The sequence below is a fragment of the Candidatus Binatia bacterium genome (genome assembly GCA_036504975.1).
Classification (GTDB): Bacteria; Desulfobacterota; Binatia; order UBA9968; family UBA9968; genus JAJPJQ01.
This window is the reverse complement of the sequence record DASXUF010000080.1, coordinates 1-94,561: the sequence shown is the minus strand read 5'-3', so window position 1 is coordinate 94,561 and position 94,561 is coordinate 1. Positions and strand designations below refer to the sequence as shown.

The window sequence follows — 94,561 nt, the reverse complement described above, 5'->3', positions numbered from 1 at the left end:
CGGAAAAAATCCGTCAAATCGCGCGCGCGGTTCCGCTGTGGCAAATTCTTACCGAGACCGACAACCCTGGCGGGCTTCAATGGCTGAATGGCACGATGGGCATGCCGGCGATCGTCCTCGACGTGGTCGAGGAAATCGCCGCATTGAAACAAACGACGCCCGAAGCGGTCGCGCAAGCCGTCGAAGAGAATTTTCACCGTTTGATCGACGGCGACGCGGAGATAACGAAATTTTTCTGATTCCACCGCGGTCACGGACCGAAGCGGCTAAAATCCTTCCCGCTTGAGCCTCTTCTTCAGCTCCTTCGCCGTCACGCGATGCTTGAACGCCTTGCGGCCGTTGATGAAGAGGACCGGCACTTCGCTCCCGAATTTCTCCTTCAGCTCAGGCGCGGAATCGACGTCGATCTCCTCCACTCCGAGGGATCGGCCTTCCGCGGCTTCGCGGATGGCTGTCTTCATCTCGTCGCACAAGCAGCAATCCTTTCTGGTATAAAGCCGGATGTGAGCGCTCACGGCTGCTCGTCGGTCGGTTTCTCGTCCGGGGTCGGCTTCTGGTCGGTGTTTGGCTTCGGCTCGCCGGTCGTTGGCAGTCCGATGAGCCCTTTGGGAATGGCCAGCACGCCGAAAAAATATTCCGATAGGGTGCTGAGAGGCGCGGGCGTGATGCTCGGATCGTTGATCGGTCCTTTGACGTTGAAGCTTGCGACCAGGAAAACATTCTTAATGGCCGCGAGGCCCGTCCCGAGAATGGGGATGTAATTCGCCGCCGTGTCGATTCCTGGAAAGGGCCGCACGGTGATGACGAAGTTGACCTCGCCCTTGGGCCCGTCCAATTCTCCCGCGCCGGTGATTCTCAGGTCGTCGCCGTCGACGAAAAGATTCCGCGTCGAGTATACGCCTTGCGCGACTTTGACGTCGGCCGAGACGCTGCGGAAATAGATGCCCTCCTGATTGACGTTGGGCAGCCTGAGGGTGAACCAGCGGGAGAGATCGAGGAAACTCAAGATCCGCACCATCAGTTGAAAGCGGCGCGCGACCCCGTCTTCGATGCGCAGGCGGAAGGCGCCGTTCAAATTGCGCTTCCTCTCCGCGGCGGTCTTGCCGCTGAATTCGAGCTTGCCCGCGAGCTGCACCTTGCCGGTGATCTCGGTGGTTCCGATGTCGAACCAGCCGAGCAGGTCCCGCACCGGAACTCCCTTGACGTCCGGCTCGACGCGGAAGAGCTGCTTGTCCGGATGATCGTCGAAAGACCCGAGGCCTTCCACCGTGCCGCCTTGCGAGCGGGCGAAAAAATTCTCCAGGCGCCAAATCCGCCTTTCCAGGACCAGATCGCTCTTGAAATCGGTGAAGGAAAATTTTTCGTACCTGCCCTTGTCGAGGATGAGCTTCCCCCTGACCTGGAGACGGTCGTACCATTCTTGGTCCGGCGTAACGTGCCGCGGCAATAGGTAGGCGATATCCATCTCCAGCGCGCTCAAGCTGAAAAGCAGCATCGGCTTTTCGCCGTTGACCCAGCGCCCATTGAACGAAAAGGGGTAGCCGCCCGCCTGAGCTCTGATACCTTCCAGGTCGATCGTTTTCCCATCCAGATGCATTCTGCCATGGACCTCGGTGAACGGTTGGCTGAAAACCTTCAGCGGAATCTGAACTCCGACCAGCTCCAACGAGCCGGTGAGCTTTCTACTTTCCGGCGCGTTTAGAGATCCCTGATAGCGCACGGCGCCGCGGACGACGCCGGGGCTTTGCGGGGCGTCCAGCGAGAGCAGCAGGCGGAGCGCCTCGCTCGCTTTGAGGCCCGCAGAGTCCACCGCCAGATCGAAGGTTCCCTGATCCGCGGCGAAATTTTTGACCTCCAACCGGAGCTGGACCGGCGAACCGCTCAAGAGCGCCGTGGCTTGCTCGGCGCGGATTTCCGTCGGGGAAAACAACAGGTCTCCCTTGAGCTGCGAGAGCGCCGTTTCCCCTATGCGTGCATGGACGGCATCGAGCGAGGCGATCCCTTCGTATTCGTAAGACGAAGCGAAATCGGTCCTGACGGTGAGATCGAGCTTCGCGCCGCCGCCCAATTCTTGGACCGCGCCCATCATTTTGTCCGCGGCCGGCGGCAGGATGCCGAATCGTGTCATCTCCGAAAACTGCGCCAGCTCCGTGTCGCCCTTAATTCGAAGCTCCAGCTTCCCCGGGCCGGACAAAGCCCCGCGGTGGGTTCCGTTGATTTCCGTCAACCGGGATTGCCCGACGACTCCTTTGAAATTTTTGTACCTGAGTACGCCTTTCTCCAGGGCGATCTGTCCGCTGAAGCCGCTGAGCGGGAGCGGAGGGTCCGCGCCGAAGGCGCCGCCCGCCTCTCTGACCTGGGCCTCCAGCGAAAGGCGCTCCTCTTGTCCCGGCTCGAACAATCGCCTGAGCTCGGATATCTTTCCCGAAACGTCGGCCCGGGCAAATTTGATTTCGCCGTAACGGATCGAGGCCAAAAGATTTTCCAGCCGCGGCGAATTAAAAAGTTTTACCGGGACGAAATGGCGCGCGGCCGCAAGCGAAAGAAAAGGCGTCGTGAGATGAAGATCGACTTCCGGATCCCGCCCATCCGGGAAGTGAAGCGAACCCTGAAGAGCGAACGTGAGGTCGGCCGAGCGCACATCCGCGCGCTGGATGCGAAGCTCCCGCGGCTTCCAATCCAACGCCAGATCGATCCGCCCGTCGCCGAGCTTCAGCGCCGACGGAAAAATATTCCGCGCGTCGGCCTCCAGCCCCGCGAAGCGAACCTCTCCTTTGAGATGAGATCCTTCGGATAAATTTCCTTCCCAGCGAACGCGATAGGCGAGATCGCCGCGCGGGACCGCGTCCGCGAGCGGCCGGTCGTAATACTCCCACAAGAACGCGGCGGGCAAGTTTTCCGACTCGAGGTCGGCCTCGAGCCACGCCTTGCGGATGTCCAGCGGCGCTTCGGAAAAGAGCGCGCGGCCGGTCGCGGCCAAGTCGGCCTGCCGCTCGCTTCTGTCGACGATCGTTCTCAGCTTGAATCGAATCCCCTCCTGCGGCTGGCCTCCCGGACTTTTCAGCCGCAGCGCAAGTCCCAGCAAACCTTTCGTGCGCATGCGCTGAAGACTGAGATCGACTTCGTGAAAGCGCGTCGTGACCGCGTCTTTGCCCGCGAAATGATCGACGAAGGCGATGTCTCCCTTCTCGATTCTGATCTCTCTCAAGTCGATGGAAAACTCCGCCGCCTGTTGCCGGTGGAGGGACAAGTTGACGAGCGGGTCCAGCCAGGGCATCTTGCCCTGCTCGTCGCGGGCGACTTGAAGCCTGGGCTCATGGAGCCGCACGCCGTAGAAGACGAGCTTGCGTTCCAGCAGCGGCAGCAGAGCGACCCGGATCACGATCCTCGGCGCCGTGATCACCGGCCTGTCCTGTTCCGGTTCGCGCAGCGTAAAATCGTGGAAGGAGACTCCCACCACCCTGCCCATTTCCACCTCCGCCTCTCCCACTTCCACTTTGAGGCCGGTGTGTTGCTCGAACTCGCTGACGAGGAAGCGGCGCAGCTCGCCGACTTGAATCAAGTGGTAGAACGCGATCAGAGCGACCGCAAACGCCAGCAGCAGGCCCGCGCCGAGGAATGCGACGATCTTTAAAATTGTTTTCATCGAGCAAAAATCATGCTAAATGAAGTTCATCCCAGGCGCAAGCAGAGACACCGGACACCGCAGCGCGAAAGGAAGACGCGTCGCGGTCACCGGAGTTGACTTATTGTAAGGGGTCGTTAAACTTTCATCAGCGCGTTTATACAATCGGACAATTTTTGGCCCATCGATTGTCGGTACGGTTCGATGATGGCGTTCAATTTGGCAAGTCGGGGGATGATCAAGCCGCTGGGGTTCAGTCCCGATCAAAAAGATTCCGCGAGCATCGTTCACACGGTTTTCAACCTCTGATTTTCAGAGGATTCAGACGCACTCGCGGGGCGAGAGCGTAGGTTTTCTGTTGCTCCGCAAGGGAGCGAATCCGACGAAGTGATCTGAGATCGCGCGACGAGACGGCGTTTGACCGTGTCCGCGTCGAGAGACGGGAGGAGGAGCAGTAAGGATGCGTTTCTTGATCACCGGAGGGGCTGGTTTTGTCGGTTCTCATCTGACCGATGCGCTTTTGAAACGCGGCGACGAGGTAACGATCTTGGACGTGGCCTCGGATCTCAAAGTGCGGCATCAATTAGCCAATCCACGATTTCGCTACGTGCGCGATTCGGTTCTCAACAGCCAGATTTTGGAAGGGCTGATTTCCCGGTGCGACGTCGTCTATCACCTCGCCGCGGTGGTGGGCGTGGATCATTACGTGGGGGACCCCTATCAAGTCCTCAACGTCAACGTGAACGGGACCCAAAACGTGCTGACGGCGGCGTTCAAGGCGCGCAAGAAAGTCGTGTTCAGCTCCACGTCGGAGGTTTACGGAAAAAGTCCGGCGGTTCCGTTTACCGAGGACGGCGAGAGGGTGCTGGGGTCCACGAAGATCGACCGCTGGTGTTACTCGACCTCGAAGGCGGTGGGAGAGCACTTTTGCTTCGCCTTCGAAAAACTCGGGCTGCCGATCGTCGTGATCAGGTATTTCAACGTCTATGGGCCGAGACTGGACCGGGCGGACGCCGGAAGGGTGATGGCGATTTTTTTGGGACAACTCATGCGCGGCGCGCCGCTCACCGTGATCGGCGACGGCAAGCAGACGCGCTGCTTTACTTACGTGGACGACGCGATCCGGGCGACGGTGGCGGCGGGACTGAAAGAAGAGGCCGTGGGGCAGATCATCAATATCGGCTCCGACGAGGAAGTCAGCATCAACGAGCTAGCCGAGAAAATGATCCGCCTGTCGGGCTTGCCTTCCTCGGTGGTCTATATTCCCGAAGCCGAGGCGTACGGCGCGGGCTATGAAGATATCCGCCGGCGCGCGCCGGACATCGCCAGGATGCGCGAAATTCTCGGAGTCAGCCCGCGCTTCACGTTGGAGGAAGGACTTAAACGCACCATCGACTGGTTCTCGATGGAAGGAGCGAAGCCGGAATGGCTGGGGCAACGCGCCCGCGGCGGCGAACCGATGGCCTGAACTCATCGTGTTCGTTGCCGGCCGCGCGCGGCGCCGCCGTGAGGAGAAAATCGCCTTGACAGATTCAGGCTAACTTGTTAGGAGACAGCGAAGATCATTTCGCCGGGGGGAGGGAGCATGCTGGAGAGAGAAGAAGAGCTGTTGAACAGCAAAGAAGTCGCGGTCATCCTGGATCTCAGCCCCGACACGGTCAACGAGTTCGCGCGCAAAAACATTCTGCCCGGCTTCAAAAAGGGCAAACAGTGGCGCTTCAAGAAAAAAGACGTCTCCTCCTTTACCAAAAAACAAACAGCGATTCGGTTCGCCTGATCTCTTACGCCGGAAAATTCGCCGAGGTTCACGATGCCTGAGGTAGAAGCTCACGAAAGCAAACTCTACGCCGAGTTTGCGCCGCTATACGACAAAGTCTTTGGCAAGATGTTTTATTCCCGTCTAAGGCACGTCATCGAGGCCTTGGAGATTCCCCGCGGGGCGAAAGTCCTGGAAGTCGGCGCCGGCACCGGCACCTCGTTTCCGGCGTATCCGCGGCATTGCCAAGTGACCGGAATCGATCTCGCGCCGGATATGCTGGCCCGCGCCCAGGACAAGATCCTGGAAAACGGCTGGACTCACCTCAACGTGATGGAGATGAACGCGCTCGATTTGAAATTCCCCGACAACACCTTCGATTACGTGACGGCCTTCCACGTGGTGACCGTGGTGCCGGACCCGATCCGGATGATTCAGGAGGCCAAGCGGGTGTGCAAGCCCGGGGGAAAAATCGTGATCGTCAATCACTTCACCAGCACCTTTCCGCTCTTGGGGTTCCTCACGGAAACGCTCGATCCGGTGACCCGCCGGCTGGGCTGGAGCACCAAGCTGCGCTTGAGCCCGTTTATCGAACAGACCCAGCTCAAGGTCGAGATGATTTATAAACTCTCCAAGCTCTCCCTCTACACCGTTCTTCTCGGCACCAAGGAAACCGGCCGCCGTCCTTCTTAAGAATTTCTCTTTTGCATTTTAGCGCCCGCCGTTGAGCCGGCTGTGGCGCAATCGTCCGCCTGCGGGTTTCTTGACGGGCCGATGCGTGGGACAGGGACAATCAAGCGTAGCGAGGAGAAGCTTTAAGCATTGGTCGTTGAGCGTAATCAGATGTATCGCATCGGCCCGGAAAGAGACTCGCGGGCGGACGGATGGTCAATGGGATTTTTTCGGCAGGCGCTCAAGCGTTTTTTAATACGATTCCTTCCAGGACGTTGGCCACGTCTTCGCAGCGGTCGATCGCGTTCTCCAACGTGTCGTAGATCTCGTTCCATTTGATGACGTTGAGCGGATCGTTGGCGCCTTCGAAGAGCTTGGCCACGGCCGTGCGGCCGACATAGTCGCCTTCGTTCTCCAGGCGGTTGATCTCGGCGCAATGCTTCATCAGCGAATCCCCGCCTTTCAGCCGCCTGAGCTTGAAAACCGCCTGCTCGACTTCCTTGACCGCCTTGACGAGGATGCCGACGAGGAGCCTGGCTTCGTCGGTGGTCTGGCCGACTTTGAAGAGATGCAAGCGCGCCGCGCATGCCTCGATGTAGTCGAGCACGTCGTCGAGCGAGGTGATGAGCTTGTGGATGTCCTCGCGGTCGAGCGGGGTGATGAATGTGCGGTTCAGCATCTCGATCGTGTTGTGCGTGACCACGTCGCCTTCGTGCTCGGTGTCCTTGATCTGCTGCGCTCTGAGCGGCACGTCTCTGAAGTCTTCGATCAGCCCGGCCAGTTGGTCCGCCCCTTCGACGACTTTTTTCACCGCCGATTCGAAGCAGTCGTAGAATTTCTCATCGCTGGGCAAAAACCGCATCGACGCACTCTTCCCTTTCTTCAGCCCCGCCGTCGCAAAGAACGTCCCTCGGTCCGGCGCCAACGCGCGGGTTTCAACGCGGAAGTTCCTTGCCGTCGTCTTTCTTCGGCGCGCTTTCTTTGGCGGCGTCGTCCCCGTCGTCCCCGCTGACGCCTTTCTTGAAGTCGCGGATCGCCTTGCCCAAGCCGCTGCCGATCTGCGGCAGCTTCGACGGCCCGAACAAAACCAGCGCGATCACCAGGATGATCAAAAGCTCCTGAACGCCGAGTCCAAACATAAAACCTCCTTGACTGATTCGCCTCAAGCCCCGCCCCCGCCCTCTCCACTATAGCGCTCTCAGTTTTCGTGGCCACCATAGCAGATTTCGAGCGCACCTGTAAGCTCTATTGGAAAGAGTAAGAATACATTTGCAAATATCCAGGCCAGCGGCTAAGAAGGAACAACGCAGAACATCGCCAGGGATTTTCGACATGGCTTCTTTGAATCACGAGCTGGTACGGGAAATGATCCGCACGGGCACGCCCGATCGCGTCCTGCGGCTCATCGGCAAGAGCCATCCCGCCGACGTCGCGCCGCTGTTCAAGGGCCTGGAGCCGTCCGAGGCACGGCTGCTCTTCGACGTTCTTTTCTCCACGCGCAAAGCGGCCAAGACGCTTAAAGAGCTGTCCCCCGACCTGCTGACGGAAGTTCTCGGGCTGATCGACGACGAGAAACTCGGCCGGGTCATCTCGCGGGCGGACCCCGACGACGCGGTCACTTTCATCGCGAGCCTGCCCGAGGAGCGAAGAGAGAGAGTCCTCACCCACGTGGACCCGGAGCGGCGCGCCGGGTTCAATAAGATGATCAGCTATCCGGAGGGCACGGTCGGGAGAATCATGACGACCGACCTGCTCTCTCTCTCCCCCGACATCACCGCGCAGGGCGCGATCGACAAGATCCGCGAGCGCGGCGAGCTGGAAACTTTTTTTTATCTTTACGTGGTGGACGAGGCGGGAAAGCTCATCGGCGTCGTCCCGATCCGCAATCTCGTCGTCGCGCCGCCCGGCCGTCCGCTCAGAGACATGATGATCGCCGACCCGATCCGCGCCGAGGTCTCGGTCGATCAGGAAGAAGCGGCGCGCATCGTCTCCAAATACGATCTGCTCGCGCTGCCGATCGTGGATCGCGATGGACGGCTGCTCGGACTGATCACCGTGGACGACGTCATCGACGTCATCGCCGACGAAACGACGGAAGACATGTACAAAATGGCCGGGGTCGGCATCAAAGAGCGGGCGTTCAGCCCGCTCAGAGAATCCGCCGCGCGGAGAGTTCCCTGGCTCGGCTTCAACATGGTGTGGGCGTTTGCCGCCGCCTCGGTGATCAGCTTTTTCGAAAAAACCATCGGCCAGGTGCCGTCGCTCGCGATCTTTATGCCGATCATCGCCGGTCAGGCCGGCAGCGCCGGCATCCAAACGGCGACCGTGGTCGTCCGCTCGATGGCTCTGGGAGAGATCGAATCGACTAACCTCTCTCAGCTCCTGCGCAAGGAATGGGGCTTGGGGCTGATCAAAGGCACGCTTTTCGGCGGCGTGCTCGGGGTCGTCGCCTGGCTTTGGAAGGGCAACGCGACGCTGGGCCTGATAGCGGGCGTGGCGATGTTTCTCAACATGCTCGTGGCGGCGACCGCCGGGGTTCTCGTACCGACCGCGCTCAGAAAATTGGGATTCGATCCGGCGACCGTCGCCGGCGTGTTCGACACGATGCTCACCGATTTCATGGGATTTCTGATTTTTCTCGGACTCGCCACTCTCCTCATTCACTTCCTTACGTAATTCTTCGCCTCGGATGCGACCGCCGGAGGCGCCGGGCTCTTTCTCAAGATGAAGATCAGGCCGCCGATCAGGCTGTCCAACGCGACGATGATAAACCAGAGCAGGCCGAAAGCGATCGCCTTCTCCGAGCTGACGCCGACGCGTGTCAACAGAAAAAGATAGCCGCCCTCGCGGAGCCCGATTCCGTTGAGGCTCACCGGCAGAGCGCTGAACGTCCCCACCAACGGATAGATGATGAAGGCATAGGACCACGGGATCTCGGCGTCCAGGCTACTGCCGAGCAAAACGTGGATCCAGGACTGCAACACATGGACGATCAGAGAGAGCGCCATCGCCTGGACCAGGGCGCGCCAGTGGTGCCGGTAATTTTCCATGGCGAGGCGCAAAGCTCTTAGGATCCGGTTGTTCCGCCCTGCGAGCAGGCGGCTCAAGACGGGAAACGAGAAAAAGCCCAGGAGAAAGCCCAGCGCAATCGCGAACGTCACGTAGCGGATGGCCGAGGGAAGCGCGTAGCCCGGAAACGCGGCCACCGCTACGGCGCCGATCCAAATCAGCACCGCCATTCCCACGGCGCGATCCGCCAGCACGGAAACCGTGGCCGAGGCCAGCGGTCCCGCGGTTGTCCTCTCTTTAGCATCCGCGCCGTCGCGCGCGAGGTAAAAAACCCGTCCCACGTCGCCGCCGACGGTGCTCGGCGTAAACAGGCTGAAGAACATGCCGATGAAATAAATCGTGGCGAAATCTTTGTATGGATTGCGGAATCCCAGCGTCCGCGCCAGCAGCGCCCAGCGAAGCGAGCTCACGAACTGGCCGAAAAGGTAAATCACCAAGCCCGCGCCGATGTAGTAGAATTGCGCCGCGGAAAGCACGCGGAAAAAATGCATCAGGTCGATGCGCGAGAGAAAGAACGCGAGCAGCGCGAGGCTGACGCCGGCCTTCAGGAGAGTCGTGAGGGTGCGCTTCATAGGGAACCGATGCTCGGAAGCTTTTTCATTCCTTGATCGGAGGATGGACCAGCGCCTCGTCTTCGTCCTTTTTGAGCCCGTCGACGAAGACCTTGCGCCCGACCACGCGAAGCCTTCCTTCCGAGTAAAGCTGGATCGCGCGCGGATAGATCAGGTGCTCCTGCTTCAGGATGCGGGCGGAAAGCGACTCCTCGGTATCGTCGGGATAGACCGGCACGGCGGCCTGGATGATGATCGGCCCCTGATCGCACTCTTCGTCGACGAAGTGGACCGTGCAGCCTGCGAGCCGCACGCCGTACTCCGCCGCCTGCTTCTGGCCGTGCAGTCCGGGAAAAGCCGGGAGCAGAGCCGGATGAATGTTCATGATCCGGTTGGAATAAGCCTTGATCAAAACCGGCGAGAGCAGGCGCATGAATCCGGCCAGGACGACCAGCTCGACGCCGCGCTCGCGGAGAACGGCGACGAGCGCTTCGTCATACGCTTCGCGGCTGGAAAATTTCTTGTGGTCCAAGACCTCTGTCGGGATATCGTGATTTTTCGCCCGGACGAGGCCTTGGGCGTTCTTCCGGTTGCTGATGACCACGCGGATCGCGGCGTCCAGACGCTTCGCCTCGATGGCGTCGATGATCGCCTGAAGGTTCGTGCCGCCGCCGGAGATCAGCACGCCCAATGGAACTTGCCGCGCCATAGTTTTCAAGTGAGAAGCGAGTCGTGAGCAGTGAGCAGACCCGATCTACCCCGGCCCTCAGTGTCTCACTCGTCGCTAAACAACGCGAACTCCCCGCTCTCCTTTTCTGATCTCGCCGATGACGGCGTACGGCTCGGCCATTTTTTTCAGAGCGCGCTCGACGCCGCCGACTTCGTTCTTCCCCACCACGAGGATCATGCCGATGCCATTGTTGAACGTCCGGTCCATCTCAGCCTGAGAGACCGAGCCGAATCTCCGAATCAGCTCGAAGATCGGCGGAACGGTCCAACTGCGCCGCCGGATCCAGGCGCGCTTCCCTTCGGGCAAAACTCTCGGCAGGTTGCCGGGAATTCCCCCGCCGGTGATGTGCGCCAATCCCTTGATGGAATAGTCCCGCAGCAGTGAACGCACGCAGTTGACATAGATCCGCGTCGGCTCCAGCATTTCCTCTCCGAGCGTCCGGCCGAGCTCCGAGATGCGATCGCCGAGCCGGAGCCCTTTCGCCTCCAACAAAACCTTGCGCGCGAGAGAGTAACCGTTGCTGTGAAGCCCGCTCGACAACAGACCGATCAACGCATCGCCGGGAACGATCGATCGCGGCTTGGGAATCCTGTCTTTTTCCACGAGACCGACGGCGAAGCCGGCAAGATCGTACTCCCCTTGCGGAAAATCTCCGGGATGCTCGGCCGTTTCGCCGCCGATCAAAGTGCACCCGGCTTGCCGGCAGCCCTCGGCCATGCCGCGGATCGCCGCCGCGGCGATATTCACGTCGAGCTTACCGCAAACGAAATAATCGAGGAAAAAAAGCGGCTCGGCCGTTTGGGTCAGGATGTCGTTGACGCTCATCGCCACGAGGTCTATTCCGATTGTATCATGAATGCCGGTCATGAAAGCGATCTTGAGCTTCGTGCCGACGCCGTCGGTGGAGGATACGAGAACCGGATGGCGGTATTTCAAGCTCTTCAAATCAAACAGACCGCCGAAACCGCCGATGCCGGCGAGCAGCCCGGGCCGCGCGGTTTTCATCGCCGCGCCCTGAATGCGCCGGACGAGACGGTCGCCGGCGGCGATGTCCACGCCCGCCGACTTGTAAGTGAATCTTCTCTTTTTCGCCATGAATCGCTCGGAGCCGAATTTTACGCCGTCGAGCCGGCCGCGTCGGCAGACTTGCCGCCGGCCGACGCCAGCATTCCGCGGATCCGCAGAGTATAGCGCCCGAACTCAGCGCTGCTCATCATTTCGAGCGTGCGCGGCCTCGGCAGCTCGACCGCAACCTTCTCGATCACCTTGCCGGGGCGCGGCGACATCACGACGACGTCATCCGACAGGAAGACCGCCTCCTGAATGTTGTGCGTCACGAACAGCACGGTCATTTTATTTTCGTCGCATATGCGCAATAGCTCGAGATCCAGCTCGTCGCGCGTCATCGCGTCGAGCGCGCCGAACGGCTCGTCCATGAGCAGCATGCGCGGATCGGTCACCAGCGCGCGACAGAGGGATACCCGCTGCTGCATGCCGCCGGATAATTCGTAGGGAGGGGTCTCCTCGAAACCCTCCAGACCGACCAGCCGGATGAGCGAGTGCGCTTTCTCCAGATGGCCGGCGCGGTCGAGCTTGGCGAACTCGACCGGGAGCATGATGTTGGCCGCAACTGAGCGCCACTTGAGCAGCACGGGCGACTGGAAAACCATTCCGACGTTCTCCAGCGGCCCTGCGACCGTCTTGCCGCCGACCGCGATGCTTCCGGAGTTGGCCGGAACGAGACCGGAAATGATCTTCAGCAACGTGCTCTTACCGCAGCCGCTCGGTCCCACGATGGAGACAAAGCTGCCTTCGGAGACTTCGAACGAGACGCCGGCGAGAGCGCGAACGGTCTTGCCGCCGCGCTTAAAAATCTTTTGCACGTCTTCGACGACGATCAGCGGCGCCACGCAAACCCTGCGTAAAGGTTATGTCATTCTGAGCCGCAGGCGAAGAATCCTTCGACTTCGCTCAGGACAAGTCTTGAGATCCTTCACTTCGTTCAGGATGACGCGCGAGATCCGAGCCGCTCTCGTATCGCGGTTGCGATACCCGAGTGTCGATGACCACCCGTTTACGAGACTTCATCGCGCGTCACTTTTTGATGAACTGGTTAGTATAGACCTCCTCGACGGACACTTTTCTCCCGACGTCGAAAAACTCGTTGGTAGTCGCGACCGTCTTTTCCATGATGTCCGGCTTCATGTATCCGTAACCGGATTGGAGTGACTCCGGCGGTATGAAGACCTCCTCGACGGCGTTCTTCAGTTGTATTCGCGTCAGCTCGCGGTCGAGCTCGGGTTTCTGCTTGAGCAAAATCGCGAGCGCTTCGTCGGGACGTTCGCGCGAATATTTCAATCCTTCCATGGTTCCTTCGACGTAGGCGCGGATCACCTCGGGACGGCGCTTGACGTCCTCTTCCTTGACGATCAGCGAGCTGCCGTAAATATTGAGGCCGTTGTCTTTCATATAGACGCGCTTGAGCTTGATGCCCTGCTTGGCCGCGGCAAGCTCCGCGACCTCGTCGTTGGAGGCGCGGAACATCAGGATGAAATCCACTTTTCTGGCCGCCAGCGCCGCCGGCTGCAGCGCCGGCGCGGTCTCCTGAATCTTGATCGACTTGAAATCGATATTGTTCATGCGGCTGAAAGCGGGCATGAGGAACCACTGCGCCTGGCCCGGACTGATCGCCAACGATTTTCCTTCGAGATCTTTGAGACTCTTGATCGGCGTCTCCTCGCGCCACATGACCGTGGTCGCGACGTAGCCCAACTGCGCGACGGATTGGATCTGGCTCCCGCGCGAGCGCGCGACGATCGCCGTCGTCAGATCGGCGAAGCCGACGTCGGCGAGTCCGGCGGCGATGGCGCGGACGGTGTCCGCCGAGCCGGTGCCCGGCTGGATGGTCACCGCGAGTCCGCGCTTGGAGTAAAATCCCTTCTCCGCGGCGACGAACCACGGCGCGTGCTTGCCGCCGAGAATGAAGTCGAGACGAACGATGGCCGGCTTTTCGGCGCCGGCCGCCGAGCGACCGGAGACCGCAATGAATATGAACGCCAAGAGCAGCGCGGCGAATATCGAGATGCGGTTCTTCGTCAGCGTCATGGTTCCACCTCTTCGGCTAAAAAGAGCCCTCGATCTGCCGCACCTCGGCGCTCCACGGAACAATTTTCCGCTGCAGCACTTCGAGCGCCGTGATGAGAGCGAGAGAGAGCAGCGCGAGGATCAACAGAATCACCAGAGCGAAAGCGGTATCCAGGCTGTAGTTGGCCTGCAGGACCAAATATCCGAGGCCTTCGTTGGCGGCGACGAACTCGGCGACGATCGCCCCGGTCACCGAAAGAACCAGCGCGACCTTGACGCCGGCGAACATGTACGGCAAAGAATTCGGCAGGCGAATTTTTTTGAACACGTCCCAGGCCGAGCCGCGGTTGACGCGCGCCAGCTCCAACAATTCCGGCTCGACTTCCTTGAGTCCCATCACAGTGTTGATGACGATTGGGAAAAAGGCGACGAGAAACGCAATCGCCATCTTGGACAGTAGCCCGTAGCCGATCCAGATAACCATCAAAGGCGCAAAGGCGCTCTTCGGCATCGCGTAAAGAATGACGATGAGAGGATAGACGGTATTCTGGAGGTGGCGCGAATAAACCACGCCGACGGCGAAGCCGACGCCGAGGACCAAGGAGAGCGCGAAACCGCCCACCGCCTCGAGAAACGTGATCAGCGAGTGGCTGGCGAGGATGAAGAATTTAGCGGTGAAGGCGGCGTAGAGATCTCTCGGCGGCGGCAGGATGAAGGCCGGGACATGGACGACCTTCACCAAGATTTCCCAAAGCGCCAGCAGCGCGAGAAAAAACAACACCGGCTCGGCGACGTTCTTGAGAGAAAATTTCAAGTTTTTATCCCAGGCGGCGAATGTCCATGGAACTTAAAGGAAAGCCGCGTTAGAGTCAAGGAAACGGGAAAGTCTAAGGGTTGCAGGGTTTAAGGGTTAAACAAAATTAAAACCCTTTCAACCTTTCTTGAGCTGACTCTTTTCCAGCAGGGCCGAGCGCTTGAGCGAAATCATTTCCCTCTCCTGCGCCAGATGGCGCTCCACCGCGCCTCTGAATTTTGGATCGACGAGGTAGTGCATGCTCGTAGTCGGCTGCGGCTCCAGGCCGCGCAGTTGCTTGAAGCTGCCGCCGGCGCCGGCCTCGAAGCGGTTGAGCCCGTTCTTGATGCAATGGTCGATCGCGGCGTAGTAGCAAACGTTGAAATGAAGAAAAGGCTCTTCCTCGAAGGCGCCCCAGTAGCGGCCGTATAAGGCCGAATCTCCTCTTACGTTGAACGTTCCCGCGATCACGCGCGAGTCGCGCTCGGCGAAAATGAGGCAGAGGTGGGAGGCGAAGCGCCGTCCGATCTCATCGAAAAATTCCGGCGTCAAATACTGGCGGCCGTAATAAAGGGCGTCGACGTGCGTCTTGTAGAGCGCGAACATGGTGCGGAGATGATTTTGGCTCAATTCTTCTCCTTCCACGGCGCGGATCGCAATCCCGCGCTCGGCGATCGCGCGCCGCTCGCGTTTGATCTTGTTGCGCCGGTCGCTGCGAAAGGAGCCGAGGTAATCTTCGAAGGAGCCGTAGCCGCGGTTTTCCCAGTGAAACTGGAGTCCGACCCGCTGGACGAATCCGACCGCGGCCAACGCCCGCCGTTCGTGTTCCAGGCAGAAGTTGACGTGGACGGATGAAATCTTGTTGTCCTGCGCGATCCGCGCGAGCGATTGTCCCATGAGCCGGATCAGACTTAGCCTGTCCGCCCCGGCGGCCGTGAGAAAACGCGCGCCGGCGACCGGCGTGAAAGGGACACCGACCAGGAGCTTGGGATAGTAGGAAATGCCGAGGCGGTGCGCGAGCTCCGCCCACTCGTAGTCGAAGACGAACTCGCCCATGCTGTGGAGCTTGAGATACATGGGGCAGGCGCCGACGACCTCGCCGCCTTGCTCGACGATAAGATGATGGGGCAGCCAACCCGTCTCCTCCTCGATGCATCCCGTCTGCTCCAAAGCGTCAAGCCAGTCCCACTTCATGAAAGGCGAGTCGTGATTCAGCAATCGGTCCCAGTCTTCGCGCCTTACCTCGCTGATCTTACGGATAATTTTGATGGTAAGATTATTCGCCACGTCGCGTGAATTGTAGCATTAGTTCTCTTGCCGTAAAACTCAGGACGGGTTGACAAACGGGCCGAACGCACTTAAACCATAGGCCATGGTGATTTACGACTTGATCTGCGACCAAAATCACCGATTCGAAGGTTGGTTTTCTAACTTCGAAGGATACCAGCAGCAGGCCGCGAAAGGCCTCATCTCATGCCCTTCTTGCGGCACGACAGCGGTTGAAAAGCTGCCGCACGCGTGCGCCGTGCATGTGAAAAAAGAGAGCGACAGCACGGCGGCTGAAAAGACCGAAGCGCGACCTCCGGATCTTTCCGAAACCGATATGAGAGAGTTACTTATCCGGCTTCATCAATACGTCGAGAAGAATTTCGAAGACGTGGGCCCCCGCTTTGCCGAAGAAGCGCTCGCGATTTTTCACGGCGAGACCGAAGAGAGGCCGATTCACGGCTCGACCACTCCGGAAGAGCGCGAAGGCCTCGACGAAGAAGGCATCCCCTACGGCATTCTGCCCAAGCCTAAATTGGATAGTTGAATCACGCGCCGGCGCCGACTTTCCAGCACTGCCAAAAATACCGTATGTCATCCTGAGCCCTTCGGCTAAGCTCAGGATAAACTCCGCGAAGGATCTTGAGAGACTTGTCCTGAGCGAAGTCGAAGGATTCTTCGGCTTCGCCTCAGAATGACATTTCGGACTACTACGTTTTTTGAGCGAACAGCGAAGCACGAAAGCTCTTTTTCGCTTCCTGAAGGACTTGACCTTCTCGATAGTACAGCACGCGAAAGTCGCGGAAGAGCTCCAGCAGCTCGTTGTGGCCCAGCAAATAGGACGGATTGCGCGGATGGCCCAGGACCCGTTGATCGATCAGGAACGTCTCGAAGACGACGCGGCCGCCGGGCTTCAACGCAGTTTTCATTCTGGGAATCAGATCGCGCTGGAGAAAGTTGAAATTGACGACCAGATCGTAAGCCGCCGGCGCGATGTCCGCGCCGTCGAGGTCGGTCTCGATGAAGTTGATGTCCAGCGCCCTGGCTCGCGCAATCTTTCGCGCCTCCTCCAGGGCTACGGGCGAGATATCCATCGCATCGACCTGAAATCCGCGCTCGGCGAGCAGCAGCGCGTTCCTTCCCTTGCCGGTCGCGATTTCGAGCGCTCTGCCCGGTTGGATCGTCCACGACCGGCTGTCGAGGACCTCATGGAGAAAGGACGAAGGAGCGTCATGGCTATGGCGGCCGGCATGTTTCTCGTCCCACTTCTTTTGATCTTCCGTTCCCACGTGAACCCTTAAAAGCTTTGAACCGTGAAATCCGCTAGACCGTACGTGCCAGCGTCAGGACGGAAACTTCTTTCGCCCCGCCGCGCATCAGAGCGCGGCTGCATTCGTTCACGGTAGCGCCGGAGGTATACACGTCGTCGATCAGTAGGATCGCTTTTCCTTCAATGGATTTCTCAGAGTTGACGGAAAACGCGCGACGCATATTTTTCTTTCGCTCCTCCTCGTTAAGCTGGGTCTGCGGCGGCGTCTCGCGCGATCTAGCGAGCACGAACGGATCGACCGGGAGCTCCCACGCTTTACCGATCTCGCGGGCGAGGGCGACCGACTGATTGAAGCCGCGCCAGCGGAGCCTTTTCGGATGCAGCGGCACGGGCAAGATGACGTCGAGCGGGCGATCGTCGAACAGTCCGCGACAGTCGATCGCCATCACGCGGCCCAGCGGTTTTCCCAGCGACACCTTGCGGCCGTATTTGAAACGCTGCACGACTTCGCGCAGCGGATGTTCCTCGCCGTCTTCGGTGGGATAACAGGCCCAGGCGCGGGCGCGCGCGAAATGTGGGCGGCGCAGGAGACAGTTTCCGCACAGGTGGTCGTCTCCGCTCGTGTCGAGAAAGGGACGGCCGCAGGCGCTGCAGAAAGGATGGGTGACCAAACGGATTCGCCGGCGGCAGGAGCGACAAAAACAATCGCTCGCTTCAAAGACGGACTCGCGGCAAAAGCGGCAGCGCGGCGGGTAAAGCCAGTCGAGCCAACGTCCGAAACGCAAGGCTGAAGGATGAGGAATGAAGGATGAATTTTCCGCCTTCATCCTTTTGCCTTCATCCTTCCACGAAGAGCGGGCGGCCGGTCATCTCAGCCGGCTGAGGAATGCCAAACAACTTTAATATAGTGGGCGCGACGTCGATCGCTTTGCCGCGCCGGAGACGGCCGGACTCCAGCAAGTCGCCCACCAATATGACGGGAACGAGATTGGTGGTGTGCGCCGTATGAATCTGCCCGGTGTCGTAGTCGATCATCTGCTCCGCGTTGCCGTGGTCCGCGGTGACGATAACCCGGCCTTTGCGACGTAGCGCCGCCTGAACGACTTTGCCGATGCACTCGTCGACGACTTCGCAGGCACGCACCGCGGCCGCGAAATTTCCCGTGTGGCCGACCATGTCGGCGTTGGCGTAATTGAGGATCACCAGGCCGTAGCGGTCGGCCTCGATCTGCTCGATGAGCGACGCGGTAATCTCGTAGGCGCTCATGGCCGGCTTGAGATCGTAGGTTGGCACGTCTTTCACCGACGGAATCAGAAGCCGGTCTTCGAGGGGAAATTTCTTCTCCTCGCCGCCGTTGAAGAAATACGTGACGTGCGCGTATTTCTCGGTCTCGGCGATGCGCAGTTGCGGGATATGGTTCCGGCTCGCGACCTCTCCCAGGATATTCTTCAAGTCGCGCGGCGGAAACGCCGCCGGCAGGCCGAAGCTCCGGTCGTATTCCGTCATGGTGACGAAAGCGGAAAGCCGGATCCGCCGGTCGCGGCGAAATTCCGTGAAATCTTTTTGCGTCAAGGCGCGCGTCAACTGGCGGGCGCGGTCGGCCCTGAAGTTGAAGAAGATGACAGCGTCTTCGTCGCGGATCGCGCCTTCCGGCATGACGGACTCGATCACGGTGGGCAGGACAAACTCGTCCGTGACTCCGTCCTGATAACTTTTTTGAATCGAATCTTCGGCAGTGCGCGAGCGCACTCCGGCCCCCCCCACCATCGCGCGGTAAGCTTTCTCCGTGCGATCCCAGCGCTTGTCGCGGTCCATGGCGTAGTAGCGGCCGCTCACGGTGGCGATCTTGGCCGATGGATAGGATTTTGATTTTTCCGAAAGCTCGCGGAGAAATCCCTCGGCGCTCTTCGGCGGCGTGTCCCGGCCGTCCAAAAACAAATGGAGGTACGTTGCCGGGACCTTTTCCCTCGCCGCCAGCTCGATCAACGCCTCGAGATGACGCTGGTGGCTGTGGACGCCGCCGTCGCCCAGAAGCCCCATGAGGTGAAGCCTGCCGCCGGATTTTTTGACCGCATCCGCAGCGCCGCGAAGCACGGGGTTGGTGAAAAAGCTGCCGTCGTCGATCGCGCCGTGGATCAAGGTGAGATCCTGGTAGACGACGCGGCCCGCGCCGAGGTGCATGTGGCCGACCTCGGAGTTGCCCATCTGGCCATCGGGTAGACCCACGTCCAATCCGGAGATGGAAATCTCGGTCGACGGATAGGAAGCGGCGAGCGCGTCCATATTGGGTGTGGACGCCTGGGCGATGGCATTGCCTTCGCGGCGGGGATTGACGCCCCACCCGTCCAAGACGATCAGAATCAGAGGACGTTGATCGCGCACGATGTCTCTTCCCCTCCAAGAATAAATTCAGCCGGAGACGCAATCGATGGCTTCAAGCGGCGCTTTCAGACTACGACGGATGTTGCTCGCCCCGGATGCGAAATTGATTCACGAGAGTCGCGTAAGGCTCGGGCAGGTCCACGCGGGGAGCGTCGGCCCAAAGCGCTTCCAGATCGTAAAACTCGCGCACCGGCTCATAGAAGATATGCACGATGACATCGGAAAAATCCATCAAAACCCACTGTCCCCGTCCCGCACCCTCGACCGAGTGAGGACGCACGCCCATGCCGCGCAGACTGTCCTCGATCCCCTGCGCGATGCTCTGCACCTGCCGGTCCGAGCGGCCGGAGCAAACGATGAAATAATCGGCGATGGAGGTGAGGTCGCGGACCTCCATCAACACCAGATCGTAGGCCTTCTTCTCCAGCGCGAAGCGGCTGGCGAGCAGCGCCTTATCCCACGAGCCGATTTCCGCCAAATCCGTTCTTGCGCCTCCTCGCGCGCCGATAGAGCCCTCTTCGCTTAATATAGCTCTCAACCTCCGGCGGGACCAGATAGCGGATGGATTTTCCCGCCTTCACTTGGGCCCGAATCTCGGAAGCTGAAATAGCGATGTCGGTCAATTTAAAAAAATGAAGCCGTGTGCCGCTCTTGTGCCGATAGGAGTTTGTTTTCGAATCATAACAAAACGATTTTCGCGCGGCAACGGGAATATCGCCGAGCGCGCGCAAGTCCTTGCATTTCGGCCGCGACGTGGTGATGAAATGGCTGAGAGAAAAAAGCTCCTGAAAATCCTTCCACGAGCCGATCTCACGAAAAGCGTCCATACCGAGGATAAAATAAAGCGCGTCGTTCCGCCCGAGCTTGCCGGCAAAATGACGCAGCGTATCGATGGAGTAGGATTTTCCCGGACGCGCGATCTCCACGTCGGAGACGGCAAAGTCGGGATGACTCGCGGTCGCAAGCCGCGTCATCGCAAGTCGATCGCCCGCATCGCTGGCGTCTTTCCTTTCCTTGTGCGGCGGAATCGACGAGGGAATGAAGAGAATCCGGTCGAGGCGAAAGGCTTCGCGGACTTCCTCCGCGCTGCGCAGATGGCCCCAGTGGATCGGGTCAAACGTGCCGCCGAAGAGACCGATCTTCATAGTCTCCGAGTCTCGGTCTTGAAGCCGTTCAGAAACGTCCCAGCTACGAGACGCGCGAAGGTCCGCGAGCGGAGGCGTACCCTTTTAGTACGTTGACGCGAAGCGGATCGAGCGCAACGAAGTAGATGGGCGTTTATGGACGGCTTTCTCATTCGCGGATCTGCCCGTCGCCATGGACTATGAATTTGGTGGTGGTCAGCTCTTCCAGCCCCATCGGGCCGAAGGCGTGAATCTTGCTCGTGCTGATGCCCATCTCCGCGCCGAGGCCCAGCTCGCCGCCGTCGTTGAAGCGCGTCGAAGCGTTGACGAGAACGACCGAGGAATCGACCCGGTCGAGAAATTCCTTGGCCTTGTTCTCGTTCGCGGTCACGATCGTTTCCGTGTGCTGCGAGCCGTAGCGTTCGATGTGGTCGATCGCGGCGTCCATGTCTTTCACCACTCGGACCGAGAGAATCAGGTCGAGATACTCCGTCGTCCAGTCTTTTTTGCTCGCCGCTTTTACGCCGGACACGACGGCGCGCGTCTTCTCGCAGCCGCGCACTTCGACGCCCGCAGCCTGGAGCTTGGCGATCACCGGAGGCAGAAAGGCCGCGGCTACTTTTTCGTGCACGAGCATCGTTTCCATCGCGTTGCATACCGCGGGCCGCTGCACCTTGGCGTTGAGGCAGATGCGCTCGGCCATCTCCAGCGACGCTTCATCGTCCACGTATACGTGGCACACGCCCTTGTAATGCTTGATGACGGGGATGCGCGAATTCGCGACCACGGCGCGGATAAGCTCTTCGCCGCCGCGCGGAATGATGAGATCGATGTGCTCTTCGAGCTGGAGCAGCTCTTGAACCAGGTTCCGGTCCTTCGACTCCGCGACCTGGATCGCCGCTTGCGGCACGGCCGTCCCGGCCAAGGCCTCGCGCAAAACGCCGCCGATGGCCCGGTTGGAAAAATGCGCCTCGCTGCCGCCGCGTAAGATGACCGCGTTGCCGGACTTGACGCAGAGCGCCGCCGCGTCGGCCGTGACGTTGGGCCTGGCTTCGTAGATGATCGCGATCACGCCCAGCGGGATGCGCACGCGCTTCACTTGAAGACCATTCGGGCGCCGCCACGACTTGACGATCTCGCCCACGGGATCGGGCAGCACCGCGATATCGCGGAGACCTTTGGCCATCGCCTGGACACGGGCGGGGTTGAGCGCGATGCGGTCAAGCAGCGCGCTCGAAACTCCGCCCTTCCGCGCAAGATCCAAATCTTTCTGGTTTTCTTGTAGAAGAAACTCACTCTGCCGCTCGATCTCTTCCGCCATATTTAGCAGCGCCCGGTTTTTTTCCGCTGTCGATACCCGAGCAAGCTGCCGCGCCGCTTCCTTGGCGTTCTTTCCCAGCAGCATCGCCCCGTCTCGGAGTGACATTTTTCCTTTCAGTTGCGCGCTTTTATCTTTTGGTTTCTTACTCGCGCCTGTCGCCTCTCGCCTCAGGCCTTTCATAGCAGCACCAAATCATCCCGGTGGATGATCTCGTCGTAAACCTTATATCCCAAAACTTTTTCGATCTTGCTCGTGTGCAAACCTTTGATCTGCTCCAATTCCTGCGCGCTGTAATTGACCAGGCCGCGCGCGACTTCCCGCCCCTGCAAATCGAGACAGCGCACGCATTCGCCGACGCCGAACGACCCGTGAATATTTTTAAGCCCCGACGGGAGCAGGCTCCGGCCCTTGTGCACCAGCGCCTCGACCGCTCCTTCGTCGAGCACGATCTCGCCCGCCGGCTTGAGATTGTAGGCGATCCAGTGTTTGCGGTTCGCCAGACGGTTCCCGTCGGGAACGACACACGTGCCGCTTTCCTCCTCGGGGTCGAAAATCTTGCCGAGAACCTCCGGCGCCATCCCGCTCGCGATCAAGGTCGGAATCCCGGCGGCGGCGGCCTTCTCCGCCGCATCGATCTTAGTGGCGATGCCGCCGGTGCCGTACTGGCTTTGGCTTTTGCCCGCGAGCTTCGTTTTGGCGGTTTTAATATTATCGATGACGGAGATCAACTCCGCGTTGGAGTCGAGCCGGGGATCGCGATCGTAGACTCCGGCGACGTCGCTGAGAATGATCAGTAAATCGGCTTCGAGCAAAGTCGCCACCAGCGCCGAGAGATGATCGTTGTCGCCGAACTTCATCTCCTCGACCGCAACCGTGTCGTTTTCGTTGACGACCGGAATGATCGACAGATCGAGAAGAGTCAGCAGCGTGTGCTTGGCGTTGATATAGCGCCGGCGGTTGGCGAGGTCTTCGTGCGTGAGCAGCACCTGCGCCACGCTCTTGTCGAAGCGCGAGAAATGTTTTTCGTAGAGCGCCATCAGCTTGATCTGCCCCACGGCCGCGAGCGCCTGCTTCTGCGGAATCGTCTTCGGCTTCTCTTTGAGCCCGAGGCGCGTCATGCCGGAAGCCACCGCGCCGGAGCTTACGATGATCAGCTCCTTGCCCCGTCCATGCAGCTCGGCCAATTCCCGCACCAGCCCCTTGATTCTCCCCTCCTCGATGCCTTCCGGCGACGAGAGAACCTGGCTGCCGATCTTGACGACGACGCGGCGGCAGCGGCGCAAGATTTGTTTTTTAAATTCCCGCTGCAGCACGATCGCCGCTCTCCTTCCTTTCTTCCAATGTTCTGGAAATCGACATGACCAGCTCGCGCAAACCTTCGCGCGTCGCCGCGGAGATCGCGAGAAAAGGAACCGAAATGGCCGCGAACTTCTCTTTCAACAATGCAGCCGCCTCTCTCGCCTCCGGCAGATCGACCTTGTTCGCCGCAACGATTTGCGGTTTCGCCGCCAGCGCCGGATCGAAAAGCTCGAGCTCGCGATTGATCGCGCGCCAATCGTTCAGCGGGTCGTCTGCCGTAATGCGCGAAGCGTCGAGAAGATGGATCAATACGCTCGTCCTGCTCACGTGCTTGAGAAACTTGTGTCCGAGTCCTTCCCCTCGGTGGGCGCCTTCGATCAGTCCCGGAATGTCGGCAATGACAAAACTCTTTCCTTCGCCGTAGCTCACCACGCCCAGGTTGGGAACCAGAGTCGTGAACGGATAGTCGGCGATCTTCGGCCGCGCCGCCGAGATGGCGGCGATCAGCGTGGACTTTCCCGCGTTCGGGAGTCCGATGATTCCCACGTCGGCCAAAAGTCTCAACTCCACGTCGAGCACGCGCTCTTCGCCGGGCAGTCCGGGCTGGACCTTGCGCGGGCTGCGATTGGTCGAAGAGACGAAGCGTGCGTTTCCTCTTCCGCCCTTGCCGCCGCGCGCAATCACGGCGCGCTGCCCCGGCGCGCTCAGATCCACCAGCAGCTCGCCGCTCTCCGCGTCGCGAATCGTCGTCCCGACGGGGACCGGAATGATTTTTTCCTCACCGCGCTTTCCGTGCTGGTCCTTTCCCTTGCCGTGGACACCTCGGCCGGCGCGATAAAGCCTCTGATAGCGGAGATCCAAGAGCGTGGTGAGCTGCGGGTCCGCGACCGCCACGACATCGCCGCCGTTGCCGCCGTCGCCGCCGTCCGGCCCGCCGCGCGGGACGAATTTTTCCCGGCGAAAGCTCATACACCCCCGCCCGCCGTGCCCGGCCTCTACCTCAATTCTTACCTCATCAATAAACTTCATGGCTCATCTAACCCTTACTTGTTATGCATAGATTAACACAAACCGATCGATCAATGTCACCTACCGCCCGCACGGGTAATGATTCAATGAATTCAACAACATTTCTATGTAGGGGCAGGCCCCTGTGCCTGCCCTTCTTTTCGGGCGACCACGGGGGGGGTCGCCCCTACAAATTTTATTCAAACTGAACCACTATCTGCGCCGGGCAAAAAAAAAGCCCCGAAAGGGGCTTTTTCATCTGATTACAGGAGGCCGGTTACGCCGGCTGCACGCTCACCCGCTTTCGTTCCTTGTCCATGCGCTCGTAGGACACCACCCCGTCGATCTTGGCGTAGATGGTGAAGTCCCGGCCCATGCCGACGTTTCTACCCGGGTGAATGCGGGTGCCGACCTGGCGGATTAAAATATTTCCCGCCCGCACCTTCTCTCCGCCGAACACTTTGACTCCGCGCCTCTGCCCCTGGCTGTCTCTGCCGTTGCGCGAGCTTCCTCCCGCTTTCTTATGTGCCATGGATGATTCCTTCCTAACCGATTTCGAGAATCTTGAGCGTCGTCTGCCGCTGGCGATGACCCCGCTGCCTGCTGTAGCTCTTGCGCCGCTTCTTTTTGAAGACCATGATTTTTTTCGCCAGGCCTTGATCGACGATCTCCGCGGTGACTTTGACGTCCGACACCGTCGGCGTGCCGATCTTAACCTCGCCGTTGCCGCCGACGAACAACACATCGCCGAGCGTAATTTTATCTCCCACCGCGCCGTCCAGCCGCTCCACCCGGACGGTATCTCCCGGCGCCACGCGGTACTGCTTGCCGCCGGTTCTGATGACTACATACGCCATAATTTTGAATTTCCTTGAACAAAGTTTTTAGACGAATTCCCCCGCAAAGTCAACGCGCGATGGGTCAGTGAGCAGCCTGAAGATGCTCCAGCCTGAGGATGCTCCTTGACCCACCTCTTCGTCCTGAAGTATAGGTTGCCAAAGTTTCTTATTACGCCACTAGGAAAGCGCCTATCGCTGGTTCCAAAATATTCAAAAGGTTAAGTGTGGCTGGGGGATTAGCAATTGATTCAGATTTGATCGGTGGAGTCGTCACAGGGATAACGGCGTTTGTCGTGGCCTAAAGCGGCTCATTATATAGATCGGAGGTACCGTGTCTGATTCACTTAATCGACCATCGCAGCGTCTGCTCCCGGCGATCATCAGCGCCGTTCAGGCCGATCATTTGACCTACTTGGAGGAGGACGCATTAAGGGATTTACACGACGGAGTGGAAGAGATCGAGCGACGCGGGCTCGATGGGGCCTTGGTCGAGGCGGGTTGTGCCCTCGGGGGCTCCGCGATCGTCATCGCAACCGCCAAGTCCCCCCGTCGGCCTTTCTATGTTTACGATGTCTTCGGCATGATTCCGCCGCCCTCGGATCAGGATGGACCCGAAGTTCACGAACGATACCAGGTAATTCGGACTGGGAAGTCCGAAGGGTTAGGTGGGCACAGATATTACGGGTACGAGAGCGACCTCCTGGAGCAAGTGATTGGCAATTTCCGCCGCCACGGGGTCCCCCCCGAATCGACGAGCACGTATTTTGTCAAAGGCTTGTTTCAAGAGGCCATGCAGATCGACTGGCCGGTGGCTTTTGCGCACATTGATGGAGACTGGTACGAATCGGTGATGACCTGCTTGACCCGGCTCGCACCCCGGCTTGTGCCTGGGGGGGTATTGGTCATTGATGATTACGACGCTTGGTCGGGCTGCCGCAGTGCGGTCGATGCGTACTTCACAGACAAGCGAGCCGAGTTCACTTTCATCCGAAAGACGCGCTTAACGATTGTCCGCGCAGAATGAGTGAAGGGCGTAATGCTCATATGCCTCCCTCGCAACCTCTCGCAACCTACCCGCCGCTGGAGCCGATAGAGAGATTTAGTGATGAACGATTCGATTTATGACGGCGCCTTAGCGGCAAACCGTTGAGGCCGAATAACGAACCTTGTCCATCCTCAGTTTCCCCGGGTCAGGACAATTGCCTGTCAGGTGTTGTAGGAAGCTCGGTCGCAGAAACTTGACAAGACTTCCTCCCTCTGTAATAGAGGGGGGCCAGGAGATTCATTCAACATGAAACATACCCTGTTCGCCGCGATGGGATTGGTCGCAATGCTCACTGTCTCAGGCTGCGGCTACAACAAGCTCCAAGGCTTGGATGAAGAAGTGAAAGGCGCGTGGGCCGAGGTGCAGAACCAGTACCAGCGGCGCGCCGATTTGATTCCCAATTTGGTCGAGACCGTCAAAGGCGCGGCGAAATTCGAACAGGATACCCTGACGCAAGTCATCCAAGCGCGGAGCCAGGCTACGAGCATCAAGCTCGATGCCAAGGATCTCAGCGATCCTCAAGCGCTGCAGCGCTTCGAGCAGGCCCAGCGAGGACTTTCGAGCGCGCTTTCCAGATTATTGGTGACGGTTGAACGATATCCCGAACTCAAAGCCAACCAAAACTACCGCGACCTGCAGGCGCAGCTCGAAGGCACCGAGAACCGCATCGCCGTCGCGCGCAAGCGGTACATCGAATCCGTCGCCGAATACAATAAGGCGGTCCGCTTCTTCCCCACGAACTTGACGGCGCGTTATCTCCTGGGCCTCGAACCGCGGGCGACATTCACCGCGGATGAAAAAGCCGCCACGCCACCCGCAGTAAAATTTTAGGCAATCCTTCTCGTGAATGTGATTCGTGCCGGTCTCCCTCACCCCTTCCCTCTCCCGCTGGGAGAGGGCGAAGGTGAGAGCCGCGCTGCGATTCTCAACCGTCGGTCGATATACTTCTGGTTCATCCTCTTTCTCGCGCTCGCGCAATCTTTTGTCTGTCACGCCCTCGATGTGCCGGCGCTGCGCGGCCGCGTTAACGACTACGCCGGTCTGCTGCCGGCCGCTCGCGCCCAGGCGCTGGAGCAGCGCTTGGCGCAGTTTGAGAATCAGACCGGCCATCAAATCGCAGTCCTCACGATTCCAAGCCTGCAAGGCGAAGACATCGAGGGCTTCGGCATCCGCGTCGCGGAAAATTGGAAGATCGGCAAGAAAGGTTTCGACAACGGCGCCATTCTCGTCATCGCGCACAAGGACAAGAGACTCCGAATCGAGATCGGCTACGGACTCGAAGGCGTGCTGCCCGACGCTGTCGCAAGCAGAATCATCAACGAGGTCATTGTGCCGCGCTTTCGCAACGGCGATTTTCCCGGCGGCATCGAGGCCGGCGTCGAGGCGATCATGAAAGTGACGCGCGGGGAGCCGCTCCCCGAAACGTCGCGAAAACCAAAAATCGGTTCGTCGCCTTTTGCCCATTTCGTCCCATTTTTACTTCTGCTCGCCTTGTTCATCTTTTCAATAGTCAGCCGGTGGGGATATGTTAACGGCTGGAGCCCACGCGGCCGGCGGCGCTATTATGGCTCAGGCGGATTTTTTCCCGGCGGCGGTTTCGGCGGCGGCGGGGGCTTTGGCGGCGGTGGAGGTTTTAGCGGCGGCGGAGGCGGCTTCGGCGGCGGTGGAGCTTCAGGGAGTTGGTGACGGCAATGCGCGCAGATAAATTTTTTACCGCGGAAGAACAGGAAAAAATCGAGCAGGCAGTCGCCGCTGCGGAACAGCGAACGTCGGGTGAAATCGTCCCGATGATCGTCGCCGCAAGCAGCCGCTATGCGGAGATCGATCTCACGTGTCTCTTGGCGGGCTTGCTCCTCGGCACCTTGGCGGCGTTGATGTGGGGCAACCCTTGGGGGCTCACGCACGCGGAGCTCGCCTGGCCGATCGGCGGCGCCGCGTTGGGCCTGCTTCTCTGTCAATTGACTCCCCTAAAGCGTCGTCTCATCCCAACCGCGCGAATCATGGAAGCCGTCCACCTGCGCAGCCTGGCCGCCTTCACCGCGCACGGACTCCACTACACCACGGCGCACACCGGCATCCTCATCTTTGCCTCGCTGTTCGAGCGCCGGGTGGAAGTGCTGGCCGATCGCGGCATCAACGAGAAAGTCAAACCCGGCACCTGGGACGGGATCGTCGGCATTCTCACGAGCGGCCTCAAGTCGAACGACGGCTGCGCGGCATTTTGCGCCGCAATCGACGAGTGCGGCAAGATTCTGGCCGAGCATTTCCCAAGATCGCCGGACGATCGGGACGAACTCAAGAACAAGCTCGTGACGGAAGAATAACCGGACGAATCAACGATGCGTTCTCTCGCTTATACGCTTGCCGTCTTGTTTTTGCTCTGCGTCGGTTCTCAATCGGCTCCGGCGCAGGAACGCCTTAACCTCGCGTATATTTCGCCCAACGCCACCTCTTCTTCCGTCCTTTGGGTCGCCAAGGAGGCGGGCATTTTCAAGAAACACGGTCTTGACGTCAACGTCATCTATATCGAAGGCACGCCCAAAGCGCTGATGTCTCTCTTCGCCGGCGAGCTTCACGTCGTCGCGGGAACGGGCCCGGCCGTGGTTAACGCCAAGCTCCGCGGCGCGGACGCGATCATGGTCATGGGCTTCGAAGTCTTCCTGCCTTACTATTTGGTCGCCGTGCCGGGAATTAAAAGCATCGAAGATCTCAAAGGGAAGACCGGCGCGAACCATTCGGCGGCCACGTCCGCCGACTTCGCCATGCGGCTGGGTTTACGCAGCGTCGGATTGGATCCCGACAAAGATGTCAACCTGCGGGTCGTAGGCGCGACCAATCTCCGCGTGCTCACTATGAAGCAGGGCCAGACGCAATTCACCGTCCTCAGCGCCACCGAGCGGGAAGAAGCGGAAAAACTCGGATTCAAGATCCTGGCGGACCTTGCCGGCAAACGAATTCCCTATCCCCACGCCGGCCTGATCAGCAGCGAAAAAATCCTCCGCGAAAAGCGCGATGCCATGCTGCGCTTCGGCCGTAGCACGGTCGAGGCGATCCATTACTTCAAAACGCAGAAGCCACAAACAATCGCGGTCTTGAAGAAATACGCGCGGACCGATCCCACGACGCTGGAAACGGCCTACGCTTATCTTAAAACCTCGATTCCCGATCTGCCCTATCCGACCCTGGAGGGGATGAAAACTTTCATCGCAGAAGCGGGCCGCACGCAGCCGGCGATCGCCAAGGCCGACCCGGCATCGTTCGTGGATCCGAGCATCGTGAAGGCGGTTGAGGATGAGGAATTCCTAAAACGTTTAAAGAACTAGAATCAAATAAAATTAATTTTTGACTACGCGCACGTCCACCGCGACGGCGCCCTCGCCTTCGCCCCCCACCATCAGCGGATTGATTTCAAAGTCGGATAGAAACAAACGGTGCGAAGCAAACAAATCGGACAGTCCGGTCATGGCGCGCGCCAGCGCTTTGATGTCGCGCGGCGGCTGGCCGCGCACGCCTTGGAGCACGCGGTAGCCGCGCAGCTCCCGCATCATTTCCAGCGCATCGGTCTCGCTCACGGGCAAGAGCCGGATCGCCACGTCTTTCAGCACCTCGACGAAAATGCCGCCGAGGCCGACCATGAGGAAGGGCCCGTACTGTGGATCGGTGCGGGCGCCGAGAAGAACTTCGGCTCCCTGAATCATCTGCTGGATCAATAACTTGCCGGGCGATTTAGCAAGCAATTGTTTTCCTTGAATCTCGACTTCGCCGGCGCTTTTGAGTCCGAGAACGACAGCGCCGGACTCGGTCTTGTGCACGATCTCGGGCGCGACCAACTTCAACGCAACCGGAAAACCGATCGCCTCGGCTTTTTGTGCCGCCTCGGCCGCAGTGACCGCGACCACCTGGCGCGGCAGCGCGATGTCGTGGCGTTGGAGCAAAGCGTTGAGCTTTTCTCCTTCCAGATCGTCCGCCCTTCCCGACGCAGCAGGCAAACTCGGAATCGCGGCTCGCTTCCGTTTGCCGTAAAATCCCAGCCCCTTGAGAGCGCGGAGGGTCGGCTTGATCCCCTGCAAAAACGGTATGGCCGCTTCGTCCTGAAACGTCCGGCTTTCCTCTGTCAGGCTATACGTCGAGCGGGCGAAGGCGACAATCGGCTTCGGCGTCGCCGCGTTGAGATTCTTAAACAGCGTCGCCTCTCTCTTCTCCGGAAAGCGCGGCAGCTCGCCGTGAATCCCGAGCAGATCGACGCCGTCGTCGTCGGCATGGAGCTTGACGATTTTGACGAAGCCTTCCTCGTCGCCGAAGCCGGCCACGCCGCATTCGAGCGGATTTTCCACCACGAGCTCCGCCGGGATCAGCGGCCGCACGGCCTGTCGCGTCGCCTCGCTCAACTGCGCGAGGTCCGTGCCAAGCTCTTCGATGTGATCGCAGAGGAGACCTTTCATCCCGCCCGAATTGACGACGATCGCGGCGCGGCTGCCGCGCGGCACCCTGCCGGGGAGAAACGCGAGCATCGTCTCGGTCAGATCTTCGAGCGTGGGACAGCGGATCAAACCGAGACGGTTGCACACGGCGTCGAACACCTCGTCCGATCCGGCCAGCGCGCCGGTGTGGGAGATCGCCTGGCGCTTGCCCATCTCCGAGCGGCCGAGCTTGATGACGAGGATCGGCTTGTTTTTCGCGAGCGCTTGGGATGCCACCGACATAAATTCTTGCGGCCGGCGGATTCCCTCGACCATGAGCGCGATCAGCTTCGTTTCGGGATCGTCGAGGAGAAAAGATAGGTAATCGACGAGATCCAAGCTCGTCTCATTGCCGCTGGAAACCGCGTAGCTGAAGCCGATACCACGCTCGGATGCCCCCTTGATCCAGTTGCCGAGCGAGCCGCCGCTCTGGAAGATGAGACCGACCGGTCCTTTCTTCAGCAGCGGCACCGCCGTCGGAAAACTCCACAGTCCTTCGGGCAAGGAGAAAGAGCCCATGCAGTTCGGTCCGCAGGCGACCAAGCCGGTCCGCTCGCAAAGCTCTTTCAGCGCCTGGCCGCGCTTTTTTCCCTCGGGATCGTCGCCTTCGCCAAAGCCCGCGCTGTAAATGGTCGCCGCCTTGGTTCCGAGCTTGGTCGCTTCTTCGAGCGTTGAAAGAACGGCCTTGGTCGGAATCAACATGAGCAGATGCTCCGGCACCTCCGGCAGCGCGGCGATGTTTGGATAACAGGGATCTTCCGCGATCTCTTTGTAGTTGGGATTGACGAGAAAAATTTTTCCGCTGTACTTGGCTTTCTTAAGATTCCGGTAAATCCCCATCGGCCAACGGCCCTTCGGCGACGCGCCGACGATCGCAACCGAGCGCGCGCTCAGCAGATTCTCCACCGGCCTACGTGGAAAACTTTCAGTCGTATTCATAATGGCTTCCTATGTCACAGCCGCATTTGTAGTTCAAGTTTGATGCCGTTCATCCTTCGACGGGGCTCAGGACGAACGGCTAATGATCGCTGCGATCCCGACCCGCTCCGTTCGTGGTGAGCTTAGTCGAACCATGAACGGAGTTTAAAAGCTATGTAAGTGACGGGAGGAGGCCTTATGGCCGGCCTGAGGTTATTCCGGAAACACACGCCAGCGCTCGGGCGGCAAAAGGACTCCGGCTTTCTGTCCCACGAAAAATTCCGTATCGCCGGCTAGCTTGACGAGGAGGTTGACGCCGTTGACGTCCACTTCGAGGAGAGCCGAGTCTCCCAGGTAGTTCTTGCTCGTGATGGTTCCCGTCAGGAAGCCGTCCGCCGGGCCGAGACTGATGTGTTCCGGTCGAATCGCCAACGTAACCGGGCTTGCCGACTGAAGGCCTTTTGGCACGCGGACAGCGAGAGTTCCCAGCGGGCATTCGACTTGTCCGGCGCCCGCCACCTTGCCCTTGACGAAATTCATCTCGCCGACGAATTGCGCGACAAACAGGCTGGACGGCCTGGCGTATATTTCGTTCGGCTGAGCCACCTGAAGAATTTCACCGCGATCCATCACGCAAACTTTATCTCCCAAACTCAAAGCTTCCGCCTGATCGTGCGTCACGTAAAGCGTCGTGACGCCGATGGCCTTGGTGATCTTTTTTAGTTCCACGCGCATCTGCTCGCGCAAGCGGGCGTCGAGGTTACTGAGCGGCTCGTCCATGAGCAATATCTTGGGCTCCGTCACCATGGCGCGAGCCATGGCCACGCGCTGCTGCTGGCCGCCGCTCAAGTCCGTCGCCGGCCGGTCTTCGAGCCCGTCGAGCTGGACGCGCCTGAGGGCGGCGCGAACTTTTTCTCCGACGGCCGAGCGCGCGCATCTCCTCTGTCCTTGAGTCAGAGGGAAAGCGACGTTTTGAAAAACGTTCATGTGCGGCCAAATCGCGTAAGACTGAAAAACCATGCCCAGGTCGCGCCGCTCGGTGGAAACATAAACTTTTCGGCGGGCAGAGTTGACGAGCTTGCCGGCGATTTCGATTTCCCCGTCGTCCGGCCGCTCCAGGCCCGCCACGCAGCGCAGCGTCGTCGTCTTGCCGCAGCCGCTCGGGCCCAGGAGGACACAGAACTCCCCCTCGCCGACCTCCAGGTCGATATTCTTCAACGCATCGACTCGGCCTTGATGAGCGATGAAGGATTTCTGTAGTCCTTTGATGCTGATCATCTTTCCTCGCTCACGCTCGGAATCTCAAATCTCATATCTCATATTTCAGATAAGCATCCGACTTTGAAATCTGAGATTTGTAATTTGCCATGCGCGAAGCGCTAAGACGCCGCGCCGATTTCGCCGATGCGAGAAAGCGCGAAACGCACCGTGCCGACGACGATCACCGCGAAAAGAATCAAGATGACTCCCAAGGCCGAGACCTGAGGCACCCAGCCACTGCCCCAAAATTGCCAGACCACGGTGGAGACGACGACATTGTTGCGGGTCAGCAGCGTTAAGGACATGGTAACTTCTCGGTACGAAAGCATGCCGATCCAAATCCAGCTATTCATGACGCCCGCAGCGATGAGCGGCAAAACGATTTTCCCCAAAACGCGCGGCGCGGAGGCCCCTGAAACCCGGCCCGCCTCTTCCAACTCGCGGTGCACCTGGATCATGACGCTGTTCGTGGTCCGCGTGCCGTAAGCGATCCAGTTGATCGTATGGGCGACGACGATGATGAAAATCGTGCCGTACAAGGGAAAGTAATTTCGATAGGCGAGCCCCAGATACGCCAGGCCCACGGCCATGAGAATTCCCGGAACCGCGTGCGGAATAAAAGCCAGCGTGTCGAGAAATCCGCGGAACGAGACCTGCGTTCGGATCACGATCCATGAAACCAGCACGCTCAAAACCATCGTCACCGTAGGCACGGTGAACATGAGAATCAAGGTGTTGACGAACGGCCGGGCGCCGACGTGAGACGGGATGTCGATGTAATGCTTGAGCGTGAGGGACGACAGCGCTTCGGCTGACGGAAGCTGCAAATACGGCAGGAGAGACGCCCACAACAAAACGACGAATGGAATGAAAACCTCGATCGAGAGATAAAAGAAAACGAAAGCCAGCGCCGCCCATTTCCACCGCCCCAGCGCGATCTCGCGCGGACGATAGCCCCGCCCCGTGATCACGGTGTACTTTTTTCCCTGCTTGACGAGCCGGACGTAAAGGAAAGCGAGCACGAGGCCGAGGACGAGCATGATAGCGCCGTACGCGCCGGCGACGCCGTAATCCGGCAACCCGGTCGAAGGCGTCGTAGCGGTATAGATGAGCGAGCTCAGAACGAGAATGCGCGCCGGCAATCCGATAATCGCCGGCACTTCGAACACCGCGATTCCTGTCATGAAGAGGTAAACCATGACGGCGGCAATGGCCGGAAGCGTGATCGGTATATTGATCTTCAAAAAAGTTCTGAGCTTGCCGACGCCCGAGGTATAGGCCGCCTCTTCCAGCGATGGGTCCATGGAGCGGTAAGCCGCCGCCAACATGAAAAAGGCGCCGGGCACGAAAGAAACTCCCTGCACGAAGGCCATCCCCGGCAGGCTATACAAATTGAGCGGCGGACCGGCCAGATCGAACCATTGCTGCAGCCACCTGTTCACCAATCCGATGCGCGGGCTGAGCAACAAAATCCATGCGATGGTCCTGAGGAACACCGGAATCAAGATGCCGACCGTGAGCAGAACGTAGATCGTTTTCTTGAACGGCACATCCGTGCGCATCAGAATCCACACCAGCGGGACCGCGATCAAAAGCGTCACGGCGACGCTGGATACGGTAAAAATCAAAGTGTTGAGCAGAATTTCATAGGTCCTCGGAGTCAAATAAACCTCGGCAAAATTCTGCAGGGTGAAAGGAACGCTTTCACCCGGGAAGCCGGTGCGCAGGCTCATGAGGATGACCATCGCCACCGGCAATCCGATCAACAGCAGCAGGAACAGCGAAAGTCCGGTCGCGAAAAGCGTGACTCCCTGGGGCTTCAAGCGGCCCAAAAAGTCCCAGCCGCCCAGGGTCGCTTCGTAGCCCGTTTCCGCTTTCATATCCGTTATCCTTCAGCGCCCGGCTCGCGCCATCAATCGAAGCCGAGGATCTTGCCGATTTGCCGCGATACCTTGTCGACCTTATCGGCCTGGTCTTGTTTCATGTAGACGACTTGCTTCCCTTGAGCGAATTTATATGCCGCGGTTCCGGGCACGTGCGCCGAAGTATGGCCGGTATATTTTTCCCAGATCGGCTGGACCTCCGCTGAAGTCATGAACGCCACGAAGAGATGCCCCACGTTCGGATGGGGCGCGTTTTTCAACACGCCGACGTGATACTCGGGCGAGATCACCGGCTGAACCTGTTCGGCGAAAACGAGCGGCGCGCCCGACTCCTTCGCCTCGTGGAGCTGGCTGTCTTGCAAAGTCGCCGAGACGAGCACTTCGCCCAAAATCAACCGTTGCGCCATTTCCCCCGCTCGGGTCAGAATGGGCTTCTGGGCGGAAAGTTTTTTTACGAAATCGATCGTTTTCTCTTCGCCCCATGGTCCGGCGGCCAAGCGCCCCCAGTGGTGCGTCGAATTGATGACGCCGAGCTTGCCTTTCCATTTCGGATCGAGCAGATCTTCCCATTTTTTCGGCGCGTCTTTGGCCGGCAGAATCTTGCTGTTGTAGGCCGGGAGCGCGAACTGATTGGCGACCGAAACCGTGCCGTTATCGTACTCGATGCGGCTTTTCGCGACGCCGAGGGTGGTGTAGTCAAAAGGTTTTTGCAACTTTCTCAGCCAGAGCGAGCCGTGATGAGCGTCCGTGACGACCATGATGTCCCACTCCGGCGGCTGTCCCGAGGCGGAAAGCCCGACGACTTTGGCGGTGTCGCGCGTCATGTTGCCGGAGGCGCTGTAGTTCAATTTGACCTTCAGATCATATTTTTTGTTGAAGGCCGCGGCTAAAGCCTGCGCGCCGTCCGGGCCCAACGTCGAAGGGCCGTAGAATTCGATGACGCCTTCCTTCTTGGCGCCGGCGATGAGATCGTCGACCGGCGCGGCGGCAACCGATCCGGACCAGCTTGAGACCATCAATACCGTCGCATAAAAAATCCGAATCCGCCTGACGCTCTTCATGCTTTTCCTCCTTGAACCCGATTTGATTGAGACATCATCCTAAATTTCCCGGTAATAGCTCGCGTCGTAGTAGCGCTCTATATCTTTTCCCATCGTCGGCGTGAGACCGACGCCGGCGCGGAGGTCGAGAACGATGCGCAGGCCTTCCATATTCAACTGCCCGTCCGGGTGCAACTGGGCGAGGCGCGCGCCGGCAAGCTTCTCGTCCACCGCCTGATCGGCGCCGACGACTCTGATCGCTTCCGCCCGGTTTCTCTGATCGTGAGTCCAGCGGAGAGCGTCGTTCCAGACGCGCAGAAATCTCACCAGCAGCTCACGGTTTTCACCGGCCCATTTCCGCGCGACCGCGAAGACGCCGCCGGGATAGTCGGGAAGGACTTCGCGATGGTCGGCCAGCCGCCGGTGGCCGGCCGCCGACGCCTTGCCCTCCCACGGCGCGTTCAAGATCGCGGCGAAAGTCTCGCCGCGGTCCATCGAATCGAGGCGATGGCCAGTGGCGCCGACGGCCACGAGCTCGTAATCTCCCCGCTCGAGATCGAGACCGTGCGCGAGGAGAATCCGGCGCAACACCAGAGCATAGGCCGTATCGACGGCGTCGACGGCGAGCCGTTTCCCTCGGAGATCTTTCCAGTCGTGAATTTCCGGGCGAACGAAAATCGGCAGGACGATTCCTTGCGCCACTTGCGCGACGGCGACGATCTCGGCGCCTTCCCGCCCCGACCAGCCGAGGACGTTGTCGAAAGCGGTGGAGACGATCTCCCACGAGCCGCGGCCGAGGCCGCGCATCTGGTCCGTCGAGTTCGGCGTGATCGTGATCTCGACGTCGAGACCGCCCGCGGCGAAGAGCCCGCCCCCGCGGCCGACGCTCAGCGCCGCGTCCACGTTGAAAACGTTGACGCGCAATTTAACCAAGCCGGCCAAATCTTTCTTCTCTCACTGGAAGCCCAGAATTTTTCCGTATTCGGTGGACAGCCGGTCGATCATCTCGGCCTGGTCGGGGCTCATGTAAAGCACCTTTTTCCCCTGCGCGTACTTGTACGCGGTCGTCCCGGGGATAAAGGCGGAGGTCTGCCCGCCGTATTCTTCCCAGAGCTTCTGCCCTTCGGCCGTCGTCAAGAAAATCGCGAACAGCGCGCCCGCGTTGGGATGCGCCGCGCCTTTCGGCACGCCGGCGTTGTACGCGGGCGATATCACCGGCTCGATCTTATCGGCGTGAACGATCGGCGCGCCGCTCTGCTTCGCCGTATTGATGTAGCTGTCCGTCAGCGTCGCGATGCCGAGGATTTCTCCGGTGAGGAGCCTCCCGTAGAGCGATCCCATCGTGCCTAGAATCAGCCCCTGCTTGGCCAGAGCCCTGACGTACTCGGTGGTTTGCTTTTCGCCCCAGGCGCCGGCCGCGAGCCGCGCCAGATGATGCGTGGTCGTGGACATGCCGAGCTTGCCTTTCCACTTGGGATCGAGGAGGTCTTCCCACTTGGCCGGCACGTCCTTCGCCGGCAGACTGGTTTTATTGTACGCGGGATAGACGAACTGGTTGGCGAGAATGATGGTCCCGTTGTCGTACTGCGTCCATTTGGGATTGATGCCGAGCTTCGCGTAGTCGAACGGCTGATGCAGTTTTCTGAGCCACAGCGTCGCGTGGTGCGCGTCGGTAACGACCATAAGGTCCCACTCCGGCGGCGCGCCGGCGGCGCCCTGCGTTACTATCTTGGCGACGTCGCCGACCATGTTGTTCGACGGGCTATAATTCACCTTGATGCCGGGACCGTATTTTTGATTGAAGCCCGCGCCGAGAGCCTGGGCGCCTTTCGGGCCGAGCGTCGAAGGGGCGAGCAGCTCCAACGTCCCCTCTTTTTTCGCCGCGGCGATCAACTGCTCCATGTTCGACACGGACGCGGCGGGGAGCTGCTTGGCGAAGAGCAGCGGAGCGGCGATGCTCATGAGCAGGAATGTGAAGCGTTTCATATCCCGTCTCCTAATTGCGGCGTTACTGAATCTTCGGTCCGGTGTATTCCAGGATGTACAGACCGCCCTTGATCCGGTCGGTGACATAGATCAGCCCGTCCGCATCGACGTAGAGGTCGTTGAACATCGGCGCCTTCTGCCCTTCGGGCGGCGGCGGAATAAAGAAACCTACTTCCTCCGGGCGGTACTGATTTCTGATGTCGAAGACGCGGAGGCCGGCGTTGTAGTAAGTGACGAAGATAATGTTCTCGCTCTGGAACGATCCGGGCCCGTTCTCGTGCACGTTGTGCGGCCCGAAGCGGAGCCCGCGCTTGCAGAAATCGCCTTCGGGCACCGGACACGTGCCGACGATCACCGGATTTCTTTCCTCGCGGACATCGATCAGCCAGACGCGCTTCTCCCCTTCCTGGCAATCGTACTTGACCGACTCGTCGACGGCGACGACGAGCTTTCTTCCTGGCAGCGGCAAGGTCGTGTGCGCGTAGCCGCCGAAGGGCGGGCTCCAGTCGATGCGGCTGATCGTCTTCGGCTTGCTCACATCGGAGATGTCGAGAATCGCCATGCCGGCGTCCACCATGGCGACGTAAGCCCGATGACCGTCGGGAATGATTCCGTGCACGTGGAAATGCTCGCCGGGAAACGGCGTCCATTCCGGCGGCGTCTCCTCGCCCTCTTTCGTTCCGGGAATCCACCACACGCCGGCCTGCCTGGGATTGGAAGGATTTGAAATATCCGCGATGAGATACGCGCGCTCTTTGATGCCAAGGATCATCGCGCCGACGTGCGCGTATTGGCCGTCGCTGAACCACATGCGGTGCACGCCCTTGCCGGGAATTTTCATGTAGCCGATCTCGCGCGGCTCGGCCGGCTTCTCGATGCTGTAGATGCGGATGCCGGCCTCATTGGGCACGCTGGCGCCGAGCGTTTTATCGAAGTAGGGGCGCTCTTGATTTTGGATCAGGATATCCCCGGCAATTTGCACCTTGTGCGCATGTGTATTGGACGGGTGCGGCATCTGGTTAACGACGCGCGGGTCCGCGGGGTCGGCGGCGTCCACGATCGTGAGCGCCATCGGCGAAGTTCCGAGGTGGGCGATGTAAACGTAACGGCCGTTCTTCAGCAACTGCATGCCGTCGCCGTGGCCGTTGAGATCGTGGTGGGCGACCAGCCGCACGTTCCAGCTTTCGCTTTTCGCCTGGATCTCTTCGACTTTCATCCGGCCTGCTCCCCTCGTTTTCGGAACAGCGAACAGTCGTCTCTTATGCCGCCGTAGCGGCGTTGTCAACACACTTTGAGACCGTCGGCCTGCCATTGGCGAATCCGGCTTTCTATGTTATGAGAAACGCACCTTCACTGTCGCAAAAAGAAAGGAGTCTGTCATGAAAAAATTGGCAACTCTTTCGGCGCTGTTGGTCCTCTCTTTCATTCAGCCGCTTTATGCGCAAACGAAGCGGATCGCCGTCGCTTACAGCGCCATCAGCGCGACGCAAACGGGCTTTTACCTCGCCAAGGATGCCGGGATTTTTGAAAAGCACGGCCTTTACGTCGATCCGGTTTATGTGGCCGGCGGCAGCAGAGTGGCCCAAGCGATTATTGCGGGCGAGTTCACGTTAGCTCTGGCCGGCGGCAATATCGTTAACGTGAATCTTGCGGGCGGCGACATTGTGATCATTGGAGGCGTGGTCAACGTTCCGTCCTTCTACCTTTTCGTCCAGCCGGCAATCAAAAGGCAAGAAGACCTGAAAGGCAAAGCCTTGGGAATTACCCGCTACGGCGCATCGACGGACGGCTCTTTGCGCTTATTGCTAAAGAAGTGGGGCATGGAACCCGATCGCGATGTAAAAATTCTCCAAATGGGAGGGCAGCCGGAGATTCTTGCCGGGATGCAGGCCGGGATCGTCCAGGGAGGAATACTGTCTTCGCCCGGCGATTATAAGGCCAAGAAAGCCGGTTACGCCATGCTCGCCAACTTCGCCAAAGAAGGGATCGCTTACCCGACCACGAGTCTCGTTTCGACCCGTTCGACCGTCAAGAAAGATCGCGAGACCGTGAAGCGGTATCTGATGGCCTATAGCGAGGCCGTAGATCGCCTGTTTCGCGACAAAGAACTGGGTATCAAAGCGATCGGGAAGTGGACGCGCACTCAAGACCGCGAAACGTTGGAATCGTCCTACGAATACGCCACGAACTTTATCGAAAGACCGCCGAGGCTACCCTACAAGGCGATCGAAACCATTATCGCACAAACCGCGGAGACGGATCCCAGGGCGAAGGGGCGCAAGGCCGAGGAATTTATCGACGCCACTTTCTATAACGAGCTTGAAAAGAGCGGCTTCTTCAAAAATTTGTCGCGCTGAACCGTTGAAAACAGATTTTAACTGTGCTTCGACAAGCTCAGCACGAACGGTGACAGGTCGGTAAGTTTTTCGTTCACCCTGAGCCTGTCGAAGGGTGCCAAACGTCTTTTTCAACGGTCCCACATGGAACTTCATCTTCATGGCTCGGCGAGAACGATAACGCAGGCGCTGGAGCGCGCGCGTGCGTCCGAAGCCGCAGGCTTCGACGGCATCTTCTTCGCGGACAGCCAGCTCAACTCTCTCGATCCCTTTCAAGTCCTGGCGCTCTGCGCCGTTGAGACCAAGCGCCTTCGCCTCGGCACCGCCGTCAGCAACATGGTCTACCGCGACCCGAGCGTCCTCGCGAACTCCGCCGCCACGGTGAATGAAATATCTCAGGGGCGCGCGGTCTTGGGACTCGGCACGGGAGACGGGCCGGTCTATAGCCTCGGGCGCAGCGCGACTAAGCTGGCGGAGTTCGAGCGCGGCTTGCAGACGATTCGCGATCTCGTGCGCGGCCAATCCATTGCCGTCGCGGGAGGCAAAGAACGCGCGAGAGGAAAAGTGAATCTCCGCGTCGGCAAGCTGCCGGTGCCGGTCTACATCTCCGCCGAAGGGCCGCGGAGTCTTAAAGTCGCGGGAAGAGTCGCCGACGGCGTGATCCTCGGCACCGGCTTCGATCTCAAAGTTCTCGACTGGGCGCGCGAGCGGATCGCCGAAGGCGCGCGCGAGGTTGGACGCGACCCGAAGGAGATCGACGTCATGCCGGCGGGGATGATCTCGGTGGACGACGACGGCGCCAAGGCAAGAAACCTCGTGCGCTCCCGTCTCGCCAATCGCGCGCACCACAATTTCCGCTTCACGCTGGAGACCGTTCCTCCGGAAGAGCTCGGCGGCGTGAAGCGCTTCATGGCCGGCTTCGACATCTCGAAGCCGCTGGAAGAAAGAATCGATCCGAATCTCGTCACGGAATATTTGGTCCGGCGCTTCACGATCGCCGGGACGCCGGAGGAATGTGTAGTGCGCGTCCGCGAACTGGCTGCGGCAGGAGTCAAGCGTCTGCTGCTGACGCCGCCCGAAGCGATCTATAATCAAGTCCTGCAAGAGTGGGGTCGGGGCGTGATCCCTGGCATCAAAGATCGTTAAGAGAGGTAAGTTGATGACTCGAGTCGTAGGCAGGCCGACGCCTAGAGTTGAAGGCGAAGAAAAAGTTACCGGCGCGGCGGTGTATACCGTGGACGTGAGCCTTCCCGGAATGCTTTGGGGCAAGGTTCTGAGAAGTCCGATCGCCCACGGGCACATCAAGCGGATCGACATCGGCAAGGCGCTCCAGGTTCCCGGCGTCAAGACCGTGATCACCGGACCGGACGTAACGGGATTGAGAATCGGCCGGAAGATTTATGACATGCCGATCCTTGCCGATGGCTTGGTCAGATTTATCGGCGAAAAAGTGGCGGCGGTCGCTGCGGAAAGCGAAGAGGCCGCCGAGCGAGCCGTCGATCTTATCGAGGTCGAGTACGAGGAGCTGGACCCACTGCTCGACCCCCTGGCCGCCATGCAATCCAACGCGCCTCTGCTTCATCCTCAGGTTCTGTCCTATAAAGGACTGCCCGTCGAACTGAAGGCGCCGAGCAATGTCTTTGTCTACCTCTCCTGGGGCAAAGGAGATCCCGCGGAGGGCTTTCGACAGTCCGATATCATCGTCGAGAATACTTTCGAAACTCAGGTCGTCCACCAATCCTATCTGGAGCCTCACGCCTGCGTCGCCAAGGCGGACCCATCCGGCGGGGCGGAGATCTGGGCTTGCAGCAAGACGCCGTTCGCCGTGCGCGAGCAGCTTTCCAGCGCCATCAACGTCCCGAAGGAAAAACTGATCTTCCACCCGATTCATATCGGCGGCGATTTCGGCGGCAAGGGCGGGCCCATGGACGTCCCGGTCTGTTACTTCCTTTCGCTGAAGAGCGGCCGACCGGTGAAGATCATCATGGATTACGGTGAAGAGCTGGTCGCGGGAAACCCCAGGCACCCCTCGATGATCAGAGTCAAAACGGGCGTCAAGAAAAACGGGGCCATTCTCGCGCACCACATGGAATTTATCTTCGACAGCGGCGCTTATGGGGCGATGAAACCCGTCGGATATCTCATGGGCGCGCAGGGTTGCGCCGGCCCCTACAGAATTGCCAACTGCCTGATCGAAGAAAAAGTGGTTTACACCAACAAGGTGCCGTGCGGTCACATGCGCGCGCCCGGCGATCCGCAGGGATTTTTTGCCACGGAAAGCCAGTTGGACATCGTGGCGAGAAAGCTCGGGATGGACCCCGCGGAGTTCAAGAGGAAGAATTTGCTGCGCGACGGCGACGTGGCGCCGGTTGGTCACACGGTTGAGCACATCAAGGCCGTAGAGGCGCTGGACAAGGCGATCGCCTTGTCCGGATTTCGAAAGTCAAAGCCAAAGAACGTCGGCCGCGGCCTGGCTTTTTCCGAGTGGAGCCCGAGCGGCGGCGAGGGAACCGTTTTCGTGAAGATCGATGAGAAAGGAAAGGTGACGGTTTCTTCGCCCGTCGTCGATCAAGGGGCGGGCGTGCTTACCGTGATATGTGAAGTGGTGGGAGAGGAGCTCAAACTACCGGCGAAGTCGCTGCAACTGAAGCAGCTCGATAGCAGTGCCGTGCCGAGCGACGGAGGCGTCGGCGGGAGCCGGGCCACGCGAGTGTACGGCAATGCCGCTTACGAGGCGGGCGCAAAAGCCCGGGAAGAGATCGTTAGGGTCGCCGCGGAGCGCATGGGAGTCGCTGCCGAGGAGCTTGCCTTGGCAAACGGTTTTGTCACTCAGCGGCGCGCCAAACGACGCCTGAGCTTTGCGGAGATCGTGAAAGCTAAAGGATCACCGATCCACGCCAAGGGCCATTACAAGCAGGCGGGAAAGTCGCATGAAGCCTCCGTCGCCGCCCAGATCGCCGAGGTTCACGTGGACCCGGAGACGGGTCAGGTCGAGCTCAGGCAGTTCGTTTCCGCGCACACGACGGGAAAAGTCATCAACCCTCTCATGCATCAGGGGCAGATCGACGGCGGAATCGTTTTCGGATTGGGCTATGCCTTGACCGAGCATCTGATGATCGACGACGGCAAAGTCACCACGGCGAATTTCGGCGAGTACAAGATCCCGACGATTCAGGATATCCCGCCGCTGAAGACCGCCGTGCTCGAGACGGTCCCGAACGGTCCCGGTCCTTATAACAGCTTGAGCATCGGCGAAGTGGCCAACGTGCCCGTCGCCGCGGCGGTCGCGAACGCGGTCGCGGACGCCGTCGGCGCGAGAATCACGTCACTGCCCATAACGGCCGAGAAGATCTTCGCCGCTCTGAGCGCAAGAAAGTGATTCATAAAAACTGAAGCGAGGGCTTTATGCCAGAGCCGCTACTTTACTACCTGGCGTTCAATGGCGGCCTGAGGATGGTCGAATCGCGCTCCGGCTCGATGACGACGCGCGGGGAATTCTTCGCCGGGCGGACACTGGAAGATTTGACCGGCTGCCGCCGCAGGCCGGAAATCGTTTTCGCCGCCGTAGCCTTTGATGGCGGCTACCGCACCGAAGACGGGGGCCGGACTTGGAAGAAGATACTCGATGGCGACGTACGGACGTTCACCGTCGATGTTCGCGACGAGCGCGTCGTCTACGCCGGCATCGGCCCTATCCGGCTGTTCCGCAGCGAAGATTGCGGGAACACGTGGGAGCCGTTGGACGGCCTTCTTCAGCTCCCCGAGGAGGCAAAGGCAAAGTGGGCCGTGCCGGAGCGGCTCAAGGGCATCGAGTTCCCTCACGTGCGCTACATCTTCATCCACCCCGACGACGCCGACCTGCTTTTCGTCACCCTGGAACACGGCGGAGTGGTCGTCAGCAAAGACCGCGGCCGGACATGGGAAGATATCAGCTCCGGCATCTCGTATCCGGACATGCATTACCTGCGCAACTATCCGGGCAGCCGAGAGTGCTACTACGTCTCTTCGGCGCGGGGATTTTTCCGCAGCGACAATGCCGGTCGCCAATGGCGCCGCGCCGAGACCGGAATGCCGTGGGCGGACACGGATCGCTACAGCTACTCTCATGAATGGATGTTCCTGCCGGGGAATCGAATGCTGCTCGGCGGCGCGAAAGGATCTCCGGGCGTGTGGTGGGACGAGCAAAGGGCGCCTGAAGGCGTCATTCTTTTAAGCGACGACGGCGGCGAGAACTGGCGGACTTCAATCGAGGGCCTGCCCGACGAGATGCCGTGGGTGCCCTGGGTGTTGGTGCCTCACCCTGCGGATGCGAAAACCGTTTTCGCCGGTATGGGCGATGGCGCGCGCGGTTATGGCTTCGACCCCAAGCAGAGAGGCAAGGGCGCATTCTACGCAACCCGAGACCGCGGCAATTCCTGGGAGCCGATTCTACCCGAGACGCCGTCCATCCTTACCGCCTGGGTCGCGGCCGGCTAAGTAAGTAGGGTGTAACATTAAGTCGCCAGCGCCGTTGTGGTTCGACAGGCTCACCACGAACGGCAATTTTCTTGTTCCGTTCGCACTGAGCCCTTCGACAAACCAGCCGTTCGTCCTGAGCTTGTCGAAGGATACGGCTGGTTTGCTCAGGACAGGCGCGTCGAAGTGCGAACTGAGCCATAGTGCTTATTCATACGAATAGCCGAATAACATGTAGATGAAGGCTGTTGTCCTTCGAGAGTTCGGTCCTCCGGAGGTTCTCCGCCTGGAGGATGTTCCTGCGCCTTCCGCCGCTGCGGGCGAAGTGTTGGTGCAGGTTCATTCGGTGTCCGTCAACCGCACGCTCGACCTCGTCGTCCGCTCGGGCAAATACCCCTCCGACATACGCTTGCCGCTGGTCCTCGGCGTCGATCCGGCAGGCGTGATCGTCGCTGCCGGCGAAGGGATAGCGCCGTCGAGGATCGGCGAGCGCGTCGCCGTCGTTTCGATGATTTCCTGCGGCGAATGCCGTTACTGCCGCGAGAACGAGGAGGCCAATTGCGCCAAGAGCCGCCACATCGGCGTCCATCGCTGGGGCGGCTACGCGGAGTACGTCGCGGTGCCGGCAAAAAACGCCTTCACAATCCCCGATCGTCTCTCATTCCCCGAAGCTACGGTGATCACGCGCCATTTCCCGATGGCCTTTAACCTCCTCGTCAACAAGGCGGACGTTAAAGCAGGCGAGTGGGTCCTGGTTATGGGAGCGGTTGGCGCTTTGGGCAGTTCCGGCGTGCAAGTCGCGAAGATGCTCGGCGCGAAAGTCATCGCCGGCGCGGGTTCGGACGAGCGCGTCGCGCTGGCGCTCGGTTACGGCGCCGACTTCGGCGTTAATTATCGAGCGCAGGATCTGGCGAAAGAAGTCATGAGAATAACCGACGCTCACGGCGTAGACGTGGTCTTCGAAAATATCGCCGACCCCACGCTCTGGCCGGGAGCTTTTAACAGCCTCGCCTGGGCGGGACGGCTCGTCACCGCCGGCGGCCACGGCGGCGGACAAGTCGCGCTCGACGTGAAGCGGCTGTATTTACGCCGCATGCGTATCATCGGCGCGGCCGGCACGAACCGCCGCGACGTCGAGCGCGCTCTGGACGCCGCGGCCGCCGGAAAAGTGCGCGCGATCATCGACCGTACGATGCCGCTCGGCGAAGCCGCCGCCGCGCACCGGATCATGGAAGAAAAACAGATCGTGGGAAAAATTATTCTCGAGCCTTAGAACTATCGCCCTCCCCTTCCGTCATTCCCGCGCACGCGGGAATCCAGTCCTTTGGATATTCGATTGCCTCCTCTGCTCGCCTGGATGCCCACTTTCGCGGGCATGACGAACTGGTTTACACGCCTAAATCTTGCGTGTTAAGAAAGACTACGCAAAGGAGAAAATCCATGGCACAGATCGTTTCGATAATAGGCATCACGCACAATCCCTTCATGCCCCGCCTCTTCAAACAGGCGAACCGGCCGCCCGGATGCGCGAAGGTCATTGAGCGCATCGACATGATGCGCGAGAAGCTCGCGCAGGCGAAGCCCGACGTTCTCGTCGCTATCGGCAACGATCATCTGCACCAGTTCTTCATGGACAACATGCCGGCCTTCATGATCGGCAAGATGGATGCCTACAACGGCACATTCTACGACGAGATCCGCGAGTTCGGCCTGCCGACTCACCGCGTGCCAGGCGATTTAGAACTCTCCGACGCGATCATGGAAGGCGCCTTCGACAAGGGCGTCGACTTCGCTTACTCCAACGAGCTTACGATCGACCATTCCATCATCGTACCGCTCACGTTCGTCAGGCCTGAGATGGACCTGCCGATCGTGCCGATTCTCACCAACTGCATCGCGCCGCCGCTGCCGCGGCCGAAAAGGTTTTACGAAGTCGGCCAGGCGATCCGCTCCGTGATCGAGAATCTCCAGACCAATAAACGGATTGCAGTTCTGGTCAGCGGCCATCTCTCGCTCGAAGTCGGCGGGCCAAAACAGTTCGAGCGCAAGCTCATGGACCCGAACTTCGACGCCTCCGCCGTCGGCTGGATCTCCCAGGGCGACGTCAACGGCGCGGTGAATCACTGCTCGTTCGATCAGTTGAAGCAGTCCGGCAACATGACGCACGGGTTTTTGAACTTCATCATGATGATGGGCGTGGCGAAAGCGGGCAAACCTGCTTACGCCGAAGGCCTCGACGCCGGCTTCCCGGCGATCCCGTTTTTCAGGTGGGATGTGCTGTAAGTAAGAACGATTCCCAGCTCCCGCGAGCCGATCTGGATTTGACAGTGTGACGACCGGTGGCTACACTTCGGATAGCCAAGGGAGGTACAACATGGTTACCAAGGTGCAGAAGTGGGGTAACAGTCAGGGCCTTCGCTTAAGTAAACGAGTCTTGGAGGATGTGAAGATCTCCGTCGGAGAGGAGGTGGACGTGGTGGTCCGGGACGGCACCATTGTATTGGCTCCTGTCAAAAGGATGCGAGGCCGATACAGCCTGCGACGACTTGTCGCGCGCATCCCCAAGGAATATCGGGTGAAGGAACTGGATTGGGGGAAACCGGTCGGCAAAGAGGTCTGGTAGATGCCAGAGTACGTTCCGAGAAAAGGGGATTTGATTGCAATCAGTTTCGATCCTCAATCTGGGCACGAACAGAAGGGGCGTCGTCCGGCGCTTGTTGTCAGCAATGATCTCTTCAATAGGCATACAGGGATGGCAATTGTATGCCCAGTCACCACGACGCACCGGAACTTCCCCTTCCACGTTGCCCTTTCGAGAGAGAAAAACGTTACCGGCTTCGTAATGGTCGAGCAGGTAAAGTCTGTTGACTTCCGCACACGTGATGCCAGGCGCATCGGGAAAGCATCTGACCAGTTGTTATTCGAAGTGCTTTCCATATTGGATGCGTGCATCTACTGACCCGGCGATCCCGTTTTTCAGATGGGATGCAAGCTGAGCCGAGGCACTCACATGCTTATCTTTAACTGTTGGCCAGCAGTAGTCTTTCCCGCTATAATGCTTTCGTTTTCGACGGAGGTGAAGCTATGAAGGAACTGGAACACACAGGTAAGCCCCAACCGGCAGCGACGGTAGCTGAAGCTTCGCCGACCATCCCTGCGTTGAGCAAAGACGCCTGGGAGCTCGTTCAGTATCGTTTGTGGGATCAGTTGCGGTCGAAGATGTGGGCCACCCTGACCGTCTTCCTGACTCTTGTTACAGTCGGGGGACTCCTCGGTATTCCGGCCTACATCAGCTCACGTGTTGACCAGAAGATCGCGGATGAACGCGGAAAGTTCGAAAAACTGCGGGCGGAACTTGAAGCCGACCGCCTTAGGGTCCTCACTCTTTCATCTACAACTTCCCATGTCGCTTTTCTCTGGGGCCCAAAGTTTGGCTGAGTTTCAGAACACTCGCCTCGAGCTGCTGTCGCAGCTTGATGGTCCTCGCTTCCAGAAGGATGCGAAGGCGAAACAAACGTGGCATGTGTTTCGCCTTCTCGTATCAAGGTTCGACCTGCAAGAAACCGCGAACCAGTTCCGGTCCCAGGTACGGTCACTGACCGCCATTCTCGACTGTGGTTGCTTGCCAGACCGCACTGACTACTCTAACGCCCCACTCAAAGAAGCCGATTGGGTCGCGTTCGAGCTTTCTTCGAACAAGGCTGGTCTCGGACCGAGACTGCCGCAACTGTATGCCATGTATTCACACGTTCTTGCTTTGAAAGCCGCCGTCCTGAGCAGCCATCACCTTGCGCTCGACTTGACTTTGAAGGATCCCTCGCGGAGGGCCGCGCTCTACGAACAGTACGACGCCTCGATCTACCCCAGTTACCGCGAGGCTTTGAATAGGCTCTACGGCTGCTTCCCGCCGCCAGTCGCGGTGAGGGAAAGCAATCCGTGGCAGTGGCTACCGGCCACTGCTATCTCTGAGTTTCATAAATACGAATCTCGCCTTGATCGAGGTGTCGCCAGCGGCCAAATCAAATAGTCGCCCAATAAAGAGTTTCATTTACTGATGCAAGCCCGGATTTGAACCCCCTGACGTATTCACGAACCATCGTTACAATTCCGCTCAGGGCACAGAGTATTACCGAGTATGCCGCGAGCACATATCCCACAGAATTTGCTCCCTTGGTTCGAAGCGCGAAAGAAGTTCCACCTCACGCATGCTCACATACAGATGGCGAGAGAGTTGGGACTCAACCCGAAGAAGTTTGGAGGGCTGGCCAACCATCGCCAAGAACCGTGGAAGCTGCCGCTCCCTCAGTTCATCGAAGAGATCTACCTCAAGCGCTTCGGAGTGCCACGCCCCGCAAAAGTGCTTTCCCTTGAGGAACTCATCTCGCAGCAGAATGCGAAGAAAGAACAGAAGCGTATCGCCAAGCAGGTGAAACGCGAGAGTACGGAGGCTGTGAAGGAACCGGAGGACACGTAATGGTCTGGGCAGTAATCGCGGCGCACTGATCCTGCTACTGGGATCGGTAAAAAGCGTCAGGAACCTTTTTCTTGGCAACTTTTTTTTCTCACCGTTAAAGCAACAGCCACTGGCCGGCCACGGCGCCGGGTGGAGACTCCCGGGCTTCCGTTCGGCTTCTCGATTCGGCCGTGCTATCTTGACACCGTGATCTATGAGTGGGATCCGGCAAAGGCAAAAGCGAATCGACGCAAGCACGGCGTCTCTTTTGAAGAAGGGGCAACCGTGTTCTTAGATCCTTTGGCCATAACCTTTCCCGATCCTGACCACTCCGACGAAGAGGATCGGGAAATCACCATCGGATTGACCACGAAAAATCGCGTTGTGTTTGTGTCACACTGTAAGCGAGGAATTCGTACCCGAATCATCAATGCACGAAAGGCGACTCGAAAGGAGCGCAAGCAGTATGAAGAAGGCCTTTACCAATAAGCAAGTTGATGAGTTGCGGCCGGAATATGACCTCTCAAAACTCAAGGGTGGAGTCCGCGGCAAGTATTACGAACAGGCACTTGCCGGGACCAATCTTGTCCTGATCGAACCAGACCTGACAAACATATTCCCAGATACAAACTCAGTAAACCGAGCGCTGCGTTTGTTGGCAGACGCAGCCGAAGCTGCTGCCGGCCACACGCGGCGCGTGCGGAAGGCACCGAACAATCGACACAAGCGAACTGCTGGAAAGCCAGCGGCCTAGCCATTCGTTGAGACTTGTAAAAAGTGAAACAGCGCGGCTATGGGCCGAAGCCGGCGCAGCAGGATGGGCATCAAGGCGGGAAACATTAGGTCGTAGAAAACGAGTCGGGAGTCTTTCCTTCCCACGCATCGATTTACGACTACTGAGAACTCCTGCTGACGGCAAAGTTCAGCTTGTGAATCATTGCCGAACCGCAGCGCATTGTTGGTGATGCAGCGAAAGCGAATTGCCTACGAGGAAACGATAGAGGTCTCTTTTAGCGCCAGAGACGCCGAGCTCGTGCGGGATCACACGTTTGCGGACCCCGAATATGTCGAGCGCCTGAAGCCGAAGCCCGGGTCGGGCGGCGGCCTCGTAGGTAAGTTCACGCTGGATGATCTCGACGATCTGCTGGGCTACATTGCAGCCGAAGCGAATCACTCGAAGAGCAAGAAGCTCCAGAAGGAACTCGACGGCCTGCACGATCGTCTGCAGCGTGTGATGAACTCTTACGACGACGGCGGCTGACAATCTACTGCTCGCCAATTGAAGGCCCTTGACTCCGCAGCGGTCGGTGAAGGAAGATAGGAGTCGAGCGGTGACCACGGGTCCAAAAACTGGGTTAGAGATCCTTGTCCCAGGGCGTCAGGACAAGTCCGAGAGGACCATATATCCTGGAATCAGGAGCGCCGATCTCATTGTGGCGCCGCTCTTTTACTCGAATCAAGCGCCTGACACAAGACGGACAACAATTAGGTGCTAGAGGGTCCCCATGAGCAAATATCTGATGAACAAATTCATCCATCACGTCAACATGAGCGAAGCGGCGGAGAAAGAGTACAAGAGCAATCCGGGCGCCTACGTGGAAAAGTGGCAGAACGGCGAGAAGCTAAAACTTACCGACGAAGAGCGCGAGGCGCTTCGCAACCGCGATTACGGGAAACTTTACGCGCTCGGCGCGCATCCGTTTACGCTCTGGAGCTTCACCGAAGCGGCATGGGTGCCTGAAGTACCTAGAGAAGATCTGGTGAAGGATTACAAAGAAAAAGCCGCCAAGGTCGGTTACCCGGATTTCAAAACCTGAAGCCAGGCGTGAGGCGCGAAGCGACAGGCATGAGTTAAGAACGTTTTTCTCTCATTTCTTACTCGCGCCTCTCGCCTCATGCCTCTCGCCTTCTTCATGTTCGGCTGAGACGCGCCATCGCCGCCTTTAAGCTCGCGCGCATCCGCTCGAGAGCATGCGCCAGGTCTCCGATCTCGTCGTTCGACTCGATGCCCACGGGGGTTTCGAGATCGCCCAGGCTGACCTTATCCGCGAGCTCTTTAAGCCGCAGAACGCGGCCAGTAATCCCCTGCGTGACTAGAACAGCGAATAATAGGCTCGCCGCCAGGGCGATTAAAATGACGCCGACGAGGGGAAGAATGGTGCGCCGGATCTCGTCTTCGACGGTGTGGGTCCAAATGCCCACGGACACGTTCCCTATTCGTCCTTCGAGGATGGGAGCGGTAGTTTCGTAGACTCTCCGTCCCCGGAAGGGGAGCTCGCGTTGGCTCGCCTGTCGCTGGCTAAGCGGCGTGGAAGATTCGCGCAGCTCCTGCGGCAGAGTTCCCAGGCTGTGGGCGATCACTTTCCCTTTTCCATCCCTGACCAGAGTGTACGCGACGCCCGGAAGCAGCGAATATTTCGAAACCAACGCAGACAACTCCAAGGCATTGCCTTTGAGCACGTGCGCGGCGGCGCTATCGCTCAAGTTGGTCGCGATGTCCAGAGCCCGCAGATCCAACTGATTTCTCAACACCCGGCTCATCTGATGATTCACGACCAGAAGAACGAGAATGCCGAACAACAGAACTCCGCCGAGCAGGCCGCTGATGATCTTCCACTTGAGCCCCAGCCGCCGCGGCGCCGCTCTTGGCGCTCCCGCGGGCTTTTGGCCTTGAGAAGAGGGCCATTCCTGGTTCATCGCTCCTCCTTGCCTGGATGCATCGTGCGGATCTCTTCCGACATGAGACTCACAAAATCGTCCCTCAACGTTTCGCTGAGAATCTCGCGGCTCGTGACCTCGACGAGCCGTCGGAGCTTTTGCTTCGGAAACGCCTGCAGCGATTCGCCCATAGCATCGATCTGCTCGCGCACGACCAACGGCGCCATGGGCCCCATCGCTTCCGTGAGCGCGGAAATCATGAAGGAAAGAGATCTGGGCGGCACCGTCTCCATTTTGGATTCGCCTGCCCGCGCGGCGGAATTCGGCGGCGGAACAGGATGCCCGCTAACCGCTCTTTTCAGCTCTTCGGCGATGGGCTGTTTAGGAGCGGGGGCTGGCCTCACCAAGGTTGGCTGTGCGTGTGCTTCCGCCGGTTTGAAAACCGGCTCAGGCTTCATAGAGGGCTCTACATCATAGGCGGCCGGTGGTGCCTCCGGTTTGGGAGCCGGGACCGGCTCTATCTCCGGTTTGAAAACGGGCTCGAGCACTATAAAGGATGGCTCTACATCGGCGGCGGGCGGTTCGGGAGCCGAGGCGGCCGGTGGTACCTCCGGTTTAGGAGCAGGGATCGGCTCTATCTCCGGTTTGAAAACGGGCTCGGACTTCGTAGAGGGCGGCTCCCTAGCCGCGTCAGCCTGCACTTTCACTTCGACGACGTCGGTAACATTGGAACTTCTCTCGGCCGGCGTGGGAGGCGATGCCTCCCAGAGCTTGATTGGAATTATCTCGGCATCGGCAGCCGCGCTCCTGCCAGGCAAAATGGCGAGGTTCAGGTCTCGCGCGGTCTCTTCGATCATACCGACCTCGACGCTCCGCTTGCCCAACGCGTAAGCGGTCAGCATGCCGTTGTCGCAAAGAATATTGATGAGACGAGGGACGCCGCCCGAATAAGCATTCACGGCCTCCACCGTCTTAGCCGGGAATATCGAGGCGCGCCCGCCCGCGATCTCAAGCCGTTTGGCGATATACTCCTTGACTTCGCCCAAGTTCAGCGGGTTTAAATGATACCGCAAGGCGATGCGCTGCTTGAGCTGGCGCAACTCGGGCCGGTTGAGACGCGCCGACAGCTCGGGCTGTCCCACCAGAAGGATCTGCAACACCTTGTCTTCGGAAGTCTCGAAGTTGGAAAGAAGCCGCACGCCTTCGAGCACCTCGGGGGAAAGATTCTGCGCCTCGTCGATCACCAGCGCGACGTTGTCGCCCTTGCGATACGATTCCAGAAGAAACTGATTCAGCTGGGCAAGATAGTCGTGCAGATCCTTTTGCCCGTCGCTGAGAGGTACGAGGCCAAAATCTTCGCACACGGAGCGCAGCAAGTCCTTTAAACTGGTGACGAGCGTAAAGACAAACGCGAAGTGCGTGTGGCCGTCGTGGAGCTGTTGGAGAAGAGAATGGATCAACGTGGTCTTGCCGGTGCCCACTTCTCCCGTCAATACGACAAACCCCCTGCGCGCCGTGATGCCGTAGGTGAGTTGCGCCAGCCCCTCTCTGTGGCTTGGACTGGGATAGAGAAATTTGGGATCGGGGCTAACGGAGAAGGGCTGGCTCGTCAAGCCGAAATATTCGCCATAAAGCGGAATCATATGGAACGTTAAATCGGCGGCAAAGAGACGGCGGTATGGGAGGATCTCCCCGTCGCTGACAGAACTTCGACACTACCCGACCGGGCAAATCGTGTCAACACACTCCTAGCGGCCTGTAGGGCATCCCATAAGCTTCGATGCGACGCAATACCCGGCGCTTTTCTGCCTTTTAACTTCTTACTTTCTTTGTTTCTCCGCCGGATGGAAGTACTCGTAGGTGCCGTCCTCGATCTTCTTGAAGACCCCCGCCACGGTTTTCCATGGATCCTTTGCATAGTCTTCATAGCGACCGGGCGCGTTGACCCCTGGAATCTGCGGCACCCAGTCCTCACCGAGCAGCTCTTTCGGATCGCCGTAACGAGACGTGAGCGCCCTGACCTCCGGGCTGTCGAGCGAGGTCACGCGGCCGTTGCCAACAACCGTCACCCAGGTGTTTTTCGTCCCGCGAACGCGCAGGCGGTAGATGGAAAAATAGTTGTGAACGTGGAACCAGTGATCGTTCGGCAGATTGTTCTTGGTGGTGAACTCGACCCACTCCTTGGCCCATTCGGGAGAGTCGGGGCTGTGATGGACCCGGATGCCGTGGCCATAGTGCAGCACGCCGCTGCGGTTTCGCTCCGTGACGTTGTCGCCTCGCAGGTTCTCGTCCGGCCGCTTGAAATACTTGGGATTGGTTCCCAGCGCGGCTTCGTAGAGAAGCCAGTAGCCGGGCCGGTCGTGATACGGATACGTGACCTCGTTGATCTTGGGATATTTGAGGAACTCTCTCCAGAGATCGCCGTACACGCCGCCGCCTTTCACTTCGTGGATGTAACCGTCCTTTAGATGGACTTCGGCGCGCGGGTAGTGGCCCGCGTGATTGGCCGTGCCGGCGATCACGCCGTTCGGCCGCGGCGTGGGAGAGCGGGCGTTCCACTTTTTCTGAAACGCGGGATATTCCACGACCGAGTACGGGAAGCGACCCGTCGCCTGATTGGGAAACATATAGAGATGGCCCTGCTGGTAGACGCCGCGCGCCCAGCGGGTCGCCATCTCTTCGGTGAGGTCCGTTGTGAGGTTGGTCCCTTCGGGATCGGTGATCTCAAGGCGGTCGGTCCAGCCGATCGGCTCGATGGCCCTCTCTTCGACGAGCCTCCAGACGTCTCCCGGAAAGGCGGATATCTTGCTCATCATCGTCCAGCGATTGTCGAAAACGTTGACGCCGAGAAATTTGTCTTCGTGCGGCCGCATGAACCGCCTGAGCGTCGTCGTTCCGCCCGTGCCCCAGAAGACTCCTTTCACCGCCGGATTTTTCTCCAGATATTCTTTGATCCCCTTGGCGACGTTTTCCCGTTCGAGTTTTTTCTGAACCTCTCTGAGCTTCTCCGACAGTTGAGCGCGGGCCGGAGGATAGAGCGCGTCGTAGAGGTCTGGACGGCGCTCCTTCAGCCACTTCTTCGGCACCTCCGGGTCGGGAAACATCTCCTCGATCCAGCGCCGCGCTTCCATGTAACCTTGCTCCGCTGTGAACTGCTGGCGCGCCTTGCGCAGCTCGAGCGCGTCCGCGCGGCTCACGCCGGCAAGCTCGTAGCTCGGCAGCGCTTGAACTTTGACGCCGCGCTCTTCGGCGGCGCGCTTGATCGCCTCGACAACCATATCCTCGGATGAAGCCTCGGTGATGAGCGCGACGATCTCGCCACTCTTGAGGCTTCCAAGGCCCGCGCCTTGGAGCCCGCTCGTCTGGCGCGCCACCGCCCGCGCGAACGGCATCACGTCTTCGACGGACTTGGGCGCCTTGAGATAGGAGGGAAAACGCGGCGACGGGTACTTCCCCTGCTCCGCTCCGAAGACTGCCGCTGACAATGCGAGCGAGACCGGCAGAATTATTACCGTGAGCCAGCGATTCATGGCAGCCCTCCCCACCATTTTCGATTTTAGATTTTGGATTTTAGATTCAATCGAAAATCGGCAATCGAAAATCTAAAATTGTGTTGCCTACCTTCTATCGCCTACTGCCTTCTTGATTGGCGGATAAAAGTACTCATAATTCCCCGCTTCGATCTTCTTCATCACCATGAGATGCGTCTTCCACGGATCTTTGGCGTAATCCTCGTACCGGCCCGGCGCGTTGATGCCGGGTATATAAGGAGACCAGTCGTCGCCCAGGACTTCGTTCGGGTTGCCGTAGCGCGACGCGAGGGCGCGAATCTCCGGGCTCTTGAGCGCCGTCAGCTCGCCTTTTTCGATGAGATTGAGCCACGTGTTTTTCGTTCCCCGGACGCGCACGCGATACGTGGGGAGTAGATTATGGATGTGCCACCAGTGATCGTTCGGCAGATTGTTCTCCTTGGCGAAATCCATCCACTCTTTCGATTCCAGGGGCTTGTCCGGGCCGTGGTGGAGGCGCAGGCCGAATCCCCAGTGGATGACGCCGGCGTTGTTGCGCTCGGAGGTATTCTCGCCCTCCATGTTTTCGTCGGGGCGTTTGAAAAATTTGGGATTCGTTCCGAGTCCGGCCTCATAGATCCACCAGTAGCCGGGCTGATCGTGAAAAGGATAAGTCAACTCGTTGATCTTCGGATACTTCAAAAACTCGCGCCACACCTCGCCGTAAATACCGCCGCCTTTGACATCGACCACATAGCCGTCTTTGAGACGAACTTCAATGCGAGGATACGACCCGGTATGGTTGCTGGTGCCGGCGAATACGCCGCTGACTTTGAGCAGAAAGCGCGGGTTGTAGGTCTTGGTGAAGGCCGGATAGTCGATCGTCGAGTAAGGAAACCGGCCCGTGGCCTGATGGGGAAACATGTAGAGATGGCCCTGCTGGTAAGCTCCCTTGGCCCAGGCTTCCGCCTGCTTGTCGTTCACTTCGAAGGTGAAATCCGTTCCCTCGGGGTCGGTCACGTGGATCTGATCGACCCAGGCGAGCGGCTCGATGAGCCGCTCCTCGACGAGCCGCCACACGTCGCCGGGATAGGTCGCGGCTTTGTTCATCAGCTCCCAACGGTTATCGAAAATAAAGTTGCCGAAAAATTTCGGGCTGTGGTGCTGCATGACGCGGCTGGTCGACGTGCGCCCGCCGCGCTGGAAGAAGACGGCGTTGACCTCGGGATGCTGGTCGAGATACTTGATCAAACCTTGGGACAAGCCGTTGCGCGTGAGCTTCGCGGCGGTCGCCTTCAACTGCGCGGCAGCCTGGCCCTCGGCCTCGAACATGGCCTTGTAAAGATCGGGCCGCCGCTCGCGCAGCCACTTCTTCGGCACTTCGGGATCGGCGAAGCGGCTTTGAATCCAGCGCGCGGCTTCCATGTAGCCCTTCTCCGAAGTGTAGTCGCGGAGCGTCTCCTTGGCTTTCTGCGCGTCTTCCTTTTTGACCCCGACCAGCTCGTACTCCGGCACGATCTGAACTTTCACGCCGCGCTCCTCGTAGGCGCGCCGGATCGCCCGCAGCGCCATCTCCTCCGCCGTCGAATCGGCGACGATCAGCACCGTGCCCTTCTCGACCAGGCCGAGCGGCGTCCGGCCGCCGACCTGGCGCACCGCCGCGCGCGCGAACGGCATGACGTCTTCGATATTTTTCGGCGGCTTGAGATAAGAGGGAAAACGCGGCGGCGGATACTTCCCCGCCTCGGCCGCGAAACCTGCCGCGCCGAAGCCTACCGAGACCAGCAAGACCATCCCTACCATCCAGCACTGCATAGAACCTCCCCCGCCATTTTAGATTTTGGATCCTTCGACTCCGCTCAGGACAGGTTTTCGATTTTCGATTTAATCGACTTCGAAATCGTTTAACCCTTCAACCCTGAAACCCTTAAACCCTGCAACCTTTTTTAGACAAATTTTCCGTCGCGCATGTTGTAGATTTTTTTGAACTGCTCCACCGCTTTCGGATCGTGGCTCGCCATGATGACCGTCTTGCCGTGGTTCTCGGCCAGAGAGGCGAACAGGGCGGCGATCGCCGCGGTGTTTTCGGTATCGAGATTGCCCGTCGGCTCGTCGGCCAGGATCAGCGACGGATCGTTGGCGAGAGCGAGCGCGACCGCGACGCGCTGCTGCTCGCCGCCGGAGAGCTCCTCCGGCCGCTTGTGCATCTTCCCCACGAGGCCGACCATTTGCAGCAGCCCTTCGCACCGCTTCGTTCTCTCCGCCGCCACCGCGCCGGAGATCAGCATGGGAAGCTCCAGATTCTCGAACGCGGTGAGGGTCGGGATCAAATTGAAGAACTGAAAAACGAATCCGACCTTGAGCAGACGATAACGCTCCAACTCGCGCTCCGTCAATGAGCCGAGCGCCTGATCGCCGACGACGATTTTGCCGCCCGAGGGATGATCGACGCCGCCGAGGATATTGAGCAGCGTGGTCTTGCCGCACCCCGACGGCCCCATCAGAGCGACGGCCTGCCCCGGCTCAATCACCCAATCGACTCCCTTGAGCGCCTTAACTTCCTCGGCCGAAGTCTGATAGCTCTTGGTTAGCCCGGAAATATTGACGCTCACGCCGAAATTAACAAAATACCCGTCGCCTCCCATTAGATACCTCCGTAAATTGGAGTGCTGGAGTATTGGAGTGTTGGAGTTCCGGGAAGGAAAATCTTCCTGACCTCTTTTGCATTACTCCATTACTCTAACACTCCATTACTCCATTAACCTTTCGCGCGCCGACCGGCGGAAAACCCAGAGACTGAACAGCAGCGCGATGCCGCCGATGACGGCAAAGAGCGCCAGACCGGTCCAGATCGTGAGCCCGGAAACCACCAGCCGCGTCGGCAGCAAGTGGACGACGGATTTAAGCTCGCGCAGGTTCCATATCAGGTTCGTCAGACCGAAGCCCGCGGCGGCTGCGACCGCGACGCCGATCGCGAGACCGCCCACGGCCGGAGCGAGCACCATCGCTGCGAAAAATTTGAACAGCAGCGCCGGCGACACGCCGCGCACGCGCAGGAGGCCGAGAGTCCGCCGGTCTTCGAGATAATTGGTCAGGGCGATCGCCGCGATCGCGATCAGCGCGAGCAGCATGCCGCCGATGAGATAGATGCGCATGTTCTCCAGCGCGAGAAAGATGAACATGTCGCCGCCGACTTTTTTGAGCTCGCGAGCGAGCTCGCGCACTTCCAGCGGCCGCGTCTTGAGCGCCTCGGCGACGCTCTTCACCGCGCCTTGGACGTCGCTTGCCGGCTTGAGCCGCACGAGCAGCAGGACCCGCGGGATCAAGACTTTGAGATTGGCGATTTTAGGATTGTCCGTCGCCGCGATGAGGTAGGCGTCCGTGCTGGAGAGATAATTGAGATAGTCGATGCGCGCCGAGACGAAGCTCTGCCGGTCGGCGATGCTTCTCGGGGGCATGCCGGGAAGGAAGCCGATCACGCCGCCGCCGGGAGCCAAGACCGGCTTTTTATCCAGGTCCGCGCCGAGCAGGACCGGCTCTCCGGACGCGAGATTCCAAAACTCCGCCACCGGCGGCGACGCCGCCACTTTTTCCGCCTTGAGCTCGCGGACGATCGCGCTGAAATTTCCGCCGACGCCCAACTTCTCCTCGAAAAAAACGCTCTTGAGATAGCGCTCGGGGTCGCCGATGAGATAAAGCGGCACGCCGCTCAAGCCGTAGCCGGGAAAGAAAAACCCCGGCAGCAGGGCTTCGAAGATGATATCGACCGAAAGAACGTTCGGGTCGCGCAGGTTCTGAAGCCTTTGTTGCAATTCGCCTTTCAACGCCTGCACCTGGCCGCCGAGCCCCTGCTCGAGCTCTGCCGCCGAAACGAGATCCCCGGGGCTGACCGTGAGGTTGAGCTCGCTTCCCATCTGCACCGTGGCGCCGCGTAGCGCCTTGTCCTCGAACGATTTCGCGCCGATGCTGGGATAAAGGCTGACGCTCGCCATCAGGGCGACGATCAGGAGGAAGCTCGCGATGCGGTGCGGTTTGAAGGACATGTGCCGGAGAGACAGCCGGCTGAGCGGCCCGCCGAGCAGAAGGGTTACGGCATGAAGCAACACGCCGATGACTTTTTGCCGCCACAGCAACAGAGCCACGATGCCGTAAACCAGCAGCGGCAGCGCGACAAAATCGAGCGCGCGATCCAGCAGCACGGCGAATTTGACGAAGAAGGTCCACGGCGCGCTCGAATCTTCAGCGAGCGGAAGATGCTCCGCCAGGTTGAAAGCGGCGATCCAGCTTCCGACCTTGTATAGCCCGATGACGAGCGCGAGAAGCTGAAGAACGCCGAAGCGAGCTCCGGCCTGGGCGACTTCGGATGTCGCGACGCGCCGCGACGCCTCCAGCGGCGATATCGTCGTCGCGTAGCGCACCAATCGGCGGCTGATCCAGAGGGCGAGCAAAAGACCGACGACGAGAAAGAAAAGCATTTGCAATGGACTTTGAACGCGGGACAAAACGTTCCACGAAAGCCATCCGCCTTCATAAAGGAAAAGGGGGAGCAAGGTGCCGAGAGCGATCCCGATAACCCCGCCGATCAGGCCGCCCGCGCCGATGGATAACAAAAGACTCTGCCCGAGCAGCGCGCCCGGCACGCCGCGGAGCCGCATCAGTCCGAGCGTCCTCCGCTCGTTCAAAATCAGAAGCGCAGAAAGATTCGACGCCAGCATCCAGGCGATGGCGAGCAGCGGAATGGCGATGAGCAAGGTCGCGAAAGTCAGCAGGCGCGAAATCTCCGCCATGCGGCCGAGCAAAACCAGGATCGCGTTGTCGACGAAGATCGTGGGGCTCAAAGATTTGACCTGATCTTCGATCTCCGCCTGGAGTTTTTCCAGATTGCCGAGCGATCCCGGAATGTCCCATCCCGAGATCAGACGCTTCCTGTCGATGCGCGCCAGGTGGATCACCTCGGGCAGATACTCGCCGGCGGTCACGTGAATGTCACCGTCATCGTTCAGCGCGCCGCGCGAGAGCGCGTCGAAGCGCCGAAGGATCTCGAAGTCGTGCGGTATGACGAGGATAACGCCGATATACGGCACGAAAGAGATCGTGCCGATCTCGTCCATGAAGTAGCGGTTGACCTCCGAGCGCTCGAGGCGAACCACGCCCTTAAGCGGGGTGTCGAAAAGCGCGCGCTCGATTTTCTGCCCGCGCGGAGTGACGCGCACACTGAAGGCCTTGGCGCCCTGGAGCGCGAGGAAGGCTCGGCCCATCTGTTGTTCCGGCCCGACCAGAGCGAGAAACGCCCCGCCGGCGTTTGATTTATCGGGCCGCGCGCCCGGCGGCAGCAAAGAAACGTCGGTCGCCGAAAGAACGGAGATCCACGGCGCCGCCAGCGGCTTGCGGTCCACTTGCAGCAGGGCTTCCGGCGGCGGCTTGGTGCGGAGAAAGCTCAGACTCTCCACCCGCTCGACGCCGGCGACGGCGCGAAGCTTGGGCGAGACCTCGCGCGCCAGAGAAAATTCCGTCGTCTGATAGAGCGCTACGTCCCAGGATAGGCGCGAGAGCTGATCTTCGATGTAGAGCTTCAAGGCATGGCGCGAGGCGAGGTTGATCGACGCGAGCAGCCCGGCGCTGAGCAGCGTGACGACGCCGAAGGCGACGGCGGCGCGCCGGCCGAGGATCTTGGCGAGTCGTACTCGGGTGCTCATATATTTTGGATTCAGGTTTTGGATTTTCGATTGGATCGGAGTTGAAATCCAGTATAAAAACCTTTTTACTTTACTTTTTTTGCTTCACCGCGGGGTAAAAGTATTCGTACGTCCCCGCGTCGATCTTGTTCATGACATCGCTGAACGTCTTCCATGGGTCCCGCGCGTAGTCGTCGTAGCGTCCGGGCGCATTGATGCCCGGAAGGTGCGGCGCCCAGTCGTCGCTTAAAACCTCCCTCGGATCGCCGTAACGCGACGCAAGCGCGCGAATTTCCGGACTCCTGTAGGCCGTGAGCTCTCCCTTGTCGATTACCGTGAGCCAGGTGTTTTTCGTTCCGCGCACGCGCACACGGTAGGTAACGAGCAGGTTGTGAATGTGCCACCAATGATCGTCCGGCAGCGCGTTCTTTCTGGTAAACTCGGCCCATTCTTTGGAATCCGTCGGCCCCTCGGGCCCGTGATAAAGACGCAGGCCGAAGCCCCAGTGAATGACGCCGCCGTTGTTGCGCTCCGACTGATTATTGCCTACCCGGTTTTCGTCGGGCCGTTTGAAGAACTTTGGATTGGTGCCCAGACCCGCCTCATGGAGCCACCAGTAGCCCGGCTCGGGAAAGTAAGGGTACTGAGCCTCGTTGATCTTCGGGTACTTGAGGAACTCGCGCCAAACATCGCCGTAGGTACCCCCGCCCTTGACCTCGCGGACGCGGCCGTCCTTCAGGTAGACTTCGATCCGCGGGAACGAGCCCGTGTGATTGTTGGTACCCGCAAAGACGCCGTTTACTTTGATGAGAATCGGTTTGAGCCATTTTTTTTGCAGCGCCGGGTAATCCACCTTCGAGTACATGAAGCCGCCGGTCGCCTGGGAGGGGAACATGAAGAGGTGCCCCTGCAAATAGGCGCCTTCGCCCCACATGCCCGCGTGCTCTTCGCTCACGTCGAAGGAAAAATTGGTCCCTTCGGGGTCGGTCACTTCGGCGCGGTCCACCCAGGCGAGCGGCTCGACGGTCCTCTCCTCCGCCAGCTTCCACACGTCGCCCGGAAACGTGGCGGCCTTGTTCATCAGCTCCCAGTGGTTGTCGAAGATGAAGTTGCCGAAAAACTTGTCGCCGTGCTGCTTGAGCGCCTTCTGCGTTCCGGGGCGGCCGCCGCGGCGCCAGAAGATCGCGTTTACAGGGTGGCTGTCGAAATACTTGGCAAGACCGTCGCCGATGCTTTGCTGGCTCAACTTCCGGTTGATCTCTTTCAGCGACTCCGGCACCGCGTCGCCTTTTTCGAACATCGCCTTGTAAAGGTCCGGCCTTCTTTCGCGCAGCCATTTTTTCGCCGGCTCGGGATCGGGAAAGCGGTCGACGATCCACCGATGCGCTTCCATGAAGCCTTGCTCCGACGTGAACCAGCGCGTCGCTTGAGCCGCCTTGATGGCGTCTTCGCGGCTTACTCCCGCGATTTCATGCTCCGGCACGACCAATAGCTTGACGCCGCGTTCCTCATAGGCGCGCTTGAGTGCCTGTAAAATCATGTCGTCCGCCGTGGGCTCGGTTACGAGCGCCGCCGTCATCCCTTTTTCCACCAACCCCAGCGGCGTTCTCCCACCGGTCTGCCGCACCGCCGCGCGCGCGAACGGCATGACGTCCTCGATTGACTTGGGCGGCTTTACATAAGAAGGGAAACGAGGCGGTGGATATTTCCCCTGTTCCGTCTCGAAGACTGTCGCCGAGAACCCGAGCGAGATCAGTAAGATTATTGCCGCGATCCAGCGAGGCATTGCACCCCCCAGCCATTTTCGATTTTAGATTTTGGATTTTAGATTGAATCGAAAATCGGCTCAGCCAAAGGCTGATCAGTCCTTTGGCTGAAATCGAAAATCTAAAATTTTCTCACTTTAAGCCCTTACGGCTTTTTCTTCACCGCCGGATAAAAGTACTCGTAGGTACCCGCTTCGATTTTTTTCATCACCGTCGTCAGCGTTTTCCAGGGATCTTTGGCGTAGTCGTCGTAGCGTCCGGGGGCGTTGATGCCGGGAAGGTGCGGCGCCCAGTCGTCGCTCAGGACTTCATTCGGGTCGCCGTAGCGCGACGCCAGCGCGCGGATCTCGGGTCCCTTTAACGAGGTCAGCTCGCCCTTGTCGATCAGCGTGAGCCAGGTATTTTTCGTTCCCCGCACTCGCACCCGATACGTGGGGAGCAGATTGTGGATGTGCCACCAGTGATCGTTGGGAAGGCCGTGCTGTTTGGCGAAGTCCATCCATTCCTTGGACTCGACGGCTTTGTCCGGGCCGTGGTCCAACCGCAAGCCGAAACCCCAGTGAATAACCCCGGCGTTGTTGCGCTCGGAGCTATTTTCGCCTTCCATGTTCTCGTCGGGGCGCTTGAAGAATTTCGGGTTGGTTCCCATGCCGGCCTCGTAGATCCACCAGTAGCCCGGTTGATCGTGATAGGGATAGGTCAGCTCGTTGATCTTCGGATACTTTAAAAATTCGCGCCACGCTTCGCCATAGATCCCGCCGCCTTTGATCTCTTTCACATAGCCGTCTTTGACGTGAACTTCGATGCGAGGATAGGAGCCGGCGTGGTTGTTGGTTCCGGCGAACACGCCGTTGACCTTGACGAGATAGCGGTGAAGGTAATCTTTCGTGAAAGCCGGATAGTCGACCGACGAGTAGGGAAAACGGCCGGTGGCCTGATGGGGAAACATAAAAAGATGTCCTTGCTGGTAAGCGCCTTTGCCCCACGCCTGGGCCTGCTTCTCGTCCAGTTCGAAGGAAAAGTTCGTTCCTTCGGGATCGGACACCTGCGCGCGGTCAACCCACGCAAGCGGCTCGATGACCCTCTCCTCGACGAGCCGCCAGACGTCGCCGGGAAAAGTGGAGGCTTTGTTCATCAGCTCGTAGCGGTTGTCGAAAATGAAATTCCCGTAGAGCTTGTTCTCATGGGGCTCGAGCGCCCTTTTCGTATTGGTCCGCCCGCCGCGGCGCCAGAACACCATGTTCACTTCCGGATGCTGGTCGAGGTATTTGATGATCGCCTGCGCGACGTTTCTGCCGCCGAATTTTCTCGCCAGCTCGACTTGCTCCGGAGACGTTGCTTCTTCTTTTTCAAACAGCGCTTTGTAGAGATCGGGCCTGCGCTCCTTGAGCCACTTCTTGGGGCCTTCCGGGTCGGCGAAGCTGCGCATGATCCAGCGATTCGCTTCCATGTAACCCTGCTCCGACGTGAACCACTGAAGCGCCTTGACAGCTTTCAACGCCTCTTGCTTGCTCACGCCGAGGAGTTGGTGCTCGGGAACGATCTGAACTTTCACGCCGCGCTCTTCGTAGGCCTTTTTGATCGCCTGCATGACCATCTCGTCGGCCTTCGGCTCGCTGAAGATTGCCACCGTCTGGCCTTTCTCCGCCAAACCCAGCGGCGTCCGTCCGCCGGTTTGCCTCACGGCGGCGCGCGCAAACGGCATGACGTCTTCGATCGACTTGGGAGGTTTGATGTAAGAAGGAAAACGCGGCGACGGATACTTGGCCTGCTCCGCGCTCCATGCGACGACGGTCAAAGCCAGACATGTAGTTCCGAGGATGAAAAGTACCGAGCGGATCATGTTGCCCTCTTTTGCCTTCTGCTTACTGCCTACTTCCGCCGGAGGCGGATCCGCCAATCTTTGTGGCGGAGCCTACCGCCTTCTTCATACGCGGATAAAAATATTCGTAGCTGCCATCATTGATCTTTTTTATCACTTGGGAGATCGTCTTCCATGGATCCTTGGCATAATCCTCGTAGCGGCCGGGCGCCGTGATGCCGGGGATATGCGGCGCCCAGTCCTCCGCCAATATCTCGTTCGGGTCGCCGTAGCGCGACGCGAGCGCACGGACCTCCGGACTTCTGAAAGCTGTCAGCTCGCCTCTGTCGATGACGGTGAGCCAGGTATTCTTCGTTCCGCGCACGCGCACGCGATAGGTCGGCAGCATGTTATGGATATGCCACCAGTGATCTTTCGGCAAGGCGTGCTGCTTGGGAAAATCGATCCAGGCCTTCGACTCCTCCGGTTTGTCGGGGTCGTGCACGACGCTGCCGCCGAAGCCCCAATGAATGACGCCCGCGTTGTTGCGCTCCGATTCGTTGTTGCCTTCCATGTTTTCATCGGGCCGTTTGAAGAACTTGGGATTCGTGCCTAAGCCTGCTTCGTAAAACCACCAGTATCCGGGCTTGTCTTGATAGGGGTAAGTCAGCTCGTTGATCTTGGGATATTTGAGAAACTCCCGCCACAGCTCGCCGTAGGTGCCGCCGCCTTTGACTTCCGTCACGTAGCCGTCCTTCACGTGAACTTCGATGCGAGGGAAGGAGCCGGCATGATTGTTGGTCCCGGCGAAGACGCCGTTGGCTTTTATGATCAGCGGAGGATTCCACTTCTTTTGCAAGGCCGGATAATCGACGGAGGAGTACGGGAAACGGCCCGTCGCCTGATAGGGGGAAAGAAAGAGATGGCCTTGAAGATAGGCCGCGGAGCCCCAGATTTTCGCCTGCTCGTCCGTCACATCGAAGGACATTCGCGTTCCTTCGGGGTCGCTGGCCTCGACGCGATCCGTCCATGCCAGAGGCTCCACGACCCGTTCCTCGGCAAGCTTCCATACGTCGCCGGGAAAACTTGACGCTTTGTTCATCAGCTCATAGCGGTTGTCGAAAATGAAATTGCCAAAAAATTTGGCGCTGTGCTGTTTAAGGAGCCTCGCGGTCCGCGGTCGGCCGCCCCTGCGCCAGAACACCGCTTTGACATCGGGATGTTGGTCTAAAAATTTGATGATCCCTTCGGCCACGCTAGGCCCGCCGAACTGGCGCGCAATATCTTTCAGCTTTACTGGAACCTCTTCTTCAGGACCGAACATTGCTTTGTACAGATCCGGCCGCCGCTCGCTCAACCATTTCTTAGGCGCGTCCGGTTCGACAAAGCGCTCGTTGATCCAGCGCGACACCTCCATGTAGCCCTGTTCCGACGTGTACCAGCGTATCGCCTTGATGGCCTTTCGGGCCTCGTCCTTGCTGACGCCGAGCAGCTCGTACTCCGGCACGACATAGACCTTGACGCCGCGCTCCTCGTAAGCCTTCTTGATCGCCTGCAAGACCATTTCCTCGGCGGCAGGCTCGGTGAAAATCGCCGCTGCCGTCCCCTTTTCCACTAAGCCGAGCGGCGTTCTCCCGCCGGTCTGGCGCACCGCGGCGCGCGCGAACGGCATGATCTCTTCGACGGATTTGGGAGGTTTTAAGTAGGAAGGAAAACGCGGCTGAGGATATTTAGGACTCTCGGCCGCCATCGCCAACACCGCCGACATTCCCAAGACGGACAACCCGATCCAGCGTTTCACGTTCTTGACTCCTCTGCCCCGGTCCGTGGCCCTTTAGAAGCCGACAGTTCTCCATAGAAACTTTCCAGGCGGTTTGTCAAGGAAGGCCTAGGCTATATCGGAACTGGGTGTTGACGGGCAGGGTCGGAGGCCGGGTTGGTCCTACAGTGAAGTAAATGGAGTTTTATTTTAGATTTTCGATTTCAGCCCGAGGCTGATCAGCCTCTCTTTTTGGCTGAGCCGATTTTCGATTGATCAAAAACCCAAAACCTGTCCTGAGCGAAGTCGAAGGATCTAAAATCGAAAATGGCTAGGCCTTGGGCTGTTGGGAATTGTGGCGGGTGGTGACCTTGGCGGCCTCCCGCGCGATGGCGATCCGCCCGGTGCGGACGAGTTCCTTGATTCCGAGCGGCCGTAAAAGATTGATCAACGCCTCGACCTTGTCCGTGTCGCCGGTGATCTCGAGCGTATAGGTCGTGGGCGACGAATCGACGATCTTGGCGCGGAAGATATCGCAGATCCTGACCGCTTCGTCGCGATGCTCCGGCTTGGTGTTGGTGTTGATCTTGATGAGGGCGGTCTCGCGGTCGAGGTGGCTCGCCTCCGTCAAATCGATCACCTTCAGCACCTCGACGACTTTGTTGAGCTGCTTGATGATCTGTTCGACGATGCGGTCGTCGCCGACGGTGACGATCGTGATGAGCGAGGTCTCCGGGTCCAAGGTGGGCGCGACCGACAGGCTCTCGATGTTGTAGCCGCGGGCGCTGAACAAGCCCGCGACTCTGGCGAGGACGCCGAACTTGTTCTCGACTAGAACGGAGATGATGTGTTCCATGGTGTCGTTACTCGTCTACTCGTATATTCGTCGACTCAATGAACGAGTAACGATACACGAAAAACGAAACTCAGGCGGGAAGCTCTCCCTCTTTCTCCTCGATCGGCTTTTTCTTGGCTCCACTCCTAAGGTCCGGCGGGTCTTCCAGGACCATCTCATGATGGGGGCCGCCTGCGGGAATCATCGGGTAGCAGTTCTCAAAAGGATAGATCTGGAAATCCAATATCGCCGGGCCTTTGTATTTGAGTCCCTCGCGAATGACGGACTCCACCTCGGCCGGCTTCTCGGCCCGCCAGCCCGGAATGCCGTAAGCCTCGCCGAGCTTGATGAAGTCCGGAATCTTGCCCAGGTCGCTGGAGGCGTAGCGGCCTTCGTAAAAAAGATCCTGCCACTGGCGCACCATGCCGTGGAAGCCGTTGTTCAGCATGACGATCTTCACCGGCAGCTTGTAGACTGCGGCCGTCGCCAGCTCCTGAAGATTCATCTGAAAGCTGCCCTCGCTCGTGATGCACATCACGAGCTTGTCGGGATAGGCGCGCTGCGCGCCGAGCGCGGCGGGAAAGCCGAAGCCCATCGTCCCCAGGCCGCCGGATGTGATGAACGTGCGCGGTTTCTTGCCTTTGAAATACTGCGCCGCCCACATTTGATGCTGGCCGACGTCGGTGGCAACGATCCCCTCGTTCTTGGTGATCTCGAAAAGCTTTTCGAGCACGTACTGCGGCTTGATGACTTTGTCGTCTTGCTCGTATTTGAACGGATGGCCCCGCTTCCACTCTTCGATCTGGCCGAGCCACGGCTTCAACTGCTGCTTTCGCTCGTTAGCGTTGCCGTCGAGCGAGCGCAAAAGAACGTTCAACTGCTTGAGCACGGAGCGCACGTCGCCCACGATCGGAATATGCGCGTGGACGTTTTTCTTGATCGATGTCGGATCGATATCGATATGAACGACCCGGGCGACGGGACTGAACTCCGAAAGTTTTCCGGTCACGCGGTCGTCGAAGCGCGCGCCGACGGCGATCAAGAGGTCGGCGTGATGCATCGCCATGTTGCTCCAGTAGCTGCCGTGCATCCCGAGCATACCCATGGAAAGCGGATGCGTGCCGGGAAAACTGCCGAGCCCCATGAGCGTCATCGTGACCGGGATCTGCGTCAGCTCGGCCATCTCCAGAAGCTCGTCCGCGGCGTCGGAAAACAGCGCGCCGCCGCCGACGTAGATCACCGGCTTTTTCGCCTTCATGATCTCTTCGGCGGCCTGCTTGATCTGGTGCTTGTTGCCTTCGATGGTCGGATTGTAGCCCCGGAGGCTCACTTTGTCGGGATATTTGAACTCGGCCTTGTCGGTGCTCACGTCTTTGGGAATATCGACGAGCACCGGTCCGGGCCGTCCGGTCGTGGCGATGTAAAACGCCTCTTTGATCGTGCGGGCGAGATCGTTCACGTCTTTCACCAACACGTTGTGCTTGGTGCAGGGGCGGCTGATGCCAACGTTGTCCGCTTCCTGGAACGCGTCGTTGCCGATGAGGTTGGTCGAGACCTGGCCGGTGAAGGCGACGAGCGGAACCGAGTCCATGAACGCGTCGGCCAGGCCGGTGACGATGTTGGTCATGCCGGGGCCGGAGGTCACAAGACACACGCCCGCCTTTCCCGTGGCCTTGGCGTAGCCTTCGGCCATGTGCGCCGCGCCCTGCTCGTGCCGGGTGAGAATCACCTCCACGTCTTTCTGCTGGTGCAGGACGTCGAAGATTTTGAGTACGACTCCGCCGGGAATCCCAAAGAGAACGTCAACGCCTTCCTGCTTCAGCGATTCGACGAATATCTCGGCTCCGGTCTTCTTCATTACGCCCTCACGAGTCCCTTCGCATATCGCCGTGGCGGTATCGCTGGACGATTTCCATGATCTTGTCTTTTCCTGCGAGTTTCAGTTTCTGCAATCTTTTCTTTTCTACCTCTTCAAGGGGCGTCAGATGGGACTTGTGCTGGAATCCGTCCAGTTGCTTTTCGAGTTCCTGATGTTCTTCGTAGTATTTCTTAAGTTCGGGGTCCTTCTCTAAAAGGGAGACGATAAACTCTTCCTCTCTTTGCTCCATAGAGAGCCTCCTTATTTTACATTCATTCTTTTAGAATCCGTAACTTAGCCTACGTCACCCACTTTGTCAACGCAAGTGAGTTTATCCTGAGCGTAGACGAAAGGTTCAGGATGACATCTATTCCAAGTGTCATTCTGAGCGCAGCGAAGAATCTCGGTTTGTATCTCTCGTTGCTCGCAAACTGAAAATGGCCCACTACCGTTTCGCGCGCCAGACGAGAATTTTCCGCCTGTCTTGCATGCCAAATTGAAGCGGGCTATATCTCTGTTTTCAGCCGGTCTTTTTCAAAGGTCTGCAAGGAGGAATACGGAATGGCTTACGAAAAATACGGTTCCGACGTCATCATCGACATGATGCGCGCTTACAAAATTCCCTACGTCGGCCTGAATCCGGGCGCGACGTATCGCGGACTCCACGACTCGCTCGTGAATTACGGCAAAAACGAGATGCCGATCATCACCTGCACGCACGAGGAGACCGCCGTCCAGATCGCGCACGGCTACGCCAAGGCTTCCGGCAAACCGATGGTCGCGATCGTTCACGACGTCGTCGGCCTGCTCCATTCCTGTATGGCGATTTTTTACGCTTATATCGATCGAGTCCCGGTCATCGTGATGGGCGCGACCGGTCCGATGGACTACACCCGCAGGCGTCCGTACATCGATTGGACACACACCGCGAACATCCAGGGTAACGCGATCCGAGACTACGTTAAATTCGACGACCAACCGTACAATGCCGCCAGTATTCCGGAGGCATTCGCCCGCGCCTATCGCGTCATGATGACGGAACCCAAGGGCCCGGTCTATCTATGCTGGGACGCCGGCATACAAGAGGACCGGCTCACCGCGAACGTTCCAATCCCCAACGTGGCGCGTCTCATGCCGCCGTCGCCGATCCAGGGCGACCTCAAAGCACTGGGGAAAGCGGCCGAGATGCTCGTCGCCGCAAAAAATCCGGTTATCCTGACCGATTACTCCGGAAGAAATTCCGAGTCTTTCGACAATCTGGTAAAGCTCGCGGAGTTGCTGGCGATCCCGGTCTTGGATTTCGGTCACAGGCTCAATTTCCCGACGAACCACCCCTTGAACCTCTCCGATTCGGACATGATCCAAAAAGCGGATCTGATTCTCTCGCTGGACGTGCGCGACCTTTACGGCCCGCTCGTCAAACTGGATCGGACGACGAGAAAGACCGTCTATCTCACACGGAAAGACTGCAAGATCATCGACATCGGCTTTGCCGACATCAACATCAGCAAGTGGTCGCAGGATTTCATGCAGCTCCAAGAGATCGATCTCCACATCGCCGCCGACACCTTGGTCGCGATCCCGCAGCTCACTCTCATGTGCGAAGAGGTCCTCGGAAAGAACGGTAAAAAGCGCGAGGAGATCCGTAGCCGCTTCGAAGAGCACAAGCGGACGCATGACGCGCTCCGCGCCGGCTGGCAGGAGGAGGTCAAGAAACAGTGGAAGGGAGAGCCCATGTCTCTGCCGCGACTGGCGCATGAGATCTGGCAGGTCATAAGGAACGAGGATTGGGTTCTGAGCTGTAACACGTTGGAAGATTGGACGCTCGGTCTTTGGGATTTCGATAAGGCGTATCGTCATCCGGGAAAATCCCTCGGCACTTCGACTCAGATCGGCATCTCGACAGGCGTGGCTCTGGCGCATAGGGGAACCGGAAAATTAATCGTGGACATCCAGCCCGACGGCGACTTGATGTTCGATCCGGGAACATTGTGGATCGGCGCGCACGACCAGATCCCGATGCTGGTCGTCATGTACAACAATCGCGCCTATTACAACGACTGGGAGCACCAGATCCGCATGGCGGAGCAGCGCGGCACGGACGAGAAGCTGGCGTACCTCGGCATGGAGATCAACAACCCGCCGCCCGACTTCGCGACGATCGCGAAAGGCATGGGCTGCTACGGCGAAGGACCGATCACCGACGGCGACAAGGTCGGCCCGGCGCTCAAGCGGGCGATCGAGTTCATCAAGAAAGAAGGCAAGCCGGCGCTCGTCGATACCGTGACGCAGTTTAGATAAAGTTTGTATTCTCTATTCACACGCGCGTGAATCATTGCGGATGTCTGTGATTGAACCCCGATGCGGCGCCCACATAAGGTGACTGACCGCGAGCGGAGCGACCAGATGCGCGCGATCATTAGCGGGTGACTCAGTGCGGTGATCACGCGCCCGATCCCCCGGGAGGGGTGGTGGAAAGGCCAAGTTGGCGTAGCACCGTCCCGCGGTCGTAATAGGTCCGTTCGCCGGCCAATTGGTCATGGGCATCAAGATGACCGGACTACTCTCTCGTACCACTTGTGTACCATGTAAACTCGGAACCACATACCGCCCCTGTTTCTCGCGGCCGAATCGGTTGTGTACAGCTCCCGACACCGGCGGGACCAGAGGCCACTGTCATAGAAAGACTCGGAACTGAGCAGCTCCAAGAACTCCGGCCGAAGGACCTCGAAGGCCACGTAGGCATCATTACCCGGCGTCGCCAGCTTTCTTCGGTACTTGCTCACCTCGGGCGCCAGGAGTTTCTCCGCTGCATCTCGCAGAATGGCCTTGTTCCAGCCACCTTCCATGTACCGATGAAAAGGGAATGCCAGCGCGGCGTGAATGAGCTCCGTATCCATGAACGGCGCACAGAGATCGAGCCCGTGGGCCATCGCGTTTCGATCCTCCAGCCGAACCAATAGGGCGATGTTTGTCCGAAAGCATTCCAGCAGCGCCTTAAAAAAAATTCGACCCCGGTCGAGGTCGCGAAGCTCGAACTCCGCCAAGGCTGGTGTCGGGTCGGATTCCTCCCCCCGATCGTACAGCGGCGCCATAACTTCCGAACGCGGCCTCGAATCGTCCCTCCTTCGCCTGTATGCCTCGTAGCCTATGGTGCGCTTGATGCGCTGAATAAGCGACGCTCTCGCGCGCTCCCGCGCGTAGCGAAGCGTCTGCCGGACAAGATCGAGTGGCGGCGATTCGAAAAACTCGCGCGCGCCGAGAACGAATCGAGCAGCGTCGCGCAGGCGTCCGCATGCTGCGAGGGCGGTCAGGAACGCTGGAGCCAGATATCGATAGCCGCCAAAGATTTCGTCTGCTCCATATCCCACGAGAACAGCTTTGCATCCTGCCGCGGCCATTTGCCGGCGGAGAGCAAACTGGTAGAAAACGCCCGAGTACTGGATCGGCTCGTCGTGGAAGTCTATTAGCCGGGCGAGGGATCGAGGGTAATCGAGGGCATCGAGCGACACGTAGGTGTGGGGGATGCCCGTGCGTCGAACCGTGGCATCGATGAGGAAGGACTCGTCGGCAGTCTTCGGAGGGTTGATGCTGAATGCATGGACGCTGCGAGTTCCCCGTAGCGAGGGGTGAGTGAGGACGCCTGCAATGCTCGAGCTGTCAATACCCCCACTCAAGGCGAGGCCGACTTTGACATCCGACGGTGTATGGCGCTCCACTGCGTTTATGAGCCTCTCGAGAATGTCGCCGGGGCTCAGGTTCCTGTCGGTGGAGGGCCGAAGATTCCAGTACCGGTTGGTTGTGATCTGTTCTCCGGCGAGTCTTAGGACGGTGCCGGGCGGAACTGGCTTGATGTGAGAAAAGCAAGTGGCAGTCCAGTCGTCGATGCGGCCTTCATGGACGAGGTTTTGTATGCGTCGGCGGTCCATCGCACCAGCATCACGATCGAGAGCTATGATGCTCTTGATTTCGGAGGCGACGAGCAGATGTCGAGCAGAGACATAGTAGTAAAGCGGTTTTACTCCCACGGGGTCCCGGCTGAGCAACAATCGGTGCTCGCGCTCGTCCCACAGGACAAGCGCCCAAACGCCCCGAAGTCTCTCGAAGCACCGCTCCCCGTATTCTGTGTACGCACCCAGAATAAGCGCCGGGTCTGACGACAGGTCGGCGTAGTATCCCTTCGCTTTGAGGCTGTGTGCAAGTTCCTCTCGGTTGTGAACATGGCCGTCGAGCGCGACAATGATGTTCCCGTCACCGCCTACCAATGGTTGCTCTCCGGTCGACCCTCGCCCGATCGAGAAGCGCCGGACTCCGAGGAAGAGGTTTCGACGAAGATCACTACCTTCTCCGTCCGGGCCGCGATGGGTCAAACGACGGAGCGCGGCTAGATAGCGTTGCAGGTCCTGGTCGACGCCGGACGCGTTATAGACGCAGAGGATGCCGCTCATGACCAATGATTCCGAAAAAGTTGAGGGAAAAGTTGACGGTCAGACTTATGCGACTCAAACATAGTGACATGCTGTAACTCCTTGTGTAAGCGCTTGAGCCTGCCGCGATTCTGCGCCCTCGAAACCCATTTGGCAAGAAATAAGAAGGATGCTCGCTTTTCTCTTCACATCGGGATGGAGGCTAACAACCGCCTACTCGCGACGATCGCGAAAGGCATGGGATGTTACGGCGAAGGGTCGATCACCGACGGCGACAAAGTCGGTCCGGCGCTCAAGCGCGCGATCGAGTACATCAAGAAGGAAGGCAAGCCGGCCGTCGTCGATACCATGACGCAGTTCAGATAAAGATCGAGTGCGATTTACCAAGCGCCTAGTTAGAACCCGCACGATAGGCGATTAGATTCTGTCCGCTAGGTTTTCGTGAGAACCTCTTTCACGACCTGTGCGACGTCGGTAAGTGCCCGCTCGCCGTCTCCAACGAACGTTGAGCCGTGCATCGTCGCCAAGGTCTTGGGCTTGAGCGCCGCCAGTCGTTTCAACGTCCGGTCCGTGTAGGGCGTATACGCCAAATAATTTGCAAAAGGCCCCTGCTGATACTCGACTAAAGTCTGCTTGAACCGGCCGACCACATCCCCAGTCGTGCTGGGCTCCACATCGCCACCCTGATGAAAGAGGTCGGAACACAAAAGCGTGCCGTGGGTTTCCTCAAACAAGAGGCTCGCCTCCCAGCAATGCGGCACGTGAGGCGTCTGGAGAAAGAGAAAACGATACTTCCCGGTGGTGAGCTGTGCGCCGTCTGCGAGGGCCTGCGCCGGCCGCTGGGCCACTACGTCGTCAACACTGACCAGTTTTGCGACCAGGCTGCAAACAGCCGTCGCCGAGGGCGCGAGCGTCTGCCATTCCGAGAGAGCGCCGCACTCATCGGCCTCAAAATGGCTGAAGCCGATCCACCGGATCGTTTCGGGCGGCAGCAACGTTGCCACGGCGTCGCGAACGACCGGGAACATTTTCTTCATTCCGGTGTGAAACAGAAGCGGCTCTTCGTCGCGCACGAGAAATTGATTGAACTGGAGATTGATCTCGGGAACAAACGTGCAGATTCGATAAATATCCGGGGCGATTTCGTCGATCCGTGTCATGTTATTCCGTCGGTGTGCGATTGACCCGGTTAGGCTGGGTTCGCTGAATGACGGCGGGCAGCTTGTTTAGAGTGAGCTTTTTGAGGTCAACCTTTCGGCTAGCATTGTCGATGTCGATGCCCACTAAATTACCCTCGGCGTCATAATCAAGAACGACACCCTCCGTAATCTCTCGACTTTCGGCGCTGGGCCGTTCGGAGAGATCGATATAAAGCGAGTCTGTTTCGGCATAATAATTTAGTTTCATGGCTTGATAATCCAAAGAGGCTTAAGTCAACGCCAACGTGAAGAATTGAATGGGAAGGTCCTCTATTTAGCGCCAGGGCTAGCTTTAAGTCCCCTTGGAGTGCTTGACGGCCCTTTTCTTATAGAGGACGCTTTCCCTTCCACTACTTTCAGATGTTTTGCCAGCGAATGACGGCTGCTCCTTCGCTGCTTTTGACTCTCTCGTCGCACTTCATGCAACCAGTCCATCCAATGTTTCCCTTTAATCTTCATATGTAATGACCTCCTCCGGTTGCCGAATGGAGAGAGTTGTATTGTACCTCTGCAAAATGTTTACGGCAAGGAAACGTCTGGAAACCAGCTCATTGGCAAGATGTTTTAGGTTGCAGGATACCACGACATCAGCCCCACCTACGGTGGCTATCGCAACGTGAGCCGGGCGGCTCACCGGGTCAGGCGGCTCACCGGGTCAGGCTTGGGCGGCTCACCGGGTCAGGCTTGTATAAGTGAATGAAAGTTTTCATCCAACCCGTTATTCATCTATGCAAGCCTGATTCCCCTTACTGATTCCCCTTACTGATCGGGGGCAATGTTGCGCTCTCGTGCCCAATTAAGACATTTCGTTCGCGACAGTACTTTCATCGTTGTCGAACTTTACTATCGAACTGCCAAGGTCCTAACGCCTTTGCAAGCCGAGTGGTCAACTGAGCAATTTTCTTGCAACCCACCCTACTGCAAACACCCACGAAAAGAATCCGATCCACCAACTGATTTCAGTGTAGACAACCCATCTAACCCGACGCTCCTTGGCATAAAAATCCCAGCGCGGTTTCTTCATCCCTAAAGTAAGAAGATATAAAACGATCTCCCCCGTATAAAAAAAGATAACTTCAAAAATTATACGAAGGACAACTTTAAAGCCTTCTTCAACTATACCATCGACGATTGCCATGCCAGCTACTCACGATTCTGGACCGAAATGGTGTCGCAAAAAATTGACTACGCCTGGTGCAAGCTGTTGAATAATCCAACCAGCAATCGCAAGTAAGGTCAGTAGAACTAAACTTTTTGCCAGCAGGTACAGCACGCGGGTTATCGAGAAGCGTCGTTTGATTGTTCGAGCATCAATCCAACGGCCGAATGGCTCTCTATGAATGAGTTCACCGAGCATCTCACCTCCTACTACCAGACCCGGACCAAAGAACAGAAACAGAGCCCATCCTAAACGCGTGCGTGGCCAAAAAGACATTGCATACAGTAACGCCGGCGTTAGGGCGAGCAAATAGAAAAGTAGAATCAAGCCTAATCGCGATCCCATTCGCGACAATCGGCTGGTTCGGCTCTTATGGGGTTCGACGTCTAACATGATCTGTTAAAGTGGCGTTCGATTTTTCAGTCCCGAGTCTCAGAACCAAGAAAAGACTCCCGGTACCTTTTCTCCACTCGCTCCCTTCCTGTCAGACAGTGTCATTGATCCATCGGATTTTTTACGTAACCGAGAAACAACTTTCCGATCTCGGTCGTCCGTTTCGAAATGATTCCGGAACCTGTCATCATTGTATGCAGACCATCGGTCGTCACGAGTGCTCTAGAAAACAAATCTTCCCAGATCAAATCGTACAATTCTCTCCTCCCTTTCAGTTCCGGGAATGCAATCTCGATCAGGTGGCTCATTGCCCCCGCTGAAGCATTCCCGAACCGCAAATTATGTCTTTTGATGTAGGCTGGCGGATCATTAAATAGATCAAGAAGTTTCAGGTGCCAGACAGTTAATGTGTCTATCAAAGCTAAGAACATCCGTTGAAGCGATTCTTCCGGGGGATTTGGTAAAGCTGAGTTCAAAATAGCATTTTTTAATGCCTCTCTCTTTTCTCTATTGCCTGTTCTTAAGGCAACCTGAGTCGCAGCTATAGCAACATCGACGAATTCATCCTTTGTTTCTAGCGACTCCAATACCACCCCCATTCGCTCTTCGAGAGTTCGTAATGCACTTCCAACTTCTGCCATCCACTCATTCCGCCTTTTTTCTAGCGGTGGAGTTACTATGGCTAATAGTAGTTCGGAGGCGGCAGCACCCGCCATCGGTATGGCTCCGAGGCCAGCTCTCGCTACGGCATGAACAGCATCGCCCGTGCTTTTCTCGGGAGGTGTGTGTTTCTTTTTTTCTTTCATTTGCTAAAGCGACGGCCTGAGATGAGCCACCAAAAAACCCGCGCCAGTAAGATCAAGAAAAGACTCCCGGTACCTTTTCCTCTTCTTAACCACCAGGTACTTTTACTTTCTGATACGTACGCATCTATGCACCCGCTTTTCCTCTAGTTATCTCAAGGCCCTTCCGCCAAATGAGCGGCACCTTCCAAAGCGCTTTCTTCTTATCAAACCCAAGGAAACCGATTGCCCGCAAACGATCCACCTTCTTCCTGTACTCGGAACCAAGTAGAGTTTCGAGTGCCACCGAGTCGTAATTAGAGTAGCCGCCCTGAAATAGCCTGATATCATCCTGCAGGTGAGGGAACTCCGCAAATAGAAACTTGTCCCGCTTATCGTGACTAATCTCATCTAACGCGGCCCGCAAGGCTTCTTCCTCGATGAAGTGCTTCGGGACCTCCTTCTTTGTCTCGAAGAGTCTGAGTTGCTTAGTCCGGGAGACATTCAGAGTGTCAATTACATCGCGCGGCGTCACTTGACCATTCCCATCTCGCAATTGAGTTATCAGCCACTCAAGGGTCGCTTGGCGACCAATCCTCTTTGGGAAGATCGTGTAGAAGATATTGACTTGGTATTCTCGGTTGCCATCAACGTCCTTTGGGCGAAATTGAAAGTAACTTGCAACTCTCGGGATGTTCGAAAGTCGCTTTGCCACTAGAAGAAGCAGTTTCTCGTCCGACCACGACATGATGCTAGAACTTCTATCGGCGATATGCGTCAGGGCAGTAAAACCACCACTTGCCAAGGTGTCAAAGATATCATCACGGACAAACACTTTCACTCGCAGAGAGGGATCCGAGAATCGATAAGCGGCACGGAGCAGGCCGCGCAACCCCTTCATTTCCGTGTCGGACCGGCGAAGGAAGACCTCGTCGAGCCGATCCAATAAGATCCAGCAGCGAATATTCCCCGATTTGGCTAACTCGATCATTTTATCGCGCGCGCGAAATGCGAGCGGTTCAATTGAGTGTACATTGTCTTCGTTGTCTACGAGATCGAAATGTAGGGTCGGATAAAAAATGAAGCCTTCTCCGATTTTTTCTGGCTTTAGACTGGCGTCGATCCCCTTCACGTTCACCTTGTTTTGAATGTGTTTTAACCATCGTAGCAATCGCTCGTGAATTGATAGCCCACTACCAAGTAAGGCGCGCTCATCCGAGGAAAGCTGATCCAAAAGCTCTCTGACCGCCACATCAACTTCGGGCAATTGATCTCGCCTTTCATTTAGGGCTTGAAAGGCAAGGTAAAAAAAATACGCAAGCCAGAATCCTTCGAAATCATGTTCGGAGAATTGATCGAAAGTCTGGCCGTAGTTCTTGAATAGCGGAACCCCTTCGGTCTCGATGCCGAAGCTCATTACAATCCGCTTCTTCTCGAATGCCATCTGGCGGAGTAGGTATAGGACTCGGTATAAGGCTGTCTTGCCCGAACCTTTTATTCCACGCACGACATCAATTCGATCCGACCAGTAGAGATCATGGAATTCGGTAGTCTCAATCTGAGCCGACTCAAGAAGCGGATCATTTTCTGCCGTAGATGCCCCAATGTTAAACTCTCTCAGGAGGTACTCGTAGAGGTCCGGTGTCATGCCTTCCATGTGGTTTCCCCGTCGAACTAAGTCGGTTATGTTAACACAGGTCGTTAAGTTTCTTTGTGATGGCGCTAATTGTCTGATCGTCTTCTATATTGGATCATTATAGTATCATGACGCCTTGTAACGTTTTCCCCGCTCGCGACTCTATAGGGGCAGGAGGTGAAATCAATGAAGACCAAACTTTCGGAGATCTATTGGCCCCTGCGCGTGGCCTACGGGCTTGTGCCGCTGCTGGCGGGGTTAGATAAAAAACGGCAAGCTCTCTTCACTTGCGAGTCACGGACACAACATCGGATTGCGCCGCTGAGGCCGGCCACGTGGTCAGAACGTCGTCGTCTGTTAACGTCTTCTTAGGATTCGCAACCGCCATAAGGACGAATTGCTTTCCTACATCCTCCTTCCCGGGATCGCCGACATAAACCTCCGCCGTCCACGTTCCATCCCCTTTCACCTCTGCCTCAGGCTGCACCCAGTATTCAGTGTTCACTTCCGTCTCTAATGGATGCACGACGACCCACACGGTCGCCCGGGCGTCGGAAACCGTCCCCTGAACGACCGGTTGCTCAGGGACCGCCGCATTATCCTTGGGCGAGGAGATCCGCACATCGAGTTCTTTCCGGCACGACGATCCTATCGCCAAGAAAAGGAGCAACGGAACGATGGTTTTCGCGCGGCCCATGATTCACCCGCAATTGTCGTACCGTTCCGCCGAGTTGTCAATAATTTTTAGCGGCGAAACTTTCCGACTTGCGGGCGCACCATTCCTGTATGTATAAATGAGTCGCGGAGGTTTTTATGCGTCTCAAAGAGCAGGTCGCCATCGTCACCGGCGCGGCGCAGGGGATCGGCGCGCACTACGCGCGCGGGCTGGCCAAGGAGGGAGCATCCGTCGCTGTCGTCGATATTCTCGATCCGAATCCGGTCGCGAAGGAGATCGTGGGCAATGACGGCAAAGCGCTGCCGCTGAGGATCGACGTCTCCGATGAGGGACAAACAAAGGACATGGCGCGGAAGGTGTTAGAGACTTTCGGACGGATCGATATCCTCGTCAACAACGCCGCCGTCTACGGCACGATAGTGCGGAAACCGTTCGAGCAGATCACCGTCGAGGAGTGGGACAAGCTCTACGCCGTGAACGTGCGCGGCATCTTTCTTTGCGTGAAGGCCGTGGCGCCAACTATGAAGGCGCAGCGAAGCGGCAAGATCATCAACGCCACGTCGAGCACTTTTTTCAAAGGCAACGAGGACTTCCTCCATTACGTCAGCTCGAAGGGCGCGGTCGTCGCGATGACCCGATCGCTCGCGCGCGAGCTCGGAGAATACAACATCAACGTCAACGCCATCGCCCCGGGTCAGACTTTGAGCGAGGCGAACCTCAAGCGGGGGGACAAGGTCGATGCAAATTCGCTTCGGATCCGGCTGCTGAAAAAGCGGCTCTATCCCGAGGATCTGGTTGGCACGATTATCTATCTCAGCTCTTCCGATAGCGATATGATGACGGGGCAGGTCTTACTCGTCGACGGAGGGACCGCGTTCCATTAACCCTCACCCTCAGGGAGAGGGTTGGGAGAGAGAATAAAATCTTAGCTGAAAGCTGATGGCTGACAGCTATTTAGCTTTCTTTTCATCAAGCTGCCTCTTCCACCCCAGCGTTCTCGCCTTCGCCGCGATCTCTTCGGCTTCCGGTATCATCCCCTTCCGCTGGTAGAAAATCGACAGGCTCGTGTAGGCCAGCTCGTCGTCCGGACTCGCTTCGATCAATTTCTTGCCGACCTCGATCGCCTCGTCGAGCTTCTCCTGGTGCGCCAGTGCCATCGCCAGCGCGTGGAGGCAATCGGGATAGCCTGAATCTTCCTGCAAAGCTTTTTTATAAGCTTCGATCGCCGCGTCGAGGTTGCCTTCGGCAAACAGCTCCATCCCTCGGTTGAAATGTTCCTCTTTTGTCACGTTGCGCTCCGGACCGGTGGGGCTAGTCGCGTTCGAGAACCGCTTCGTCTTTTCGGCACTGCTCCAGGATGATTTTCTTCAGACGATCGGGATCGATCGGTTTCTTGAAGATGACGCACTTGAGTCCGTCCAGGCAGCTTCGCTTGATGACGTGGTCCTTGTCGTAATAAAAAGCCGTCATGAGAACGACCGGCAAGCCGGGACGTTCTTTCTTCACTTCGCGATAAACCGCGTATCCGTCCATGTCCGGCATCACGACGTCGCTCAGCACCAGGTCGAATTCCCTGCCCTCCAACAACTCCATCGCTTTTTGGCCCGAAGGAGCGGTTTCCACGACGCATCTTTCTCTCTGAAGCAGATCTTTCAACGAACAGCAGACTCCGAGGTCGTCATCGACCACCAGCAGCCGCAAACCCTCCAGCGAAGCGCCCGTTCCCGGTTGAGTGTCTTCCTCCGCCTTCGGCGCCGGCGTCAGCTTCAAGTCCGCCATCATCCTGCCGTCGTGGTACTCCTTGGTGCCGTACTCGCCGCCCTCAGCCATCTCGCCGATGCGTCGCGTGATCGCCTGGATCTTTTTGAGCTGTTGTTCCACCGACTCGAGCCGTTCCGACTCGACCACGTACTCTTCGTCCGTCGCCACCCGGCCGACGTACTCCTGGAGCAGGTCGAGCTGGTTCACCAAGACCTCCAGCGAGTTGTTGATCTCGTGCGAAAGTCCGGTGGCGATCTCGCCGAGCGTGGCGAGCTGGTCGCGGCGCCTGATGCCGCGGATGTCCTTGGCGAAACCGATGGAGCCCAGCTCGCCGCCCGCGGCGTCGTGGATGATCGAAGCGGAAATGGCCACCGGGATGCGCTCGCCCTTTTTGGTCTTAAAGACCGTCTCGAAGTTGCAGACCTTCCCCGGCTCGCCGCCCTCGCCGCGCCGCATCGCCGCCATGACCTTGCGCGCTTCTTCCCTCGTCGCGTAGATCTCCAGGACGTCTTTGCCCAACATCTCTTCCTGCGTAAAACCGAGATTTTGCCGGGCGCCGTCATTGTAGAAGATGATCGTGCCCGCCCGGTTGACTGCGATGATGATGTCGGGGCTGCTCTCGACGAGTTTTTGGAAGTAATCTGGGGATAGCGACATACGGGTCAGGGCTTCACCTAATAATATTAAGTCCTTTACGCCCCGGATTGCAAGCTCCAAGCCTAGCAGGGTGCTGAAGCACTCCGTTCATCCTTCGACCCTTCGAGGGGCTCAGGGCAGGCCCCCTCGACAGCCTTTAGCCCCGAGCCTGTCGAGGGGTCAGGACGAACGGAGGATGGATTGAAATCATTGGAGAATTTCCGTTCGTGCTGAGGCTCTCGAAGCACGAGGGGCTTTTTTCAGCATCCTGTTAGATATCCGGATGAAGCGGGATTCTAGTTTCCGCGGCGGATCGCCTGCGCGTAGATTTTTTCGTAGCCCTCCACCATCCGTTCCACGGAAAAGTTTTTTTCCACCCATGCGCGGCAGCGCTGGCGGTCGAGCTTGTCGACGGCGGCGACGGCTTGAACCATCTCGTCTTCGTCGCGCGCGAGAAAGCCGGTTTCGCCGTGTCGAACCAGCTCGGGCATGGCTCCGCGCGCATAGGCCAGCACCGGCGTTCCCGCAGCCATCGATTCGGCGACGACCATTCCGAACGGCTCGTCCCACTGGAGCGGGAACAGGAAACCGCGCGCCCGGCCCATCCACTGCACGAGCTCGGCGTAGGGCATCGCCTCGACGTGCCGGATCTGTTTCCCATCGACGTGCGGCCTCACCTCGCTGAGAAAATATTCCTCGCTCCAGGGCAAGTGCTTGGTGACCTGGCCGACGATAAGCAGCCGGACGTTCGCTTTCCGGGCGATTCGAATGGCTTCCGCGATTCCTTTCCCCGGCGTCATGCGGCCGACGGCGATGAAAAAATCCTCCGGCCTATCGTTGAACGGAATTTCCTCCGGCTCGACGCCGTTGTAGACCACGGGCAAAGACTCGTCGCCGAGCATCTTTGCCTGCGCGCGGCTCACACAGACGGGAAAACAATTCGGAAACTCTTTCCGATAATATTCATGGAGCGCTTTTTCGATGTAGGCGTAGGTGACGAGCGTAGGCGTCCGGGTCAAAGCTGAAAAATAAGGCGCCAGCGTCGGCCAATGGGCATGGATCAAATCGAAACGAGCCGCCTGCCGGTAAAGATGGTAGGTATTGCGCGCCTCGAATTCTTTTTCGAGATAGACGGTCGATTGAGGATCGTCGAGGCTGGCGACGGGCACAACGGACCGTACCGGACAATCGACCTTCGAGTCGCCCGAAGCGAAGAGCTCCACCTGATGGCCGCGCCGGGTAAGCTCGCGGCACAGATGATAAACGATGCGCTCGGTCCCGCCGTGCGTCTTCGGCGGCACGGAGAGATAGACGCTGGTGATCTCGGCGATCTTCATGACTCACGATTTTAATAGAGACCTATACTTCAATGCCCGGAGGAGGTCCACACCGCTCGACGACCGCCGCTCGAAGAATCTTCTTGATTTCTCTCTCCCAATCACGCAGAATCCCGCCTCTATAGGATAATCGGATAAGAGGAGATTGCTCATGACGCTTTGGCAGCTACAGGCGTTCTCGACCGTCGCCAAGGAAGGAAGCTTCACCAAGGCCGGAAAGGCCTTGAGCATCAGCCAGCCGTCGGTGTCGGCCTTGGTGATCGGTCTACAAAAAGAGCTTGGGGTAAAGCTCTTTGAGAAATTAGGCGTGAAACCCCACCTCACGGAAGCCGGCAGACGGCTCCTGAAACTCGTGGAGAGCGCGCTGGCCACCATCGAGAAGATTCCCGACGAGATGGACGAGATCAAGGGGATGAAGAAAGGCCGGCTTTCGGTCGGGGGATCGGGCTTTGCCGGCGCCACGCTGCTGCCCGTCGCCGTCCAGGCGTTTAAAAAATCCTTCCCTTCGATCGAAGTCAAGTTGATGATTCAACGAAGCGGGATCATCGAGGAAAAGCTGCTCAATGGAGAAGTGGACGTGGCCCTCATGGGCAACGCTCCTAAATCTTCCTTGATCGCCGCGACCCTTTATCAGGAAGAGAGAGTCGTCGTGATCGCGCCGCCCCGTCACCCGCTCGCCAAAAGACGCTCGGTGCGCTTGGAACAGGTCGCCCAAGAGCCCATTGTCGCCGATGAGAAAGGCACTCTCTCCAGAGAGATGGTGGAAAATGTTTTCAACCAGAGGAGACTCCCCTTCGTGCCGGTGCTGGAGATCAACGTCCTTTCCGCCGGGAGGGACGCCATCAAATCCGCCGTCGCCAACGACCTTGGAATAAGTTTTCTTCCCGAGCACTGCGTCGCTCTGGACGTCAAGGCAGGGCTGTTGAAGATTTTAAATGTCACCGACCTGAACGTAAAACGAGCGATGTATCTCGCCTATCATAAGAAGCGACGCAACAATCAACTGCTCCAGGCGTTTATCGAATTTTTGAAAAGTTATAAAGAACGCTGGGGAAAAATCGCGACGGCCGCCGGCAAACGAGGCAACGAAAGAACATCCCGGAGTTCTAGAGTCACTGCCCCGTGAGCTGTCGGAATTCCTCTACGTAAGTTTTATATCGCGTCCCCATATCTTGCGGCACCGCCTTCAACTGGAGCTTGCTTTGCTGCATTTTCGGCGACGGCGGATCGATGTCCCCGCGGGCCGGAATTCTATTCAACGATCGCACCAGCCCCTGCCCCTCCTTGGACAAAGTAAAATCGATAAAGAGCCTCGCCAGATTGGGATTATTCGGCTTGGCGCTGAGAGCGATGCCGTTCACCAATACGACAATAGGGTCGAGGGTGTTGTTCCATTCTATGGGCGCTCCGGCCTTCTTCATGGCTTCGACCGTGTGAGCGTAGACGATTCCCAAGGAAAATTCTCCGGCGGCGATGAGTTGCGCGATGAGGGTATGGCCCTTGCGCCATTGAATGTTTTGTTGGGCCAGGGATCTTATGAAGCTATGAGTATGATTCTTTCCCCAAGCGGCCAGCAGCGCGGCGTACAACGGGTATTCTTCCTGATCCATAGAGATATTATTTTTCCATTTGCCGGCGAGCAGATCCTTCCATATTCGCGGCGACTCCGCGTCGGAAACTAATTTTGTATTGTATCCAACCACGAAATAGTTGTTAAAAAGTCCGGTCCAGTGGCCGGCCGGGTCTCTGAATTCCGGCAAGTAAGCTTTGGCTTCGGGCGAAAGATACGGCGCGATTAAATGGTGCTGGATCAGAATACTGGTCCCTCCTATCGCTACGACGTCAAAATCCCATTTCCCCGCCCGCACCTCGCTCAATAGGCGATTCAAAGTCGCTTCGCCGCCGGAGCGCACCAGTTCGACCCTGGCAAAGGGATATTTTTTCATGAAACTGTCGACCAACAGCTTGGCGTCCGAGACGCTCATCGAGGTGTGCCAGACGAGCTTCCCTTCCTTCTTGGCGCCTTCGATCAGTTTGGCGGCGTGGTCCGCCTGTCCCCAGGCGCGGGCAGTGACAAGGGATGCGCAAACCAGGGCGATCAGAGAGAAAACCCGTATCATGTCAATCCAGCCCCACGCTTTGCCCTCTCGCTTGTGAGCGCTCTATACAGAATATTTCGTCGCGTTGTCAAGTCCTTCTTGGATTCTCCTTTGTCCACGGTGCGCCTTCGTTCCTAGACGTTGATCTTCTCTGCGTCATCTATATCTTCTAACATTCAACTAACAAGCACAGACAACATTTTTGTCCTAATCTATAGACTAATCGCATGATTTGTATACGCAGAAAGATTCTTGATTTCCATAACCTGCCGAGAGAAAATTCCTAATCGCTCACTTAGGAGATTCCCCGATGACATTGTGGCAGTTGAAGGCATTCGCCACCGTCGCGAAGGAAGGAAGCTTCACCAAGGCCGGGAAGGCCTTGAATATCAGCCAGCCGTCGGCCTCCGCTCTAGTGATCGGTCTAGAGAAAGAACTTAAGGTGAAGCTCTTCGAGAAGTTGGGCGTGAGGCCTCACCTCACCGAAGCCGGCAGGCGGCTGTTGAAACTTGCGGAGACCGTGCTGAGTACCGTCGATAAAATTCCCGACGAGATGGATCAAGTGAAGGGGCTGAAGAAAGGGAGGCTCATGGTTGGTGGTGCAGGCATCGCGACGGCTACCTTTCTGCCGGTGGCCATACAAAAGTTCAAGAAGGAGTATCCCGGGGTCGATGTCGACCTAACGATCCAGACGAGCGAGGCCTTGGAGCAGAAACTGCTGGAAGGGAACATCGACCTTGCAATCCTGAGCTGGCTTCCACGCTCGCGTCTCCTTCTGAGCGAGCTCTATCTAGAGGAGGACGTTGTGGCTATTGCGCCACCGAGGCATCCTCTCACCAAAAGACGTTCCGTACCCTTAACGCTTCTGGCTAAGCAACCGTTGGTTACGTATGAGAAAGGCACTCCAATCCGAAATATGCTTGAGAAAAAGTTCGCGGAGAAAGGCATCCCCGCTATATCCGCGGTGGAGGTCAATCTCCAAATGGGTAGCAGAGATGCCATCAGAGGCGTGGTGGCCAATGGGCTGGGCATTGGCTTCTTGAGCAAGGTCCATGTCATGTCAGATGTTAAGGCCGGCAGGCTAAAAATTTTGAAGGTGCCGGAGCTCAACATCAAAAGAACCATGTACATCGTGGTTCACAAGAACCAACAGAGATCTCCTCTAGTCCGGGCGTTTATCGACTTTCTTAGAGGTTCCAAGGGGCGCCCGTAAAGTGGGAGATTAGAATAGAGGTTCCGCTACGCAGTCCTGGCTGGGCTATAGACCAAAGATGCGCCTGAACTCGTGAACGTATTCGCTATAGCGCGTTCCAATGTCCACGGGAACCGCCTTAAGCTTGAGCTTGGTCTGGTCTAATTTCGGTGCGAGGGGCTCCACGTCCGAACGTGCCGCGACGCGATTAAAGGAGCGGATCATTGCCTGACCCTCTCGAGAAAGAACAAAGTCTATAAAAAGCCTTGCGGCATTCGGATGATTCGGTTTGGAGCTGAGGCCGATGCCGCTGATCGAAGCGACGATGGGATTGAGCGTATTTACCCAGTCTACCGGGGCGCCTTTCTTCTTCATTTCCTCTATCCGGTGTGCATAGACAATGGCCATAGGAAACTCTCCCGCGCCCATCAATTGAGCAATCAGGGTATGGCCCTTCTTCCAGTGGATGCTCTGCCGCGCCAAGGCCTGCATATACTTCTCGGTTTTCTCCCTGCCCCAGGCCGCAAGCAGCGTAGCATACCCGGGGTATTCTTCTTGATCGATGGAGATGTTCCCTTTCCACTTGGGATCGAGGAGATCTTCCCACCCTTTGGGGGCGTCTTTCTCAGATACCAGCCTGCTGTTGTACCCGAGGACATAGTAGTTGGCAAAAATCCCGGTCCAGTGGCCACCGGGATCTTTCATCTCTTTCAGATAAGCCTTGGCTTCTGGAGAGACGTAGGGAGAGATGAGCCTGTGGTGAACGAGGATATTGATCTCGGTCATGGCCGCTAGATCAAACCCCCATTTGCCGGCGCGGGTCTCGGTCAGAATCCGATTGAGGGTATTTTCCGCGGTGCCCCGGAAAACTTCAACGTCGGCAACGAAAGGATATCTCTTCTTGAAGGCCTCCGCCATGAGATTGGCATCCGATGCTCCCATGGCCGTATACCACACCAGTCGCCGTTCTTTTTTTGCGCCTTCGATCAGACTGACGGTGTGATCGGATTGACCCCAAGCCGGGCGGGTGGAAACAGAAAGGCAAAAAAGCATTATCAGAGAAACAACTGTGTTAATCAGCATCACAGCTCTCCTCTCGTTGTCGGAGCTTCTGTACTTCACTTGCACGTTGTCAACGAAACGGTAAAGAGAAGTGGCCCTCCCGCTCGGTGTTATACGCCGCGGCCTTCCTGCGCTGATAGCACTTCGAACAAAGCGCGATAGCTTCTCTTTGACGGGAAACGATGACGCGCCGGCTGCCGCACTCGCTGCAGCGATGGCGGGGATGCAGGCGCCGTCGATAGCACGGCCCGCAAACGGGTCCCATCGAGGGCGGTCGCGTGTGGACCGGCTTCACCTGCGCGCAGAGAGCGCACCGTTCGGGAGCGCGGCGTTTCGCATGACATGGGCCGCAGAGCGGTTTCCCCGTTCGGCTGCGCGCTTCCACGGCGCGAAGTGCGCCGCATGTTGAACACCACGCCACGTTGATGTTTTTGCTGTAGCACCGCCGGCACACCGCGTTTCCGTCAAGACGGAACTGCACGACGCCCGGCTTGTGGCACAGGACGCACGATTCACGAGGTCTGAATCGTCGCTCATAGCACTTTTGACAGATAGGAGCGCCGCTTTTTGTGAACAGGGAGACGATATCTAGACGGCCGCATCGGGAGCACTCCTGTTTTGGCTGCAGCAAGCGCTTGTAGCACGAGTCGCAGACGCTTTGGCCCTGAGGACCCCGACTCGCCACCGGCCTACGCCGACCGCAGTGGCGACAGGTCGCTATATTCACCTCCCGCTGATAGCAAGTCCGGCAATACGGCCGGTCCTCAGCCATCCACCTGTGAACAGCGCGGCTCATGCCGCAGGAGGCGCACTTGTGCTTGGGCGCAAGCTCCTTCTGGTAACACGTATAGCATACTATGCCGTCAACCGCGTTGCTCCACCAGGTTTTCGCCCTGGGCTTTTTACAAAGACTGCATTGGGTGCTCACGCTAGCGCCTCGATGCTGAATTCGTCCGCGCTGATTTTCGCAGCTGTTCCCTTCCCCTTACTTCACCAACCCCACGCTCTTGAAGAACCCCGATTTTTCGAGCGCCTCGACGAACGAGTTGTCGAAGAACTCTTTCGGGTCCGAATTCCTGGCCTGGGGAAACTCCTTCTCATCCATGTAGCCGAACTGCGCCTTGATGGCGTCGGCGCGCACCAAAAGATTCATCTCCCAGTACGGCGCGAAGGCGTCGTAAGTTCCGTCGATCGTCGGCGCGTCCTCGATCTTGCCGTATTTGCCGATCGCCTTTTTGGCGATCTCCGGCTGCTTTCTCGACATGATGACCGCCTCGGCCATCGCTTTGAGAAAAGCGTAGACGGTGTTCGGGTTCGACTTGAGATATTTCTCCGTCGTTCCGTAAGTGACTTGAAGGCCGGGGATGTTCAATTTGCCGATGTCCGCGAGAAGGTTAAGGCCCGCGTCCTTGGCTTTGAGCGTATTCGGCGCGGAGAGCGTCCCGGCGGCGGTCTTGCCGCTGATGATCGAGCTCAAAATCGCCGGAACGGATTGAACGTAGAGGATTTGCACGTCCTTGTCCGGCGCCAGGCCGTTTTTCTTGAGCGCTTCGCGCGTCGCCGTGTCGAGCGCGGCGCGCGGCGTGCTCGCCGCCACCGCCTTGCCTTTCAATTGCTGCACCGAGCCGATCTCCTTGGCGCCCCACATCTGAAAAACGAACTGCTGCATCGTGCCGCCGAAATACTTGACTCGCGCTCCGTGCATCCGCGCGTTGATGAGGTCCGGACCGTCGGTATAGAAATCCGCGTCCTCGGAGACAACTGCCTGGGCGGAGACTTGAGGAGTCATAAGCTGAACTTTGGCGTTCACCCCATACTTCTTGAAAAGTCCGGCTTCGTACGCGACCCATATCGGCGTAAAGGCGCCGCTGGGTTGCGCGTAGGTGACAATGACGTCGCTCTTCTCCGGTTTGCCGCCGACTTCGGCCGCGAAGCAAGAAACAGCCACGACAAGCACCGCCAATGAAAACACGACTGCTTGAACATTACGGCCGATCAGGCGCACATGAGCCCCCTTCACGCCTCCGTGGCGCGGCCGTCGAGCAAACGCAGCTCCACGGCATAGGTCCCGTTCCATTCGTTCTCATTCAAACGATAAACAACATCGATTCTGGACTGGGGAGCTTCCGGCCAGCGTTCCTCCAGGCCGAACGCGACCGCGCCGAAGGTCCTCCCCGCGTGACGCAGCTTGAAGCGCGACCCGCCGTTGATGCCCTTGCGCTCGCAGATCTCGACGCCGCGAGTCATGAAGACCGGCTCGGGATTGCCGATGCCGAAAGGCTCGAGCTCGCCGATCTGCCGCAGCAACTCGACCCCGATCCGGGAAAAATCGAGCTCCGCGTCCACGTCGATCACCGGCGTCAAATGCTCCGGCGTGAGCGACTTCCGCGCCACATCTTCGAACCGCTCCGCAAACGAAGAGAACTTTTCCTGCCGGATCGTGAGACCGGCGGCATACTCGTGCCCGCCGAACTTTTCCAGCCATTCGCCGCAGCCGCGAAACGCCTCCACCATGTGGAAGCCGCGGATGCCGCGCGCCGATCCCTTGCCCACTCCTTCATGAAACCCGACGACCACGGTGGGCCGATAAAATCTTTCGACGATGCGCGAGGCGACGATGCCCAAAACCCCCGGGTGCCACCCCTCCCACCCCAGAACGAGGGAGCAGCGGCCGCCGATCTCCGCGCCCGCCTGTTCCATCGCCTCGCGTAAAACTTTTGCTTCGGTCGCCTGCCGCTCGCGGTTGTGCGCGTCGAGTTCCCGCGCGATTCTCAGCGCCTCCTCGGCGGAATCGGTCGTCAGCATCTCGACCACCTTGAGCGCCGCGTCCATCCGCCCGGCGGCGTTGATCCTGGGTCCGAGCCTGAAGCCCACCTGCCCGGCGGTGATTTCTCCGGCGGCCACGCCGGCGACCTGCTTCAGCGCCAGAATGCCGGGGCGGGTCGAGCCGCCCAAGACTTCGAGGCCGCGCCGCGACAGAACGCGATTCACCCCCTTCAAGGGAACCATGTCGGCGATCGTGCCGAGCGTGACGACGTCGAGACAACGTCGGATATCGGGGACTTCCGCGCCGCCGAACCAGCCCGCGTCGCGGAGCTTCGCCCGGAGACCGATGATCAAATAAAACGCGAGACCGGCGCCGCAGAGCCCCTTGTCGGGAAAGGCGCAACTCGCCTGATGCGGATTCAAGATCGCGAGCGCGGGAGGGAGAAGCTCAGGCGGCTGGTGATGATCGACGACCACCACGTCGATGCCCAACGATTGCGCGAGCTCGATCTCTGCATAATTCGAAACGCCGCAGTCCACGCTGACGAGGACGCGGACTCCCTGCGCGTGCAACTGCCGGATGCCTTCGGCGTTGAGACCGTACCCCTCGTCGATTCTATGCGGGATGTAGTAGATCGCGTTGCAGCCGATCTCTCTCAGAAAACAGATCAAAGCGGCGGTCCCGGTGGTTCCATCGACGTCGTAATCGCCCCAGACGCAGATCAGCTCGCCGCGCGCGACGGCGGACGCCAGCCGCTCGGCGGCGCACTCCATGCCGTTCATGAGAAACGGCGAGGGCAAGTCGGAGCGTAGACTGGAGGAGAGAAAGCGCCTGGCGGCTTCCGGCTCGGCCAAGCCGCGATGCGCCAGGAGCCGCGCAATCAGGGGTTCGACCGGAAGCGCCTGGGAGAGACGGGCAACGCAATCCTCATCCGCCTCTCTTAGAATCCAGCGCTTCAACATAGTCCTAATTTTGAATTTTAAGTTTTGAGTTTTTAGTTTCGGCTCAAAACTAACAACTGAGAGAACTAAAAATTAAAAACTCAGGTTTTTTTCTTGCCTCTCTCCCACATGAGAATGATCGGGCTGGCGATGAAGATCGTCGAGTAGACGCCGGAGAAAAAGCCCACCATGAGGGAAAAAGCGAAAGGCCGAATCACGGCCCCGCCGAGAATAAACAGCGCGAGGAGGACCATGAGCGCCGTGCCGGTCGTAATAATGGTGCGGCTAAGGCATTCGTTGATGCTGGTGTTGACGACCTTTTCCAGTCCCTCTCTTTTGCTTCGGCGCATGTTCTCGCGTATGCGATCGCAAATCACGACCGTGTCATTCACCGAAAAGCCGACGATCGTCAAGAGCGCGGCCACGATGGTGAGATCGAATTCGTAGCCGATAAGAATGATCCCGCCGACCGTGACCAGCACATCGTGAATCAACGCGATCACGGCGCCGATGCCGAAGCGCAGCTCGAAGCGAAACCAGATATAAACTCCCATCATGACCGTGGCCGCGATCACCGACCAGGTCGCCCGATCGCGCAGCTCCTTGCCCACCTTGGGCCCGACCGACTCGACTCTGCGGATCTCCACCTGGTTTTGACCGAACTGGCCGGCGAGAGCGCCGCGGAGCTTCTCGCCGAGAGCGCCCAGCTCGCCCGGCGGCCTTTCCAGACGCACGAGAAACTCGTTCTCGCCTTCCTTGCCGAAGTCCTGGATCACGCTGTCGCCCAGGCCGATCGGCGTCAGCGCGCGCCGGATGTCCGGGATCGAGACCTTCTGCTGAAACTTGAGCTGCACCACGGTGCCGCCGGCGAAGTCCACGCCCAGGTTGGGGCCTCTCGTGAACAGCAAAAGCAGCACGACGAGGTTCACCGCCGTGGACACGATCACCGCGACGGTGCGGTACTTGGTAAACGGTATGTTCGTTCCGGGCCTGATGATCTCCATCGCCTTCCTCTCAGATGCTGACGCGCGCGAGCGTGCGGCCGGCTATGCGATAGTCGTAGTGGATTCGCGTCAGATAAACCGCGCTGAGAACCGTCGTGAGAATACCGACGCACAGGGTGACCGCGAATCCCTTGATCGGACCCGTGCCGAACTGAAAAAGGATCAAGCCGGAGAGAATCGTCGTGATGTTGGAGTCGAGAATTGCCGGCAAAGCGCGCTCGTAGCCCGCCTCGATCGACGCGCGCGGCGACTTTCCCGCCCGCAGCTCTTCGCGAATGCGCTCATTGATGAGCACGTTGGCGTCGACCGCCATGCCCACCGTCAGGACGATGCCGGCAATGCCGGGCAGTGTCAGCACCGCCTTGAAGCCGGCCAGAATCGCCAGCAGGTAGAGGATATTGAAAATTACCGCTACGTCGGCGAGGAGGCCGGCGCCCTTGTAGTAGGCGATCATGAATAAAATGACCAGGCCGCCGCCCGTGATGAATGAAATAATGCCCTGGCGGATCGAATCGCTTCCGAGCGACGGCCCGACGGTGCGCTCTTCGACGATCTCCACCGGCGCCGGGAGGGCGCCCGCCCTGAGAACGATGGCGAGGTCGCGCGCCTCTTTCATATCGAAGCTTCCCGTGATCGAGGCGCGCCCGCCGCCGATGCGCTCCTGGATGACCGGCGCCGAGTAGACTTTGTTGTCGAGAACGATCGCCAGCCGGCGCTTCACGTTCTCGGCCGTGATGCGCTCGAAAAGCCGCGCGCCGGTGCTGTTGAGAATCAGCTCCACGTAAGGCCCTTCCAGGCGCTCGCTGGGACGGACGCGCGCGTCGGCTATGTACTCGCCGGTCATCAACGCCTGCGAATGCACCAGATACGGCACCTTCTCGCCTCCGGATCTTCCATCCCCTCGGGGTCCGTAGCCGTAAAGAATCTCGGTTCCGGACGGCGGATTGCGCAGCGCATCTTCGCTGACCGGCTCGACCAAGAGCTTGAATTCAAGCAGCGCGGTCTTGCCGATAATCTCCTTGGCGCGCTCCGGGTCTTGAATCCCCGGCAGTTGCACCAGAATGTCCTGCTGTCCGTGGCGCTGGATGATCGGCTCGCTCACCCCGAATTGATCGATGCGGTTGCGGATCGTCTCCAGGGATTGGTCCACGGTGCCGTCGCGCAACGCGCGGAGCTCCTTTTCGCTCAAGCCGACCGTCAGCTCCACGCCGCCGCCTCCGGTTTGAGAATTGATCACCGTAAGATTGCCGAAATCGCTCTTGAGCAGGTCCCTGAGCTTGTCGGCGACGGCCGGCGGCCCCTTGATGTGGATCTGATTGCCGCGCCGCGAAACCTCGGTCGCCGCGATCCCCTTTTCGCGCAGCAGCTTGAGCAGATCTTCTTTGGTCCGTTCGACCGTGTTCTCGATCGCCTTGTCCACCTTCACTTCCAGCACGAGATGAGTGCCGCCCTGGAGATCCAATCCCAGATGGATGCGATCGGCCGGCAGGTATTGACTCCACCACGGCGGCAGCTCTGGGACAAAGGACGGAACCAAATAAACGACCGCCACCGCGGTCAGAGCTAAAAATATGGCCACGCGAACCAGGACACCCCGCTGCATGCTATTGCTCCTTGGCTTCTTTCGTTCCGGCTTTTTCTTTCACGATGTCAGAGATCTGCGGCCGATGAACGCGGATGCGCACATTGGGCGCCACTTCCAAAGTCACCACCGTATCCGCCAGGGCCACCACCTTACCGTAAATCCCGCCCGACGTCATCACCTCGTCGTTTTTTTTGAGCTGACGAAGCATCTGCTGATGTTCTTTGGACTTCTTCTGCTGCGGCCGGATGAGCAGAACATAAAATATGATGAACACCAGGATCAGCGGCGCGAAGCTGACCAGCGAGCCGATCCCGCCGGAGCCCGGGCCCGTTTGGGCGTATGCCACATCGAACATGATTCCTCCTATTCCGAGTCCGATTTTTGCAATACGAAGCGCGCGTCCCGTTGCCAGAATTCCGCGCGGTCTTCTCGAATTGCGTTCCGCAAACTTTCCATCAGCCGATGATAAAAAGCAAGGTTGTGCAGCGTCATCAGATGAGCCGCAAGAATCTCGCCGGCCTGATGCAGGTGGCGAAGGTAGGCGCGGGAAAAATTGCGGCAGCAGTAACACGCGCAGGACTCGTCCGCCGGCCGGGCGTCGCTCGCGTACTCCGCCCGGCGGATGTTCATTTTTCCGGCGGCGGTGAACAGCGTTCCGTTGCGCGCGTTGCGCGTCGGCAGCACGCAATCGAAAAGATCGTACCCGGCGCGCACGGCGAAAATCAGATCCTCCGGACGCCCGACGCCCATGAGGTAGCGCGGGCGATCTTCCGGCAACAGCCCCGCGGTGAACTCGCTCATGGCGCGAAGCGCCGCCTCTCCTTCGCCCACTCCCAGGCCGCCGGCGGCGAAACCGTCAAATGGCAAACCGGTCAGTTCGCGCGCGCCTTCGCGCCGCAGGTCTTCATACATGCCCCCCTGAACGATTGCAAAGAGCGCCATGTCGTTTTTTTTTCGGGCGTTGAGCGAACGCTCCGCCCATCGGATCGTGCGCAGCGTCGACGCGCGCGCATAATCCCGCCCCGACGGATGGGGTATGCACTCGTCCAAAACCATCGCGATGTCGCTGCCGAGGTCTTCCTGGACTTCGACGACCTTTTCAGGCGTAAGCAGATGGCTCGAGCCGTCCAGGTGCGACTGGAATTGAACGCCCTCTTCGGTGATTTTTCTGAGCGCGTCGAGGCTGAAGACCTGATAACCGCCGCTATCCGTGAGAATCGGCCGCTTCCAGCCCATGAAGCGGTGCAGACCGCCCAGCTCCCGGATGACTTCGACGCCGGGCCGGAGGTAAGCATGATAGGTATTCCCCAGAAGGATCTGGCAGCCGATCTCTTCCAGGTCCCTCGGCGCCATCGCCTTCACGCTCGCTTGCGTTCCCACCGGCATGAACGCCGGAGTCTCAACGTCGCCGTGCGGCGT

90 protein-coding genes are annotated in these 94,561 nt (G+C 58.6%); 31 read left to right on the top strand and 59 right to left on the bottom strand.

Features of this window, described 5'->3' with window-relative positions; genetic code table 11:
• Nucleotides 1-239: TatD family hydrolase (locus VGL70_10810; protein ID HEY3304011.1), on the top strand; the 239-nt coding region annotated here is incomplete at its 5' end.
• Between the two features lie 27 nt (nt 240-266).
• On the opposite strand, the gene VGL70_10805 is transcribed toward VGL70_10810, so the two are convergent.
• Together VGL70_10805 and VGL70_10800 are read right to left on the bottom strand one after the other, a co-directional pair.
• The gene (locus VGL70_10805; GenBank protein HEY3304010.1) at nt 267-515 is read right to left on the bottom strand and encodes a glutaredoxin family protein; all 249 of its coding nucleotides are present in this window, start codon (nt 513-515) and stop codon (nt 267-269) included.
• Nucleotides 512-3,646, bottom strand: a complete 3,135-nt coding sequence (locus VGL70_10800; GenBank protein ID HEY3304009.1) for an AsmA-like C-terminal domain-containing protein — start codon at nt 3,644-3,646, stop codon at nt 512-514. The genes VGL70_10805 and VGL70_10800 overlap by 4 nt, the downstream gene beginning before the upstream one ends.
• A 439-nt stretch (nt 3,647-4,085) precedes the next feature.
• On the opposite strand from VGL70_10800, the gene VGL70_10795 reads away from it, so the two are divergent.
• The 3 genes from VGL70_10795 (at nt 4,086) to VGL70_10785 (ending at nt 6,074) form a co-directional block, all read left to right on the top strand.
• Nucleotides 4,086-5,093: an NAD-dependent epimerase/dehydratase family protein gene (locus tag VGL70_10795; protein ID HEY3304008.1), complete on the top strand. Its 1,008-nt coding sequence runs from the start codon at nt 4,086-4,088 to the stop codon at nt 5,091-5,093.
• Nucleotides 5,094-5,210: 117 nt separating this feature from the next.
• Nucleotides 5,211-5,402, top strand: a complete 192-nt coding sequence (locus VGL70_10790) for a helix-turn-helix domain-containing protein (protein HEY3304007.1) — start codon at nt 5,211-5,213, stop codon at nt 5,400-5,402.
• A 33-nt stretch (nt 5,403-5,435) separates the two neighbouring features.
• Complete coding sequence (locus VGL70_10785) at nt 5,436-6,074, top strand: methyltransferase domain-containing protein (protein HEY3304006.1); 639 nt, start codon at nt 5,436-5,438, stop codon at nt 6,072-6,074.
• A gap of 220 nt (nt 6,075-6,294) precedes the next feature.
• On the opposite strand, the gene VGL70_10780 is transcribed toward VGL70_10785, so the two are convergent.
• Both VGL70_10780 and VGL70_10775 read right to left on the bottom strand, forming a co-directional pair.
• A complete protein-coding gene (locus VGL70_10780; GenBank protein HEY3304005.1) occupies nt 6,295-6,915 on the bottom strand; it encodes a DUF47 domain-containing protein in 621 nt (206 codons plus the stop codon).
• 73 nt (nt 6,916-6,988) lie between these two features.
• Entirely contained in the window at nt 6,989-7,192 is a 204-nt protein-coding gene (locus tag VGL70_10775) for a twin-arginine translocase TatA/TatE family subunit (protein HEY3304004.1), read from the bottom strand.
• 193 nt (nt 7,193-7,385) lie between these two features.
• Between VGL70_10775 and mgtE the strand changes: the two genes are divergently transcribed.
• Nucleotides 7,386-8,729: a magnesium transporter gene (gene mgtE / locus VGL70_10770; protein HEY3304003.1), complete on the top strand. Its 1,344-nt coding sequence runs from the start codon at nt 7,386-7,388 to the stop codon at nt 8,727-8,729.
• Here mgtE and VGL70_10765 read toward each other — a convergent pair.
• The 7 genes from VGL70_10765 to VGL70_10735 form a co-directional block, all read right to left on the bottom strand.
• Nucleotides 8,714-9,694, bottom strand: coding sequence for a lysylphosphatidylglycerol synthase transmembrane domain-containing protein (locus VGL70_10765; GenBank protein ID HEY3304002.1), 981 nt, complete (start codon nt 9,692-9,694; stop codon nt 8,714-8,716). The genes mgtE and VGL70_10765 overlap by 16 nt on opposite strands.
• Nucleotides 9,695-9,719: 25 nt before the next feature.
• Entirely contained in the window at nt 9,720-10,382 is a 663-nt protein-coding gene (gene purN, locus VGL70_10760) for a phosphoribosylglycinamide formyltransferase (protein ID HEY3304001.1), read from the bottom strand.
• Between the two features lie 75 nt (nt 10,383-10,457).
• A complete protein-coding gene (gene purM / locus VGL70_10755; protein HEY3304000.1) occupies nt 10,458-11,498 on the bottom strand; it encodes a phosphoribosylformylglycinamidine cyclo-ligase in 1,041 nt (346 codons plus the stop codon).
• Between the two features lie 20 nt (nt 11,499-11,518).
• Complete coding sequence (locus VGL70_10750; GenBank protein ID HEY3303999.1) at nt 11,519-12,313, bottom strand: ABC transporter ATP-binding protein; 795 nt, start codon at nt 12,311-12,313, stop codon at nt 11,519-11,521.
• A gap of 184 nt (nt 12,314-12,497) precedes the next feature.
• A complete protein-coding gene (locus tag VGL70_10745) occupies nt 12,498-13,508 on the bottom strand; it encodes an ABC transporter substrate-binding protein (GenBank protein ID HEY3303998.1) in 1,011 nt (336 codons plus the stop codon).
• A 16-nt stretch (nt 13,509-13,524) separates the two neighbouring features.
• On the bottom strand, nt 13,525-14,301 hold the full coding sequence (locus tag VGL70_10740) for an ABC transporter permease (GenBank protein ID HEY3303997.1): 777 nt from the start codon (nt 14,299-14,301) through the stop codon (nt 13,525-13,527).
• Between the two features lie 117 nt (nt 14,302-14,418).
• Complete coding sequence (locus tag VGL70_10735; protein HEY3303996.1) at nt 14,419-15,567, bottom strand: GNAT family N-acetyltransferase; 1,149 nt, start codon at nt 15,565-15,567, stop codon at nt 14,419-14,421.
• Nucleotides 15,568-15,652: 85 nt separating this feature from the next.
• Between VGL70_10735 and VGL70_10730 the strand changes: the two genes are divergently transcribed.
• Nucleotides 15,653-16,093, top strand: a complete 441-nt coding sequence (locus VGL70_10730) for a DUF1178 family protein (protein ID HEY3303995.1) — start codon at nt 15,653-15,655, stop codon at nt 16,091-16,093.
• Between the two features lie 163 nt (nt 16,094-16,256).
• Here the strand turns inward: VGL70_10730 and VGL70_10725 are convergent, their stop codons facing one another.
• The 10 genes from VGL70_10725 to rplU all read right to left on the bottom strand — a co-directional run bounded on the left by VGL70_10725 (nt 16,257) and on the right by rplU (nt 24,807).
• Nucleotides 16,257-16,835 carry a methyltransferase domain-containing protein gene (locus tag VGL70_10725; protein ID HEY3303994.1) on the bottom strand — a complete coding sequence of 193 codons (579 nt, stop codon included), beginning with the start codon at nt 16,833-16,835 and terminating at the stop codon, nt 16,257-16,259.
• A 34-nt stretch (nt 16,836-16,869) separates the two neighbouring features.
• Nucleotides 16,870-17,643, bottom strand: a complete 774-nt coding sequence (locus tag VGL70_10720) for a ComF family protein (GenBank protein HEY3303993.1) — start codon at nt 17,641-17,643, stop codon at nt 16,870-16,872.
• 10 nt (nt 17,644-17,653) lie between these two features.
• Nucleotides 17,654-19,198, bottom strand: a complete 1,545-nt coding sequence (gene gpmI / locus VGL70_10715) for a 2,3-bisphosphoglycerate-independent phosphoglycerate mutase (GenBank protein ID HEY3303992.1) — start codon at nt 19,196-19,198, stop codon at nt 17,654-17,656.
• A 70-nt stretch (nt 19,199-19,268) separates the two neighbouring features.
• The gene (gene rsfS / locus VGL70_10710; GenBank protein HEY3303991.1) at nt 19,269-19,676 is read right to left on the bottom strand and encodes a ribosome silencing factor; all 408 of its coding nucleotides are present in this window, start codon (nt 19,674-19,676) and stop codon (nt 19,269-19,271) included.
• Complete coding sequence (nadD, locus tag VGL70_10705) at nt 19,651-20,343, bottom strand: nicotinate-nucleotide adenylyltransferase (GenBank protein HEY3303990.1); 693 nt, start codon at nt 20,341-20,343, stop codon at nt 19,651-19,653. The genes rsfS and nadD overlap by 26 nt, the downstream gene beginning before the upstream one ends.
• 148 nt (nt 20,344-20,491) lie before the next feature.
• Entirely contained in the window at nt 20,492-21,748 is a 1,257-nt protein-coding gene (locus tag VGL70_10700; GenBank protein HEY3303989.1) for a glutamate-5-semialdehyde dehydrogenase, read from the bottom strand.
• A gap of 71 nt (nt 21,749-21,819) precedes the next feature.
• Nucleotides 21,820-22,953 (bottom strand): glutamate 5-kinase, encoded by a 1,134-nt coding sequence (proB, locus tag VGL70_10695; GenBank protein ID HEY3303988.1) that lies wholly within the window; start codon nt 22,951-22,953, stop codon nt 21,820-21,822.
• Entirely contained in the window at nt 22,937-23,971 is a 1,035-nt protein-coding gene (gene obgE / locus VGL70_10690) for a GTPase ObgE (GenBank protein ID HEY3303987.1), read from the bottom strand. Before obgE ends, proB begins: the two co-directional genes overlap by 17 nt.
• Before the next feature lie 256 nt (nt 23,972-24,227).
• Complete coding sequence (gene rpmA, locus VGL70_10685; protein HEY3303986.1) at nt 24,228-24,482, bottom strand: 50S ribosomal protein L27; 255 nt, start codon at nt 24,480-24,482, stop codon at nt 24,228-24,230.
• Nucleotides 24,483-24,495: 13 nt separating this feature from the next.
• Complete coding sequence (gene rplU, locus VGL70_10680) at nt 24,496-24,807, bottom strand: 50S ribosomal protein L21 (protein HEY3303985.1); 312 nt, start codon at nt 24,805-24,807, stop codon at nt 24,496-24,498.
• A gap of 313 nt (nt 24,808-25,120) precedes the next feature.
• Between rplU and VGL70_10675 the strand changes: the two genes are divergently transcribed.
• From VGL70_10675 to VGL70_10655, 5 genes are all read left to right on the top strand, one after another.
• Nucleotides 25,121-25,813 carry a TylF/MycF/NovP-related O-methyltransferase gene (locus VGL70_10675; GenBank protein HEY3303984.1) on the top strand — a complete coding sequence of 231 codons (693 nt, stop codon included), beginning with the start codon at nt 25,121-25,123 and terminating at the stop codon, nt 25,811-25,813.
• Nucleotides 25,814-26,080: 267 nt separating this feature from the next.
• Nucleotides 26,081-26,665, top strand: coding sequence for a LemA family protein (locus VGL70_10670; protein HEY3303983.1), 585 nt, complete (start codon nt 26,081-26,083; stop codon nt 26,663-26,665).
• 12 nt (nt 26,666-26,677) lie between these two features.
• Nucleotides 26,678-27,520 (top strand): TPM domain-containing protein, encoded by an 843-nt coding sequence (locus tag VGL70_10665; protein HEY3303982.1) that lies wholly within the window; start codon nt 26,678-26,680, stop codon nt 27,518-27,520.
• A 5-nt stretch (nt 27,521-27,525) separates the two neighbouring features.
• Nucleotides 27,526-28,158 carry a hypothetical protein gene (locus tag VGL70_10660; protein HEY3303981.1) on the top strand — a complete coding sequence of 211 codons (633 nt, stop codon included), beginning with the start codon at nt 27,526-27,528 and terminating at the stop codon, nt 28,156-28,158.
• A gap of 15 nt (nt 28,159-28,173) precedes the next feature.
• Nucleotides 28,174-29,157, top strand: coding sequence for an ABC transporter substrate-binding protein (locus VGL70_10655; GenBank protein ID HEY3303980.1), 984 nt, complete (start codon nt 28,174-28,176; stop codon nt 29,155-29,157).
• A gap of 12 nt (nt 29,158-29,169) precedes the next feature.
• On the opposite strand, the gene VGL70_10650 is transcribed toward VGL70_10655, so the two are convergent.
• The 7 genes from VGL70_10650 to VGL70_10620 form a co-directional block, all read right to left on the bottom strand.
• On the bottom strand, nt 29,170-31,233 hold the full coding sequence (locus VGL70_10650; GenBank protein HEY3303979.1) for an acetate--CoA ligase family protein: 2,064 nt from the start codon (nt 31,231-31,233) through the stop codon (nt 29,170-29,172).
• A gap of 192 nt (nt 31,234-31,425) precedes the next feature.
• Nucleotides 31,426-32,490: an ABC transporter ATP-binding protein gene (locus tag VGL70_10645; GenBank protein ID HEY3303978.1), complete on the bottom strand. Its 1,065-nt coding sequence runs from the start codon at nt 32,488-32,490 to the stop codon at nt 31,426-31,428.
• A 101-nt stretch (nt 32,491-32,591) separates the two neighbouring features.
• Nucleotides 32,592-34,352 carry an iron ABC transporter permease gene (locus VGL70_10640; protein ID HEY3303977.1) on the bottom strand — a complete coding sequence of 587 codons (1,761 nt, stop codon included), beginning with the start codon at nt 34,350-34,352 and terminating at the stop codon, nt 32,592-32,594.
• Between the two features lie 32 nt (nt 34,353-34,384).
• Entirely contained in the window at nt 34,385-35,416 is a 1,032-nt protein-coding gene (locus tag VGL70_10635; GenBank protein ID HEY3303976.1) for an extracellular solute-binding protein, read from the bottom strand.
• A gap of 39 nt (nt 35,417-35,455) precedes the next feature.
• Complete coding sequence (locus VGL70_10630) at nt 35,456-36,337, bottom strand: ABC transporter substrate-binding protein (GenBank protein ID HEY3303975.1); 882 nt, start codon at nt 36,335-36,337, stop codon at nt 35,456-35,458.
• 12 nt (nt 36,338-36,349) lie between these two features.
• Nucleotides 36,350-37,381, bottom strand: a complete 1,032-nt coding sequence (locus VGL70_10625; GenBank protein ID HEY3303974.1) for an extracellular solute-binding protein — start codon at nt 37,379-37,381, stop codon at nt 36,350-36,352.
• Nucleotides 37,382-37,403: 22 nt separating this feature from the next.
• Entirely contained in the window at nt 37,404-38,597 is a 1,194-nt protein-coding gene (locus VGL70_10620; protein ID HEY3303973.1) for a hypothetical protein, read from the bottom strand.
• A gap of 163 nt (nt 38,598-38,760) precedes the next feature.
• On the opposite strand from VGL70_10620, the gene VGL70_10615 reads away from it, so the two are divergent.
• From VGL70_10615 to VGL70_10545, 15 genes are all read left to right on the top strand, one after another.
• Nucleotides 38,761-39,738: an ABC transporter substrate-binding protein gene (locus VGL70_10615; protein ID HEY3303972.1), complete on the top strand. Its 978-nt coding sequence runs from the start codon at nt 38,761-38,763 to the stop codon at nt 39,736-39,738.
• 123 nt (nt 39,739-39,861) lie between these two features.
• On the top strand, nt 39,862-40,863 hold the full coding sequence (locus tag VGL70_10610) for an LLM class flavin-dependent oxidoreductase (protein HEY3303971.1): 1,002 nt from the start codon (nt 39,862-39,864) through the stop codon (nt 40,861-40,863).
• A 13-nt stretch (nt 40,864-40,876) separates the two neighbouring features.
• On the top strand, nt 40,877-43,096 hold the full coding sequence (locus VGL70_10605; protein ID HEY3303970.1) for a xanthine dehydrogenase family protein molybdopterin-binding subunit: 2,220 nt from the start codon (nt 40,877-40,879) through the stop codon (nt 43,094-43,096).
• Between the two features lie 26 nt (nt 43,097-43,122).
• A complete protein-coding gene (locus VGL70_10600) occupies nt 43,123-44,193 on the top strand; it encodes a hypothetical protein (GenBank protein ID HEY3303969.1) in 1,071 nt (356 codons plus the stop codon).
• 217 nt (nt 44,194-44,410) lie between these two features.
• Nucleotides 44,411-45,445, top strand: a complete 1,035-nt coding sequence (locus VGL70_10595) for a zinc-binding dehydrogenase (GenBank protein HEY3303968.1) — start codon at nt 44,411-44,413, stop codon at nt 45,443-45,445.
• A 167-nt stretch (nt 45,446-45,612) separates the two neighbouring features.
• Nucleotides 45,613-46,455 (top strand): extradiol ring-cleavage dioxygenase, encoded by an 843-nt coding sequence (locus tag VGL70_10590; GenBank protein ID HEY3303967.1) that lies wholly within the window; start codon nt 45,613-45,615, stop codon nt 46,453-46,455.
• Nucleotides 46,456-46,546: 91 nt separating this feature from the next.
• Nucleotides 46,547-46,795: an AbrB/MazE/SpoVT family DNA-binding domain-containing protein gene (locus tag VGL70_10585; GenBank protein HEY3303966.1), complete on the top strand. Its 249-nt coding sequence runs from the start codon at nt 46,547-46,549 to the stop codon at nt 46,793-46,795.
• Complete coding sequence (locus tag VGL70_10580) at nt 46,796-47,131, top strand: type II toxin-antitoxin system PemK/MazF family toxin (GenBank protein ID HEY3303965.1); 336 nt, start codon at nt 46,796-46,798, stop codon at nt 47,129-47,131.
• A 125-nt stretch (nt 47,132-47,256) separates the two neighbouring features.
• Entirely contained in the window at nt 47,257-47,610 is a 354-nt protein-coding gene (locus VGL70_10575; protein HEY3303964.1) for a hypothetical protein, read from the top strand.
• On the top strand, nt 47,603-48,199 hold the full coding sequence (locus VGL70_10570) for a hypothetical protein (protein HEY3303963.1): 597 nt from the start codon (nt 47,603-47,605) through the stop codon (nt 48,197-48,199). The genes VGL70_10575 and VGL70_10570 overlap by 8 nt, the downstream gene beginning before the upstream one ends.
• Before the next feature lie 204 nt (nt 48,200-48,403).
• The gene (locus VGL70_10565; GenBank protein HEY3303962.1) at nt 48,404-48,646 is read left to right on the top strand and encodes a hypothetical protein; all 243 of its coding nucleotides are present in this window, start codon (nt 48,404-48,406) and stop codon (nt 48,644-48,646) included.
• A 129-nt stretch (nt 48,647-48,775) separates the two neighbouring features.
• The gene (locus tag VGL70_10560; GenBank protein HEY3303961.1) at nt 48,776-49,114 is read left to right on the top strand and encodes a BrnT family toxin; all 339 of its coding nucleotides are present in this window, start codon (nt 48,776-48,778) and stop codon (nt 49,112-49,114) included.
• Entirely contained in the window at nt 49,092-49,379 is a 288-nt protein-coding gene (locus tag VGL70_10555) for a hypothetical protein (protein HEY3303960.1), read from the top strand. Before VGL70_10560 ends, VGL70_10555 begins: the two co-directional genes overlap by 23 nt.
• A 210-nt stretch (nt 49,380-49,589) precedes the next feature.
• Nucleotides 49,590-49,886, top strand: coding sequence for a hypothetical protein (locus VGL70_10550; GenBank protein ID HEY3303959.1), 297 nt, complete (start codon nt 49,590-49,592; stop codon nt 49,884-49,886).
• A 244-nt stretch (nt 49,887-50,130) separates the two neighbouring features.
• On the top strand, nt 50,131-50,442 hold the full coding sequence (locus VGL70_10545) for a hypothetical protein (protein ID HEY3303958.1): 312 nt from the start codon (nt 50,131-50,133) through the stop codon (nt 50,440-50,442).
• Nucleotides 50,443-50,536: 94 nt separating this feature from the next.
• On the opposite strand, the gene VGL70_10540 is transcribed toward VGL70_10545, so the two are convergent.
• The 12 genes from VGL70_10540 to VGL70_10485 form a co-directional block, all read right to left on the bottom strand.
• Nucleotides 50,537-51,322, bottom strand: coding sequence for a HAMP domain-containing protein (locus tag VGL70_10540; protein ID HEY3303957.1), 786 nt, complete (start codon nt 51,320-51,322; stop codon nt 50,537-50,539).
• Entirely contained in the window at nt 51,319-52,926 is a 1,608-nt protein-coding gene (locus VGL70_10535; protein ID HEY3303956.1) for an AAA family ATPase, read from the bottom strand. The genes VGL70_10540 and VGL70_10535 overlap by 4 nt, the downstream gene beginning before the upstream one ends.
• Before the next feature lie 177 nt (nt 52,927-53,103).
• Nucleotides 53,104-54,813 carry a hypothetical protein gene (locus VGL70_10530; GenBank protein ID HEY3303955.1) on the bottom strand — a complete coding sequence of 570 codons (1,710 nt, stop codon included), beginning with the start codon at nt 54,811-54,813 and terminating at the stop codon, nt 53,104-53,106.
• Nucleotides 54,814-54,900: 87 nt separating this feature from the next.
• Nucleotides 54,901-56,607: a hypothetical protein gene (locus VGL70_10525; GenBank protein HEY3303954.1), complete on the bottom strand. Its 1,707-nt coding sequence runs from the start codon at nt 56,605-56,607 to the stop codon at nt 54,901-54,903.
• A 131-nt stretch (nt 56,608-56,738) separates the two neighbouring features.
• A complete protein-coding gene (locus tag VGL70_10520; protein ID HEY3303953.1) occupies nt 56,739-57,437 on the bottom strand; it encodes an ABC transporter ATP-binding protein in 699 nt (232 codons plus the stop codon).
• 105 nt (nt 57,438-57,542) lie between these two features.
• Complete coding sequence (locus VGL70_10515; GenBank protein ID HEY3303952.1) at nt 57,543-60,488, bottom strand: hypothetical protein; 2,946 nt, start codon at nt 60,486-60,488, stop codon at nt 57,543-57,545.
• Nucleotides 60,489-60,558: 70 nt separating this feature from the next.
• Complete coding sequence (locus tag VGL70_10510; protein HEY3303951.1) at nt 60,559-62,115, bottom strand: hypothetical protein; 1,557 nt, start codon at nt 62,113-62,115, stop codon at nt 60,559-60,561.
• A 263-nt stretch (nt 62,116-62,378) separates the two neighbouring features.
• Complete coding sequence (locus VGL70_10505; GenBank protein ID HEY3303950.1) at nt 62,379-64,076, bottom strand: hypothetical protein; 1,698 nt, start codon at nt 64,074-64,076, stop codon at nt 62,379-62,381.
• Nucleotides 64,077-64,098: 22 nt separating this feature from the next.
• Entirely contained in the window at nt 64,099-65,835 is a 1,737-nt protein-coding gene (locus VGL70_10500; protein HEY3303949.1) for a hypothetical protein, read from the bottom strand.
• 289 nt (nt 65,836-66,124) lie between these two features.
• On the bottom strand, nt 66,125-66,649 hold the full coding sequence (gene ilvN / locus VGL70_10495; protein ID HEY3303948.1) for an acetolactate synthase small subunit: 525 nt from the start codon (nt 66,647-66,649) through the stop codon (nt 66,125-66,127).
• A 70-nt stretch (nt 66,650-66,719) separates the two neighbouring features.
• On the bottom strand, nt 66,720-68,486 hold the full coding sequence (gene ilvB / locus VGL70_10490; protein ID HEY3303947.1) for a biosynthetic-type acetolactate synthase large subunit: 1,767 nt from the start codon (nt 68,484-68,486) through the stop codon (nt 66,720-66,722).
• Nucleotides 68,487-68,493: 7 nt separating this feature from the next.
• Nucleotides 68,494-68,736 carry a DUF465 domain-containing protein gene (locus VGL70_10485; protein HEY3303946.1) on the bottom strand — a complete coding sequence of 81 codons (243 nt, stop codon included), beginning with the start codon at nt 68,734-68,736 and terminating at the stop codon, nt 68,494-68,496.
• Nucleotides 68,737-69,047: 311 nt separating this feature from the next.
• Here VGL70_10485 and VGL70_10480 point away from each other — a divergent pair, with 311 nt between their 5' ends.
• On the top strand, nt 69,048-70,787 hold the full coding sequence (locus VGL70_10480) for a thiamine pyrophosphate-binding protein (GenBank protein ID HEY3303945.1): 1,740 nt from the start codon (nt 69,048-69,050) through the stop codon (nt 70,785-70,787).
• 245 nt (nt 70,788-71,032) lie between these two features.
• Here VGL70_10480 and asnB read toward each other — a convergent pair whose 3' ends face one another.
• Nucleotides 71,033-72,934, bottom strand: coding sequence for an asparagine synthase (glutamine-hydrolyzing) (gene asnB, locus VGL70_10475; protein ID HEY3303944.1), 1,902 nt, complete (start codon nt 72,932-72,934; stop codon nt 71,033-71,035).
• Nucleotides 72,935-73,063: 129 nt separating this feature from the next.
• Here asnB and VGL70_10470 point away from each other — a divergent pair, with 129 nt between their 5' ends.
• On the top strand, nt 73,064-73,279 hold the full coding sequence (locus VGL70_10470) for a hypothetical protein (GenBank protein ID HEY3303943.1): 216 nt from the start codon (nt 73,064-73,066) through the stop codon (nt 73,277-73,279).
• 65 nt (nt 73,280-73,344) lie between these two features.
• On the opposite strand, the gene VGL70_10465 is transcribed toward VGL70_10470, so the two are convergent.
• The 7 genes from VGL70_10465 to VGL70_10435 form a co-directional block, all read right to left on the bottom strand.
• On the bottom strand, nt 73,345-74,073 hold the full coding sequence (locus tag VGL70_10465; GenBank protein HEY3303942.1) for an MBL fold metallo-hydrolase: 729 nt from the start codon (nt 74,071-74,073) through the stop codon (nt 73,345-73,347).
• Nucleotide 74,074: 1 nt separating this feature from the next.
• A complete protein-coding gene (locus tag VGL70_10460; protein HEY3303941.1) occupies nt 74,075-74,320 on the bottom strand; it encodes a DUF2283 domain-containing protein in 246 nt (81 codons plus the stop codon).
• A gap of 678 nt (nt 74,321-74,998) precedes the next feature.
• A complete protein-coding gene (locus VGL70_10455) occupies nt 74,999-75,250 on the bottom strand; it encodes a hypothetical protein (GenBank protein ID HEY3303940.1) in 252 nt (83 codons plus the stop codon).
• 9 nt (nt 75,251-75,259) lie between these two features.
• Nucleotides 75,260-75,469, bottom strand: coding sequence for a hypothetical protein (locus VGL70_10450; GenBank protein ID HEY3303939.1), 210 nt, complete (start codon nt 75,467-75,469; stop codon nt 75,260-75,262).
• A gap of 296 nt (nt 75,470-75,765) precedes the next feature.
• Complete coding sequence (locus VGL70_10445; protein HEY3303938.1) at nt 75,766-76,470, bottom strand: hypothetical protein; 705 nt, start codon at nt 76,468-76,470, stop codon at nt 75,766-75,768.
• A gap of 124 nt (nt 76,471-76,594) precedes the next feature.
• A complete protein-coding gene (locus VGL70_10440; GenBank protein HEY3303937.1) occupies nt 76,595-78,103 on the bottom strand; it encodes a hypothetical protein in 1,509 nt (502 codons plus the stop codon).
• 262 nt (nt 78,104-78,365) lie between these two features.
• Complete coding sequence (locus tag VGL70_10435) at nt 78,366-78,779, bottom strand: hypothetical protein (GenBank protein ID HEY3303936.1); 414 nt, start codon at nt 78,777-78,779, stop codon at nt 78,366-78,368.
• Nucleotides 78,780-78,895: 116 nt separating this feature from the next.
• Here VGL70_10435 and VGL70_10430 point away from each other — a divergent pair, with 116 nt between their 5' ends.
• Complete coding sequence (locus tag VGL70_10430; protein HEY3303935.1) at nt 78,896-79,642, top strand: SDR family oxidoreductase; 747 nt, start codon at nt 78,896-78,898, stop codon at nt 79,640-79,642.
• A gap of 66 nt (nt 79,643-79,708) precedes the next feature.
• Here the strand turns inward: VGL70_10430 and VGL70_10425 are convergent, their stop codons facing one another.
• The 3 genes from VGL70_10425 to VGL70_10415 form a co-directional block, all read right to left on the bottom strand.
• Complete coding sequence (locus VGL70_10425) at nt 79,709-80,047, bottom strand: tetratricopeptide repeat protein (protein HEY3303934.1); 339 nt, start codon at nt 80,045-80,047, stop codon at nt 79,709-79,711.
• A 22-nt stretch (nt 80,048-80,069) separates the two neighbouring features.
• Nucleotides 80,070-81,176: a PAS domain S-box protein gene (locus VGL70_10420; GenBank protein ID HEY3303933.1), complete on the bottom strand. Its 1,107-nt coding sequence runs from the start codon at nt 81,174-81,176 to the stop codon at nt 80,070-80,072.
• Nucleotides 81,177-81,451: 275 nt separating this feature from the next.
• Nucleotides 81,452-82,492 carry a glycosyltransferase family 4 protein gene (locus VGL70_10415; protein HEY3303932.1) on the bottom strand — a complete coding sequence of 347 codons (1,041 nt, stop codon included), beginning with the start codon at nt 82,490-82,492 and terminating at the stop codon, nt 81,452-81,454.
• Nucleotides 82,493-82,643: 151 nt separating this feature from the next.
• Here VGL70_10415 and VGL70_10410 point away from each other — a divergent pair, with 151 nt between their 5' ends.
• A complete protein-coding gene (locus VGL70_10410; protein HEY3303931.1) occupies nt 82,644-83,618 on the top strand; it encodes a LysR family transcriptional regulator in 975 nt (324 codons plus the stop codon).
• Here VGL70_10410 and VGL70_10405 read toward each other — a convergent pair.
• Nucleotides 83,605-84,612: an extracellular solute-binding protein gene (locus VGL70_10405; protein HEY3303930.1), complete on the bottom strand. Its 1,008-nt coding sequence runs from the start codon at nt 84,610-84,612 to the stop codon at nt 83,605-83,607. The two genes, VGL70_10410 and VGL70_10405, sit on opposite strands and share 14 nt — an antisense overlap.
• 289 nt (nt 84,613-84,901) lie before the next feature.
• Here VGL70_10405 and VGL70_10400 point away from each other — a divergent pair, with 289 nt between their 5' ends.
• Nucleotides 84,902-85,804: a LysR family transcriptional regulator gene (locus tag VGL70_10400; protein ID HEY3303929.1), complete on the top strand. Its 903-nt coding sequence runs from the start codon at nt 84,902-84,904 to the stop codon at nt 85,802-85,804.
• Between the two features lie 45 nt (nt 85,805-85,849).
• Here the strand turns inward: VGL70_10400 and VGL70_10395 are convergent, their stop codons facing one another.
• The 7 genes from VGL70_10395 to tgt form a co-directional block, all read right to left on the bottom strand.
• Nucleotides 85,850-86,866 carry an extracellular solute-binding protein gene (locus VGL70_10395; GenBank protein ID HEY3303928.1) on the bottom strand — a complete coding sequence of 339 codons (1,017 nt, stop codon included), beginning with the start codon at nt 86,864-86,866 and terminating at the stop codon, nt 85,850-85,852.
• 964 nt (nt 86,867-87,830) lie between these two features.
• Nucleotides 87,831-88,793, bottom strand: a complete 963-nt coding sequence (locus VGL70_10390) for an ABC transporter substrate-binding protein (protein ID HEY3303927.1) — start codon at nt 88,791-88,793, stop codon at nt 87,831-87,833.
• Nucleotides 88,794-88,861: 68 nt separating this feature from the next.
• Nucleotides 88,862-90,574: a single-stranded-DNA-specific exonuclease RecJ gene (gene recJ / locus VGL70_10385; protein HEY3303926.1), complete on the bottom strand. Its 1,713-nt coding sequence runs from the start codon at nt 90,572-90,574 to the stop codon at nt 88,862-88,864.
• Between the two features lie 80 nt (nt 90,575-90,654).
• Nucleotides 90,655-91,557 (bottom strand): protein translocase subunit SecF, encoded by a 903-nt coding sequence (secF, locus tag VGL70_10380; protein HEY3303925.1) that lies wholly within the window; start codon nt 91,555-91,557, stop codon nt 90,655-90,657.
• Nucleotides 91,558-91,567: 10 nt separating this feature from the next.
• On the bottom strand, nt 91,568-93,160 hold the full coding sequence (gene secD / locus VGL70_10375; protein HEY3303924.1) for a protein translocase subunit SecD: 1,593 nt from the start codon (nt 93,158-93,160) through the stop codon (nt 91,568-91,570).
• 1 nt (nt 93,161) lies between these two features.
• Nucleotides 93,162-93,497: a preprotein translocase subunit YajC gene (gene yajC / locus VGL70_10370; protein HEY3303923.1), complete on the bottom strand. Its 336-nt coding sequence runs from the start codon at nt 93,495-93,497 to the stop codon at nt 93,162-93,164.
• A gap of 8 nt (nt 93,498-93,505) precedes the next feature.
• Nucleotides 93,506-94,561: tRNA guanosine(34) transglycosylase Tgt (gene tgt, locus VGL70_10365; protein HEY3303922.1), on the bottom strand; the 1,056-nt coding region annotated here is incomplete at its 5' end.

Coding starts and splice junctions, on each gene's coding strand:
- VGL70_10590 (HEY3303967.1), top strand. CDS start 45,613: ATGGCACAGATCGTTTCGATAATAGGCATCACGCACAATCCCTTCATG.
- VGL70_10540 (HEY3303957.1), bottom strand. CDS start 51,322: ATGAACCAGGAATGGCCCTCTTCTCAAGGCCAAAAGCCCGCGGGAGCG.
- VGL70_10455 (HEY3303940.1), bottom strand. CDS start 75,250: ATGGCAATCGTCGATGGTATAGTTGAAGAAGGCTTTAAAGTTGTCCTT.
- VGL70_10575 (HEY3303964.1), top strand. CDS start 47,257: ATGAAGGAACTGGAACACACAGGTAAGCCCCAACCGGCAGCGACGGTA.
- VGL70_10730 (HEY3303995.1), top strand. CDS start 15,653: ATGGTGATTTACGACTTGATCTGCGACCAAAATCACCGATTCGAAGGT.
- asnB (HEY3303944.1), bottom strand. CDS start 72,934: ATGAGCGGCATCCTCTGCGTCTATAACGCGTCCGGCGTCGACCAGGAC.
- ilvB (HEY3303947.1), bottom strand. CDS start 68,486: ATGAAGAAGACCGGAGCCGAGATATTCGTCGAATCGCTGAAGCAGGAA.
- VGL70_10510 (HEY3303951.1), bottom strand. CDS start 62,115: ATGCCGTTCGCGCGCGCGGCGGTGCGGCAGACCGGTGGGAGAACGCCG.
- VGL70_10645 (HEY3303978.1), bottom strand. CDS start 32,490: ATGATCAGCATCAAAGGACTACAGAAATCCTTCATCGCTCATCAAGGC.
- VGL70_10465 (HEY3303942.1), bottom strand. CDS start 74,073: ATGACACGGATCGACGAAATCGCCCCGGATATTTATCGAATCTGCACG.
- VGL70_10460 (HEY3303941.1), bottom strand. CDS start 74,320: ATGAAACTAAATTATTATGCCGAAACAGACTCGCTTTATATCGATCTC.
- VGL70_10545 (HEY3303958.1), top strand. CDS start 50,131: ATGAGCAAATATCTGATGAACAAATTCATCCATCACGTCAACATGAGC.
- VGL70_10555 (HEY3303960.1), top strand. CDS start 49,092: ATGAAGAAGGCCTTTACCAATAAGCAAGTTGATGAGTTGCGGCCGGAA.
- VGL70_10670 (HEY3303983.1), top strand. CDS start 26,081: ATGAAACATACCCTGTTCGCCGCGATGGGATTGGTCGCAATGCTCACT.
- VGL70_10700 (HEY3303989.1), bottom strand. CDS start 21,748: ATGTCACTCCGAGACGGGGCGATGCTGCTGGGAAAGAACGCCAAGGAA.
- VGL70_10450 (HEY3303939.1), bottom strand. CDS start 75,469: ATGCTCGGTGAACTCATTCATAGAGAGCCATTCGGCCGTTGGATTGAT.
- VGL70_10585 (HEY3303966.1), top strand. CDS start 46,547: ATGGTTACCAAGGTGCAGAAGTGGGGTAACAGTCAGGGCCTTCGCTTA.
- VGL70_10530 (HEY3303955.1), bottom strand. CDS start 54,813: ATGAATCGCTGGCTCACGGTAATAATTCTGCCGGTCTCGCTCGCATTG.
- VGL70_10600 (HEY3303969.1), top strand. CDS start 43,123: ATGCCAGAGCCGCTACTTTACTACCTGGCGTTCAATGGCGGCCTGAGG.
- VGL70_10800 (HEY3304009.1), bottom strand. CDS start 3,646: ATGAAAACAATTTTAAAGATCGTCGCATTCCTCGGCGCGGGCCTGCTG.
- VGL70_10480 (HEY3303945.1), top strand. CDS start 69,048: ATGGCTTACGAAAAATACGGTTCCGACGTCATCATCGACATGATGCGC.
- ilvN (HEY3303948.1), bottom strand. CDS start 66,649: ATGGAACACATCATCTCCGTTCTAGTCGAGAACAAGTTCGGCGTCCTC.
- VGL70_10505 (HEY3303950.1), bottom strand. CDS start 64,076: ATGATCCGCTCGGTACTTTTCATCCTCGGAACTACATGTCTGGCTTTG.
- purM (HEY3304000.1), bottom strand. CDS start 11,498: ATGGCGAAAAAGAGAAGATTCACTTACAAGTCGGCGGGCGTGGACATC.
- VGL70_10440 (HEY3303937.1), bottom strand. CDS start 78,103: ATGGAAGGCATGACACCGGACCTCTACGAGTACCTCCTGAGAGAGTTT.
- VGL70_10435 (HEY3303936.1), bottom strand. CDS start 78,779: ATGGGCCGCGCGAAAACCATCGTTCCGTTGCTCCTTTTCTTGGCGATA.
- VGL70_10640 (HEY3303977.1), bottom strand. CDS start 34,352: ATGAAAGCGGAAACGGGCTACGAAGCGACCCTGGGCGGCTGGGACTTT.
- VGL70_10650 (HEY3303979.1), bottom strand. CDS start 31,233: ATGAATACGACTGAAAGTTTTCCACGTAGGCCGGTGGAGAATCTGCTG.
- VGL70_10780 (HEY3304005.1), bottom strand. CDS start 6,915: ATGCGGTTTTTGCCCAGCGATGAGAAATTCTACGACTGCTTCGAATCG.
- VGL70_10765 (HEY3304002.1), bottom strand. CDS start 9,694: ATGAAGCGCACCCTCACGACTCTCCTGAAGGCCGGCGTCAGCCTCGCG.
- purN (HEY3304001.1), bottom strand. CDS start 10,382: ATGGCGCGGCAAGTTCCATTGGGCGTGCTGATCTCCGGCGGCGGCACG.
- mgtE (HEY3304003.1), top strand. CDS start 7,386: ATGGCTTCTTTGAATCACGAGCTGGTACGGGAAATGATCCGCACGGGC.
- VGL70_10445 (HEY3303938.1), bottom strand. CDS start 76,470: ATGAAAGAAAAAAAGAAACACACACCTCCCGAGAAAAGCACGGGCGAT.
- recJ (HEY3303926.1), bottom strand. CDS start 90,574: ATGTTGAAGCGCTGGATTCTAAGAGAGGCGGATGAGGATTGCGTTGCC.
- VGL70_10515 (HEY3303952.1), bottom strand. CDS start 60,488: ATGAGCACCCGAGTACGACTCGCCAAGATCCTCGGCCGGCGCGCCGCC.
- VGL70_10620 (HEY3303973.1), bottom strand. CDS start 38,597: ATGAAAGTCGAAGAGATCCAGGCGAAAAGCGAAAGCTGGAACGTGCGG.
- VGL70_10655 (HEY3303980.1), top strand. CDS start 28,174: ATGCGTTCTCTCGCTTATACGCTTGCCGTCTTGTTTTTGCTCTGCGTC.
- VGL70_10405 (HEY3303930.1), bottom strand. CDS start 84,612: ATGATACGGGTTTTCTCTCTGATCGCCCTGGTTTGCGCATCCCTTGTC.
- VGL70_10785 (HEY3304006.1), top strand. CDS start 5,436: ATGCCTGAGGTAGAAGCTCACGAAAGCAAACTCTACGCCGAGTTTGCG.
- rpmA (HEY3303986.1), bottom strand. CDS start 24,482: ATGGCACATAAGAAAGCGGGAGGAAGCTCGCGCAACGGCAGAGACAGC.
- VGL70_10520 (HEY3303953.1), bottom strand. CDS start 57,437: ATGGGAGGCGACGGGTATTTTGTTAATTTCGGCGTGAGCGTCAATATT.
- nadD (HEY3303990.1), bottom strand. CDS start 20,343: ATGAAGATCGGTCTCTTCGGCGGCACGTTTGACCCGATCCACTGGGGC.
- VGL70_10795 (HEY3304008.1), top strand. CDS start 4,086: ATGCGTTTCTTGATCACCGGAGGGGCTGGTTTTGTCGGTTCTCATCTG.
- VGL70_10550 (HEY3303959.1), top strand. CDS start 49,590: ATGCAGCGAAAGCGAATTGCCTACGAGGAAACGATAGAGGTCTCTTTT.
- VGL70_10485 (HEY3303946.1), bottom strand. CDS start 68,736: ATGGAGCAAAGAGAGGAAGAGTTTATCGTCTCCCTTTTAGAGAAGGAC.
- VGL70_10720 (HEY3303993.1), bottom strand. CDS start 17,643: ATGAAGGCGGAAAATTCATCCTTCATTCCTCATCCTTCAGCCTTGCGT.
- VGL70_10625 (HEY3303974.1), bottom strand. CDS start 37,381: ATGAAACGCTTCACATTCCTGCTCATGAGCATCGCCGCTCCGCTGCTC.
- yajC (HEY3303923.1), bottom strand. CDS start 93,497: ATGTTCGATGTGGCATACGCCCAAACGGGCCCGGGCTCCGGCGGGATC.
- VGL70_10525 (HEY3303954.1), bottom strand. CDS start 56,607: ATGCAGTGCTGGATGGTAGGGATGGTCTTGCTGGTCTCGGTAGGCTTC.
- obgE (HEY3303987.1), bottom strand. CDS start 23,971: ATGAAGTTTATTGATGAGGTAAGAATTGAGGTAGAGGCCGGGCACGGC.
- VGL70_10415 (HEY3303932.1), bottom strand. CDS start 82,492: ATGAAGATCGCCGAGATCACCAGCGTCTATCTCTCCGTGCCGCCGAAG.
- VGL70_10635 (HEY3303976.1), bottom strand. CDS start 35,416: ATGAAGAGCGTCAGGCGGATTCGGATTTTTTATGCGACGGTATTGATG.
- VGL70_10610 (HEY3303971.1), top strand. CDS start 39,862: ATGGAACTTCATCTTCATGGCTCGGCGAGAACGATAACGCAGGCGCTG.
- VGL70_10615 (HEY3303972.1), top strand. CDS start 38,761: ATGAAAAAATTGGCAACTCTTTCGGCGCTGTTGGTCCTCTCTTTCATT.
- secF (HEY3303925.1), bottom strand. CDS start 91,557: ATGGAGATCATCAGGCCCGGAACGAACATACCGTTTACCAAGTACCGC.
- VGL70_10400 (HEY3303929.1), top strand. CDS start 84,902: ATGACATTGTGGCAGTTGAAGGCATTCGCCACCGTCGCGAAGGAAGGA.
- VGL70_10745 (HEY3303998.1), bottom strand. CDS start 13,508: ATGACGCTGACGAAGAACCGCATCTCGATATTCGCCGCGCTGCTCTTG.
- VGL70_10580 (HEY3303965.1), top strand. CDS start 46,796: ATGCCAGAGTACGTTCCGAGAAAAGGGGATTTGATTGCAATCAGTTTC.
- VGL70_10605 (HEY3303970.1), top strand. CDS start 40,877: ATGACTCGAGTCGTAGGCAGGCCGACGCCTAGAGTTGAAGGCGAAGAA.
- VGL70_10790 (HEY3304007.1), top strand. CDS start 5,211: ATGCTGGAGAGAGAAGAAGAGCTGTTGAACAGCAAAGAAGTCGCGGTC.
- rplU (HEY3303985.1), bottom strand. CDS start 24,807: ATGGCGTATGTAGTCATCAGAACCGGCGGCAAGCAGTACCGCGTGGCG.
- VGL70_10660 (HEY3303981.1), top strand. CDS start 27,526: ATGCGCGCAGATAAATTTTTTACCGCGGAAGAACAGGAAAAAATCGAG.
- secD (HEY3303924.1), bottom strand. CDS start 93,160: ATGCAGCGGGGTGTCCTGGTTCGCGTGGCCATATTTTTAGCTCTGACC.
- VGL70_10410 (HEY3303931.1), top strand. CDS start 82,644: ATGACGCTTTGGCAGCTACAGGCGTTCTCGACCGTCGCCAAGGAAGGA.
- VGL70_10775 (HEY3304004.1), bottom strand. CDS start 7,192: ATGTTTGGACTCGGCGTTCAGGAGCTTTTGATCATCCTGGTGATCGCG.
- VGL70_10420 (HEY3303933.1), bottom strand. CDS start 81,176: ATGTCGCTATCCCCAGATTACTTCCAAAAACTCGTCGAGAGCAGCCCC.
- VGL70_10395 (HEY3303928.1), bottom strand. CDS start 86,866: ATGCTGATTAACACAGTTGTTTCTCTGATAATGCTTTTTTGCCTTTCT.
- VGL70_10430 (HEY3303935.1), top strand. CDS start 78,896: ATGCGTCTCAAAGAGCAGGTCGCCATCGTCACCGGCGCGGCGCAGGGG.
- VGL70_10535 (HEY3303956.1), bottom strand. CDS start 52,926: ATGATTCCGCTTTATGGCGAATATTTCGGCTTGACGAGCCAGCCCTTC.
- VGL70_10595 (HEY3303968.1), top strand. CDS start 44,411: ATGAAGGCTGTTGTCCTTCGAGAGTTCGGTCCTCCGGAGGTTCTCCGC.